This is a genomic window from Mycobacteroides salmoniphilum, from assembly GCF_004924335.1.
Taxonomy (GTDB): Bacteria; Actinomycetota; Actinomycetes; order Mycobacteriales; family Mycobacteriaceae; genus Mycobacterium; species Mycobacterium salmoniphilum.
On sequence record NZ_CP024633.1, the window covers coordinates 114,235 to 226,789 of the forward strand.

Annotated in this window: 111 protein-coding genes, 4 tRNA genes and 1 pseudogene (2 of these 116 running past the window's edge); 63 read left to right on the top strand and 53 right to left on the bottom strand. The window is 64.9% G+C overall.

The features are described 5' to 3' along the window. A protein-coding gene (locus tag DSM43276_RS00560; RefSeq protein ID WP_078330257.1) for a histidine phosphatase family protein crosses the window boundary here: on the top strand, positions 1-71 show its 3' end. Its footprint begins 616 nt before the window's first position; 71 of the gene's 687 nt are visible here — the last part of the coding sequence; its start codon lies off the left edge, out of view; its stop codon occupies positions 69-71. Here DSM43276_RS00560 and DSM43276_RS00565 read toward each other — a convergent pair. Beyond that, positions 68-295, bottom strand: a complete 228-nt coding sequence (locus DSM43276_RS00565; RefSeq protein WP_078330258.1) for a hypothetical protein — start codon at positions 293-295, stop codon at positions 68-70. The two genes, DSM43276_RS00560 and DSM43276_RS00565, sit on opposite strands and share 4 nt — an antisense overlap. Positions 296-419: 124 nt before the next feature. After that, positions 420-548 (bottom strand): aromatic-ring hydroxylase C-terminal domain-containing protein, encoded by a 129-nt coding sequence (locus DSM43276_RS24045; RefSeq protein ID WP_412458680.1) that lies wholly within the window; start codon positions 546-548, stop codon positions 420-422. Here DSM43276_RS24045 and DSM43276_RS00570 point away from each other — a divergent pair. Then, a pseudogene (locus DSM43276_RS00570) lies at positions 505-747 on the top strand (TetR/AcrR family transcriptional regulator C-terminal domain-containing protein); the annotation flags it as partial. The gene DSM43276_RS24045 and the pseudogene DSM43276_RS00570 sit on opposite strands and share 44 nt — an antisense overlap. Positions 748-890: 143 nt before the next feature. Next, entirely contained in the window at positions 891-1,163 is a 273-nt protein-coding gene (locus tag DSM43276_RS00575) for a hypothetical protein (RefSeq protein ID WP_234803062.1), read from the top strand. Positions 1,164-1,282: 119 nt separating this feature from the next. Here the strand turns inward: DSM43276_RS00575 and DSM43276_RS00580 are convergent, their stop codons facing one another. After that, on the bottom strand, positions 1,283-1,714 hold the full coding sequence (locus tag DSM43276_RS00580) for an ester cyclase (RefSeq protein ID WP_078330260.1): 432 nt from the start codon (positions 1,712-1,714) through the stop codon (positions 1,283-1,285). Between the two features lie 260 nt (positions 1,715-1,974). On the opposite strand from DSM43276_RS00580, the gene DSM43276_RS00585 reads away from it, so the two are divergent. Together DSM43276_RS00585 and DSM43276_RS00590 are read left to right on the top strand one after the other, a co-directional pair. Next, positions 1,975-2,655: an MspA family porin gene (locus DSM43276_RS00585; RefSeq protein WP_078330261.1), complete on the top strand. Its 681-nt coding sequence runs from the start codon at positions 1,975-1,977 to the stop codon at positions 2,653-2,655. Between the two features lie 62 nt (positions 2,656-2,717). After that, positions 2,718-3,416 (top strand): MspA family porin, encoded by a 699-nt coding sequence (locus DSM43276_RS00590; RefSeq protein WP_078330262.1) that lies wholly within the window; start codon positions 2,718-2,720, stop codon positions 3,414-3,416. A gap of 13 nt (positions 3,417-3,429) precedes the next feature. Here DSM43276_RS00590 and DSM43276_RS00595 read toward each other — a convergent pair whose 3' ends face one another. From DSM43276_RS00595 to DSM43276_RS00615, 5 genes are all read right to left on the bottom strand, one after another. Then, positions 3,430-4,173, bottom strand: a complete 744-nt coding sequence (locus tag DSM43276_RS00595; RefSeq protein ID WP_078330263.1) for an ESX secretion-associated protein EspG — start codon at positions 4,171-4,173, stop codon at positions 3,430-3,432. Then, positions 4,170-5,210: a PPE domain-containing protein gene (locus tag DSM43276_RS00600; RefSeq protein WP_078330264.1), complete on the bottom strand. Its 1,041-nt coding sequence runs from the start codon at positions 5,208-5,210 to the stop codon at positions 4,170-4,172. Before DSM43276_RS00600 ends, DSM43276_RS00595 begins: the two co-directional genes overlap by 4 nt. Positions 5,211-5,213: 3 nt before the next feature. Continuing rightward, positions 5,214-5,585: a PE family protein gene (locus DSM43276_RS00605; protein ID WP_078330265.1), complete on the bottom strand. Its 372-nt coding sequence runs from the start codon at positions 5,583-5,585 to the stop codon at positions 5,214-5,216. A 145-nt stretch (positions 5,586-5,730) separates the two neighbouring features. Beyond that, on the bottom strand, positions 5,731-6,081 hold the full coding sequence (locus DSM43276_RS00610; RefSeq protein ID WP_078330266.1) for a metallopeptidase family protein: 351 nt from the start codon (positions 6,079-6,081) through the stop codon (positions 5,731-5,733). 28 nt (positions 6,082-6,109) lie between these two features. Then, positions 6,110-7,789: a septum formation family protein gene (locus DSM43276_RS00615; RefSeq protein WP_078330267.1), complete on the bottom strand. Its 1,680-nt coding sequence runs from the start codon at positions 7,787-7,789 to the stop codon at positions 6,110-6,112. An 85-nt stretch (positions 7,790-7,874) separates the two neighbouring features. On the opposite strand from DSM43276_RS00615, the gene DSM43276_RS00620 reads away from it, so the two are divergent. From DSM43276_RS00620 to DSM43276_RS00640, 5 genes are all read left to right on the top strand, one after another. Next, a complete protein-coding gene (locus tag DSM43276_RS00620) occupies positions 7,875-8,324 on the top strand; it encodes an ankyrin repeat domain-containing protein (RefSeq protein ID WP_078330268.1) in 450 nt (149 codons plus the stop codon). 66 nt (positions 8,325-8,390) lie between these two features. Beyond that, positions 8,391-8,873 carry a GAF domain-containing protein gene (locus DSM43276_RS00625; protein WP_078330269.1) on the top strand — a complete coding sequence of 161 codons (483 nt, stop codon included), beginning with the start codon at positions 8,391-8,393 and terminating at the stop codon, positions 8,871-8,873. Positions 8,874-8,912: 39 nt separating this feature from the next. Further along, entirely contained in the window at positions 8,913-10,169 is a 1,257-nt protein-coding gene (serS, locus tag DSM43276_RS00630) for a serine--tRNA ligase (protein WP_078330270.1), read from the top strand. Between the two features lie 5 nt (positions 10,170-10,174). After that, a complete protein-coding gene (locus DSM43276_RS00635; protein ID WP_078330316.1) occupies positions 10,175-10,984 on the top strand; it encodes a DUF5718 family protein in 810 nt (269 codons plus the stop codon). A 47-nt stretch (positions 10,985-11,031) separates the two neighbouring features. After that, positions 11,032-11,490: a nitroreductase family deazaflavin-dependent oxidoreductase gene (locus DSM43276_RS00640; RefSeq protein ID WP_078330271.1), complete on the top strand. Its 459-nt coding sequence runs from the start codon at positions 11,032-11,034 to the stop codon at positions 11,488-11,490. Here DSM43276_RS00640 and DSM43276_RS00645 read toward each other — a convergent pair. Then, positions 11,487-13,040: an MBL fold metallo-hydrolase gene (locus DSM43276_RS00645; protein WP_078330272.1), complete on the bottom strand. Its 1,554-nt coding sequence runs from the start codon at positions 13,038-13,040 to the stop codon at positions 11,487-11,489. The two genes, DSM43276_RS00640 and DSM43276_RS00645, sit on opposite strands and share 4 nt — an antisense overlap. 104 nt (positions 13,041-13,144) lie before the next feature. Between DSM43276_RS00645 and DSM43276_RS00650 the strand changes: the two genes are divergently transcribed. Beyond that, positions 13,145-13,624, top strand: a complete 480-nt coding sequence (locus tag DSM43276_RS00650; protein WP_078330273.1) for a MarR family winged helix-turn-helix transcriptional regulator — start codon at positions 13,145-13,147, stop codon at positions 13,622-13,624. Here DSM43276_RS00650 and DSM43276_RS00655 read toward each other — a convergent pair. Both DSM43276_RS00655 and DSM43276_RS00660 read right to left on the bottom strand, forming a co-directional pair. Then, complete coding sequence (locus DSM43276_RS00655) at positions 13,583-13,927, bottom strand: hypothetical protein (RefSeq protein ID WP_136628964.1); 345 nt, start codon at positions 13,925-13,927, stop codon at positions 13,583-13,585. The two genes, DSM43276_RS00650 and DSM43276_RS00655, sit on opposite strands and share 42 nt — an antisense overlap. Further along, positions 13,924-14,661, bottom strand: a complete 738-nt coding sequence (locus DSM43276_RS00660; RefSeq protein WP_078330275.1) for an AAA family ATPase — start codon at positions 14,659-14,661, stop codon at positions 13,924-13,926. Before DSM43276_RS00660 ends, DSM43276_RS00655 begins: the two co-directional genes overlap by 4 nt. A gap of 130 nt (positions 14,662-14,791) precedes the next feature. On the opposite strand from DSM43276_RS00660, the gene DSM43276_RS00665 reads away from it, so the two are divergent. The 3 genes from DSM43276_RS00665 to DSM43276_RS00675 are packed head-to-tail and all read left to right on the top strand — an operon-like array spanning position 14,792 to position 17,082. Then, positions 14,792-15,772: an NAD(P)H-dependent flavin oxidoreductase gene (locus tag DSM43276_RS00665; RefSeq protein WP_078330276.1), complete on the top strand. Its 981-nt coding sequence runs from the start codon at positions 14,792-14,794 to the stop codon at positions 15,770-15,772. Next, positions 15,763-16,176 carry a tautomerase family protein gene (locus tag DSM43276_RS00670; RefSeq protein WP_078330277.1) on the top strand — a complete coding sequence of 138 codons (414 nt, stop codon included), beginning with the start codon at positions 15,763-15,765 and terminating at the stop codon, positions 16,174-16,176. The genes DSM43276_RS00665 and DSM43276_RS00670 overlap by 10 nt, the downstream gene beginning before the upstream one ends. 12 nt (positions 16,177-16,188) lie before the next feature. Then, positions 16,189-17,082 carry a LysR substrate-binding domain-containing protein gene (locus DSM43276_RS00675; protein ID WP_078330278.1) on the top strand — a complete coding sequence of 298 codons (894 nt, stop codon included), beginning with the start codon at positions 16,189-16,191 and terminating at the stop codon, positions 17,080-17,082. On the opposite strand, the gene DSM43276_RS00680 is transcribed toward DSM43276_RS00675, so the two are convergent. Together DSM43276_RS00680 and DSM43276_RS00685 are read right to left on the bottom strand one after the other, a co-directional pair. Next, positions 17,083-17,646: a CHAP domain-containing protein gene (locus DSM43276_RS00680; protein WP_078330279.1), complete on the bottom strand. Its 564-nt coding sequence runs from the start codon at positions 17,644-17,646 to the stop codon at positions 17,083-17,085. It abuts the gene before it with no gap. A gap of 47 nt (positions 17,647-17,693) precedes the next feature. Then, entirely contained in the window at positions 17,694-18,416 is a 723-nt protein-coding gene (locus DSM43276_RS00685) for an aminoglycoside 3'-phosphotransferase (protein WP_078330280.1), read from the bottom strand. A 44-nt stretch (positions 18,417-18,460) separates the two neighbouring features. Between DSM43276_RS00685 and DSM43276_RS00690 the strand changes: the two genes are divergently transcribed. From DSM43276_RS00690 to DSM43276_RS00705, 4 genes are read left to right on the top strand one after another with little or no spacing between them, the layout of a single operon-like run. Continuing rightward, positions 18,461-19,234 carry an SDR family NAD(P)-dependent oxidoreductase gene (locus DSM43276_RS00690; RefSeq protein ID WP_078330317.1) on the top strand — a complete coding sequence of 258 codons (774 nt, stop codon included), beginning with the start codon at positions 18,461-18,463 and terminating at the stop codon, positions 19,232-19,234. A gap of 47 nt (positions 19,235-19,281) precedes the next feature. Further along, positions 19,282-20,064, top strand: coding sequence for a lysophospholipid acyltransferase family protein (locus tag DSM43276_RS00695; RefSeq protein ID WP_078330281.1), 783 nt, complete (start codon positions 19,282-19,284; stop codon positions 20,062-20,064). Next, the gene (locus tag DSM43276_RS00700; RefSeq protein ID WP_078330282.1) at positions 20,065-20,829 is read left to right on the top strand and encodes a lysophospholipid acyltransferase family protein; all 765 of its coding nucleotides are present in this window, start codon (positions 20,065-20,067) and stop codon (positions 20,827-20,829) included. Continuing rightward, the gene (locus tag DSM43276_RS00705; protein ID WP_078330283.1) at positions 20,826-21,644 is read left to right on the top strand and encodes an HAD family hydrolase; all 819 of its coding nucleotides are present in this window, start codon (positions 20,826-20,828) and stop codon (positions 21,642-21,644) included. The genes DSM43276_RS00700 and DSM43276_RS00705 overlap by 4 nt, the downstream gene beginning before the upstream one ends. 31 nt (positions 21,645-21,675) lie before the next feature. Here the strand turns inward: DSM43276_RS00705 and DSM43276_RS00710 are convergent, their stop codons facing one another. Then, entirely contained in the window at positions 21,676-23,427 is a 1,752-nt protein-coding gene (locus DSM43276_RS00710; RefSeq protein WP_078330284.1) for an N-acetylmuramoyl-L-alanine amidase, read from the bottom strand. 201 nt (positions 23,428-23,628) lie between these two features. Continuing rightward, positions 23,629-24,435, bottom strand: coding sequence for a hypothetical protein (locus DSM43276_RS00715; RefSeq protein ID WP_078311346.1), 807 nt, complete (start codon positions 24,433-24,435; stop codon positions 23,629-23,631). A 274-nt stretch (positions 24,436-24,709) separates the two neighbouring features. On the opposite strand from DSM43276_RS00715, the gene glf reads away from it, so the two are divergent. From glf to DSM43276_RS00775, 12 genes are all read left to right on the top strand, one after another. Beyond that, positions 24,710-25,915: a UDP-galactopyranose mutase gene (gene glf, locus DSM43276_RS00720; RefSeq protein WP_078330285.1), complete on the top strand. Its 1,206-nt coding sequence runs from the start codon at positions 24,710-24,712 to the stop codon at positions 25,913-25,915. Continuing rightward, entirely contained in the window at positions 25,908-27,845 is a 1,938-nt protein-coding gene (locus DSM43276_RS00725) for a glycosyltransferase (RefSeq protein ID WP_078330286.1), read from the top strand. Before glf ends, DSM43276_RS00725 begins: the two co-directional genes overlap by 8 nt. After that, the gene (locus tag DSM43276_RS00730; protein ID WP_078330287.1) at positions 27,842-28,405 is read left to right on the top strand and encodes a phosphatase PAP2 family protein; all 564 of its coding nucleotides are present in this window, start codon (positions 27,842-27,844) and stop codon (positions 28,403-28,405) included. The genes DSM43276_RS00725 and DSM43276_RS00730 overlap by 4 nt, the downstream gene beginning before the upstream one ends. Next, positions 28,402-29,316 (top strand): decaprenyl-phosphate phosphoribosyltransferase, encoded by a 915-nt coding sequence (locus tag DSM43276_RS00735; protein WP_078330288.1) that lies wholly within the window; start codon positions 28,402-28,404, stop codon positions 29,314-29,316. The genes DSM43276_RS00730 and DSM43276_RS00735 overlap by 4 nt, the downstream gene beginning before the upstream one ends. A gap of 13 nt (positions 29,317-29,329) precedes the next feature. Next, complete coding sequence (gene aftB, locus DSM43276_RS00740) at positions 29,330-31,318, top strand: terminal beta-(1->2)-arabinofuranosyltransferase (RefSeq protein ID WP_078330318.1); 1,989 nt, start codon at positions 29,330-29,332, stop codon at positions 31,316-31,318. A 188-nt stretch (positions 31,319-31,506) separates the two neighbouring features. Continuing rightward, positions 31,507-32,481 carry an alpha/beta hydrolase gene (locus DSM43276_RS00745; protein WP_078330289.1) on the top strand — a complete coding sequence of 325 codons (975 nt, stop codon included), beginning with the start codon at positions 31,507-31,509 and terminating at the stop codon, positions 32,479-32,481. Positions 32,482-32,641: 160 nt separating this feature from the next. Beyond that, entirely contained in the window at positions 32,642-33,622 is a 981-nt protein-coding gene (locus DSM43276_RS00750) for an esterase family protein (RefSeq protein ID WP_078324237.1), read from the top strand. Between the two features lie 223 nt (positions 33,623-33,845). Beyond that, on the top strand, positions 33,846-34,826 hold the full coding sequence (locus tag DSM43276_RS00755; RefSeq protein ID WP_078324238.1) for an alpha/beta hydrolase: 981 nt from the start codon (positions 33,846-33,848) through the stop codon (positions 34,824-34,826). A gap of 215 nt (positions 34,827-35,041) precedes the next feature. Beyond that, on the top strand, positions 35,042-36,052 hold the full coding sequence (gene culp6 / locus DSM43276_RS00760; RefSeq protein ID WP_078330290.1) for a carboxylesterase Culp6: 1,011 nt from the start codon (positions 35,042-35,044) through the stop codon (positions 36,050-36,052). 319 nt (positions 36,053-36,371) lie between these two features. Beyond that, on the top strand, positions 36,372-38,285 hold the full coding sequence (gene fadD32, locus DSM43276_RS00765; protein ID WP_078330291.1) for a long-chain-fatty-acid--AMP ligase FadD32: 1,914 nt from the start codon (positions 36,372-36,374) through the stop codon (positions 38,283-38,285). Positions 38,286-38,333: 48 nt separating this feature from the next. Then, entirely contained in the window at positions 38,334-43,667 is a 5,334-nt protein-coding gene (pks13, locus tag DSM43276_RS00770; RefSeq protein WP_078330292.1) for a polyketide synthase Pks13, read from the top strand. A gap of 4 nt (positions 43,668-43,671) precedes the next feature. Continuing rightward, positions 43,672-45,222: an acyl-CoA carboxylase subunit beta gene (locus tag DSM43276_RS00775; RefSeq protein WP_109556169.1), complete on the top strand. Its 1,551-nt coding sequence runs from the start codon at positions 43,672-43,674 to the stop codon at positions 45,220-45,222. 60 nt (positions 45,223-45,282) lie between these two features. Here DSM43276_RS00775 and DSM43276_RS00780 read toward each other — a convergent pair whose 3' ends face one another. Both DSM43276_RS00780 and DSM43276_RS00785 read right to left on the bottom strand, forming a co-directional pair. Beyond that, the gene (locus DSM43276_RS00780) at positions 45,283-45,696 is read right to left on the bottom strand and encodes a hypothetical protein (RefSeq protein WP_078330294.1); all 414 of its coding nucleotides are present in this window, start codon (positions 45,694-45,696) and stop codon (positions 45,283-45,285) included. Positions 45,697-45,735: 39 nt separating this feature from the next. Then, positions 45,736-46,710 (bottom strand): cation diffusion facilitator family transporter, encoded by a 975-nt coding sequence (locus DSM43276_RS00785; RefSeq protein WP_078330295.1) that lies wholly within the window; start codon positions 46,708-46,710, stop codon positions 45,736-45,738. Between the two features lie 97 nt (positions 46,711-46,807). On the opposite strand from DSM43276_RS00785, the gene DSM43276_RS00790 reads away from it, so the two are divergent. Continuing rightward, positions 46,808-47,059: a hypothetical protein gene (locus DSM43276_RS00790; protein ID WP_078330296.1), complete on the top strand. Its 252-nt coding sequence runs from the start codon at positions 46,808-46,810 to the stop codon at positions 47,057-47,059. 9 nt (positions 47,060-47,068) lie between these two features. Here DSM43276_RS00790 and DSM43276_RS00795 read toward each other — a convergent pair whose 3' ends face one another. Both DSM43276_RS00795 and DSM43276_RS00800 read right to left on the bottom strand, forming a co-directional pair. Beyond that, entirely contained in the window at positions 47,069-50,293 is a 3,225-nt protein-coding gene (locus DSM43276_RS00795) for an arabinosyltransferase domain-containing protein (RefSeq protein WP_078330297.1), read from the bottom strand. Next, entirely contained in the window at positions 50,290-53,574 is a 3,285-nt protein-coding gene (locus tag DSM43276_RS00800) for an arabinosyltransferase domain-containing protein (RefSeq protein WP_078330319.1), read from the bottom strand. Before DSM43276_RS00800 ends, DSM43276_RS00795 begins: the two co-directional genes overlap by 4 nt. 191 nt (positions 53,575-53,765) lie before the next feature. Between DSM43276_RS00800 and DSM43276_RS00805 the strand changes: the two genes are divergently transcribed. Continuing rightward, a complete protein-coding gene (locus DSM43276_RS00805) occupies positions 53,766-54,932 on the top strand; it encodes an ATP-binding protein (protein ID WP_078330298.1) in 1,167 nt (388 codons plus the stop codon). Positions 54,933-54,944: 12 nt separating this feature from the next. Here DSM43276_RS00805 and DSM43276_RS23485 read toward each other — a convergent pair whose 3' ends face one another. From DSM43276_RS23485 to pdxR, 8 genes are all read right to left on the bottom strand, one after another. Next, a complete protein-coding gene (locus DSM43276_RS23485) occupies positions 54,945-55,112 on the bottom strand; it encodes a hypothetical protein (protein ID WP_099051453.1) in 168 nt (55 codons plus the stop codon). Positions 55,113-55,286: 174 nt separating this feature from the next. Then, positions 55,287-58,514, bottom strand: coding sequence for an arabinosyltransferase domain-containing protein (locus tag DSM43276_RS00810; RefSeq protein ID WP_078330299.1), 3,228 nt, complete (start codon positions 58,512-58,514; stop codon positions 55,287-55,289). A gap of 48 nt (positions 58,515-58,562) precedes the next feature. Beyond that, positions 58,563-60,452, bottom strand: coding sequence for a galactan 5-O-arabinofuranosyltransferase (locus tag DSM43276_RS00815; protein ID WP_078330300.1), 1,890 nt, complete (start codon positions 60,450-60,452; stop codon positions 58,563-58,565). Positions 60,453-60,462: 10 nt separating this feature from the next. Next, positions 60,463-61,242 carry a decaprenylphospho-beta-D-erythro-pentofuranosid-2-ulose 2-reductase gene (locus DSM43276_RS00820; protein ID WP_078330301.1) on the bottom strand — a complete coding sequence of 260 codons (780 nt, stop codon included), beginning with the start codon at positions 61,240-61,242 and terminating at the stop codon, positions 60,463-60,465. A gap of 18 nt (positions 61,243-61,260) precedes the next feature. After that, positions 61,261-62,661 (bottom strand): decaprenylphosphoryl-beta-D-ribose oxidase, encoded by a 1,401-nt coding sequence (locus DSM43276_RS00825; protein ID WP_136628965.1) that lies wholly within the window; start codon positions 62,659-62,661, stop codon positions 61,261-61,263. Between the two features lie 61 nt (positions 62,662-62,722). Continuing rightward, on the bottom strand, positions 62,723-63,136 hold the full coding sequence (locus DSM43276_RS00830; RefSeq protein ID WP_078330320.1) for a GtrA family protein: 414 nt from the start codon (positions 63,134-63,136) through the stop codon (positions 62,723-62,725). Between the two features lie 257 nt (positions 63,137-63,393). Beyond that, positions 63,394-64,218, bottom strand: coding sequence for an alpha/beta fold hydrolase (locus DSM43276_RS00835; RefSeq protein WP_109556175.1), 825 nt, complete (start codon positions 64,216-64,218; stop codon positions 63,394-63,396). 75 nt (positions 64,219-64,293) lie between these two features. After that, positions 64,294-65,727: a MocR-like pyridoxine biosynthesis transcription factor PdxR gene (gene pdxR / locus DSM43276_RS00840; protein ID WP_078330322.1), complete on the bottom strand. Its 1,434-nt coding sequence runs from the start codon at positions 65,725-65,727 to the stop codon at positions 64,294-64,296. Positions 65,728-65,776: 49 nt separating this feature from the next. On the opposite strand from pdxR, the gene DSM43276_RS00845 reads away from it, so the two are divergent. The 3 genes from DSM43276_RS00845 to DSM43276_RS00855 all read left to right on the top strand — a co-directional run bounded on the left by DSM43276_RS00845 (position 65,777) and on the right by DSM43276_RS00855 (position 68,482). Next, the gene (locus DSM43276_RS00845; protein WP_078330323.1) at positions 65,777-66,241 is read left to right on the top strand and encodes a carboxymuconolactone decarboxylase family protein; all 465 of its coding nucleotides are present in this window, start codon (positions 65,777-65,779) and stop codon (positions 66,239-66,241) included. 108 nt (positions 66,242-66,349) lie between these two features. Further along, the gene (locus DSM43276_RS00850) at positions 66,350-66,931 is read left to right on the top strand and encodes a VldE C-terminal domain-containing protein (RefSeq protein WP_078330383.1); all 582 of its coding nucleotides are present in this window, start codon (positions 66,350-66,352) and stop codon (positions 66,929-66,931) included. 57 nt (positions 66,932-66,988) lie between these two features. Beyond that, complete coding sequence (locus DSM43276_RS00855; RefSeq protein ID WP_078330384.1) at positions 66,989-68,482, top strand: bifunctional phosphatase PAP2/diacylglycerol kinase family protein; 1,494 nt, start codon at positions 66,989-66,991, stop codon at positions 68,480-68,482. On the opposite strand, the gene DSM43276_RS00860 is transcribed toward DSM43276_RS00855, so the two are convergent. Genes DSM43276_RS00860 through DSM43276_RS00885 form a run of 6 tightly spaced genes read right to left on the bottom strand, consistent with a single transcriptional unit; the run spans position 68,436 to position 74,174 of the window. Continuing rightward, a complete protein-coding gene (locus tag DSM43276_RS00860) occupies positions 68,436-69,116 on the bottom strand; it encodes a phosphatase PAP2 family protein (protein ID WP_078330324.1) in 681 nt (226 codons plus the stop codon). The two genes, DSM43276_RS00855 and DSM43276_RS00860, sit on opposite strands and share 47 nt — an antisense overlap. A gap of 2 nt (positions 69,117-69,118) precedes the next feature. Further along, positions 69,119-69,952: a galactan export ABC transporter permease subunit Wzm/RfbD gene (wzm, locus tag DSM43276_RS00865; protein ID WP_078330325.1), complete on the bottom strand. Its 834-nt coding sequence runs from the start codon at positions 69,950-69,952 to the stop codon at positions 69,119-69,121. Then, positions 69,949-70,890, bottom strand: coding sequence for a galactofuranosyltransferase GlfT1 (gene glfT1, locus DSM43276_RS00870; protein WP_078330326.1), 942 nt, complete (start codon positions 70,888-70,890; stop codon positions 69,949-69,951). Before glfT1 ends, wzm begins: the two co-directional genes overlap by 4 nt. After that, a complete protein-coding gene (gene wzt, locus DSM43276_RS00875; RefSeq protein ID WP_109556177.1) occupies positions 70,883-71,671 on the bottom strand; it encodes a galactan export ABC transporter ATP-binding subunit Wzt/RfbE in 789 nt (262 codons plus the stop codon). The genes glfT1 and wzt overlap by 8 nt, the downstream gene beginning before the upstream one ends. 2 nt (positions 71,672-71,673) lie before the next feature. Further along, positions 71,674-72,201 carry a bacterial proteasome activator family protein gene (locus DSM43276_RS00880; protein ID WP_078330327.1) on the bottom strand — a complete coding sequence of 176 codons (528 nt, stop codon included), beginning with the start codon at positions 72,199-72,201 and terminating at the stop codon, positions 71,674-71,676. Beyond that, positions 72,198-74,174, bottom strand: coding sequence for a DUF6541 family protein (locus DSM43276_RS00885; protein WP_078330328.1), 1,977 nt, complete (start codon positions 74,172-74,174; stop codon positions 72,198-72,200). The genes DSM43276_RS00880 and DSM43276_RS00885 overlap by 4 nt, the downstream gene beginning before the upstream one ends. Positions 74,175-74,283: 109 nt before the next feature. Here DSM43276_RS00885 and DSM43276_RS00890 point away from each other — a divergent pair, with 109 nt between their 5' ends. Then, a complete protein-coding gene (locus DSM43276_RS00890; RefSeq protein WP_078330329.1) occupies positions 74,284-75,480 on the top strand; it encodes a cysteine desulfurase-like protein in 1,197 nt (398 codons plus the stop codon). A 23-nt stretch (positions 75,481-75,503) separates the two neighbouring features. Here DSM43276_RS00890 and DSM43276_RS00895 read toward each other — a convergent pair whose 3' ends face one another. Continuing rightward, the gene (locus tag DSM43276_RS00895; RefSeq protein WP_078330330.1) at positions 75,504-76,490 is read right to left on the bottom strand and encodes an NAD(P)H-quinone oxidoreductase; all 987 of its coding nucleotides are present in this window, start codon (positions 76,488-76,490) and stop codon (positions 75,504-75,506) included. A gap of 102 nt (positions 76,491-76,592) precedes the next feature. Here DSM43276_RS00895 and DSM43276_RS00900 point away from each other — a divergent pair, with 102 nt between their 5' ends. Further along, on the top strand, positions 76,593-77,096 hold the full coding sequence (locus tag DSM43276_RS00900) for a MarR family winged helix-turn-helix transcriptional regulator (RefSeq protein WP_109556178.1): 504 nt from the start codon (positions 76,593-76,595) through the stop codon (positions 77,094-77,096). Positions 77,097-77,127: 31 nt separating this feature from the next. Further along, positions 77,128-77,214, top strand: a tRNA-Ser gene (locus tag DSM43276_RS00905). 197 nt (positions 77,215-77,411) lie between these two features. Here the strand turns inward: DSM43276_RS00905 and DSM43276_RS00910 are convergent. After that, positions 77,412-77,933, bottom strand: coding sequence for an OsmC family protein (locus tag DSM43276_RS00910; protein WP_078330386.1), 522 nt, complete (start codon positions 77,931-77,933; stop codon positions 77,412-77,414). 115 nt (positions 77,934-78,048) lie between these two features. Between DSM43276_RS00910 and DSM43276_RS00915 the strand changes: the two genes are divergently transcribed. From DSM43276_RS00915 to DSM43276_RS00925, 3 genes are read left to right on the top strand one after another with little or no spacing between them, the layout of a single operon-like run. Further along, positions 78,049-78,849, top strand: a complete 801-nt coding sequence (locus tag DSM43276_RS00915) for a class I SAM-dependent methyltransferase (RefSeq protein ID WP_078330332.1) — start codon at positions 78,049-78,051, stop codon at positions 78,847-78,849. Continuing rightward, positions 78,846-79,511, top strand: coding sequence for a helix-turn-helix transcriptional regulator (locus tag DSM43276_RS00920; protein WP_078330333.1), 666 nt, complete (start codon positions 78,846-78,848; stop codon positions 79,509-79,511). Before DSM43276_RS00915 ends, DSM43276_RS00920 begins: the two co-directional genes overlap by 4 nt. A gap of 12 nt (positions 79,512-79,523) precedes the next feature. Continuing rightward, positions 79,524-79,859, top strand: coding sequence for a cupin domain-containing protein (locus tag DSM43276_RS00925; protein ID WP_078330334.1), 336 nt, complete (start codon positions 79,524-79,526; stop codon positions 79,857-79,859). Between the two features lie 16 nt (positions 79,860-79,875). Here the strand turns inward: DSM43276_RS00925 and DSM43276_RS00930 are convergent, their stop codons facing one another. Genes DSM43276_RS00930 through DSM43276_RS00940 form a run of 3 tightly spaced genes read right to left on the bottom strand, consistent with a single transcriptional unit; the run spans position 79,876 to position 83,187 of the window. Then, a complete protein-coding gene (locus DSM43276_RS00930; protein WP_078330335.1) occupies positions 79,876-80,349 on the bottom strand; it encodes a hypothetical protein in 474 nt (157 codons plus the stop codon). Positions 80,350-80,405: 56 nt separating this feature from the next. After that, positions 80,406-82,277, bottom strand: coding sequence for a family 2A encapsulin nanocompartment cargo protein cysteine desulfurase (locus tag DSM43276_RS00935; protein WP_078330336.1), 1,872 nt, complete (start codon positions 82,275-82,277; stop codon positions 80,406-80,408). Next, the gene (locus DSM43276_RS00940; RefSeq protein ID WP_078330337.1) at positions 82,264-83,187 is read right to left on the bottom strand and encodes a family 2A encapsulin nanocompartment shell protein; all 924 of its coding nucleotides are present in this window, start codon (positions 83,185-83,187) and stop codon (positions 82,264-82,266) included. Before DSM43276_RS00940 ends, DSM43276_RS00935 begins: the two co-directional genes overlap by 14 nt. 417 nt (positions 83,188-83,604) lie before the next feature. Here DSM43276_RS00940 and DSM43276_RS00945 point away from each other — a divergent pair, with 417 nt between their 5' ends. After that, on the top strand, positions 83,605-84,876 hold the full coding sequence (locus DSM43276_RS00945) for a thioester domain-containing protein (RefSeq protein WP_078330338.1): 1,272 nt from the start codon (positions 83,605-83,607) through the stop codon (positions 84,874-84,876). Here the strand turns inward: DSM43276_RS00945 and hisC are convergent. After that, positions 84,873-85,949 carry a histidinol-phosphate transaminase gene (hisC, locus tag DSM43276_RS00950; RefSeq protein ID WP_078330387.1) on the bottom strand — a complete coding sequence of 359 codons (1,077 nt, stop codon included), beginning with the start codon at positions 85,947-85,949 and terminating at the stop codon, positions 84,873-84,875. The two genes, DSM43276_RS00945 and hisC, sit on opposite strands and share 4 nt — an antisense overlap. Positions 85,950-86,084: 135 nt before the next feature. On the opposite strand from hisC, the gene DSM43276_RS00955 reads away from it, so the two are divergent. The 3 genes from DSM43276_RS00955 (at position 86,085) to DSM43276_RS00965 (ending at position 86,757) form a co-directional block, all read left to right on the top strand. Further along, positions 86,085-86,173 (top strand) — tRNA-Ser (locus tag DSM43276_RS00955). A 48-nt stretch (positions 86,174-86,221) separates the two neighbouring features. Further along, positions 86,222-86,297: transfer RNA gene (locus DSM43276_RS00960), tRNA-Arg, on the top strand. A gap of 28 nt (positions 86,298-86,325) precedes the next feature. Beyond that, on the top strand, positions 86,326-86,757 hold the full coding sequence (locus tag DSM43276_RS00965) for an SRPBCC family protein (protein WP_078330339.1): 432 nt from the start codon (positions 86,326-86,328) through the stop codon (positions 86,755-86,757). Here DSM43276_RS00965 and DSM43276_RS00970 read toward each other — a convergent pair. After that, complete coding sequence (locus DSM43276_RS00970) at positions 86,742-87,350, bottom strand: TetR/AcrR family transcriptional regulator (protein ID WP_078330340.1); 609 nt, start codon at positions 87,348-87,350, stop codon at positions 86,742-86,744. The genes DSM43276_RS00965 and DSM43276_RS00970 overlap by 16 nt on opposite strands. Before the next feature lie 113 nt (positions 87,351-87,463). Here DSM43276_RS00970 and DSM43276_RS00975 point away from each other — a divergent pair, with 113 nt between their 5' ends. From DSM43276_RS00975 to DSM43276_RS00995, 5 genes are all read left to right on the top strand, one after another. Further along, a complete protein-coding gene (locus tag DSM43276_RS00975) occupies positions 87,464-87,688 on the top strand; it encodes a hypothetical protein (protein WP_078299038.1) in 225 nt (74 codons plus the stop codon). Between the two features lie 89 nt (positions 87,689-87,777). After that, positions 87,778-89,367, top strand: coding sequence for a GMC family oxidoreductase (locus tag DSM43276_RS00980; RefSeq protein ID WP_078330341.1), 1,590 nt, complete (start codon positions 87,778-87,780; stop codon positions 89,365-89,367). 67 nt (positions 89,368-89,434) lie between these two features. Then, the gene (locus tag DSM43276_RS00985) at positions 89,435-89,728 is read left to right on the top strand and encodes a hypothetical protein (protein WP_078330342.1); all 294 of its coding nucleotides are present in this window, start codon (positions 89,435-89,437) and stop codon (positions 89,726-89,728) included. Further along, positions 89,728-91,626, top strand: a complete 1,899-nt coding sequence (locus DSM43276_RS00990; protein WP_078330343.1) for an alpha/beta hydrolase — start codon at positions 89,728-89,730, stop codon at positions 91,624-91,626. The genes DSM43276_RS00985 and DSM43276_RS00990 overlap by 1 nt, the downstream gene beginning before the upstream one ends. Continuing rightward, positions 91,623-92,132: a hypothetical protein gene (locus DSM43276_RS00995; protein ID WP_134085971.1), complete on the top strand. Its 510-nt coding sequence runs from the start codon at positions 91,623-91,625 to the stop codon at positions 92,130-92,132. Before DSM43276_RS00990 ends, DSM43276_RS00995 begins: the two co-directional genes overlap by 4 nt. Here DSM43276_RS00995 and DSM43276_RS01000 read toward each other — a convergent pair. After that, on the bottom strand, positions 92,129-92,812 hold the full coding sequence (locus tag DSM43276_RS01000; RefSeq protein ID WP_078330345.1) for a histidine phosphatase family protein: 684 nt from the start codon (positions 92,810-92,812) through the stop codon (positions 92,129-92,131). The genes DSM43276_RS00995 and DSM43276_RS01000 overlap by 4 nt on opposite strands. Positions 92,813-92,829: 17 nt before the next feature. Next, positions 92,830-93,513, bottom strand: coding sequence for an SHOCT domain-containing protein (locus DSM43276_RS01005; protein ID WP_078330346.1), 684 nt, complete (start codon positions 93,511-93,513; stop codon positions 92,830-92,832). A gap of 48 nt (positions 93,514-93,561) precedes the next feature. Here DSM43276_RS01005 and DSM43276_RS01010 point away from each other — a divergent pair, with 48 nt between their 5' ends. Next, entirely contained in the window at positions 93,562-94,797 is a 1,236-nt protein-coding gene (locus DSM43276_RS01010) for an acyl-CoA dehydrogenase family protein (RefSeq protein WP_078330347.1), read from the top strand. Here the strand turns inward: DSM43276_RS01010 and DSM43276_RS01015 are convergent. From DSM43276_RS01015 to DSM43276_RS01035, 5 genes are all read right to left on the bottom strand, one after another. Continuing rightward, positions 94,787-96,070: a threonine/serine exporter family protein gene (locus tag DSM43276_RS01015; protein ID WP_078330348.1), complete on the bottom strand. Its 1,284-nt coding sequence runs from the start codon at positions 96,068-96,070 to the stop codon at positions 94,787-94,789. The genes DSM43276_RS01010 and DSM43276_RS01015 overlap by 11 nt on opposite strands. 47 nt (positions 96,071-96,117) lie before the next feature. Further along, a complete protein-coding gene (locus DSM43276_RS01020; RefSeq protein WP_078330349.1) occupies positions 96,118-96,897 on the bottom strand; it encodes a hypothetical protein in 780 nt (259 codons plus the stop codon). Between the two features lie 7 nt (positions 96,898-96,904). Beyond that, positions 96,905-97,273 (bottom strand): LapA family protein, encoded by a 369-nt coding sequence (locus DSM43276_RS01025; protein ID WP_078330350.1) that lies wholly within the window; start codon positions 97,271-97,273, stop codon positions 96,905-96,907. Between the two features lie 103 nt (positions 97,274-97,376). Continuing rightward, complete coding sequence (locus DSM43276_RS01030; RefSeq protein WP_078330351.1) at positions 97,377-98,459, bottom strand: NAD(P)H-dependent amine dehydrogenase family protein; 1,083 nt, start codon at positions 98,457-98,459, stop codon at positions 97,377-97,379. Further along, the gene (locus tag DSM43276_RS01035; protein ID WP_078330352.1) at positions 98,456-99,238 is read right to left on the bottom strand and encodes an SDR family oxidoreductase; all 783 of its coding nucleotides are present in this window, start codon (positions 99,236-99,238) and stop codon (positions 98,456-98,458) included. Before DSM43276_RS01035 ends, DSM43276_RS01030 begins: the two co-directional genes overlap by 4 nt. A gap of 71 nt (positions 99,239-99,309) precedes the next feature. On the opposite strand from DSM43276_RS01035, the gene DSM43276_RS01040 reads away from it, so the two are divergent. From DSM43276_RS01040 to DSM43276_RS01070, 7 genes are all read left to right on the top strand, one after another. Continuing rightward, positions 99,310-99,930, top strand: a complete 621-nt coding sequence (locus tag DSM43276_RS01040; protein ID WP_078330353.1) for a TetR/AcrR family transcriptional regulator — start codon at positions 99,310-99,312, stop codon at positions 99,928-99,930. Positions 99,931-99,993: 63 nt separating this feature from the next. After that, positions 99,994-100,926 carry an ABC transporter substrate-binding protein gene (locus DSM43276_RS01045; protein ID WP_078330354.1) on the top strand — a complete coding sequence of 311 codons (933 nt, stop codon included), beginning with the start codon at positions 99,994-99,996 and terminating at the stop codon, positions 100,924-100,926. Positions 100,927-100,930: 4 nt separating this feature from the next. Further along, a complete protein-coding gene (locus DSM43276_RS01050) occupies positions 100,931-102,037 on the top strand; it encodes an ABC transporter ATP-binding protein (protein WP_078330355.1) in 1,107 nt (368 codons plus the stop codon). 1 nt (position 102,038) lies between these two features. Then, the gene (locus tag DSM43276_RS01055) at positions 102,039-102,692 is read left to right on the top strand and encodes an ABC transporter permease (protein ID WP_078330388.1); all 654 of its coding nucleotides are present in this window, start codon (positions 102,039-102,041) and stop codon (positions 102,690-102,692) included. Further along, positions 102,689-103,447 (top strand): ABC transporter permease, encoded by a 759-nt coding sequence (locus DSM43276_RS01060; protein WP_078330356.1) that lies wholly within the window; start codon positions 102,689-102,691, stop codon positions 103,445-103,447. The genes DSM43276_RS01055 and DSM43276_RS01060 overlap by 4 nt, the downstream gene beginning before the upstream one ends. Before the next feature lie 44 nt (positions 103,448-103,491). Then, on the top strand, positions 103,492-103,740 hold the full coding sequence (locus DSM43276_RS01065) for a hypothetical protein (protein WP_078330357.1): 249 nt from the start codon (positions 103,492-103,494) through the stop codon (positions 103,738-103,740). A gap of 99 nt (positions 103,741-103,839) precedes the next feature. Further along, positions 103,840-104,388 carry a putative glycolipid-binding domain-containing protein gene (locus DSM43276_RS01070; RefSeq protein WP_078330389.1) on the top strand — a complete coding sequence of 183 codons (549 nt, stop codon included), beginning with the start codon at positions 103,840-103,842 and terminating at the stop codon, positions 104,386-104,388. On the opposite strand, the gene DSM43276_RS01075 is transcribed toward DSM43276_RS01070, so the two are convergent. Continuing rightward, the gene (locus DSM43276_RS01075; protein ID WP_078330358.1) at positions 104,385-105,344 is read right to left on the bottom strand and encodes a prephenate dehydrogenase; all 960 of its coding nucleotides are present in this window, start codon (positions 105,342-105,344) and stop codon (positions 104,385-104,387) included. The two genes, DSM43276_RS01070 and DSM43276_RS01075, sit on opposite strands and share 4 nt — an antisense overlap. A 71-nt stretch (positions 105,345-105,415) precedes the next feature. Between DSM43276_RS01075 and DSM43276_RS01080 the strand changes: the two genes are divergently transcribed. Beyond that, a complete protein-coding gene (locus tag DSM43276_RS01080) occupies positions 105,416-105,946 on the top strand; it encodes a tRNA adenosine deaminase-associated protein (RefSeq protein ID WP_078330359.1) in 531 nt (176 codons plus the stop codon). Then, complete coding sequence (locus DSM43276_RS01085; RefSeq protein ID WP_078330360.1) at positions 105,943-106,401, top strand: nucleoside deaminase; 459 nt, start codon at positions 105,943-105,945, stop codon at positions 106,399-106,401. The genes DSM43276_RS01080 and DSM43276_RS01085 overlap by 4 nt, the downstream gene beginning before the upstream one ends. Positions 106,402-106,460: 59 nt before the next feature. Here the strand turns inward: DSM43276_RS01085 and DSM43276_RS01090 are convergent, their stop codons facing one another. Both DSM43276_RS01090 and DSM43276_RS01095 read right to left on the bottom strand, forming a co-directional pair. Beyond that, positions 106,461-106,793, bottom strand: coding sequence for an Mtp family mycobacterial-type pilin (locus DSM43276_RS01090; protein ID WP_078330361.1), 333 nt, complete (start codon positions 106,791-106,793; stop codon positions 106,461-106,463). Between the two features lie 190 nt (positions 106,794-106,983). Further along, positions 106,984-107,292 (bottom strand): Mtp family mycobacterial-type pilin, encoded by a 309-nt coding sequence (locus tag DSM43276_RS01095; protein ID WP_078330362.1) that lies wholly within the window; start codon positions 107,290-107,292, stop codon positions 106,984-106,986. Positions 107,293-107,638: 346 nt separating this feature from the next. On the opposite strand from DSM43276_RS01095, the gene DSM43276_RS01100 reads away from it, so the two are divergent. Further along, positions 107,639-107,729, top strand: a tRNA-Ser gene (locus DSM43276_RS01100). Positions 107,730-107,743: 14 nt separating this feature from the next. Here the strand turns inward: DSM43276_RS01100 and DSM43276_RS23725 are convergent. Both DSM43276_RS23725 and DSM43276_RS01110 read right to left on the bottom strand, forming a co-directional pair. Continuing rightward, positions 107,744-108,238 carry an SRPBCC family protein gene (locus DSM43276_RS23725; protein WP_234803064.1) on the bottom strand — a complete coding sequence of 165 codons (495 nt, stop codon included), beginning with the start codon at positions 108,236-108,238 and terminating at the stop codon, positions 107,744-107,746. Between the two features lie 50 nt (positions 108,239-108,288). Continuing rightward, complete coding sequence (locus DSM43276_RS01110) at positions 108,289-108,840, bottom strand: DUF4334 domain-containing protein (RefSeq protein WP_078330363.1); 552 nt, start codon at positions 108,838-108,840, stop codon at positions 108,289-108,291. 54 nt (positions 108,841-108,894) lie between these two features. Here DSM43276_RS01110 and tgt point away from each other — a divergent pair, with 54 nt between their 5' ends. Then, entirely contained in the window at positions 108,895-110,130 is a 1,236-nt protein-coding gene (tgt, locus tag DSM43276_RS01115; RefSeq protein WP_078330364.1) for a tRNA guanosine(34) transglycosylase Tgt, read from the top strand. Positions 110,131-110,175: 45 nt separating this feature from the next. Then, the gene (locus tag DSM43276_RS01120; RefSeq protein WP_078330365.1) at positions 110,176-111,405 is read left to right on the top strand and encodes a cytochrome P450; all 1,230 of its coding nucleotides are present in this window, start codon (positions 110,176-110,178) and stop codon (positions 111,403-111,405) included. Here the strand turns inward: DSM43276_RS01120 and DSM43276_RS01125 are convergent. Next, positions 111,402-112,555 carry the 3' portion of an ABC transporter permease subunit gene (locus DSM43276_RS01125; protein ID WP_078330366.1) on the bottom strand. The gene runs 292 nt beyond the window's last position, so 1,154 of the gene's 1,446 nt are visible here — the last part of the coding sequence; the start codon falls outside the window, past its right edge; it ends in the stop codon at positions 111,402-111,404. The two genes, DSM43276_RS01120 and DSM43276_RS01125, sit on opposite strands and share 4 nt — an antisense overlap.

Sequence of the window (112,555 nt, forward strand, 5' to 3'; positions counted from 1 at the left end):
CCGCGCCCTTCCCGCATCAGGAGGCCGCCAGCGCCGAGGAACTGGCGCAGTCGGCCGACCCGATGGGCTAGACCGCCAGCTGGCTCTCGCCCTCGCAATCGCATTGTGCGGCAGTGCAATCAATGATGAGGCTGTGTCGTAGTAGGTACTGACCGTCGCAGTCACGGTCTGTGCACTCGGCATGTCGAGACGAATGCACGATCAATGTGCCGTGGCAGTGGTCGATATCTCGGATGCAATCACGGCAGGCCACACCGCAGCTGATGGCGTGCCGCCACTCCGGTGATTTCTTCATACCCGTGTTCTAGCACCGAACACCGACAAGTCCTCGTCACCGCGCGGGCTCAGTCAGTGAGTTTCCGGGCCGCACCACATTTGTCAGGCTGTCGCGCAATCTGGACAGGCCCGAGTCGCCGTCTTTAGTCCCAGGCCACGTACCCGTCTGGACGGATCAGGAGTGCGGTCGGTGCATCCGCCGCCGCTGTGGATCCCGATACGCCGTGGCGAGACCGTGTGACGAGCTGGGTGTACGCGCTGCGACGAAGCATCGTCGATCACCGCGACGGCGGACGAGTCCTTGCCGAAACATTCGCTGCGGATGTAGCGACCTTCGCCGTCACCGAGTCGGCATTGTTGGCATGGCGGGAAGCGGGCCTCTCGATTGAGAAAGCGGCACAGCGCATGATTCTGGTGCGCCACTTTATTGTTGGCTTCTGCATCGAGGAACAGGCGCTGAAGACCGTTTGAACTTGGGCTACAGCTCATACTCGGGCAGGCCGCGCCACACGGAACCGTGTAGTGCGGCGGCCGGGCGGGTTCTCGCAGGTATTCGTGCCACGCGGGGAGCGGATTCCTATCGGTATGGAATCGCCGGATGCGAGTATGGGCTCATGGCTGACGACGCTTCCTTGGCGCAGGCTCGGTTGCTGCTGGTTTCGTTGTACGAGCACATCAACGAGGTGTCACAGGCAATGGCCAAAACCGAAGACTGGATGCGGCTTCCCACGCGTCATCCCGTGGCTCTGCGACGTCGGCAACAGCGTGTAGATGATCTGCGTAAGGAACTTTACGAGGCGCATCACCTGGTTACTGGCCTGCACCGTCGATTTCCGGCGACGCGCGACACCGTGTGGCCGACCGCCTCGCTTACCGAGAGGCCGTGACCACCCCCTATTCAAATAACTGTCACGAAGATGAGTTCCACTGCCTCATAGCCGGATTCATCAGTTGACTCTGCTCTCTCGGATGCTAGTAAGTTGAATGTCGCGATGCGCCCGTGTGTTTACGATTGGATGCGGCCGCCGAGTTGGTGTACCACCGAGTAAAGGTTGGCTACGCCCCAGTGTTCGGCAATCTGTCCGTCCCGCACGCGCATCGCATCGACGGTCTCGAATTTGATGACGCGACCGGTCGGCTCGATGCCGAGGAACGCGCCCCGGTGAGTTCCGTGGTATGTCTTGAAAGTAGTTACTACATCACCATCAACTGTCTGCCAATGGATCTCGGGGCGGAAGTCGGGAAATGCGTCGCGTAACCGGCGGTAGAGCACGCGCACGCCGTCCTTGTCAGGCGTTGTTCCCGGTTGCGGGGTGTGGTCCACGAAATCGTCCGCGAAGAGCGTCTCCAGTAGGTCGAAATCACCCCGTCCTTGTACCTGTTCGGTGTTGAGCCGCACGATCTCCTTAGCCTCCGCACCCACAACGTTGTCGCTCATGAACCCGCTCCCGTCCCGTAGGGCCGATCCCCGGCCACCTAGATGATTACAACCGGACTGCGGTCCGGATATTCCGATAGGTGCCCCGCCGCGCGCGCATGGAACGGATGCTCAACAGACAAACCCCGTTCCCGATCCGTTCACGTGCCGTAAATGTGGTCATCTTAAAAATCATCCATACCCCAAAGGGGTACCAGGTATCACCTCCGGGCTTCCCGGGGATGGACCGTGTTGGACAACTGAGAGGCACCGCCGCCACCATGCTGAAAAGTCTTGCCGTCCTGACCACCGCATGTGCGCTCGGTGCGGTCGCGCCTGTGGCCCTGGCGGATCCGCCGGGCGGCGAGCCACTTCCGGACGCTGCGGCCGCCGATTCGGTACCGGTCCCGCCTGCGGTAGACGGTGCCGTCGCGTCCGCGGAGCCGGGCACCCTACGGACGCGAGAGGGCTGGATGCTGGCTGTCGCGGCCAAGGACGAGGTGCAGTTGCCTGTCGCGCCGTTGACCACGGCCCTGTCCTCGCGCGAATATCTGGTCGGTGGCACCTTCCTCGGAGCCATCAAGGGGGCCGGTACCACCAAACTGACCGACGGTACCCTGGAGGCTGGATACCAAATCGGTTGTGGGATAAGCGCTGCCGAGGTCGACCTGAGATTTGGTGGCGGCATCACGCCACAGATCAGCCCAGCAGGCGTGCCCAGCGTCGGCGGCAACGTCTTTGCACAGGTCCGCCCGACCCTCAAGCCGGGGACCGCGACCATCATCCCGGTCACCAAGATGGCATTCGAGGGGGACACCGCCCGCGTCACCATTACCGCGTTCCGTATCAAGATCGACAGCTGCGTGGGTCAGTCCTTCATCCGCTCCTATGCGATCTTGACCAGTTCCACCGAGGACACGCAGGACGTGATCACCTACATGGGTGTCACCAAGGCTGTCTGACCGCCAAGCACCCAAATCTCAACTCGCTCTGCCGTATCCAGCTTTGAGAGGCGTCGATGACCATGTATAGAGCTCTTGCCACGGTGACTGCCGCGTGCGTACTCACGGGAGCGGCCCCGCTGGCATCGGCCGAACCCATTCCTTCTCCACGTCCCTTGCCCGCCGCAGCCGAGAACCCGCCGCCCCCGGTGGAGGGCGAACCCGGCCCAGCGCTGGACACCGGCGTCGTCGCCTCCGAACCGCCGGCGACCGTCACCACACCGGACGGCTGGGTGTTGACGCTTGCGGCAGAGGAAGAGACCCAGTTGCCGATCCCGCCACTCACCACGGCGACCTCCTCCCGCGAGTATCTGGCCGGAGGCACGTTCATCGCCACCGTGAAGGGCGGTGGCAGCACCAAATTGAAAGGTGGCACGGTCGAGGCGGGTTACCAGATTGGCTGTGGCATCGCCTTGAGTGGTGTTCGTCTGACCGGAAGCGTCGGCCTCTCCTCGTCGATTGGCCAGTCCGGACTCGGCAACATCAGCATGCCCCTGGTGGGAAACATTGAGGTGAGGCCAAAGCCCGGTGAGGTCATCAACGTCTCTGTCACCAAGAAGAAGTTCAAGGGCACGCAGTCGCGCATCACGCTCAAGGACGTCCACATCAAGATCGATGGGTGCATAGGGCAGTCGTTCCTGCGATCCTATGCGGTGCTTACCAGCACGACCTCAGGAACTGAAGACATCATCGGCTACTACGGCGTCACCAAGACGGTGTGAACAGGGCCGGGCCCTACTCCAGGCCAAGGCTCTTGAGCGCGTGCGTCATCCGCTGCGGTGTCGCTGGAGTGAGCGTGGCCCACAGGGCACCGTCGGCAGATGTACTGGGGGTGGCCATGATTCGGCCAAACGCGGTGTCGTACACCGCAACTCCGCCGGGTGCACGGTCGGTGATGCCGTCGACGCGTCGAATCGCGGTGATCTCGGTCATCGCGCCGCGGCGAGCCATCGCCTTCGCGACGGTTACGGCGTCGGCCTTGGTGGCACCGAGAGCCATGAGGTGCCGGGCCATGTCGGCGGGCTCGGCGTTGAGTGCCAGGGCCAGCTGCTCGGCGGGCGCATTGATCGACCCGAACTTCAGTGGGGTGGCATCGCCCAGGTAGCGCCACAGTTCGGCGCCGAGTGAACCGGACACCGATCGCATGGCCACACCCTCGCCATCGTTGACCAGCAGCACATACGCCTCGCCGTGCTCGACCAGGCACAGCCGCAGCATCTGCGATCCCGCCCAACGGCGCACCGCGACCTGACCGGTGGCCTTGCTGGCCGAGGTCAGCATGTCGCGCAGTGTCGGATGAAGGTCTTCGCCCTTCAGCAGGTTGCGCTCCTTGAGCCTGGTGCGGGCGTTTTCCAGGGCGTTTCGATGCTCGACTTCGTCTTCGTGGCGCGGACCTGCGGCCAACACAACCGGCAAAAGGTCATTGCCGGTGATCTCGCGGGTCAGCTCCAGTTCGTCGAAGTCCAGGCGGACGGTCACAGCTCCGCGCTCGCACCGAGGACCGGCGGCGCCACTGCTCCCTTGGAGCCGCCGCGCTCGAACAGCGTTGAGGCATCTACATTTTCGAAGTCGGCGACCTTGTCGGTACCCGACTTGGTGGTCAGAATGTCCGGCAGTTCGACGGGCTTGCTCTCGTCGCCCATGAAGACGCCGGTGGCGCCGATGGCGGTGAGCTTCTCCTCGTCTTCGTCCTCATCCTTCTTGCCGTTGACGTTTCCGACCTTGATGCCCTTGCCTGCGCTCGCGGCCAGCGCGCCGCCAGCCATCATGCCGGCCATCGGCGCACCCATTCCGCCCATGCCCATACCGGAGCCGCCGACGGAGGCCGCATTCGCAGTCATCGAGATTGCCGCCGCGCGGGCGCTCTGCACGCCGGGCACCGAGTCGGGGCTCAGGGGGCTCGGGCCCATCTCGGACAGGCCGACGCCCGCAGCGCTGACACCGGTGTTGCCGCTGTTGGCTTCCGACTTCTCTTCGGGGTACTTGATGATCTCCGGAGCCGCCGGGAACTCCACGACCTTCGCCGCGGGCTCGCTGGCCGACTCGTAGGTCTCCATGGCCTTGGCGGCCTGTAGGTCGAGACCCTGCTCCATGCCCTCGGTGGTGGCGTGGAGTCCGAAGAGCGCTCCGCCGGCCGACAAAGCTTCGGCCTTGGCCTTTTCCAGCTGGGCCAGGTCGTTGATGTGGGGCATGTCGAGAACCGCGGTGCCATAGGACTCGGCGTAGGTATTGGCGGTGTCGCTGACTTCCTGAGTCAGTCCGGCCATCTTGTCCAGCCACTCGGTGAAGGGGGTCAGCTTGGACAGCGCCTCTTCGGCACGAGGTCCGCGGTACCCCTCCACGAGCTTCTCGCTGACGCCCAGGCTGTTCTCGTGCACCTCGGCGAACGCGGCGCTGATCTCTTGCCAGGCCAGTGCGCTGTCGACGACATGCGTCGGGCCCGCACCGGTGGTCAGGTCCAGGGCCAGCTTCTTCGCCTTGCGGGCCACCCAGTTGACGCCAGTGAATCCGGTCATGATCTATTCCCCCACACCATTGATACGGGCGGCGTTGTGCCGTTCGAGATCCACGAACGCCTGAGAGTTGCGTCGGAACGCCTCGGCAATGCGCTTGAGCTGCTCGATACCGTCCCTGGCGACCTTCTCGAAGTTCTCGTTGGTCTTCGCGGAGGCGTGGGCTACCGCAGTGGACACCTCGTCGCGGCCCGCCGAGCCGAACTTCGTGGCCTCAAGCTGCTTGTCGAGAGCTTCCTGCAGTCGCTGCGCCATCGCGTCGTACTCGACAGCGGCATCCTTCATCACATCCGGATCGACCTGCAGAACAGTTCCCGGCTGGTTAGCCAGGTCCCAACGGATCTCCTCACGCTGGGCGGGCGCCGGTACGTCAGCCATCTTCTGTCCCCTTTCCCCCACTTGTCTCGCGTCGTCCTAAGAGCAGATTTGCCCTTTCACTAGAGATGGACGGCGGATCCCTCTGTTCGGTTCCATAATTCTCCAAGATTTTTGGGTTTTTTTCTAGCAAACCTCAGCCGCCTCTTTAGTCCCAGCCCAGCTGGTGTAAGCGTTCGTCGTCGATACCAAAATGGTGAGCGATCTCGTGGATCACCGTGATCGTCACCTCATCGACCACCTCGTATTCGCTGGAACACATCTCGAGCAGCGGCTCGCGATAAATCGTGATGGTGTCCGGAAGCGCGCCCGCATAGAAGCTGTCGCGCTCGGTCAGCGCTATCCCCTCATACAGCCCGAGTAGCTCGGGATCCTCCGGATGTCGGTCCTGGACCAGCACCACCACGTTGTCGATGGCGGCGGCGAGCTTCGGCGGCACGGCGTCGAGGGCGTCGGATACGAGTTCTTCGAACCGTTGCTCGCTCATCTGGACCGCCATCAGGGGCCGGAGTTGGGGGCTGACACAGCTAGGCCGGTCCGGGCGGCGGGGCTCCCGCGGGTGCCTGTCCTGGCACCTGTCCCTCCATCGGCGGTCCCTCCATGGGAGGGCCATCCATCGGCGGGCCCGCAGGCGGCGGTGGTGGACCCGCGCCGGGGGGCAGCGTTGTCACGATCGTGTTGCCAGGCGGATTGCTGGGGTTGGGCGCGGCCGAGGACGTTGGCGGCGCAGACGTCCGCGTCGGCTGCTGGGTTGGTTGCTGGGTTGGCTGTTGGGTGCGGGTCGGCTGCTGCGTGTATGTCGGCTGCTGTGTGTAGCTGGGTTGCTGAGTTGGCTGCTGGGTGGGCGCCGGAGTGGTGGACAACGGGATCGGCGGCATGTTCAGCCGGTCCGCGGGAATGTCCGGCGGTGGTACCGGCGGCTGCCCATTGATCAGTAGTTGCCCGCTCTTGGCGCTGTTGACCAAGGTCGACCATGCGCCGTTACCGAGGGTGGAACCGATGTTGCAGCTGACCTGACGGCTACCCGCGGTCCAACTCGGCAGGGTGATCGTGTTGTACGACAGCGTCAGCGTGGTGGCGCGGAACCCATCGGGATTCCCCATGTATTCGTTCGTCAGGCGGTTGCAGTTGTCCTTGATGAACGCATCCTGATCGGGTTCGGGTGGTACCGAACCCGGGAACTGCTCCGCCAGGCTCACGGTTCCGGTGATCTCCATGGCATGAGCCCTGTCGCAGTCAACCGGGAGCTCGGTGGGCAGGTTCGTCGTCGAGTCGATACCGACACACGTGCCTACCGGCCAGACCTTGGACTGGTCCTGCTCGGCTACCTTGCCGCGGAAGAGCTGCTGCTGGTTGTCGGAGCCGGGGAGCTGTAGCCCACACAGCACACGCCGCTCACCCGCCTCGGACCAGCCCTTCTTATCGGGGTACAACATGCCCATGGTGAATCGGCTGTTCGGGTCGTAGCGATCGCCCAGGTAGCGGTTGATGGCGACCTGGCACTGCTCCTGGCTGATTTCCTGGATGCGCACCATGCTGGGTGGCTGCGAATCCGGCCCGTACTCCGCGCCGGGGAAGGTCCGCAGGTCGATGGACTCTGCGACCTCGAAACGATGATCGCTCGCACAGTCGACGGTGCGGACATCGGCCATGGACGTGGGCGCAGACCAACTGAGGCAGTCGCCACCCTTCGCCGAGTTGAAGGTGCTGTTGCCCGGGGCACCGGTGCTCGGCACCGGGTTCGAGTCGATCCTGTTGACCAGACGGTCCGCCGAGGTCCAGCCGTCCGGCAGCGCCTGGGTGAGACCCGCGATGAACAGGCCACCGAAGGTGACGAGCAGCAGCGCGCGGTGGGTGGAACGCTCCTTGAGACCCTCTTTCAGGCTCTCCCACCAGTGGTTCTTCTCTGACAGAGGGGCCGCGGCGGCGCCATCTGCGGGTGCGTCGGCCTCGCCGCTATCGGGGTAGTCCAGGACTTCCGTCTGCGGAGATTCGGTGGCGTCGGCGGATTCGGCATCAGAGTCCGAGGTGACGGGGGACTCCGGGGCTTCCTGGGCCTCCTGGGCCTCCGCGGGTGGCACGGCAGTATCCACGGACTCGGCGGCGGAGTTCGCGGAGGTATCGGTGCCCACCTCGTCGTTGGTGGATTCGTCCGGGGAGGACTCGTCCCGCTCGACCTTCGGCGTGGGTTCGGCTTCGTCACTCATACTGCAGTCATTGTTACAGGTGGCGGTGTGGGTTAGCCCAGTGATGCTGTCCGCACGCGCAGCTAGATTGAACTCTGTGACAACGATGGAACCTGACCGTGATGACGGCGACGACATCGGCGACTCTTCAGCGGGGGAAGCCGAGCATCAGGCCCGCGTTGCCGAGCAGGTCGCCGCGCTCGCCCACGAGCTATTCGATATGGCCAGGGAAGGCAACGCGTCCACCCTGGCCGCATACCTGGACTCCGGTGCACCGGTGGATCTGACCAATGCGGCAGGCGACACCCTCGTCATGTTGGCCGCCTACCACGGGAACGCCTCGACGGTGCGGTCGCTGATAGCGCGCGGCGCCGACGTCAACCGCGCCAACGACAAGGGGCAGACCCCGTTGGCCGGCGCAGTGTTCAAGGGCTCCGACGACATTGTCGAGATCCTGGTCAAGGCGGGCGCCGATCCCACCGCCGGAACCCCGTCCGCGCTCGACGCGGCACGGATGTTCGGCAAGGACGAGTATCTGAGCCTGTTCGGCCTGTAGGCCGCACGGGGATTCATGGTGAGTGCAACTCTCGCTGCTGTCGCCGCGGTAGGCGAGCGTTGCTGCGTGGCATCTGCCGAGACCAATCCGCACCTCGCTGCCCTGGCACCGCGGCTCGATGAGATCGCGCGCCTCCTCGGTGTCCGATCGGTACTGATCATGCGTTCGGAACCCGGTGCGATGGCTGTCGCTGCCACGGCCGGAGAGGCGGCCGAGCACTACGCCGTCGGGGCCGTCGGTAAGAAAGCGGGAGATGACCCGGGCAAGGTCCCTCTGTACTGCGAGCACGTGGTGGACACCGGTGACGAGGTCTTCGTGCGGGATTCGCGGGTCGACAAGCGTTTCGCGGGCAACGAGGACGAAATCGAGTTCGGCCTCACCAACTACCTAGGGCTTCCCGTTCACGACTCGGCCGGTGAGGTCGTCGGGACCGTTTGTGTGCTTGACGAGGTAGCGCGCGAGTACACGTCGGCAGAGCGCGACGAGCTGGTGGGTTTGCGTGTCCACGTTGAGTCGATTATCCGAGCCGATCGGTCAGCACTGGGCTGAATCGCAGGTGCGGAAACCAGTCACAGTAGTGTTCAGCGGGTGATCGACCTCAAATTCCTGCGTGAAAACCCCGACGTGGTGCGTGCCTCGCAGCGTCTGCGGGGCGAGGACCCGGCACTCGTGGATGTGCTCCTCGACGCCGATACGGCACGGCGGGCGGCGGTGTCGACCGGCGATACATTGCGCGCAGAGCAAAAGACGGCAAGTAAGAAGGTGGGCCAGGCGACGCCCGAGGAGCGCCCCGCGCTGTTGGCTGCCGCCTCTGAACTCGCGACGAAAGTCAAGGCCGCCGAAGCCGAGCAGGTGGTCGCAGAGGCCGCATTCACCGAGGCACACAAGGCGATCAGCAATGTGGTCATCGACGGGGTTCCGGCCGGTGGCGAGCAGGATTTTGTGGTACGCGAGCTGGTGGGCGAGCCGACTGTCATCGAAAACCCCAGGGATCATGTGGAATTGGGTGAGTCGCTGCGCCTGTTCGACATGGAGCGCGGTGCGAAGGTCTCCGGTGCCCGGTTCTACTTCCTCACCGGATATGGAGCGCTGCTGCAACTTGGTCTGCTGCAGTTGGCCGTGCAGACCGCGGTGGCCAACGGCTTCACCCTGCTGATTCCCCCCGTGCTGGTCAAGCCCGAAATCATGGGAGGCACAGGGTTTTTGGGCGCCCACGCCGATGAGGTGTACCACCTCGAGGAGGACGACCTATATCTGGTGGGCACCTCGGAGGTGCCGATCGCCGGGTACCACTTAGGGGAGATCCTCGACCTGAATGATGGACCGCTGCGGTACGCCGGATGGTCCAGCTGTTTCCGCCGCGAGGCCGGGAGCTATGGCAAGGACACCCGCGGCATCATCCGGGTACACCAGTTCGACAAGGTGGAGGCCTTCGTCTACTGCAAGCCCGAGGACGCCGAGGCCGAACACACCAAGATCCTGGGCTGGGAGCGTCAGATGCTGGCCCACATTGATGTGCCGTACCGCGTGATCGATGTTGCGGCAGGCGATTTGGGATCATCGGCGGCACGCAAGTTTGACTGTGAGGCGTGGGTGCCGACACAGCAGGCCTACCGCGAACTGACCTCCACCTCCAACTGCACCACCTTCCAGGCGAGGCGGCTGGCCGTGCGATACCGCGACGAGAACGGTAAGCCGCAAACGGCCGCGACACTCAACGGCACACTGGCGACCACGCGGTGGCTGGTGGCGATCCTGGAGAACCACCAGCTACCCGACGGCAGTGTTCGGGTACCCGCGGCCCTGGTTCCCTTCGTGGGAACCGAAGTGTTGGAACCCACATGAGCAAGATGCTCGACGTCGAGCTGGACGAATTGCGTAGCTGGTTCGGCTTCGGGGTGGCCGGGAACTTCGCCGGGCATCTCGAACAGGCCGGGGAGTCAGCGGATTTCGTGAATGTGGCGTCAAACGGTGTCGCGCCGAAGGGAATCTTCCCCTGGTACGTGCCCGGTGATGGTGGGTTCCTGGGGCAGTTCCCGCTCTCGCACGATGAGACGGTGCTGCCCGAGAGCGACACTCCGCTGAACCTGCAGATCGAACCCGAGGTGGGGCTGGCATGCCGGGTGCATTGGCGCGGTGACGTCGTCGCCTCACTGGAGCCGTTCGCGCTGGGGGCTTTCAACGACTGCTCGATCCGCCGGCCCAACGCTCCCAAGATCAGTGACAAGAAGAACTGGGGAGCGGCATCCAAAGGCGTTGCGCGACAGTTCTTTGAGGTCAGCGATCTCACTCCCGACGGACCCACCGCCACCCTGCGGCTGAACTGTCACCTGCACACCGCGGACGGACAACAGCACGAGTACGGCGTGGACAGCCCACTGCTTGGATACTCCTACTACGGCGAGGTGCTCCTGGACTGGATCACCGAGCGGCTGGACAACCAAAAGGGTTCGCCGGACACGCCGCTGGAGGATGTGGGCGCACTCATGGTGGCCGCCGGGCACCCCGCGCATGTGCTGATCGGTATCGGGGCCACCAAGTACACGAAACTGGGCGAGTCCACGTATCTACAAGCAGGCGACGAGGCGGTGGTGCGCGTCTACAGCACCGGATCCGCTGAGGCATCCGAGCTGCGGCAGCGGGTACGCAACGTCCGCTAGGTGGGACGGCCGGGTCCGGACTGCTGAGTTCGCGCTAGCGTCGGAATATGACCGAAGGCGTGACATCGGATTCGTACCGGGAACTTTCTGAAAGCGGTGTGCAGAAACACAATAGCCGGATGATCAGGCTGCTCCGCCAGAACAATGGCAAGCTCCCCGGAGTATCCGATGACGAGATGCCGGTGCTCATCCTGTCGATCACCGGCGCAAAATCGGGAATCGAACGGCTGACACCACTGGGGTACTTTGAGCACGACGGGCGCAGGTTCATTGTGGGGTCCAACGGCGGACAGCAGGAACCCCCATCGTGGATCTTCAATGTGCGCACCCATCCCGCGGTGACCGTCGAGATCGTTCCGGACGTCTACAATGCCGTTGTCCGCGAGTTGGATTCGAGTGAGCGCGACGAGATGTTCCCGGCGCTGGTGGCCAGGTACGCGTTCTTCGGCGACTACCAGTCGCGGATTGACCGGGTGATTCCGATGTTCGAGTTGGTACCGGCTTAGCCGAGCTTCTTGGACCGCAGCTCGTGGCCCTTGGAGGTCAGGCAGCGGCCGGTCTCCAGGTTCCAGTCCCATCCGTGCAGATTGCAGGTGAGCGTCTTTCCCTCCACCACACCAAATTTCGATAGGTCGGCCTTCAGGTGTGGGCAGCGGCGCTGTATCTCCCAGCCATCCAGGGTGATCGAGGCACTGTCGTCATGGGCCTCGGCGAACCAACCGTCGGCGTAGGCGATGCGCTCGTTGGTGAGGCATTTGAAGAAGGTGTACAGATACTCGTTGTAGCCGCCCACCCGCCAGGCCTTGAATCGGGTGGACAAGAAGATGGTGTTCACCCAGTCCGGTTCGGCATCGCGCAGCACCGTGCGTACCAGCTCAGGCGCGATCTCGAAGCCATAGCGGTACTTCTCGTTAGGAATCGGTTCGCGGACAATGCGTTTAGGAAAATCGAGCACCACGGTCTCGGCGCCGAGGCGCAGTTCCACGGGATAGCCGATGCCGTCGCAGATCTGGTCGGTCTGCGCCATGATCGGCTCGAACGTGGCGCGCAGCGGCTCCAGCAGTCGTTCGCCCGTAGCGGGCGCCCAGGAGGCTTTCTCGGCGGCTAGCACGGGAGCCATCCGTTGGGCGTATTCCTCGATGTATGCGGCCTTCCCGGCGCCGAAGATGTGCTCGGCCTCTTCGTCCGATACCGGGTGTACCAGCGAATTCAATTCGGAGGCAGTGAAATCGGCGATCGTACCGGGAATCATCAGCAGACCCCTGTCGTGGCCGTGCTGTCGCATCTGGTCCAGGAACACCAGCTGGTCCGGGAAGATGTTCGCCGGATCACCGCGGTCGTCGTTGAGGTCACGCAGCTCTGCATCCAGAAAACACGGCGGTCCGGCAGACGGGATCACCCAGGTGGCGCCGACCTGTGCGATGTACTGGCGGCACCGGTCCATCTGCCGTTGCCGCTTCTGGGTGCCAAAGGCCTCCTTGGCGCGGACGGGCATGTCGTAGACCATCGGGTACCAGATGGCCCCCGAGTACTGCAGCATGTGCACGTCGATATGACCGAACTCTTCGGCCAGCACATCGAGGTCGACGGGGCGGGCGTCGTTCATGTTAAAAGCCGTAGTGGTGCCGTCAGACACCACGAGCCCGGAGTCGCCGATGGGCCCGTCGGCGGGTGCTCTCAGCGCGATGATCATGATGTCCAGATCGCCCTTGGGGCCGCTCACACGGTGCTTCACTGAGGTCTCGGTCTCCACGAATGTGTGGAAACCCAGCCCTTCGAGCTCGCGCTTCAGGTCCGGTACCGGATAGTCGGGCAGCAGCACCACCGCGTCCTTGTTGACGTGGTCGGTCAGATTCTTCGGGTCGTAGTGGTCCTTGTGCAGATGCGAGACGTAGAGGTAGTCGCAGTTCCCGAGTCGGTCCCAGTCCAGGGTGCTGTTATCGGGGAACGGGAACCAGGAAGCGAAGTACGCGGGGTTGACCCAGGGGTCGCAGAGGATGCTGCCCGCAGCCGTCTCGATGAAGAATCCGGCGTGGCCGACACTGGTGACTCGCATGACCCCCAGCCTATCGAGCTGCGATTACGGTGCAAAAAGGTGCGTAAGACGCCGGAAAATGCATCAAAATCCCCTTGTATAGAGACGCTACGTAAAATCGGCCTGTGTCCACTGCCGATGGCCTCACTGCCGACGTACTGACCGTGATCGCGCGGCTTAACCGCTGGGTATCCAGCCAGGCCGAGCTGCCTGTACCCACCGCGCAGGCGCGGCTGCTGGCACTCGTGGGTGAGATGGAGGACGCGCGGATCTCGGACCTGGCTCAGGCCGACCACTGCAGCCAGCCCACCATGACCGTGCAGTTGAAGCGGCTCCAGGATGTCGGGTACGTCGAGCGACGGGTGGATTCCGCCGACAAGCGGGCGCAGCGCATCAAGCTGACCGCACGGGGACGCGAGGCTCTTGTTGCCATGCGCGCGCAGCGGCAGCGCGTTCTGGATCCGTGGCTGAGCACGCTGCCGTCCGATGAGCAGCGCACGCTTGCCGAGGCCGCCAGGATCCTCGGAGGCCTCACCCGCCGGATGGCTGCGCAGGTCGATCGGTCACCAGACCCCGACGACGTATTCCCACAGGGCAAGGGATAGCGCGCCCAATAGCGCGACGACGAACGAGGCACCGACCGTGTAGGGCACCGCATGGTGTGGTCGGAGCCGTTGCGCCGTCAGACCGGCTCCGGCCCCGAAGCCGCCGATGACGGCGAAACCGCCCAGCACCAAGTAGAAAACGGCGCCAAACATCGCTGCCCAGATATTGGCTGGACCGCTGACGTAACCCGCCATCGGCACCGGAAACCGGTATGCGACCGCAGTCAGCGCCGCCGCGATAGGACCGAATCCGATCGCGCAGGCCGCGCCCAGTACCGCACAGCGCATGTCCCGTTGCATCATTCGGCCTCGAACAAGTGCCGCAGATAGACGCGCGGATCGGAAAGAAAACGCTGCCAGTGCCCCACCATCTCCAGATCGTTCCAATCGCATTGCTGCACACCATCTTCCCCGAACTCCAGGATGGTGGCGCCAGGAAATGCCGCGAGCACGGGGGAGTGGGTGGCCATGATGACCTGAGATCCCGCGGCGACCACGGCGTCGAGCATCGCCATCAATTGCAGGGACGAGGTGAAGGACAGTGCCGCCTCGGGTTCGTCGAGGATGAACAGCCCGCGCTCCATGTCGCGTTCGGCAAGGAACGCCAGAAACGACTCGCCATGCGAGCGCTCATTGAGCCTGCCGTCGAAGATCTGTTCCGGGGTGCGTTGGTCGACCGTCGTGAACAGCTGGTGCATCGCCTCGGCGCGTAAGAAACAGCCCCCGCCGGGACGCGGGTGCTCGGCATCGAAGGTGACGGCCCACGAGAGATCGGTGTCTTCACGGCCGGGTGGTGGCGCCCAGTATTTGACCGCACCCGGAAGCCGCACCGGGTTGCCTAGGGGGTCGATACCTCCCCATGACGTGGCCACCGACTCCAGGAACGTGGACTTGCCCGAGCCGTTCTCCCCGACGATCACGGTGACGCCGGTGGTCAACCGAAGAGGCTCTCTCGCGATCTGTGCTATCGCAGGAATTTCCAAATACCAAGCATCGGGCTGCTTTTCACGATTGATCGCGATCTGGCGCAGGATCACTCGTCGATGGTATCGGGACTCGTCCTTCTCAGGGAGAGGGATGTACTCTGGAGAACATTCTGAAAAACAGAATGCTCCTATCGCTAGAAACCGTTGGACCTGGGGTTTCTCGCGCACCTACGGTTGAGACATGACCTTGAAAACTCGGTTGACCCACCATTTAGGCATCGAGCATCCGGTGGTCCTGGCGCCGATGGATGATGTTGCCGATGCGCGCCTTGCTAGCGCCGTCGGCGCGGCAGGTGGGCTGGGCCTACTCGGTGGCGGCTACACGAACGAGGCGTGGGTTCGCCAACAGTTTGAGCGGGCGCGGGGCGCCGTGGGATGCGGGTTCATCACCTGGACCCTGAACGGCAACGAGGATGTCCTTGATTTCGTGTTGGAACAGAGTCCCGCAGCGATTTTCCTGTCATTCGGAGACCCCGCGCCCTATGCGCCGCGGATCCGCGCCGCCGGGGTGCCACTGATCTGCCAGGTCCACAACATCGAGCAGGCGTTCCGGGCCGTCGAGGTGGGTGCCGACGTCATCGCCGCCCAGGGGGGAGAAGCGGGCGGACACGGGGCAGGACAACGATCGACGTTCACCCTGGTGCCCGAGATCGTGGACGTCGTCGCGAAGAATGCGCCTCAGGTCCTGGTGTTGGCGGCCGGCGGAGTGGCCGATGGCCGCGGTCTGGCGGCAGCGCTGGCTCTGGGCGCCGACGGGGCCTTGGTAGGGACGCGCTTTCTGGCCGCGCAGGAAGCGGCAATCTCTCGAGCCGCCCAGCAGTCTGCCCTTCAGGCCGGCGGCGACGACACCATCCGCCAACACGTCTATGACATTGTGCGCGGCAAGAGTTGGCCGTCCGCGTACAGCGGCAGGGTATTGCGCAACGACTTCGTCAACAGGTGGCACGGCCACGAAGCCGAGCTCGTCCGGCATCTCGACCGGGCCCGTGCCGATTACCAGACAGGTTTGGCCGGTGCGGATTACACCGTCGCGAATCTGATCGTCGGCGAGGGCATTGGGCAGATACGGAGTATCGAGAGTGCCGCCGACATCATCCATTCCATGGTGGCCCAGGCCGCCGCTATCAACCCGACACACCAAGGAGTCAGCCCATGCCGCTAGTGCGTATCGACGTCACCTCGGATCGGACGCGCGAACAGCAGCGCGCCATCGCCGACGCGGTGCACGAGGCCCTGGTCGAAGTCTTGAAAATCCCTGTGCGCGACCGATTCCAGATCATTACGGGGCATGACTCGGCGGATATCATCGCCGAAGATGCGGGACTGGGATTCCACCGATCGGCGCAGGTGGTGATCGTGCACATCTTCACCCAAGCCGGCCGGACGACGGAGACCAAACAGAAGGTCTTCTCGGCGCTGGCCGTGAAGCTGGCCGCCGTTGGCGTGGCGGGCGCGGATCTGTTCGTGGCGATCAGCGAAAACGGGTCGCAGGATTGGTCTTTCGGCTTCGGGCAGGCGCAATACGTCACCGGCGAGCTGGCCGTTCCGGCCGCCGCGAGTGCGTGATCGACTCCGGTCATGGAGCTCAGTGACATCACGCATTTCCTCGCGGTTGCCGGGGCCGGCGGTATCTCTCATGCGGCGAAGCGGCTCCACACCGTGCAGTCGAATGTCAGCACCCACATCAAGGCGCTGGAAGACGAACTCGGCGTCGAGCTGTTTCGTCGGCACGCGCGGGGAGTGACCCTGACCAACGCGGGGGAAGCCTTTCTCCCGTATGCCGAGCGCATCACGGCACTGCTGAGAGAAGCCGCTCAAGTGGTCGGCGATGAGGCCGAACCCACCGGGACGCTGGCGATCGGCGCCATGGAAACCACGGCAGGCCTGCGCCTGCCCGGCATTCTGGCCGCGTATGCGGCGCACTGCCCGCGAGTCGATTTCACACTCACCACGGGTACCACGGCCGAGCTGACCGATATGGTGAACGATCATCGGCTCGATGGCGGGTTTATCTGTGGCCCCGTCGAGCATGATTCCCTGACAACGGATTTGGCTTTCGTGGAAGAGCTGGTACTGGTCACCGCCCAGCACCGCGCCGATATCCGGGAAGTCTTGGATAGGTCGGCGCGGATGCTCGTCTTCCGCAACGGCTGCGCCTATCGCGACAGGCTGCACGAGGTCTTTGTCGACCATGGCATCGCAGCCCCTCAGGTCCTTGAATTCGGGAGTCTGGAAGGAATTCTCGGATGTGTCGCGGCGGATATGGGTGCGACGCTACTTCCGGTCGCGGTCGTCACGGCATCGCAGCGTGCCTCCGCACTGCGTGTGCACCAGCTGCCGCCCGTCCAGGCCCGAGTCGAAACGCTGTTTGTCCGTCGTGCGGACTCGGCCGTCTCACCGGCGATGTCGCAGTTCCTGCGTCACCTGCAGCGCGCCGATACACCGGTGATGCTGCGATCGGTCGCGCGGTGATCACTCGTAGCGCCCGTATCCGGTGATACCCGAATCATCGGCGGCCACATAGGTCGACAACCCGACTCCCCTGCCCTCGCCGCCGCCGACCGTGGTCAGGGTGCCGTTGTCGTTGATCAGGACGATGTTGACATGCTGGCCCTTCGGGCTCGGCTCGTCGTACAGCACCATGTCGCCCGGCTTCGGTGCGTACTCGGGGGTCTCGTAGCGCCCTTGATCCTTGAGATACGCGGTGAGCGTCAACACCCCCGGAATGCGCCAGTTCCCGGAGTTCGGGTTGGCGAACGGGCGGCCGGACTCACGCATCACCCAACTGGTGAAGTCGGCGCACCACGGCTCGTCATTGCCCTCCGAGTACTTCACCATCCCGGCCTGCTCGGCGTATTCCTGCCCGAGGATCCGCACCACTGCCGCCCGTCCGGGGGTCAGCGCGGTGGTATCGACGGTGGGAAATGCCGGGCTCGCGGTGCGGGAACGGTAGAAACCGATGGCGCCGCCCGCCGCCACCACCAGGGTTGCGACGAGTGCAACCAGTAACAGGGCCCGGCGGGTCGACAGACGCATGCGATCCAGATTACGGAAATTTGCCGCGGGGCCGCTTCTAGGCAGGGTTAGTCTTCGGCGTCCCACAGTCGCCGGTAGTAGGCCATGCGTTCAGGGTCCGCCGCCACGCCGTATCCCTCGAAGAAGGCGGTGTCCCAGCCTTCGCCGTAGTTCCACGCCAATGACCAGCTGGCAACCGCGAGGTCGGCCCAGCGATCGGCAACCCCTACATCGCCGAAATCCACATGTCCGCACCAGTTCCCGGCGTCATCCACGAGAGTGTTGGGCGCGCACGCGTCGCCGTGACACACCACCAGGCGATCGATCGGTGGATGCTGCGTCAGCGCCTCCGGATGGGCGATGCGGGCCACGCGGTCGGCCACCGCCCAGCTGTACGGACAGTCGTCGGCGGGCAGTCGGTCATGCAGCGCGCGCAGTCCGGAACCGATGGCGCGCACTGCGGGCTCGGGGTTGGCTATCCAGCGGGGCGCGACCGCGCTGTGGCCGGGCACACCGGCGGTGTGTAGCCAATGCAGCGGGCCGTCGGTGTCGACGCCCAGGACCCGGGGAACCGTCGTGTAGTGGCCCGCCCAGGCGAGCTTCTCGGCCTCGACACGCAGGTCAATGGCCGGATGAGGCGCCGATACCTTCACGAATTCACGGCCCGGCCCGTCGCCGATCTGAAACGTGTGACCGCCAATTTCGTTGTGCCACACCGGGAGTATCGGTCGTCCTGCCGCGATATGGGACAGGATCTCGGGAATGGCCACCGGCTCGATCGGAATCGTCACCGTTCCAGTCTGCCCGTCATCGGGCGGCGGGTAGCGTGCCGGACGTGAACCTCAACGACTTCCAGGCGCTCTACGACTTGTCGGGACGTACCGCGATTGTCACCGGCGGGACCCGCGGAATCGGATACGCCATCGCCGAGGCCCTCGGTGCCTGCGGGGCATCGGTGGTGGTGTCCAGCCGCAAGGCCGAGGCCTGTACCTCCGCGGCGAAGGAGCTACAGGACAAGGGGTATCGGGCGCTTGGCGTGCCCGCCCATATGGGCGACCTGAGTGATATCGACGGGCTGGTCGCGAGCGCGGTCGACGAGTACGGCGGCGTCGACATCGTGGTCAACGCGGCGGCCAACCCGGTCGCGCAGCCCATGGGCAGCTACACGCCGGAGGCGCTGGGTAAGTCGTTCGACGTCAACGTGCGTGGTCCGGTGTTTCTGGTGCAGGCGGCGCTGCCGCACTTGACCGCCAGTGAGCATGCCTCGGTGCTCAATGTGGTGTCGGTGGCCGCTTTTCAGTATGTGCCGATGTTGTCGATGTACGCGGCCATGAAGGCCACGCTCATGTCCTTCACCCGGTCGATGGCCGCCGAGTACACCGGTCGCGGCATCCGGGTAAACGCGCTGGCCCCCGGCACCGTCGATACCTACATGCTGCAACAGAACCCGCAGGAGATCATCGACGCCATGGCGGCGCAGTCCTTCATGGGGCGCCTGGCGTCCACCGACGAGATGATCGGCCCGGCGCTACTGCTGTTGTCGGACGCGGGCTCGTTCATCACGGGTCAGGTGATCGTGGCCGACGGCGGCGGTCTTGTGCAGCGTTAGACGGGTATCGAGTGCACCGGGTGGACCGGCAGCGCTAGGCTCGTCACGTGGAGCCTGTTTATGGAACGGTGATCGGGCTTGCCCGTACCGTCTGGGCCGTTCAAGGCCTGAAATTCACCGTTACGGGTGTTGAGAACCTGCCGACCGAAGGCGGGGCGGTCGTGGCGATCAACCACACCGGGTACATGGATTTCACCTTCGCCGGGCTGCCGGCGTTCCTTCAGAAAAAGGGACGCAAGGTGCGGTTCATGGCCAAGAAGGAAACCTTCGACAACAAGATCACCGGCCCCATCATGCGGGGCTGTCGGCACATCTCGGTCGACCGCGTCGATGGGGCCGCGTCCTACGCCGAGGCCGTCGACAAGCTCAAGGCGGGTGAACTGGTGGGCGTGTACCCGGAGGCGACCATCAGCCGCAGCTTTGAGATCAAGGAATTCAAATCAGGGGCCGCACGCATGGCCATCGAGGCCGGCGTGCCGATCGTCCCGCATGTCGTCTGGGGCGCGCAGCGCATCTGGACCAAGGGGCATCCCAAGAATCTCGGTCGCACCAATACGCCGATCTCCATTGCGGTGGGCGCCCCTATCGAGCCGACGCTGCCGGTTTCGGAGCTCACCGCGCTGCTCCATGCACGCATGCAACACCTGTTGCTGGAGGTGCAGGACGACTACGGCCAGCATCCGGCCGGAGAGTACTGGGTGCCGCATCGGCTGGGTGGGTCCGCGCCGACCTTGGCCGAGGCCGCACAGTGGGATGCGCAGGACGCTGCCGAGCGCAAGGCACAACGCGCCGCTCGCGAGGCAGAAAAGCAGGCCCAGAAAGACAGCTAGATGGAACCGGTTTACCGACTCCTCGAAATCACGGCCAACGCGGCGGTCTTCCTCACCGGGACGACAATCAGATATCGAGGTCTGGGGCAGGTCCCGTCCGGCGGCGGTGCGGTGATCGCGATCAACCACACCAGTTACGTCGACTTTCTTCCGGCGGGTTTGGCGACGGTCCGCGCCGGTCGGCGGCTGCGGTTCATGCTTAAGGCAGAAATGCAGGAGGTGCCTATCATGAACTTCCTGATCAAACACGCCAAGGCGATTCCCGTCGACCGCAGCGCGGGTCACGGCGCCTACGAGGCGGCGGTCGATAGCCTGCGTCGCGGCGAGATCGTCGGGGTGTACCCGGAGGCCACTATCAGCCGTAGCTTCGAGCTCAAGGAATTCAAGAGCGGCGCCGCCCGGATGGCTCATGAGGCCGGCGTACCGATCGTTCCGCTCATCGTCTGGGGGGCTCAGCGCATCTGGACCAAGGACCATCCAAAAAACCTGGGACACAGCAAAATCCCCGTCAATGTCGCTGTCGGACCGCCGCTGGCGCCGTCCTCGGATTTCGATCGCACGACGGCCGAGTTGCACGACGCGATGGAGCAGCTGTTGACCCAGGCGCAGCAGGACTATCCGGAAGAACCCGGCGCGTACTGGCTGCCCAGGCGTCTGGGCGGTAGTGCCCCCACCCCGGAGGAAGCCACCGCGCTCGAGGAGTCGGAATGGGCAGAACGCGCCCGCAAGAGGGCCCAGAAGAAGACGGGACCGGACCGCCCGTGAATCCTCCCGCCCTCATCGCGTCCGACGTGGACGGGACGCTGATCGATTCCGACGAGCTGCTGTCGCCGCGCACCCGTGCGGTCATCGCCGCTGCGGTCGAATCGGGTACTACGTTCATCCTTGCCACCGGACGTCCGCCCCGTTGGATCACCCCGATCGTCGAGGCTCTCGGTTTCGCGCCGATCTCGGTGTGCGCCAATGGATCCGTTCTGTACGACGCGGACAGCGACCGGATCATCTCGGCGGCCACACTCGGCCCGGCGGAGCTCGCCGTGCTGGCCGAGGTTGCGCAAGCCGCCATCCCCGGGGTGGGTCTGGCGGTGGAGCGGGTCGGCCGCAGCGCACATGACGCCGCGACACCGCAATTCGTCAGCTCGCCCGGATACGAGCATGCCTGGCTGAATCCCGATAACACCGAGGTGTCGCTAGACGACCTGCTGAGCTTTCCGGCGGTGAAGCTGTTGGTGCGCAAGGCCGGAGCCCGTAGCGCAGACATGGCCGAGATCCTCGCGCCGCTGGTGACCGAGGCGGGTGCGGCCATCACCTATTCCACCGACAACGGGCTCATCGAGGTGATGCCCACCGGGATCAGCAAGGCCAGCGGAATCGCCGTGGTGGCGGATCAGGTTGGGGTGCAGCCGGAATCGGTCATCGCCTTTGGCGATATGCCCAATGACGTGGCGATGCTGCGCTGGGCTGGACACGGGGTGGCCATGGGCAACGCGCACCCGGATGCGCGCGCCGCCGCCGACGAGATCACTGCCACCAACGACGATGACGGGGTGGCCAAGGTTCTCGAACGCTGGTGGGGCTGAGACATTTAACGTCTGAGCTTCCGGCGGTGCGTTAGGCGGCGGGTGCGAACTGCTCGACCGGGGGCGCCGGGGGAGGCGGAGCCGGTGCGGGCGGTGGCGGCGCGGCCGGCGGCGCGGGGGCCGAGAACTGTTCGGGTAAGGCGTTCTGTGCCACCGGTGCCACCCCGAGTATCTCGCGGGTTTCGCCGTTGATCACACTCGACACCCGGCCGCTGGCCCGGTCGTAGATCAGGGAGCCGTTCTGGAAGTTCTGCACGATGATGTTCGGCTCACCCAGCTCGTCGCCAACGGGGAGCCCCAGCGAGCCACGCTCGAAATCTGTTTCGGCCCAGGCGTGGTAGATCGCCCCGACGACGGGGTGGGTGCCGGTGCCGGGCGAGAAGTACATTGCTCCGTTGCGGAAGGTGGCGAAGCGGGCGTCACCGACAGCCTGTTGTTCAGTGGACGTGGGTGCGCCCAGCGCGCTGTCGGTACTGCCGAGCCTCATCCAGGTGTCGTAGATGGCGCCGCCGCGCATCGCGTCGACGAGATCAGGCGGGTCGCCGTTCGCGGCACCCGCGGCGATGTCACGCAGCCGGGGTATCAAGCGGTAGGCGGCTTCACCCGGGCATTCGGTGTTTCCGACGTCACGGTGCGTGAAAATGGTAGGCAGCGTCACGACTTTTCCTCCGGGCACGGTGGTGAAGGGTCCGCCCTCCGACGCCAGGTCCACTTGTCCACGCGGATCCACCCCGGCGAGCCGAAGACGCCAGCCCAGCATGCGGCCCGCGGATTGCAGCATTGCGGGGGAGGGCTCGTCACGGGTGAAGTCACCGATCAGTGCGAGGCCCCAGCTGTGCTCGTTGAATCCGCCGGTGTGAGCGCCCTGCACGTTGTTGGTGATACCGCCGAAGCGGCCCTCGAAGATCTGTCCGTACTTATCCACCAGCACGTTGTAGGCGATGTCGCACCACTTGAGAGTTTTGGTGTGATACGCGTAGATCGCCCGGATGATGGCGGCGGAATCGTAGGGCGAATAGTTATTGCTTCCGGCGGTGTGGTGAACCACTCCCGCGCGTACGTCTCTGTTGTAAACCGGTGGGCACCGGTCTGATTCGTTGGCGCCCCATTGGGCGCGGGTGATGATCCGTGGGCCGGCCTGGGGCAGCGCTATCGGCGCCGACCAGCGCTCTTCCAACCGTGCCCCATCGGGGGGCGCCAGCTTGGGGCTGATCAGGATGGCATCGAGTCCGGTGGTCAATGGCTGTTCGATGCTCGCGGGCCGATAACCCAAACCAGGGTCGGCCGAGGTCCGGCCACCGTCGGCTCTCGGTGGCTTCACGTTCGCGCCGTACCTGGGTTGCACCGCGATCTGGGCGGAGTGAGTGGTGCCGACAAATACCGGTTCGGTCGCCGCGGGGATGCCCTTGTCTGGGGCCACCGGATCGCCCGACTCAACGGGGTGGAGTTCGTACCACTGCCCCCAGCCGCCGTCGGCTTGTTGTGCCCGCACAGAAACGTTCACGGAGGCCAGGTCCTCACCACGGACGGCGATAAGGCTGAAGGAGTCGGCCTGCTGGATGTCGTGCACGGTGGCCGGTGTGTTCTGGCCGGGTAGTCCGACCTCGGCGGTCAGCACGTCGTGCGTCGCGGCATTCTGCAAGGACTGCGTGGTGATGGCGGTCTCTTCGGCCTGCTCGGGCTTGAGGTGATCGACCACGCTGACGGTCATCACCGTCGCGGTCGCGGCAAGAGCCAGCGCAAGCTGCCGTCTCATGGGCATCTTGCTGACTCGTACTGGCACGTCGTCTCTCCTGGATCACACCGGACGCGCCGCAAGGAGCGACGCGACCACCAGGGATGTTACGTATGGGACAAATGTGACTAGTGATTCGACACGCGTCAAATGTCGATCTTGATATTTGGCGGGTTGGTCACACGCAACGACACCGCAGAGCCTCTATGCCCTGCGGTGCCGTTTCGCTATCTAGCTTGTGTGTCGGGCCTAGCCGGCCGGCGCCGGAGCCGCCGCGGAGGCGGCCGCCGGGATGGCGCCCTTGATGAGGTCAACCGCCTGGGTGATGCCCAGCTGGTTGACGGCCCCCATCGCGTCGCTGATCAGGCTGCTGCCGCCGCCCAATCCGCTGCCGCCGCCGAGTCCGCTGGGCGTACCGAGGCCCGCCAGCGAGGGGTCGGCAAGTGCCGGGTTGGTCAGGCCGGTGCCCAGTGCCGGGTTTGGCGTGATTGGGACTTCGCCAGCGGGGGAGGTCAGACCCGCGGTGCCTGCGGCCGGATCGGTGAGCGCCGGGTTCACGCCCGTCGCGGGAGTGAGTCCCGCGGTGCTCGCCGGGGCGGCCGGGTTGGTCAGGCCGGGGTTGGTCAGCGCCGGATCGGTCAGGCTCGGGGTGGTGGCTCCACCCGGGCTGGTGAGGCCGGGGTTGGTCAGAGCGGGGTTCGTCAGCGACGTGGACGGGCTGGTCAGACCGCCTGGCGTGGTGAGACCGCCGGGGGCGAGCGCCGGGTTGGCGCCACCGAGGCTACCGAGCCCTCCACCACCCAGGCCGGGGATGTTGAGACCGGAAAGCCCGGGGATCTGCACGCCGAACTGTGACGTCATCTGTTGAACGGCGCCCATGAGCTCGCCGGGGAGGTCTGACACGATCGCGGCCTGCACGAATTCCTGCTGTGAAGGCGCGGGCGCGGCGGCCTGCGTCATGTTGGTCGCGAGGGCGATGGCAAACGGACTTGCAACGGCCAGCGCGGCGACCGAGCTCAAGGCTGTCGAAAGCCGGCGGCGGCGACGATTAGGCACGGAAGTCTCCTCAATATCGGGTCGATCACTTATGGTGTACTGCGGTTTTGCGTTTTCTGTGACGGGATTTCCCGTAGGTGTCGGATCGGCGGATCGGCACCGGAACCGACGCTTTCGATGGTAACCAGAGTTACTGGTGTGACTAGAGGGACGAAACCAAATCGTGAGCCAATCGCGACCGGATCCGTACCTGCGAACCCTTGTGGGCTTGTTCTGCGCGGGGCGGATGTCGCTGTCCGGGGCTCGTGGTGCCGGTCCAGTACCCTGACTGCACGTGACCGGAGAAAACCAACAGTTCGACCTGATCGTCGTCGGATCCGGGTTTTTCGGCCTCACCATCGCCGAGCGTGCGGCCACGCAACTGAACAAGCGGGTGCTCGTCGTCGAGAGGCGTCACCACATTGGGGGTAATGCCTACTCCGAGCCCGAGCCGCAGACCGGTATTGAGGTGCACAAGTACGGCGCCCACCTGTTCCATACCTCTAATAAGAGAGTCTGGGACTACGTGCGGCAGTTCACCGAGTTCACCGGGTACCAGCACCGCGTTTTCGCCATGCACAACGGGCAGTCCTATCAGTTCCCGTTGGGGTTGGGGCTGGTGTCGCAGTTCTTCGGCCGCTATTTCACCCCGGACGAGGCCCGCGCGCTCATCGCCGAGCAGGCCGCCGAGATCACCACCGAGGACGCCACCAACCTTGAGGAAAAGGCGATATCGCTGATCGGGCGCCCGCTGTACGAGGCGTTCGTCAAGGCGTACACCGCCAAACAGTGGCAGACCGACCCCAAGCTGCTGCCCGCCGGGAACATCACCCGACTGCCGGTGCGCTACACCTTCGACAACCGGTACTTCAACGACACGTACGAAGGCTTGCCGGTCGACGGATACACCGCGTGGCTGCAGAACATGGCCGCCGACGACCGGATCGAGGTGCGCCTGGATACCGACTGGTTCGCAGTCCAGGAAGACCTGCGCACGCAGTCGCCCAATGCGCCGGTTGTGTACACCGGGCCGTTGGATCGTTACTTCGACTACGCGGAGGGCCAGTTGGGTTGGCGCACTCTGGACTTCGAGGTCGAGGTGCTCGATACCGGTGATTTCCAGGGCACCCCGGTGATGAACTACAACGATGCCGACGTGCCCTACACCCGGATCCACGAGTTCCGTCACTTCCATCCGGAACGGGCCTACCCGACGGATAAGACCGTGATCATGCGGGAATTCTCGCGGTTCGCCGAGGGGAATGACGAGCCGTACTACCCGATCAATACCGAATCCGATCGGGCCATCCTGGCTGCCTACCGTGCCCGCGCGAAGCAGGAAACAGCTTCGGCCAAGGTGCTGTTCGGCGGCCGGCTGGGCACCTATCAGTATCTCGATATGCACATGGCGATTGCCAGTGCGCTGAGCATGTACGACAACGTGCTCGCGCCGCACCTGGCCGACGGTGCACCCCTGTCCGGAGGTGACGACAATGAGTGATATCCCATTCGGCCCCATCGATTCGGCTGAATCGCATGCGGTGAGCCTGCTGTCCCGGGTGATCCTGCCCCGGCCGGGTGAACCACTCGACGTGCGCAAGCTCTACATCGTCGAGTCCGACACCAATGCCAAGCGTGCACACGCGCCCACCCGCACCACGCTGGAGATCGGCGCGGAGTCCGAGGTGTCGTTCGCGACGTACTTCAACGCCTTCCCGGCGAGCTACTGGCGCCGCTGGTCGACGCTGGAAAACGTGGTGCTGCACATTGAGCTGAGTGGCGCCGGGCGCATCGACGTGTACCGGACCAAGGCCACTGGAGCGCGAATCACGGTGGGCGGCACCCAGTTCAGTGGCCAGAATGCCGTGATCGAGTTCGAAATCGGTCTGGACGCATTCGAGGATGGCGGCTGGATCTGGTTCGACATCACCTCCGATACCGAGGTCGCGCTGCACAACGCGGGCTGGTACGCGCCGAGTGCTGCGCCCGGCCGGGCCAGCATCACCGTGGGCATCCCCACCTTCAACCGTCCCGGAGACTGCGTGAACGCCCTCAAGGCGCTCACCTCGGACCCGCAGGTGGACAAGGTGATTACCGCCGTCATCGTCCCGGACCAGGGCACCAAGAAGGCCAAGGATCATCCCGAGTGGGCGGCTGCCGCGGGTCCGCTGGGGGACCGGCTCCGGGTGTTCGATCAGCCGAACCTGGGCGGTTCGGGTGGCTACAGCCGCGTCATGTACGAGGCGCTCGAGAACACCGACTGCGAGCACATTCTCTACATGGACGACGATATCCGGATCGAGCCGGATTCGATCCTGCGCGCCCTGGCGCTGAGCCGGTTTGCCAAGGCTCCCATGCTCGTCGGTGGCCAGATGCTCAACTTGCAGGAGCCCTCGCACCTGCATGTGATGGGCGAGATGGTCAACCGTGACAACTTCATGTGGACCAGTGCTCCGTTCGCCGAGTACGACCACGATTTCGCCGAGGAGCCGTTGTCGGAATCTCCGGACCTGCACCGGCGGATCGATGTTGACTACAACGGCTGGTGGATGTGCATGATCCCCCGCGTGGTCGCCGAGGAGTTGGGGCAGCCGCTGCCGCTGTTCATCAAATGGGATGACGCCGAGTATGGGATCCGCGCCAACGAACATGGTTACGGCACCGCGTCCATGCCGGGTACCGCGATCTGGCACATGGCGTGGAGCGACAAGGACGACGCCATCGACTGGCAGGCCTACTTCCACCTGCGTAACCGGCTGGTGGTCGCGGCTCTGCACTGGGACAACCCGATCCGCGGTCTGCTTGCCAGCTCGGTGAAGGCCACCCTCAAGCACCTGCTGTGCCTTGAGTACTCGACCGTGGCCATCCAGAACCGGGCCATCGACGACTTCCTGGCCGGCCCCGAGCACATCGCGTCGATCCTGGAGTCGGCGCTGCCCGATGTGCGCAAGATGCGCCAGGAGTTCCCGGACGCCGTGGTGCTCCCGACGGCCACCTCGCTGCCATCCCCGTCTGGACGCCGCAAGGTACACAAGCCGCCGGTCTCCTTGCCCGCCATCGGTTTCCGGCTCTCTCGCGGTGTGATGCACCAGCTGAAGAAGGAAGACCCCGCGCACCACGTGCGCCCGGAGCTGAATGTGGCAACCCAGGATGCTCGCTGGTTCCTGCTGTGCGGTGTCGATGGTGTCACCGTGACCACCGCCGACGGGCGGGGCGTGGTGTACCGCCAGCGTGACCGCGCCAAGATGTTCGGGCTGCTGCGCGCGTCGGCGCGCCGCCACCTGCAGCTGATGCGTAATTTCAACAAGATGCGCAAGACCTACCGCAACGCGCTGCCGACGTTGACCAGTAAAGAGCAGTGGGAGAGCATCCTTGGCATCGAGAAGGACAACACGGCACCTCAGTCGGTGAATCCCGGGGTGAGTGCATGACCGGTCTGCTGCCGGGCGAGGTGACCGCGCCCCAGGGTGAGACCGCGGTTCTGGTCGCCGTGCAGTCGGCTCTCGCCGGTCGGCCCGGGGTGCTCAGCACTGCGCGCGGGCTGTCCCATTTCGGTGAGCACAGCATCGGATGGGTGGCTGCGGCGCTGGTCGGCGCGGCCATCAACAAGAGCGACAAGCTCCGTCGGCGCAGCTGGTTGGCAGCGGGCGCCGGCGCCTTTGGCGCTCATGCCGCCTCGGTGATCATCAAACGTGTGGTGCGTCGCCGTCGCCCCAGCCATGAGGCGGTGCGGGTAAACGTCAGCACCCCGAGCCGGTTGAGCTTCCCCTCCTCGCATGCCACCTCCACCGCGGCGGCGGCGGTGCTGCTCGCGCCGCTGACGGGATGGCCCCTGCCCGCGCTGCTGATTCCGCCGATGGCATTGTCGCGGTTGGTTCTTGGCGTGCATTACCCCACAGATGTGGCCGCGGGCGCCGCGCTTGGCGCACTGATCGGCGCGGCCGTTCGTCGGGCGGACGCTCGCCTGGCGCTCAAGGAGGAACAGCGATGAGTGAGGCACCGACTCCTACGGCGGGCCTGCCCAAGAATCTCGTTTCGGGGATCGTCAAGGCGTTGCGCCCGCGCCAGTGGGTGAAGAACGTCCTGGTCTTCGCGGCGCCGTTGGCGGCGCTCGGCGATATTTCACCGCACGACTACCGGGGCATTTTCATCCGGGTCGCGATTGCCTTTGTTGCGTTCAGCATGGCGGCCTCGTCCATCTATCTGATCAACGACGCGCGCGATGTGGAGGCCGATCGGCAGCACCCCACCAAGCGATTCCGGCCGATCGCCGCGGGCGTGCTGCCGATACCCGCGGCGTATGGGCTTGCGGTCGTGCTGACTGCCGGGTCGTTGGGTATCGCATCGCGGGTCAGTATCAACCTGGTCATCGTGATAGCGATCTACATCGCCATCCAGCTGGCCTACTGTTTCGGTCTGAAGCACCAGCCGGTCATCGATATCTGCATCGTCTCGTCGGCGTATCTCATTCGGGCGATAGCCGGTGGTGTGGCCGCCGGGGTGTATCTGTCGCAGTGGTTCCTGCTGATCATGGCCTTCGGGTCGCTCATGATGACCGCCGGTAAGCGCTATGCCGAATTGCAGATCGTCGAGAAGACCGGTGCCAAGATCCGTAAGTCGCTCGAGGGATACACCTCGAGCTACCTGCGGTTCGTGTGGACGCTATCGGCTACCGCCATCGTGGTCTGCTACGGGCTGTGGGCCTTCGAACGTGACCACCGCGCCGGATCCTGGTTTGTGGCATCGATGATTCCGTTCACCGTCGCCATCCTGCGCTACGCGGTTGATGTCGACGGGGGCGAAGCAGGCGAGCCCGAGGAGATCGCTCTGGGGGACAGGGTGCTGCAGTTCCTGTTCGTCGCATGGATCGGATCACTCGGTGCGGCCTTCTACTTCTCCTGAACGGACCCGGGCGCTGGGCCCTAGCAATGGACTGACCCGCTTTACCGTGTGGGTCAGCGTCCTCACCGTGACCGTGCTGTTCGGTTGGGGTGCCTGGCAGCGGCGCTGGATAGCGGATGACGGCCTTATCGTGCTGCGTACCGTGCGAAATCTGCTGGCGGGCAACGGTCCTGTTTTCAATAAGGGAGAACGGGTGGAGGCCAACACCTCCACGGTGTGGACCTATCTGACGTATCTGGGCGGGTGGGCCGGCGGAGGCATACGCCTGGAATACGTGGCGTTGACCCTGTCGCTGGTGCTGAGCCTGGTCGGGGTCGCGCTCGCAATCTTCGGCACCGCCCGGCTGTACGCGCCGCTGCTTGCCGGGCGTGCCGCCGTCATGGTGCCTGCCGGAATGTTGGTGTATATCGCCATCCCTCCGGCCCGCGACTTCGCCACCTCTGGCCTTGAAAACGGTTTGGTGCTGGCGTATTTGGGCGGACTATGGCTCATGATGGTGATCTGGGCGCAGGCCGTGCGCATGCCGGTGACCCTCGATCGGCGCGGCGGCCCGCATCAGCCGGTGGACCCGCGGATCGTGCATGCCGCCCGCAAAGACCAGAAAGATGTTCTGAGCAAGCGGTTCACGCTAGGTCTGGCCTTTTTGGCCGGGTTGAGTGTGCTGATCCGCCCGGAGCTCGCGCTGATCGGCGGCGGCTTCCTGGTGATGATGCTGATCGCCGCGCGCGGATTCACCATCCGGGTGTACATCCTCGCGGCCGGTGGAGCGCTGCCGGTGCTGTACCAGATCTTCCGGATGGGCTATTACGGCCTGCTGGTGCCGAGTACGGCGATCGCCAAAGATGCGTCGGGCTCCAAATGGGGACAGGGCTTCGTCTACCTGCAGAACATGAACTCGCCGTATCTCATCTGGGTTCCGGCGGTGCTGCTCATCGCGCTCGGCGTGGCCGCCTTCCAGGCTCGCCGCGGTCAATGGTGGGTGCGTCAGGTGGCCGCCCCCGGGTACGGCTGGTTGGCACGCCTTGTCCAAAATCCCACCGCCGTAGTTGTTTTCATGCTCGCTAGCGGATTCTTCCAGGGGGTGTACTGGATCCGTCAGGGCGGGGACTTCATGCACGCGCGCGTGCTGTTGACCCCGGTGTTCTGCCTGCTGCTCCCGATCTCGGTGGTTCCGCTGGCGGCTCCGGACGGTGCGTCCTTCACGCCGCGGCGGGCCCGCCTGCTCACGGCGGCCACCATCGGCCTGTTCGCCGGTGTCGCCGGCTGGTCCGTGTGGGTGGCCAACTCCCCGGGAATGGGCGGGGACGGCACGAAGGTCGGCTATAGCGGCATCGTCGATGAGCGGCGCTTCTACGCGCAGGCGACCGGCGTCGCCCATCCATTGACCGCCGCGGACTATCTGAACTACCCGCGCATGCGTGCGGTGCTGGTGGCGATCGACAACACTCCGGATGGCGCGCTGCTGCTCCCCTCGGGGAACTACGACCAGTGGGATGTAGTGCCGGCCATTCCGCCACCACCTCCGATTCCGCACGGTTACCGCGGGCCGCATGCGGTGCTGTTCACCAACCTGGGCATGCTCGGTATGAACCTGGGCCTGGATGTGCGGATCGTGGACCAAATCGGCCTGGCCAATCCGTTGGCCGCGCACACCGCGCGCATCACCGACGGGCGCATCGGCCACGACAAGAACCTCTTCCCGGACTGGATGATCGCCGACGGCCCATGGCTCAAGCGCTACCCGTACATCCCCCGATACGTGGACCAGGACTGGGTGGCGGAGGCCGTGGAGGCGCTCAAATGCCCCCAGACAGATGCGATGTTGGGCTCGATACGTCGGCCGCTCTCACCTCGGCTTTTCGTGTCCAATCTGCTGCATTCCGCCGATTTCACCACCTACCGTATCGACCGTGTTCCGCGCTTTGAACTGGCCCGATGCGGTCTGCCGATGCCAAAGCTGGATACCCCCCAGTACACTGGGCTTCCGGCAACCGGTCCCTAGAGCGTTCCCGTCAGGGCTCTCCGAGCGACCATGCCCGCGGGTTTCCGTGTCCGAATCGAGATCCCAATTAGGTAACGCCGCGGCCCCGTCATGGCGATACGAAGACGACCGTGTCAGACACTTCAGGCGCAATGTTGCGTGACAGAAGTGACAGTTGTGACTCCCCCAATGAAACGGATGGACCCCAGATGAGCGTGCGCGTGAGAGCCCGCCGCGTGCTGACGGCCCTGTTAACGGCGGTTGTGATGCCCGCGGCGATGGCTGCCGGTGTAGCGATCAGTCCGGCCACCGCGCATGCCTTTTCGCGTGAGGGACTTCCGGTCGAGTACCTGGACGTCTACTCCAATTCGATGGGCCGCAATATCCGTGTCGAGTTCATGGGTGGGGGACCCAAGGCGGTCTACTTGCTTGACGGGCTTCGCGCTCAGGACGACTTCAACGGTTGGGATATCAACACCGCGGCATTCGAGTGGTTCTATCAGTCGGGAATTTCGGTGGTCATGCCCGTGGGCGGCCAGTCGAGTTTCTACAGCGACTGGTATTCGCCGTCTGCGCTCAACAAGCAGCCGTACACATACAAGTGGGAGACATTCCTCACGCAAGAGCTGCCCGTGTACCTCGCCACCAACAAGCAGATATCGGCCACGGGTAATGGTGTCGTGGGACTGTCCATGAGTGGCGGTGCGGCGCTGATCTTGGCCGCTTATCACCCCGCGCAGTTCAGATTCGCGGGCTCGCTCTCGGGATTCCTCAATCCCTCGACCATCTTTATGACCAATGCGATCCGGGTCGCGATGCTCGATGCCGGCAGCTACAGCGTCGACAACATGTGGGGTCCGCCGTGGGATCCGGCGTGGCGGCGCAATGACCCCACTGTGCAGGTCCAGGGGCTGGTTGCGGCCGGGACCCGCCTCTACATCTATTGCGCTCCTGGTGGCTCGACACCTATCGACGAAAACGGCGACGCGGGTGTCGCCCTGAGCGCGAGCAGCCTGGAATCGCTGGCTGTCAGCGGCAACAAGCGATTCCAGCAGGCGTATGCCGCCGCCGGCGGCAGCAACGCCACATTTGTCTTCCCCTCGTCCGGGAATCACTCCTGGCCGTATTGGGGACAGCAACTGCAGGCCCTCAAGGGTGATCTGATTGCCACGCTCAATGGCTAGGGTCTCGGGGCACCTTGAGAAGGTCTGCAGGCGCACATAGTGATGATGCTGACAGGTCCAGAGATGTGGTTGACTACCGCGCGAGCGTGCGCCGGGCGTCCATCAAATCCGTTGGCCTGCGCGTGGGAAATCGATTGATACAGATGGGAAAACGAAGTAAATGAAGCTCTTTTCGAAGATGCGTGGTGTTACCGCGCGTCGACTGGCTGTAGTGGCAACGGCCGCAGCCGTGCTGCCGGGTCTTGTCGGCGTTACCGGTGGCTCGGCGATTGCGGGCGCGTTCTCGCGTCCCGGGCTTCCGGTCGAGTACCTGCAGGTGCCGTCGGCGTCGATGGGCCGCGAAATCAAGGTTCAGTTCCAGCCCGGCGGTACCAAGGCCGTCTACCTGCTTGATGGTCTGCGCGCACGCGATGACTTCAGCGGCTGGGACATCGAGACCACCGCGTTCGAGGACTACTACCAGTCCGGTATCTCCATGGTCATGCCCGTCGGCGGTCAGTCCAGCTTCTACACGGACTGGTACAACCCGGCCAAGGGCAAGGACGGCGTGTGGACCTACAAGTGGGAAACCTTTACCACTCAGGAACTCCCGGCGTACCTGGCTGCCAATAAGGGCGTCTCGCAGACGGGTAACGCTGTCGTTGGTCTCTCGATGGGTGCCTCGGCTGCGCTGACGCTGTCGATCTACCACCCGCAGCTGTTCGTCTACGCGGGTGCGCTCTCGGGCTTCCTGAACCCGTCGGACATGAAGTTCCAGATCGGTATGGCCATGGGCGATGCCGGCGGCTTCAGCGCCTCCGACATGTGGGGCCCGGACAGCGATCCGGCCTGGCAGCGCAATGACCCGTTCTTGAACATCCAGAAGATCATCGACAACGGCACTCGCCTGTGGCTCTACTGCGGCACCGGCGACTCCACTGACCTGGACGCCAGCCGGAACGGCTTCGAGAACTTCACCGGTGGATTCCTGGAAGGTATGGCCATCGGTTCGAACAAGAAGTTCGTCGAGGCCTACACCGCAGCCGGTGGCAAGAATGCTCACGTCGAGTTTCCTCCGGGCGGTATCCACAACTGGACCTACTGGGGTCAGCAGTTGCGGGCCATGAAGTCTGACATGGTCGCCTACCTGCAGAGCCACTAGGTATTAGCAGTCAAAAGAGCGGTGGCCACCACGGTGGCCACCGCTCTTTTCATCTTTCGCCGGATTGTGTCTCAAGATCACATCAGTCCGGTTGCGGAGGGCCAACATCCGTGACGGGATGTGTTGACAGCCGTCCTGATGTGGTTGACTACCTCGGGGACCCCACAGGATGTCTGTCGGCCTGACATGTAACGCCGACTGAAGCAGACGGGATACTGAGGTAATGAAGCTCTTTACAAATATGCGTGGCGCAACTGTGCGTCGACTTGCGGCTGTGGCCGCTGCTACGGCCGTTCTACCAGGACTTATCGGCGTTGCCGGTGGTTCGGCGGTAGCGAATGCCTTCTCGCGTCCGGGTCTCCCGGTCGTGGACCTGCAGGTGCCGTCGGCCTCGATGGGTCACGACATCAAGATCCAGTTCCAGGGAGGCGGCTCCAAGGCCCTCTACCTGCTGGACGGTCTGCGTGCGCGCGATGACTTCAATGGCTGGGACATCGAGACCACGGCGTTCGAGGACTACTACCAGTCCGGCATCTCGGTCGTCATGCCGGTCGGCGGCCAGTCCAGCTGGTACACCGACTGGTACTCCCCCGCCAAGGGCAAGGATGGCGTCTTCACCTACAAGTGGGAGACCTTCCTGACCCAGGAGCTGCCCGCGTACCTGGCAGCCAACAACGGTGTGTCCCGGACCGGTAACGCGGTCGTTGGTCTGTCCATGGGTGGCGCGTCTGCCATCACGCTGGCCAACTACCACCCGCAGCAGTTCGTCTACGCCGGTGCGCTGTCCGGCTTCCTGCACCCCGCAGACATGAAGGGGCAGGTCGGTATGGCCATGGGCGACGCCGGTGGCTTCAGTGCACAGGACATGTGGGGCCCGGATAGCGACCCGGCCTGGGTTCGCAACGACCCGTTCCTGAACATCGACAAGACGGTGGCCAACGGCACCCGCTTGTGGATCTACTGCGGTAGCGGCGACGCCACCGACCTCGACGCCACGCGCAACGGCTTCGAGAACTTCACCGGTGGATTCCTGGAGGGCATGGCGATCGGCATCAACAAGCAGTACGTCGATGCCTACACCGCCGCCGGTGGCAAGAACGCCCACGTGGAGTTCCCCCCGGGTGGTCTGCACAACTGGACCTACTGGGGCAACCAGCTCAAGGCCATGAAGTCTGACATGGTCGCCTACCTGGGCAGCCACTGAGCATCACTGACAATCGCGAAAGCGGCGGCCACTTCGGTGGTCGCCGCTTTCGTCGTTTTCAGGTGATGACCGACGGCCACAATCACGTAACGAATTCTGTGCTGTGACGATCATTTGCGCAGGTGCAGGTGGCATCGGTTCGGTAGCCTCGCCCGGGGCTCCCGGTACCGTGGAGCAAGCTGCGAGACCGCACGTCACGAACGGCCAGGAGACATATGCCCAAGACCTCGAGTAGTAAACGACACCGGATTCTCGGTTTGGCCGCGGCGCTCGCCGTGGCTGTCGTCGTCATCCTGGTGATCGCGATCGTCGTGGTCATCGTGCGCAGGCCTGACGACGTCACGCCCCCCGCGGGTCAGGTGACGACGACGACACCGCCGCTGACACGCCCTGGCCAGAAGCCCCGGCCGGCTTTCCAGAGCGCCGACTGCCCCGATGTGCAGGCGCTCGTGATCCCGGGTACATGGGAGTCGTCGGTCACCGAGGATCCGCTCAACCCCGCGCAGTTCCCGCGCTCGCTGCTGTTGAACGTCTCGCGGCCGATCACCGAGAAGTTCGACAAGGCCCGGTTGGAGACGTGGACGGTGCCCTATACCGCCCAGTTCCACAACCCGTTTGCCAATGACAATCAGATGTCCTACAACGACAGCCGCAAGGAAGGCACCGACCGCGCGGTCAAGCAGCTCACCGAGATGTACGACCGGTGCCCGCTCACTAGCTACGTTCTCATTGGTTTCTCGCAAGGTGCGGTGATCGCCGGTGACCTCGCTAACCAGATCGGAAACGGCGAGGGACCTGTCGACCAGGACCTGGTACTCGGCGTGACATTGATCGCAGACGGCCGCCGCCAGGACGGGATTGGGCTGTCGCCCGGACCCAACCCGCCCGGCCAGGGCGCCGAGGTCACTCTGGGCGATCTGGGGGTGCTGGATTCGTTCGGACTGAAGATGTCGGGTCCACGTCCCGGCGGATTCGGCGAGCTCAGCGATCGCACCAACCAGATCTGTGGAACCGGGGATCTGATCTGCGCGGCGCCGCCGGACGCCTTCAACATCTCCAATCTGGGTAAGACGCTGGACATCCTGTCCGGCGGCGCGGGTGCGCCCGTGCACGCGCTGTACGCCACGCCGGAGTTCTGGCAGATCGATGGTCAGCCGGCAACGGTGTGGACCACCAACTGGGCCGAGGGGCTCATCGAGAAGGCGCCTCATCCGAAGCACGGATGAGAATGACCAGCTGTTCGGATGAGCGTCTGACAGGCCTCGATGTCATCTTGGCAACAGGGCGTCGAGATATTTGGCGGGCACGGTACGCTCGCCTAAGATTAAGAGAAAAATAAGACTGTAAGCCGTTCGCGGGGTCGCGGGATTTTGGCTGGCCGACGCCGACCGATAATCTCGTCGCGAATGGCCGCCTGAGCTGCCGTAGTACGCGATCGCCTCTCGGTACCATCATCGAGGATTTGACGTTCGCGATGACGCGTGCTCGCGAATGCCTCAGGCCCGCGAAACGCGCACCATGCGCCGTCAGAGGAGATAAGCACACATGGCGTTCGACAACCCGTTCCTCGACTCGGCGGGCCACATCAAGTTCCCAGAAGACGGGAGCATCGTTGGTCACGTCGAAGGTTGGGCGGAGTCGCAGGGCGACAGCCTGGCGTACCGGTTCCTCGACTTCTCCAAAGAGCGCGATGGCGCCTATATCGACATCACCTGGTCGGAGTTTGGCGCACGCAACCGCGCCGTCGCGGCCCGCCTGCAGCAGGTGACCAAGCCGGGCGACCGCGTCGCCATCCTGGCGCCGCAGAGCCTCGACTACCTGGTCGCGCACTTCGGTGCCCTTTATGCCGGCGCGATTTCGGTGCCGTTGTTCGATCCCAGCGAGGCCGGCCATGCGGGCCGCCTGCATGCGGTGCTCGACGACTGCCAGCCGTCCGCGGTGCTCACTACGACCGAATGCGCCGAGGGGGTGCGGAAGTTCTTCCGGAACCGTCCCCCCAAGGAGCGCCCCCGTGTGATCGCCGTCGATGCGATCCCTGCGGACGTCGGGCAGACCTGGGTCGAGCCGGTGGCCACCAAGGACACCATCGCCTACCTGCAGTACACCTCCGGTTCGACCCGTGCTCCGGCCGGCGTGCAGATCACCCACCTGTCGCTCGCCACCAACCTGCTACAGCTGGTTGACGCGTTGTCGCAGCAGGAAGGCAAGGACGGTCAGCCCGGTCACCGGGGGACCACCTGGCTGCCGTTCTTCCACGACATGGGCCTGATCACGGTGATGGTGCCGTCCATGATCGGTGAGCACATGACGGTGATGAGTCCGGCGGCGTTCATTCGCCGCCCGCTGCGCTGGCTGCGGGAAATGGCGGTCAAGGGTGACGACCGCTCGGGAACCTTCTCGGCGCTGCCCAACTTCGCCTTCGAGCATTGCGCGCTGCGCGGTCTGCCCAAGGAGGGCGAGCCGCCGCTGGACCTGTCGAACGTGTACTCGATCATCAACGGTTCCGAGCCGGTGTCGACGGCCTCGATCAAGAAGTTCTGCGACGCCTTCGAGCCCTATGGCTTTGACCCCCGGGCCATTCACCCGTCCTACGGCATGGCCGAGGCCACCCTGTTTGTCACCTCGACCATCTGGAATACGGATAGGGCGCGCGTGCTGCACGTAGATCGCACCGAGCTGAACGCCGGGCGCATCGTGGAGGTGGAGGCGGGCGCTGAAAACTCGCTGACCCAGGTGTCCAGCGGACGGATGGCCCGTGACGAGTGGGGCGTCATTGTGGACGGTGAGACCGCCTCCGAACTGCCCGACGGTCAGATCGGCGAGATCTGGTTACACGGCAACAACATTGGTTCCGGCTACTGGGGCCGCCCGGAGGAGACCCGCGAGGCCTTCCAGAACACCCTCAAGTCGCGAATCGCCGAATCACATGCCGAGGGTGTGGCAGACGACGCCATCTGGCTCAACACCGGTGACCTCGGAGTGTGGGTGGACGGCGAGCTGTACATCACCGGCCGCGTCAAGGACCTCATCATCGTGGACGGGCGTAACCACTACCCGCAGGATGTGGAGTACACCGCGCAGGAGGCCAACAAGGCGCTGCGTCCGGGATACGTCGCCGCGTTCTCGGTGCCGGCCAACCAGCTGCCGCAGGTAGTCTTCGACAACCCGCACGCCGGCTTGAAGTACGACCCGGAGGATTCCTCCGAGCAGTTGGTCGTCATCGGCGAGCGCAGCGTGGGCGCCCATAAGTCGGATAACCAGGCGGTGGGCGACGATGTGCGCGCCGCGGTCGCGGTGCGTCACGGTGTGACGGTGCGCGATGTGCTGCTGGTTCCGGCCGGCTCGATCGCGCGGACCTCCAGCGGCAAGATCGCTCGCCGGGCCGCACGGACCAGCTACCTGGATGGCAGCCTGCGCGGCGGCTACCAGCAGACCGCATTCCCCGACGACCGGCAGTAACCGTTACATACGGTCGTCCGTACGCGATACCCCGGAGAGGGCTCGAACATGACTGATACGCAACAGGATTCGACACCAGAGATCGAGACCGAGCCCGAGGCTCCAGAAGCATCGGTACCCACGAGCGGCGCCGAGCTGACCGTCACCGAGATGCGCGAGTGGCTGCGCAACTGGATTGCCCAGGCCACCGGGGTGAGCCCAGATCGCATCGACGAGTCGGCACCCATGGTTGAGATGGGTCTGTCCTCGCGTGACGCGGTGGCGATGGCGGCCGATATCGAAGACCTCACCGGGGTCACGCTGACGGCCACCGTGGCCTTCCAGCACCCCACCATCGAGTCACTGGCCACCCGCATCGTCGAGGGCGAGCCGGAGCTGCCGGACGCCGGGGACGAGGACTGGTCACGCGATCCCAAGGCCGCCACAGGCGAATTCGATATTGCGGTGATCGGCCTTGCCACCCGTCTGCCCGGTGATGTCAACACCCCGGCACAGCTGTGGGAGGCGCTGTTGGAGGGCCGCGACGCCATCACCGACCTGCCCGAGGGGCGCTGGGAAGAATTCACCAGTGAACCGCGAATCGCCGAGCGCGTCGCGCAGGCCGCCACCCGTGGCGGGTACCTCAAGGACATCAAGGGATTCGACGCCGAGTTCTTCACGCTCTCCAAGATGGAGGCCGACAATATCGATCCGCAGCAGCGGATGGCCCTCGAACTCACCTGGGAGGCGCTGGAGAACGCGCGCATCCCGGCATCGAGCCTCAAGGGAGACAGCGTCGGTGTCTACATCGGGAGCTCCAACAACGACTACGGCTACCTGTCGGTCGCCGACCCCACCGTCATGCACCCGTACGCCATCACCGGCAACGCGAGTTCCATTATCGCCAACCGCGTTTCGTACTTCTTTGACTTCCGCGGCCCCAGTGTCGCCGTCGATACCGCGTGTTCTTCCTCGCTGGTCGCGGTGCATCAGGGTGTGAAGGCACTACGTTCCGGCGAGGCCGATGTGGTGTTGGCGGGTGGCGTGAACGCGCTCATCACACCGCTCGTGACGGTCGGCTTCGACGAGGTCGGCGGTGTGCTGGCACCGGACGGCCGCATCAAGTCCTTCTCGCAGGATGCCAACGGTTACAGCCGTTCCGAGGGCGGCGGCATGTTGGTACTCAAGCGCCTCTCCGATGCGCGACGTGACGGTGACCCGATCATGGCGATCATCGCCGGGTCCGCGGTCAATCACGATGGCCGGTCCAATGGTCTGCTGGCGCCCAACCCCGACGCCCAGGCCGAGGTGCTGCGCAAGGCCTACAAGGACGCCGGTATCGATCCGCGCAGCGTCGATGTCATCGAGGCGCACGGCACCGGCACCATTCTCGGCGATCCGATTGAGGCCGATGGCCTGGGCCGGGTAGTGGGCCGCGGCCGTGACGCCGATAAGCCGGCACTGCTGGGCTCTGCCAAGTCGAACTTCGGGCACCTGGAGTCCGCGGCCGGCGCCGCGAGCCTGTCGAAGATCGTGCTGGCCTTGCAGAACAACAAGGTTCCGCCGTCGATCAACTACACCGGCCCCAACCCGTACATCGACTTCGACGCGATTCACCTGAAGGTCGTCGATCAGGTCTCCGATTGGCCGCGCTACAGCGGGCACGCCATCGCCGGTGTCTCCGGCTTCGGTTTCGGTGGCGCCAACGCCCACATCGTGGTGCGCGAGGTGCTGCCGATCGACCTCGTGGAACCCAGCGAGCCGTCCGACTCCGACGTGGACGACGCTTCCGATGCCGACGGCAAACACGCTGTGGCAGAGGCGGATACCGAAGTAGGAAATGTCGAATTCGTTGAGTCTCGGTTTGATGAGTACGGCGAGTTCATGGGCGGCTACACCGATGGGCCGCAGGAGCTGCCCGGACTGACCGACGAGGCAATACGTCTCAAGGAGGAGGCGCTGGCAGCGCTTTCCGCCGAAGAGCCGGTGACCCCCGTTGTCCCGCTCTTCATCTCGGGCTTCCTGTCCTCCCGTAAGAAGGCCGCCGCGGCCGCGCTGGCGGACTGGATGGAATCCGAAGAGGGACAGTCGTACTCGCTGGAGTCCATCGGGCGATCGCTGTCTCGGCGCAATCATGGGCGCTCGCGCGCCGTGGTGTTGGCCCACGATTTCGATGAGGCCATCAAGGGCCTGCGTGCCGTCGCCGAAGGCAAGCAGAAGCCGTACGTCTACTCCGTGGATGGTCCTGTCACCAGCGGTCCGGTGTGGGTGATGGCCGGTTTCGGTGCGCAGCATCGCAAGATGGGTAAGAGCCTGTACCTGCGCGATCCGATCTTCGCGGAGTGGATCGACAAGGTCGACGCGTACGTGCAGGACGAACGGGGTTACTCCGTTGTCGAGCTGATCCTCGACGATTCGCACGAGTACGGCATCGAAACCAGCAACATCGCCATCTTTGCGATCCAAATCGGTCTGGGCGAGGTGCTCAAGGCCCATGGCGCCAAACCCACCGCGGTGATCGGGCAGTCGCTGGGAGAGCCCGCGTCTGCCTATTTCGCCGGGGGGTTGTCGCTGGGTGATGCCACCCGCGTCATCTGCTCGCGCGCCCACCTGATGGGTGAGGGCGAGGCGATGCTGTTCGGTGATTACATCCGGCTGATGGCGTTGGTTGAGTACTCGGCGGACGAGCTCAGGACGGTGTTCGCCGATTTCCCCGACCTCGAGGTGTGCGTGTACGCCGCACCGTCACAGACCGTCATCGGCGGTCCGCCGGCGCAGGTCGACGCGATCGTCGCGCGCTGCGAGGCCGAGGGCAAGTTCGCCCGCAAGCTCCAGACCAAGGGCGCCGGCCATACCTCGCAGATGGATCCGCTGCTCGGCGAGTTCGCCGCCGAACTGCAGGGGATCGAGCCGATGACCCCCAAGATCGGGATCTTCTCGACGGTGAACGAGGGCACGTTCATCCGCCCAGGCGGTGAGCCGGTGCACGATGTCGACTATTGGAAGAAGGGGATGCGGCATTCGGTCTACTTCACCCATGGCACCCGTAACGCCGTGGATGCCGGATACACCACCTTCCTGGAGCTGGCACCGAATCCAGTGGCGCTCATGCAGGTTGGGCTCACCACCATGTCTTCGGGACTGCCTGACGCGCAGCTGATCGCGACTCTCGCCCGTAAAGAGGACGAGGTCGAGTCCATGGTCAAGACCATGGCGCAGCTTTATGTGTACGGCCATAGCCTGGATCCGCGGACGCTGTTCGGCGCGGCAACCAGGTCGGCGGATTACGCGCCGATTCCTCCGACAGAGTTCAAGCGCAAGGAACATTGGCTCCCCGCGCATTTCAGTGTTGATGGTGCGACCCGGATCCCCGGTACGCACGTATCGCTGCCCGATGGCAAGCATGTCTGGGAATGGAGCCTGGGCGACATCGCCACGGTCAATTTCCCCGAGTTAGTGAAAGCCGCTGCGGTAACGGTGCTTCCGGATGCTCAGCTCACCGCATCCGAGCAACGGGCGATCCCGGGCGAGGGTTCCACGCTGGTGACCACGCTGTCTCGGCACCCGGGTGGGGCCACCGTGCAGGTGCACGCGCGCATCGGCGAATCGTTCACTCTCGTCTACGACGCGGTGGTATCGCGTGCGGGTCAGGGCGGCGCACTGCCGTTCGCCACTGCCGCGGGTGTCGCCACCAACGGTTTGGCGACGGTGACGGCGGCCCCGGCGCAGGCGGTCGCGGCCGCGGAAGACGAGGTGCCCGACGAGATTCACGACAACCTGCTCTCCGGGGCGGGTGCGGGCGCGGACTTCAAGAAGTGGAGCAAGGAGTCCGGGGAACCGATCATCGAGCGGCTGGCCGCGATCGTGTCGTTGGCCATGGGCTACGAGCCCGAGGACGTGCCGCGCGAGGTGCCGTTGATCGAGCTGGGTCTGGATTCGTTGATGGCCGTGCGCATCAAGAACCGTGTCGAGTTCGACTTCGACCTGCCGCCCATTCAGCTGCAGGCCGTGCGCGATGCCAACCTGCTGGATGTTGAGCGGCTGGTTGTCTACGCGCTGGAGAACCCCGACGCCGTGCACGAGCTGCACGACTACCAACAGACCGATGAATTCAAGGAGGCCGGGCCGACCGGCGGAATGCTGTCCAAGGCCGATCTCGAGAAGGCACTGGAAGCCGTTCCGCAGGCCGCGGAGCCGGAACCCGTCGCCGCGAGTGCTCCCGCCGCGGAGCCAGCCGTCTCTGCGGAGACCTCTGAACTGGCCAAGGCTGCCGCCGTGATGAACCAGGAGGCCATCGCCGAGGCGCTGAATGCCGATGTGCCCCCGCGTGATGCGGCCGAACGCGTCGCCTTCGCGACGTGGGCCATTGTGACCGGTGAGTCGCCGGGCAGCATCTTCAACGCGCTGCCCAAGATCGACGACGCGACGGCCGAGAAACTCGCGGAGCGCCTTTCGCAGCGTGCCGACGGTGAGATCGGCGCCGAGGAGGTCAAGCTCGCGCCGACCATCGAGGCACTCGGTGAGGTTGTCCGCAGCCGATTGGAGGCCGGCAAGATCGACGGCTTCGTGCGGACCTTGCAGCCGAGGCGGGAGGGTTCGACCACGGTCCCTGTCTTCGTGTTCCATCCGGCGGGCGGGTCGACGGTTGTCTACGAGCCGCTGCTGAAGCGTCTGCCCGAGGACACGCCGATGTTCGGTTTCGAGCGGGTCGAGGGCACCATTGAGGAGCGGGCCGCCCAGTATGTGCCGAAGCTCCTGGAACTGAACGGTGGTGCACCCTTTATTTTGGCCGGGTGGTCACTCGGTGCGGTGCTGGCGTATGCGTGCGCGGTGGGCCTCAAGGAGGCCGGTGCCGAGGTCGCGTGGGTCGGCAATATCGATGGGGTACGCCCCGGAACGCCGATCCTGCAGACCACCGAAGAGAACCGCAAGCGCTGGGACCGGTACGCCAAGTTCGCGGAGAAGACGTTCAACGTGCAGATCCCGGCCATCCCGTACGAGCAGCTGGAGGAGCTCGACGACGAGGGCCAGGTGAGGTTCGTGCTGGAGGCGGTCAAGGCCAGCGGCGTACAGATTCCTGGTGGAATCATCGAGCACCAGCGCACGTCCTACCTCGATCAGCGGGCCATCGACACTTCAAACCCGGTGCCGTTCGACGGCCATATGACGCTGTACATGGCGGACCGCTACCACGACGACGCCATCACCTTCGAGCCCGCGTACGCGACTCGCCAGCCCGACGGTGGCTGGAGCGAGTTCGTCTCCGATCTCGAGGTGGTTCCGGTCGGTGGGGAGCACATCCAGATCATCGACGAACCGTTCATCGCTAAGGTCGGTGCTCATATGAGTCAGGCATTACGCGCCATCAACGCCAATGCGGGCCAGCAGGCTGAGAAAGGTTAGAACTGTGCCACCACACACAACCGCCGAGAAGGTCGCCGACCTGCGCGAGCGGATTGCCCGCACGCAGGAGCCGGGCGACCCCAAGGCCATCGCTAAGCGCGACGCCAAGGGCGTCCCGAGCGCGCGCGCCCGCATTCACGCGCTGCTCGACAAGGGCAGCTTCCTGGAGCTCGGCGCATTCGGGCGTACCCCGGGTGATCCGAATGCGCCGTACACCGACGGTGTGGTGACCGGACTGGGCCGCATCGACGATCGTCCCGTGGCGGTGTTCTCCCACGATCAGACGGTGTACCAGGGGAGCGTCGGCGAGATGTTCGGCCGCAAGGTCGCCAAGCTGATGGAATGGGCGGCCACCAACGGCTGCCCGGTGATCGGCATCAACGACTCGGCGGGGGCGCGCATTCAGGACACCGCCACGTCGCTGGCCTGGTACGCCGAGCTGGGCCGTCGTCACGAGATGCTGCGCGGCATGGTCCCGGAGATCTCGCTGATCTTCGGGAAGTGTGCCGGCGGTGCGGTGTACTCGCCGATCCAGACCGACCTCGTGGTCGCGGTGCGCGATCAGGGCTACATGTTCATCACCGGCCCCGACGTCATCAAGGACGTCACCGGCGAGGATGTCACGTTCGACGAACTTGGCGGCGCGGACGTACAGGCTCAGCGTGGCAACATCCACAAGGTGGTCGAGGACGAGGCGGCCGCGTACCAGTACGTGCGCGACTACCTGAGTTTCTTGCCTTCCAACACGTTTGACTATCCGCCCATCGTTAATCCGGGTCTGGAGCCCGAGATCACCGAGGACGATCTGTACCTCGACACGATCATCCCGGATGCCGATAACCAGGGCTACGACATGCACGAGGTCCTGCTGCGGATTTTCGACGACGGTGACGTCTTTGAAATCGCCGACCAGCGCAGCCCGTCCATGATCACCGCGTTCGCCCGTGTCGACGGTCGCCCGGTCGGCGTCATCGCCAACCAGCCGATGCACATGTCTGGCGCGGTGGGCAACGAGGCCTCGGACAAGGCGGCAGGCTTCATCCGGTTCTGTGACTCGTTCAATCTTCCCTTGGTATTCGTCGTCGACACCCCGGGCGCCATGCCGGGTGTGGAGGAGGAGACGAACGGCGTCATCAAGCGCGGCGGCAGGTTCTTCAATGCCGTGGTGGAGGCCGATGTGCCCAAGGTGACGATCATTACCCGCAAGGCCTACGGCGGCGGGTATGCGGTCATGGGCTCCAAGCAGCTCTCGGCCGACCTGAACTTCGCCTGGCCGACCGCACGTATCGCGGTGATCGGTGCCGAGGGTGCGGCGCAGCTGCTGGTCAAGCGATTCCCCGATCCGACCGCGCCAGAGGTGCAGAAGATTCGCGCCGACTTCATCGAGGGCTACAACGCCAACTTGGCCACCCCGTGGATCGCCGCCGAACGCGGCTACATCGATGGCGTGATCGAGCCGCATCAGACCCGGCTGCTATTGCGCCAGTCGCTGAAGCTGTTGCAGGACAAGCAGATCAGCCGAGTCCAGCGTAAGCACGGCCTCACCCCGATCTAACGATTCAGCACACGAAGGCCCCGGCACGCGTCGCGCGTCGGGGCCTTCGTGCGGAAAGAGTCAGTCGCGCAGAACGAGGGCGCGGCTGCCCGCGTGCGCCCACACCATGGCGGCAGCGATCGAGATCAGCACCGTGACCCAGGAGAACCAGGTGACATCGATGCGTGGGCCGGAGATGAAGCTGTCCTGTACCGCCGGCCAGTACGTCGGCATGAGGTGCACGTATCCGAGCCCCAAAACGCTGGCGGTGCCGACGATCACGGTGGCTTCCGGCGCATGCTTACGGTGGCGCAGGATCATCGTCACCGCAATCGCGATGAGAATGGCGTGGGTGGCGGAGAGGTAGGTCAGAGTCAGCGGCGCTGCGGCGACGCCGCGCCGCAGGTGATCGATGACGTCCAGCGCCCAACCCGCGATGAAGGCGATGGTGGCTGCCCGCAGGAACCTGTCGGCGCGAGTGGTGAGTTCTGTCATCGCGACCTCCGTCGGTCTACTACAACCGATAGTAGATACCTAACCCTTGCCCGGCAAGGTGCTTTCCTCCGCGCGGTACGACTCTCCATGAGGGTCGAGGCAATGAGTAGACGCTTCGCTGTCCTCGTGATCGACCTGCAATGTCGTGTGGTCGATGTCGTACTGCGTATGGAGCAACCCCTCGATCTCGCGCCGTATTCCGTGACAGTCCGCATCCGGGGCCACCAAAATGTGCGCCGACAGCGCGGGCTGACCGGAGGTGATCTGCCAGATGTGGAGGTCGTGCACCTCGGCGACAGAGGGCATGGCCGCGAGCTGGGCCCCGATGGCATTGGGATCCAGATTGGCCGGCGCCGCTTCCAGGAAGATGCGACCCGATTCGCGCACCAGGCCCCAGCCGGCCTTGAGCATCAACGCGGCGACGACGAGCGCGGCGATGGCGTCGGCTCGGGTGAAGCCGGTCAGCCAGACGACGGCACCGGCGACAGCGGTGGCGATGAAGGCGTACAGGTCGTTGAGGATGTGTTGGAAGGCCCCCTCGACATTCAGGCTGGATCGGTTGGCCTTGCTGATGCACCAGGTGGCCGCCACGTTGACGGCGATTCCCGCGAGCGCGGTGACAAACACGAGGAGCCCCGACACCTCGGGGGGAGTGATCAGGCGTCGAATGCCCTCGTAAATGAAGAAGGCGGCGAGTAAGAACAGAGTGACACCATTGGCCTGTGCCGACAGAATCTCGGCACGCTTGAGCCCGTACGTGTAGCTGCCGCGGGCGGGGCGGGAGGCGAGCCGAATCGCGATGAGCGCCAGTACGATCGAGGCCGCGTCGGTCAGCATGTGCCCGGCATCGGAGATCAGCGCCAGGGATTGGGCGATGAAACCGATGACCACCTCGATGGCCATGAACCCGCCGATGAGGACCAGCGCGATGGTCAGCCATTTGCGATCGGCGTCGGCGCTTACGCCGTGGCTGTGCGTGTGTCCGGATCCGTGCTCGTGTGCGTCCGTAGCCATGCCCACTCCTTCTCGTATAACTCATGCAAACATATGCATGCTAGCATTTGTCATGACAAACGTTCAGCCCTTGACGTGTCCCCAGTGTGAGTCGCAGATGCTGTCGACGAAATGGTTTGGAGTGCGCACGTTCCAATGCACGGGATGTGCGGCCGTGCTGGTGGAGCAGGACAGCCTGCAGCAGTTCGTGGACGGCGCCGCCCGCTTTGGCCCGTCGGCGCATATCGACCAGGCGCCCGCATCGCAGCCCTATCCGCCTGCGCCGCCACCGCAGGATTACCGCGGCATCATGGGCGGCCTGTTCGGCGGCGGTGGTGGCCACGGCAATCGCCGCCGCGGCCACCATTGATACGTCGCGCTACGGCTTGATCCGGATCTTGTTCGGCTTCCACAGTCCGCTGTGCACCGCGGAGCCGTACTCGATCTGTGCCGGCTGGGCGTCGACGATGGTGTCGAACTTGCGCAGCGAACCCCAGTCCCTACCCCAGTCCTTCGAGAGGTAGGTCGGCATCACGTGTGCCCGCAGGAGCAGATCGGTGATCCCCAGTAGGCCGCCGTTCTCCCCGTCCTGCCAGGTGTCGGTGTCCTTGCGTTTCTGGTCGTAGTCCGGAGTGATGCGGAACTCGGGAACCTCGGTGATCCCGTACTGGTGCAGCATCGGCTGTTGGCAGGGGAAGACCAGGCCGACGGTCCAGTCCAGGAGTACCGGTCTCGTGCTACCCACATACTCCTGCAACGACTTCAGCTCCGGCACCCGCGGTGGGGCGAAGGCCAGCCAATCGCCTGGAGTCAGCGAGCCGTCAACCGCCACGATGCGTACGGCGGTTGCGGTGTCGGGGATATCCGAACGGGCGAAGCGCAGGTTACGCCACGAGGGTGCGGGGCCCAGATCGTAGGGTGTCAGGCGTCCGGCTGGTGTGAATGAGCCGTCCGGGGCGGCCGTACCGTACTCCAATTGCAGTGTCTGCCCGGACATTTCGCCCTTGACGTTCGTGGCTGCGATCGTTCCGGCGGCGGTGACCACGACCAGAGGATGGGCAGTGTCGCGGGCCGGCAGCTGATACCAGTCGGACGTCACCTTCGCCTGCTGTTGCGGGCCAACTCGGTAGGAGCCGACGATCGGCACCCGTACCGGATCCAACCCGTAGGGCAGGCGTACCGAGGAGCCATTGGTGCCCGGAGTCGTGGTGCGGTCCTTGGAGTCCCAGTCGTAGTCGGTTCCCGGCCGCGAGTCGCTCATCCGGATGGATTCGGCGACGATCTTGTCCGGCACCCCATCGGCGCTGAAGCCGGAGGGATCGGCGCCACCGAGCGGACCCAGCGGGCCAGCGGGTGTACCCGGCCTTTCCACGGCAGATAGGAACCCGGCATTCGCGTCGGACTCTACGAGGACGTCATCAGCCAGCCCGCAGCCGCCCGCGAGTTCACGGATGTTGGCCCAGCCGTTGGAATACGACGGATACTGCCGAACGACACCGATCGCCAACTGACAGATGGAGGTCAACACCATGAACCCGGCGGCCCAGGCCACCGGGGCGGAGGTGATGGACCTGGTGATGCGGTTATCTTCATGTCTTGGCGAGAAGTGCAACCATGCCGCATAGGCCACGGCAACTGCGAACAGCGCGAAAAATATTGTGCTGACGCTGATTCCGGCGATCTTGGGCATGCTGCTGTTGAACGGAACGCCGAAACTCGAGACGTACCACCATCCGGCGGCACTGGCCCAGCTCAGGGCCAGCACGAAGAGCACCGTCGCCACGACGGCCATCCGGTTACGGCTCCAGCGCAGCACCTGCGGCGATACCAGCACCGTGGCCAGCGCGGCCACGGCAGCGCCCAGGGCGGCGAAGAGTCCGAAGTGGTGCACCCACTTCGTCGGCGCGAACATCAGGAAGAAGATGGTGCCGAAGACGACACCCAGCACGCGCCAGGCCGGTCCGCGCGCCACGCCGGGAACCCGTTTGCGGCGCAACAGGATAAACATCGCGATGAACAGGCACGCGGCGATCAGCAGGAATCCGAAACGCCGCGATACCGAGCCATCGACCGTCGGCAGGAACATGTAGTAGTAGCGCAGGTTGTCGGTGTACCACGCCTGTGACGGACCGATCGCCGTGCGAATTCGGGTGGCCTCGATGACCGTTGCCAGGGTTTGGTCCGAGAACACCACGGGCAGGATGACGGTTCCGGCTGCCAGCATGGGCGCCACCAACGGCCAGGTGCCCACCTGACGATGCTTTGTCACGATGATCCGCAGAATCGGCCGACCGCCGGCCAGTAGCGCGGCGACGGCGATCAGTCCCGTCGGCTGGATTCCGAGGGTGAAAGCGGCGGTGATGATCGCCAGCGCGGCCGGGGTCAGCCGCCGGGAGGTGATGGCGCGCTCGATGAGCACCCAGGTGATCAGCGATCCGACGGCGATCTGTCCCTCGGGGCGCAGGCCGTTGTTGAACGGGAACCACGATGCCAGCAGTACGAAGCCGGCCGCCCAGGCGGCAGGCTTGCTGCGGGCAACGGCGGGCCCCAAGCGGGGCAGCACTTCCCGGCTGATCAGCAGCCAGCAGACCAGTGAGGCGACCAGGTCGGGTAGCCGGATCCACAGGCTGATATCGCTGACCTTGGTCATGATGGCCAGCAGGTTGTAGTACCAGCCAAAGGGGTCCTCGGGGCTGCCGAACCAGCGGAAGTAGTTGGCCATGTACCCGGCGTGCTCGGCGGTACGCGCCATGCCCATCTGATAGCCGTCGTCCGAGGATCCCGCACCGATCACGTACCAGAGCACCAGGCTGCTCATGATGACGGTGTCGGTGAAATCGAAACGGCGCCAACGGGTGGGGATGACCCGTTGCATGCGATGGCCGTCGGTCTGGTCGATCCGCCACAGTGCCAACAGCGCGATGATGGTGGAGATCACCGCGCCCACCATCGCGGCGAGTTTGAGAAGTGTCGGGCTGGAGGAGAACCGGGTATCAATATGGGCGGTCAGGCTCAGTCCTGCCGGTGCCGGACCGCTGAGCTGGGTGAAGACCCCGACGATCTGGGGCCGCAGGTTGGGATCGGGGAAGCCGCTGGTGAGGTCTTTGCCGGATTTCTCGGCCCCATCACCGCGAAGACCTTCGAACGTCGCGAAGGTGCCCTTGTCCGACGAGGTGATGACGATCTGTCGGCAGTCGGGAGAGGCCATCTTGGCGCGCGGAACGCTGGCGATGACCACATTCCGGTCGGTGATGTCGACGCGTTCCTTGGTGGCCCTGACGAACAGGCCCTGGAGCGCCGCCTCTTTGCCCTCGGGCGGTGCGGTGCCCAGGATCACCGCACCCGCTGCGGGTACCGAGTTGATCACCGTGCACGGCACCATCACCGTCATGTCCATGGGTGTCTGGGTGATCAGTGGCGCGGTGACGTTGGTGAGTTGACCCTGCTGCGGCCAGTCGAGGGTCGCGGTGGATACCTTGACCGGCAATAAGGGGATAGAGACGCTCAACACGAACCCGAGTAGACCGAAAACGGTTGCCGTCCATCGTGCGATGTTCAGCTTGCGGGCCTCAGGGGACGTGTCTGTCACGGAATTCTGTGTCATGGCAGGGCTCGAATCGGTCCTTTACGGGTCCAGCCGTTCACCACGACGGTGCCCTCGGTGAGTTGTGCGTTGGGTGCCAGATTCGGAGCGATGACGGGCTCGTACTTCTCGATGGAGCCCCAGTCGCGGAACCAGTCGTTACGCAGATAGGTGGGAACCGAGGAGGTCCGCAGCAGGGCGGTGGTGAACATGAAGGGGCCGCCGTCCTCGGCAGACATCCACATGTTCGACGAGGTGGCGACCTGCTTATGCTCGGGCATGACTCGGAACTTGGGCAGCTCGGCCACTCCTAGGTGTTCACTGAACGGCCGCTGGCACGGGAAGTTTTGCGCCACAGCCATGTCCAGCAGCACCGGGGTATCGGAGCCCAACAGATCCTGTGCGGTCTTGAGTGTGGGCACCCGGGGTGGGGTGAACGCCAGCCACTGGTCACTGGACAGATTCGGGTCATCGGCGACGATCCGCACCACGTTGGCTCCCGGCGGAGCGGTCTTTGTGGGGAACCTCAGGTTGCGCCAGACTCTTTGTGGCCCAATGTCAATCGGCTCGTCTTGGCGAAGTGCCTTCACGGCGCCGTCGCTGCCACGAGTGCCCCATTCCAACTTCAGCTGTTGGCCATAGTTGATCTCGGGATTGAAGGTGCCGTCCTGCTGGTGCGACCAGATTGCTCCTGCTGCCGACATCACGACCAGTGGTCGATCCGGGCTGGGCGGGGGAAGCTCGTACCACGACGACTTGAGATGTGCCGCAATCGAATTCTCTCCGTAGCTACCCATCACCGGAGTGCGGGCGGGGTCCAGTCCGAAGGGCAGCAGCGCGCTGGAGCCATTGATTCCGGTGGGGCCGACACCACCGGTGGTCCCGGCCGCGTCGCTGACCTCCATGATCGGTGCGTTGGGTGAGGCATCTGAGTTGACCAGGCCTGGCTTGCCGATGACGGGCAATGAGGTCATGCCGGTCTCCACGCCATCGGGGATGAAGCCGACGGGATCGGTGCCGCCGAGCGGCCCGTACTTGCCAGCCTGTTGCCCCGGGGCAGGTTGCAGCAGGCCGTCATTGGCGTCGGGCTCAACAAGGATATCGTTGGCCATCGCGCAAGGGTTGCCGCTCAGGGTCAACAGATTGGCCTTACCGGTGGTGTAGGTATCGCTACGCGCGTAGACCCCCTTGGCCATCGAGGAGACCTCGAGAATCACCATGATGGCCGCCACGATCAGCAGCGGGGTGGAGGCGAGGAGCCGGTTACGGCGGGTGTTCTCGACCTCGGTGTGCCCGGCGTAGTCCAGACGGAAGTGCAGCCAACCGGCCAGCAGCGCGGTGATGATCGAGAGCGCCAGGAACATGGTGGTGACCGGTTGTCCCGCGATGACCGGTTGCTTGTCGAACCACGGCACGCCGTAATTGCCCACGTAGAACCAGCCGTTGATGCCCGAGGTCGCCCACGCCAAGATGAACAGCAGCGCGGTCACGTACAGCGCCAGGTTGCGTCGCGAATGCAGCCCAACGCGTGCGAATGTGAAGGCGGCGACCGCACCGAGTGCACCGGCAAGTCCGGCGAAGACGCCGAACTGGATGGCCCACTTGGTGGGGGTGAAGGTGAGTAGCAGCAGTCCGATCGCGGTGCTGCCGAGGAGCCGCCACACCGGTCCGCTGGCCAGGCCCGGAAGAACTCCGCGGCGCAGCAGCACCGCGAGTGTGCCGAAGAGACAGAGCAGCAGGATGAACACCGCGATGCGGCGCGTCAACGAGCCGTCGACATTGGATTCGACCGTCAGGAAGTAGTAGCGCAGAAACTCCTGATACCAGGCGATCGTCGGGCCCACCACGTACTTGATGCGGGCGGATTCGGCGACGGTGGACAGGGTCTGGTCCCGGAAGGTGAAAGCGAACACTCCGGCGACTGAGGCCGCTAAGACCGCGACAGGGGTGAACCGCCCGTACCGCAGACGCCGCACGGAGACGACGCGGGCGATCGCGCGCCCACCGGCGAGTAGTGGTCCCAGCGCGATCAGCCCTTGGGGGGCGACGGTGGCGGTGAGCAGCGCGGCGACGATCGCCAGTGCGGCGGGGGACAGGCGCCGGGTTGCGATGGAGCGCTCCACCAGGATCCAGGTGGCCACGGTGCCGAACACGATGATCGGCTCGGGTCGCAGGCCGTTGTTGAAGGGCAGCCAGGCGGCCAGAAAGACGAGTGCGGCCGTCCACACCGCGGTGCGGCTCGCGGCGAGCTGCTCACCGAGCCGCGGCAGCATCTTCTTACGCAGGATGTACCAGGTGCCGATGCCCGCCAGGGTGGCCGGCACCCGCATCCAGACGCCGACCGTACTTACCTGTGTGATCCAGCTCAAAAGGGTTGCGTACCAATCAAATGGCGAGGCGGTGGCGCCGAAGTAGCGGTAGTACTCGGTGACGTATCCGGCCTGATGGGCTACCCGCGCCTCGACCAGGACATTGCCGTCATCGGAGGTGATGGCGCCGATGACGTGCCAAAGGAGAAGTGTGCCAACGACTCCGATGTCGGCGACACCATTGGTCAGCAGGGCCGCGCGAGCCGGTAGGCGGAAGCGGGGCCGGGCGCGCTTATGTCCGCCGCGGTCCAGGACTGCCAGTGCGCCGATGGCGATCGCCACCGCGACCAGGCCGAGCACCATTGCCGCCAGCTTCAATGTGGTTGGGCTGGTGATGAACCGGGTATCGACCACTACGTGGGCCGTCGGGCCGCCGGCCGCGGGCACCTTGAGGTCCGTGAACAGGCCGGTCACCTGGGGCTTGTTCTCGATGGCCAGGGTCCCGTTGGCGTTGGGGAGCCCGGCGAAGTTGGCGCCGACGCCGCCGGCGTTGGCCCAGATGTCCAATGAGGTGCAGCCGCCGGATTCCACCGCCTTGCGCGGGGCGACCGTCGCGACGTTATCGCGGAAGGCGACCACCACCAGATCGGAGGTGGCGCGGACGAACAACGCGTGCCGGCTGGCCTCGAATCCGCCGTCGGGGCTGGTGGACAACACCACGCCGCCGCTGGCGGGCAGGCTCGCGATGGCAGTGCACGGAATGTGTGCGTCGAAGGACAGTGGTGCGCCCGAGACCAACGGCGCCGTGATGCTGGTGATGTTCCCGTCGGCCGTGGCTCCCTGGGGCCAGCTGATGTCGACGGTGGACTGGCGGACCGGCAGCAGGGGAACAAGCACGCACAACAGCACACCGATGGTGGCCGCAGCCAGTGAAATCAGACGTGCCCGCTGGGCTGTACCTGCTGTCGCGGACTGTGGAAGCGGCGAAGGCACGAGGGCGATGGTATGTGACGAAGCTTCGGGCACCTCCATGCAGCGCGCTCGGGTGGCCGGATTGAGACCTCTTTTCCGGATACCAGTAGATACCTAGATTGAAGTATCAAAAAGTATCCGCGATGTCGGTCCTACCTGATACTTATTGATACAACTCCACTCAGTATCAACGAGTATCAGGTAGGACATCGATGCAGCCGAGCCCGTACACACCAGGCCAGGTGGCGCGCGAGGTGGTCGGCCGCGCAGAACAGCTTGCCGAGATCGGCGAGAGGCTGATGTACATGGCCGAGCTCGGCCGGCTGATCGGGCGCATCCGTGTCGACACCGGCCCGCGTGGAGTCGGAAAGACCTCACTATTGCGTGAGGTGCAGCGCGAGGCGGAGGCCCGTGGCGTGGTGACGGTGTGGGTCACCGCGGGAGGAGACGAGCCGCTCGCGGCGGCGATCGCGACCGCTATCCGCGCCCGTGTCACGGCGTGGAAGAAGAAGTCACGCGGTCGCCTGCTGCGCGCCGTCGATCAGGTGAGTATCACCGCGGGGGTGCCGGGCGTGGCTCAAGTGGGCGCGACCGTCAAACCGTCGCAGGGCACCCAAGCCGCTCTGTCAGAGTCATCGTTCAAGGAACTGATCATCGAGACCGCCACGGCGGCGCGTGACGAGGGACACCGCGGCCTGGTGCTGCTGATCGACGAGGTGCAGGACGCCGACCGGGCGGGGCTGCGTACCTTGGCGGTGACGTGGCAGGACCTACAGGCCGAGGCCGACACCCTGCCCGCCGGAGTGTTCGCGGCAGGCCTGCCGCAAACGCCGGAGATTATCAGTGCCGCAGCCACATTCAGTGAGCGATTCGCCTATCGCACGCTGCATCGGCTCGGTCCCGACGCGTCCCGAGTGGCACTCGTCAAGCCTGCCGGCGCGGTCGGGGTCGAGTGGGCGCAGGACGCCCTTGACGCCGTGATCGCACAGACCAGCGGGTATCCGCACACCCTGCAGCTATACGCCGATGCCGCCTGGGCGCGAGCCGGCTATCCAGATCCCGGGGGCCGGATCAGGATGTCCGATGTCGAGCACGCCGCCCGTCAGGTCGCCGAGGACATGGACTCGCTCTTTCGCGCGCGCTGGAACAACGCCACCCCGGTGCAACGGCAATTCATGTCAGCGATGGCGCAGTCGCTGACCGATGATCGGTGGGCGAGCCGGTCCGATATCGCAGCCGTGATGGGCCGGGATTCGCGAGCGATCAGCGCCGCCCGTGCCGGCCTCATCGACAAGGGCCTTATCGGCGTCGCGGGCCACGGGCTCCTGGAGTTCACTATTCCCGGATTTGCGGAATTTGTTCGCGCACAGGAGGACTGAATTCTCGGTGAGCTAGTCGTTGTGCGGGGACTTCTCCCGGACCACTCCGGAGCGCTCGCACTTGGGATCGATCTTGACCGGGTGATAGGGGCAGGGCTCGTTATCGGGTGTGGCCGCGGCCGGAATGGCCGTGACCAGGGACGCCGTCAAACATGCGGCCATGACGAACTGCCGTAACATCGCAGGGACCTTCCTCTGGGTTGGTAGTCCAGAGGGGCGGGCCAGGGTCCAATCTGCTTCCGCCCCTCTGGGATCTCTGTGGAGACAACCCCATTGAAGTCGGCGGACCTGCTACTGGCTTCCGATAAGTTGCCAGTTTCTATCGAAAATCGGCCAAGTGCCGGATGTTGGGTTCTACCGGCTCTTACGCAGCGGTCCGGGCGTCCAGAATCCGCTGTGCACAGCGGTCCCGAGCTGCAGCTGTGCCACGGTGGCGTTCTTGTAGTACGGCGTAAACCGTTGCAACGCACCCCAGTCGCGGAACCAGTCGTTCTGCAGATACGTCGGAACCGGGGTGGCCTTCGACAGCAGTTCGGTGATGCCCAGCGGGCCGCCACCGAGGTAGTCCATCACCGGCGAGTTCGCTTCCGCGCCAAAGCGGTCGGGAAGAATGCGCCACTTCGGGATCTCGATGACCCCGTTCTTGTGGTCGAATGGCCGCTGGCAGGGGAAGGCAAGCCCCACCAGCCAATCCAGGAACACCGGATCGGAGCCCACCACGTCCTGCAGTGTGCGCAGCGATGGAACCCGGGGCGGCGTCACCGCTATCCAGTGCTGCGGCGCCAGATCGTCATCGATGGCAAGGAGCCGGATACGGGTGGCCTCCGTCGGGATGGCATCGCGGGACATCCGCAGGTTCCGCCATGCCGGAGCCGGGCCGAGGTCAGCAAACGAGATGGCGCCCATGACCTTTCCGTCTTCCCGGGCGAACTGCACCTGCAGTTCGACCGGGTCGAAGCGGCCCGCCGCCGCGAGCACGATCAGCGGCTTGGTGGCGTCCTTGGGTGGCAGGCGGTACCACGCCGACTGCAGCCGGGCGGCACGTTGGCTGCCGATCTGATAGCTGCCCATGACGGGCGTGGTCTCGGGCCTGAGGTCGAAGGGCAGCCGAGCCAGCGATCCGTTGACGCCGGGGGCCACCGTGGTGCCCCCCTCGGTGCCTTCCTGACTACCGGCCGCGTTGCCGCTCTTATCGCGCTCCACAAAGCTGTCGGAGCTCTGCGGGTTGTTCTCCTCATCGGCGGACACATCCGAGGGAATCCCATTGGGACCGAACAAGATGTCGGTATCGGCCGCCAGCGCCTGCCCGACGGGGGCGTCGATGGGCTGCAGCATCCCGGTATTCGGGCTTTCCTCGACCAGGACGTCGTTGGCGAGCCCGCAGCCGTGTCCGCGCAGCGCGTCGAGATTGGAACGTCCGACCGACCACGCGGGGTACTGATTGACCATGCCGGCGGTCAGCGAGAACACCGACCAGATCACGACAATCCAGGTGCCGACTGCCAGCGGAGATTCGGCCACGCGAGCCAGCACCGGATGCACCGGGGTGCGGCCGGGGTGGTCGCGGCCCGTGAAGTGCATCCACGCCGCCGTCAAGATGGCGAGCACACACAGTCCGAAGAAGACGGTGCTGATGCCGAAATGCCACTGGGGGAAAGAATTTGACCACGGCACGCCAAAGTTGGAGACGTACCACCAGCCGTTCACGCTGGAGAACGAGAGCGAGAGGACGAACAGCACGATGGCGGCATACAGCGTGCGGTTACGCGGGGAGCGCATCGCCGCCGCGGTCACCGCCACGGCGGCCAGCGCGCCCAGTGATCCAGCCAGGCCGGCGAACACCCCGAAGTGGTGGGTCCACTTGGTGGGGGTGAACATGATCGCGACGAACGAGATCAGGGTGATGCCGATGATCCGACGGCTCGGGCCGCTCGCGGTGCCGGGAATCTTGTTCTTGCGCAAGGTCATTGCCACGGCCACGCCGAGCGCGGTGACCAGGGCCAGCACCGGGAAACGGCGGGAGATGGCGCCGTCGGTGGTGGGCAGGAACAACCGTTCGTACCGGACATGCTCGTCGAACCAGTTCAGCGACGGTCCGACGGCCGACTTGAGTGCGTTGGCCTGGATCTCCCCGATGAGGGTTTGATCTCGGAAGATGACGATCAGCGTGACCAGCCCGGCCGCCAGAATCGGCGCGAGGAGCGCGGCGTAGCCGAATCGTTTGGCACGCTTGCTCACGATGGTGCGCAGTGGCCCGATCGCGACCAACAGCGCACCGACGGAGGCGATACCCGTCGGTCCGGAGAACAAGGTCAGCGCGCCGATGATGCACGCGGCCGCCGCCGGAAGCAGCCTGTTGGTGGCGATGGATCGCTCGACCGAGCACCACGTCAACAGGATGCCCACGGCGATGATCGGCTCGGGACGCAAGCCGTTGTTGAACGGTAACCAGAACGCCAGGAACATCGCGGCCGCCGTCCACGGCACCACCGGATTGGTGCGCGCGGCATGGCCCAGCCGCGGGATCACCTCGCGGCTGATGACCGCCCAACACAGCACACCCATGACCAGCGTGGGCAGTCGCATCCAGACGCTGGCGGTGCTGACATGCGCCCAGATGGTCAGCAGGTCGTAGTACCAGCCGAATGGCGATTCGGGTGTGCCGAACCAGCGGTAGTAGTTGGCCATGTAGCCCGAGCGCTCCGCGACGCGGGCCATGGTGAGGATGTAGCCGTCATCAGAGGTGTTGGCGCCGACGAAATGCCACCACACCAACACCGCGCCGACCAGCGCGTCGAGCGGTCGTGGCTTCCACCAGCCCGCGGGCATGAAGCGCTTGTGTCTGCGCCCGTCGGCGGCGTCGAGAGTATGGAGGGCGATCAGCGAGACGCCGGTCAGGAGGACACCCAGGATCATCGCGATGAACTTGATGACGGTGGGGGAGCTGCTGTAGCGGGTGTCGATGGTGGCCGAGAGATTCAGACCCTCGGGGGCGGGCCCGGACAGGTCGGTGAACACGCCGACGATCTGCGGCCGGAAGTCGTAACCGCCGCGTTCCCCGGCGCGCGGTTGTCCTGGCTTGGCATCCTTGGGCCCTTGGGTGAGGCCGACGAACTTCCCGGTCACCTTGTCCGCATGCCCGATGACTTCGAGTCGCTGACAGTCGGGGCCGATGACCTCGGAGATGGGAGCGGAGACCACCGGTACATTGCGCACGATCACCACGAGGTCGCCGCCGATGCGCTGGATCAGCATGCCGCGGTCCACCGCGTTGGGCGCCTGCTTGGGCACGGTGGACAGCAGCACGCTGTTGTGGCCGTCGAGGCCCCTGGCTGCCGCACAGGGCACCGTGATGGTGAGGTCGGTGGGCACGTATCCGATGAGGGGCGCATCGACGCTCGCGAGGGTGCCGTTCTGGGGCCAGTTCAGCGTCGCGGTGTCCTGGCGCACGGGCAGCAGCGGAGTGGCGATGGCCAGCAGCGCCCCCAGGAAACCGGTGACGATCGCGATCAGCCGGGCCCTGCGGTAGTCGCCGTCACCGTTGCCGGCGACCTTCTCCGTCGCGTTGCCCTGAACCGTCACGGAGGAAGATGTTAGTTGGCGTGCGATGAGCGGCTTGCGCGAAGAGCGCTAAGTGCGCGGGGGGACCCGCACAACCAGGACGAAGGGCCCAATGGTTCGTACGGTGAACCGCGGATCAGCGAACAGCTGCTTGTTCAGCGTGACGGTGTACCGCTTCACATTCGGCTGGTTGGGGTAGACATCCTTGGCGAGCCGCAGGGAGTAGTTGTCACCGGACTGACGCATGAGAAGCACGGTGGGGGCCCGCCAGGGGAGTGCGTCGAGCGCACGGATCATTTCGTCGGCGGTGTGCAGGTCTTCCCAGCTCTTGATCGCGGCCGCACGCTTGTCGAACTGCGCCAGGGGGTTCGCGTAGTGCGGGGTGAGTCCCTGGAAGCCGTAGTAGGGGTAGAACGCCAGGAAGCTGTAGTCGGCGGTGAGCACCACGGTCTCATCACGCGGCTTACCGGTGATCTCGGTGATGGCCTTGTCGATGGCACCGTAGTGACTCTCCGGGCCGGGTGGCCGGCGGTCGGCGCGCTGGCCGGTGCCGTCGGTATCGGCGTATGCGATGACGATGTCGTTGCGGAGCACGTTGGGGATGTCCTGGCTGAATGCCAGTGCGCCGGCCAGGCCGATCACGGTGGCCACGATCGTCGCGGCCTTGCTGCGCTGCGCTGCCCAGGCGGCCACCTCGAGGAAGGCGAAGACACCCGCGGCGACGAGCAACACGGTGAGGGTGGGTACGAGCCGGAACGAGAGCAGGGTGGTCTTGGCGAGCGTGGCGAGCATGGACAGCAGCGACCAGAGATAGACGGAGACCACGCCGATCGCCAGCGCGCCGGCGCGCGCCGAGCTCTGGGCCCGCACCACAAGCCAGATCGTTCCGAGCAGGCACAGCCCGCCGAGCATGGTGGGCTGCAGCATCGGGAAGGACAGTTGGGCACCGTCGTTGGGCAGGTAGTGCTGCGCCGATGCCGCCTTCTCCAGTGAACGGCTCAGTGTGGCAACCAAGTACGGTCCCCAGAAGACGAGCGCGATGGCGATGGCGATGGCGATGATGGTCAGCCAACGCAGCGTCGGCTCCCACATCGACCGCCAGCCGTGCAGTTGCCATCGGCCGATGGCCACTACCGCGGCCGCGACGGTGATGGTCAGTGCCGCAAAGCCAAAGAGCAGTGTGTAGAAGAGCGCGGCGAAACCCAGAAAGACGCCAAAGCCCACCACTGCGGCCCAGCCGGTGCGGCCAGTGGCCCGTAATCCGCTGTAGCCGAGCACCAGTGCCGGAGCCAGCAGCACCGTGATGATGGCGCCGTACGGCTCGGCGGACGTGTACGCGAGTGTCGTCGCAGTAGTGGCCGCACTCACCACGAGCGCGTACTCGAAGCGGATCATCTTGTTCCACAAGACAAATGCCGCGCATACCGCGATGGCCAGGGAGGTAATGGCCCACGGCTTGTACATTTCCCAGCCGGCGGTTCCGGTGAGTGCAGCGAGGCGCCCGCCGATCCAGAACCAGCCGGCCGGATAGAACGGCGGCATGTCCGGATAGGTCATATCGTGCAGCGCGGGCGAGTCGGTGAACCGCGTGACGTACTCGGTGCGGAACTGCTGATCCACCGAGACCCCGAACAGGTACAGCTTGGTGGCGCCCAGGGGCATCCCCAGGGTCACCACGGTGAACGTCGACAAGAACAGCAGTGAAAGCACGTTCGCGACGGCCCGGCGTCCCCTGCGCCAGAGAACCCCGGCCAGTACCAACCCGGCGATGGCGCCGAACTGTCCGACTGTGGTCAGGGCGTGCAGCTGGTTGGACGATCCGAAGGCAGGCCACTGGACCCGTGCGATCGCGACGAGCGCGACGGCACTGACCGCGGCGGCCGTGACCACTGCGAGCGTCAGGTCTTTGGCGGTGTCCAGCACATGCTGGCGTGCCGTCACGGTCATCGGGGCTGTCATCTCGACGTGATTACACGGGCAACTTGCGGAAAATGGGGCGCGGCACGTGGCGCAGCACCGACATCACAAAGCGCCATTGGCCGGGCGCCCAGATCAGCTCCTTGCCCGCGGCGGCTGACGTCACCACCTGCTCGGCGATCTCCTCTTTGTCGACCGTGAACGGAGCCTCCTTGGCGCCGGTGGCCTTCCAGTGTTCGATCGTCGTGGTGGTGCGTACTTGGCCCGGGCGTACCACCAGTACGTGGACGCCGAACTCGCGCAGCGCTTCTCCAAGACCGAGGTAGAACCCGTCGAGGCCGGCCTTCGTCGAGCCGTAGACAAAATTCGAGCGGCGGACTCGCTCACCGGCAACCGAGGACATCGCGATGACCTGACCGAAACCCTGTGCCTTCATCTTCTGGCCGATCAGTACGCCGACGGAGACAGCGGCGGTGTAGTTGACCTGTGCGCTCAGCACCGCCTTGGCCTGGTTCTGCCAGAGCTCTTCGGCGTCGCCGAGGACGCCGAAGGCGACAATGGCGACATCCACATCGCTCTGTGCCCAAGCGGATTCGATGAGGGCAGGGTGGCTCGTGGTGTCGATGGCATCGAAGTCCAGGTACTCGACGGACTTGGCTCCGGCGGCCTCGATCTGCGCGATGGCCGCCTCGCGTTTGGGTGCGTTGGGCAGGTCGGCCAGGATGACGCGCGCCTTGGCATTCTTCAGGTAGCGCTCGACGATGGCCAGGCCGATCTCCGAGGTACCGCCGAGCAGCAGGATGGTCTGGGGGTTACCCGTTGCGTCAATCATTGTGTGGCTGAAGCCTTTCTAGAGCAGCTCGAGGCGGCGGGCCATGTCGGAGGCGAACACGCCGTGGGGGTCGGCCTTGCGTCGGGTGGCGATCCACTCGTCGACGCGCGGGTACATCTTGTGGAATTTCTCCGCGTTTACCCGTGAATCCTTGGCGGTGTAGACCCGGCCGCCGAACTCCATGGCGCGGGTGTCGAGCTCATTGAGGAACTCGTTGACACCGGGCTTGTTGGGGAAGTCCATGGCGACGTTCCAGCCCTTCATCGGAAAGCTCAGCGGCGCTTTGTTGCCCGGTCCGAAGAGCTTGAACACGTTGAGCGCCGAGTACTGGCCCCGAGTCTGGATCCACCGGATGATGCCCTTGAACTCCTCGAGCGCATCGGGCGGTACGAGGAACTGATGCTGCGCGAAACCTGCTGGGCCATAGGCATATTGCCATCCGGTCGTGATGTCGAGCATGTGATAGAACTGCGTCAGATTGACGATCTTGCCCTGGTAGTTACCGCTCATCCGGTAGAACCCCTCGCCGATCGCCATGAGCGACGGCTTGATCATGAAGTTGACCGGGAAGAGGTCGGGAAAGCCGGGTAGTTGCGGCGCCGTGAATTTGAGCGGGTCCTTGGCCAGCTTCGCGGGCAACTGATCCAGTCTCGCAAGGCTTCCGCGGCTGACGGCCGCGCGGCCGAGCTTGGGTGGCAGGTTGATCAGGTCGAACCAGGCACTCGAGTAGGTGTACTTGTCCTCGCTGCCGTCCTGGTGCACCGCGATGGTCTCGTCCAGGTCCCGGGTGGCGACACCGTCGGCGATGAAGTACGCCGTTTCGGTGCGCGTCATGGCGATGCGGGCGCGTACGACGATGCCCGTCAACCCGTTGCCGCCGACGGTGGCCCAGAACAGCGCGCTGTCCGGTCCGTCGGGGGCGATCGTGTGCACCTGGCCATCAGCCATCAGCAGGTCCAGGGATAGCACGTGGTTTCCGAAGCTGCCGGCGCTGTGATGGTTCTTGCCGTGGATATCCGAGCCAATGGCACCGCCCACGGTGACCTGGCGAGTGCCGGGCAGCACCGGCACCCACAGGCCGAAGGGGAGTGCGGCCTTCATCAGCTGATCCAGGCTCACACCGGCGTCGACGTCGGCGACGGCGGTCTCGGCACTGATCGAGTGCACCTTGTTGAGCGGAGTCATGTCGACGACGATCCCGCCGCCGTTGCACGCGTGATCGCCGTAGGAGCGGCCCAGGCCGCGGGCGACGATGCCGCGGCGTAAATGCGAGGGGCTGGTCGCGCTCGCGTCGGCGACCCGGCGCACGGCCTCGGCGATCAGATCGACATCGGGTGTGGAGAGCACGTGAGCCACGGTGGGTGCGGTGCGACCGAACCCGGTCAGTGCGCGCGGGGTCAGGGGAAGGTCTGTAGACATATCAGTGAAAAAGCGTACTTGAGCCGATCGGAGGGTAGGAGCGAAGCGACCGGGGGACGGCTTAGCGCAGCCGGAAAATCACGGCGCGCTGCACGATGAAGTTGATGACAGTCGCGGTGCCCTGAGCGATGACAAAGGCCACCGGAACACGCCAGGTCTTGTCCTCGAGCTGCATGTAGAACAGGTAGTTGATGCCGACCTGGACGGCGTAGGTCAGGCCATAGAGCGCCATCACCGCGATGAACCGGGCCCGGCTGGGCTCGGCTTGGAAGGTCCAGCGCCGGTTGATCAGGTAGGCGGTGGTGGTTCCCGCGACAAAGCTGATGGACTTGGCGACATTGACCTGGAGGCCGAAGTGCAGCAGCAGCACATACAGCCCGAAGTCGACGATCGCCGAGAGCCCGCCGGTGAGGACGAAACGGGTCGCTTGAGTGGTCAGCGACAGCGGCGCCTGCTCTGCTGGGGCATCTGACACGGGCCAGAGCCTATGTCAGGTGTCGTCCCATGGTGCCAATCACCGGACCCTGCGCGCGACTTTCCGCGCGCAGGTAGGGTCGCGGCAGACTCGGCAACTGGATTGCTGGAACATCGACGCGTGAGGGGCAACCATGACGACTCCAGAGCACGGAAGGCACGAACGGGCCGAGGGCGAGGGCATTGATCCGCTGATCGACCTGTCGCGCGATCCCAACCCTGGAGTCGCCGACCACGCCAAAGAGGACGAGTAACCGCTCAGACTCGTTGCGGGACGAACGCCTCGATCTCTTTCACCATGAGCTCGGGCTGATCCTCGCTGACAAAGGTGTAGCTGTCGGGGACCTCCACAAGCCTGGCGTTAGGCAGTAGCTGCACCCACCGTTGCGCATGCGCGAACGGGAAGAATGGCAGCTTGCGCGGCCAGAGCAGCAGCACCGGTTTGTCGAAGGTGCGCAGTGTCTCGGCGGCGGCCAGCGTGTCGCGGTGGTCGATCCGGCTGAGGAAGGCGCGTACATCGCGACGCACGCCCTTCTGCTGTAGCAAGGGACGGACCCACTCGGCGAGTATGTCCTCGGGGATGGAGTGCTTGGCAAGGGTGTTCCCGAGCGCGCGTTGTGCGATCTTCAGTTTGAACGGACGCAGGATGAAATCGGTGCCGGGGATGCGCGCCCAATACTGGAAGACGCGAATCGACTTCGGCAGGAAGTTGTCGAACGAGTCGCAGGGCGTCAACACCACACGGCCGATCCGCTCGCTGCCGCCAACGAGCAGCAGTTGGGTGATGGCCCCGCCGGTGTCGGTCGCGACCACGGTGACGTCCGTGAGGTCCAGGCTCTCGATGAGTTCGCGAATCAACCCGGCCACACCACGCGGGCTGTTGTCGGCGCTCGAATTCATCGGCGTCTGGTGCGCGCCGAGGGGCAGGTCCGGGGCGATGCATCGGAACCGTTGACTCAGCGGTTCGATGACCTTGCGCCACATGGTGCCGGTGACGAACAGCCCGTGCACGAAGACGAGGGGAGGGCCGTCCCCGTTATCGCGGTAGTGGATGGGGCCGGCGGAAGACTCGAAAGTAGGCATGCTTTGACCATTGCGCTGACCTGCTGCCATGACGAGACACGGCACTGCCAGACGGTGCCACCCGGGGAAGCTGCTCTAGAGGCCGGCGGATGCCAGCACACCGCACAGTGCGTCGACGGCCGGCGCGAAACCGTGATCGGCTGGGGTGCCGAAGCTGACCACGACTCCGTCCGGATCGGGGATGTGCGGACCGGCCTGGGGATGTCGCAGCCGCGATAGCCCGGCCAGGGCCACGCCCGCCTCACCGGCTCGATACAGCACGTCCGGTTCCGCGCCGTCGGGCAGCGTCAGCAGCAGGTGCAGTCCGGCGGACAGCCCCCGGACTCCGACGTTGTAGTCGGAGAGTCGCTCGACGAGGAGGTCGCGCCGGCGCCGGTACCGACCGCGCATCCGCCGGATATGCCGGTCGTAGTGGCCATTGGCGATGAAGTCCGCCATGGTCAGCTGCGAGATCGCGTCGACGTACCACTGCCCGCCGCCGGCAGCCGCCACGACGGCATCCACCAGGTCCGGCGGCAGCACCATCCATCCCAGGCGTAGTACGGGGGCCAGGCTCTTACTCGCCGAACCGAGATATACGACGTGATCGGGGTCGAGGCTTTGTAACGCGCCGACGGGCTGACGGTCGTACCGGAACTCCCCGTCGTAATCGTCTTCCAGGACGTAGGAGTCGGTGCGGCGTGCCCAATCCACCACCGCGGTGCGCCGTGCCGGGTGCAGCGGCAACCCGTGCGGGAAGTGGTGGGCGGGGGTGATCATGGCGGCGCGCACGTCGAGGGTGTCAAGGTCGCTGACCACGGCGCCCTCCTCGTCGAATCCGATCGGGGTGCTGGAGCCCCCTGTCGCTTCGATGCAGTCGCGAAAGATGAAGAGCCCATAAGCTTCCAGGGCGATCGGCCGGGCCAGCCCATACATGCGGGTGAGGATCTCCACGGCATGGCGGGTGCCCGCGCAGATGACGACCGAATCGGGTGAGGTTCGCACGCCCCGCACCCGGCCCACGTATTCGGCTACGGCAGAGCGTAATTCGGGACGGCCGCGCGGGTCCCCCGCACGCAGGGCCTCGTGCGGGGCGTTGCTCAGCGCCCGGCGGACGGAGGTGACCCAGTCTGTGCGCGGGAAGGCGGTGACGTCCCCGGAGCCGGGCATGAGGTTGTGCGGTGGTGGAGAGCCCGCTCCGCGTGATCGCGGCGGCAGCTGGTTCTGGCCACGATTGAGCACCCGGGTTCCCGAGCCCTGCCGCGATTCGAGCCATCCTTCGGCAACGAGCTCCGCGTAGGCCTCGGCGACGGTGTTCCGCGCCAGCCCGAGGTCGATGGCCAGGGTGCGCGAGGGCGGCAGCATTGCCCCCACCGTCAGCCGGCCGGATCGTACGGCCTCACGGAGCGCGGTGATCAATACATCCCGTACGCCGCGGGCACCGGGGGTGATGGCGTGACGCAAGTCGAGATGTAGATCATGGCTGAGAGGGCGGGGCTCCGATATTCCCGAATTGGCCCATGAACTCACGCCTGAATTGAACCATGAGAATGGGTCTTTCTGCTTCTACCGTTAAGGCATGACAAGCACCCTGAATGCCCCAAGAATCCGTATGGAGAAGGTCTCGCCCGAGGTTTACGAGGCCATGATGGCGCTGAGTATCGCCTCGGCCAAGGACGTCGAACCCGGCCTCGCCGAGCTGATCAAGATCCGCGCATCCCAGCTCAATCACTGTGCGTTCTGTCTCGATATGCACACCCATGATGCCCGCAAGCAGGGTGAGACCGAGCAGCGCATCTACCTGCTGAACGCCTGGGCCGAGGCCGGCGATATCTACACCGAACGCGAGAAGGCCGCGCTGGCGCTGACCGAGGAGGCGACCGTCCTTTCCGCTGGTGAGCACGTGTCTGATGCCACCTATGCGCGGGCGGCGGAGATCTTCACCGAACGCGAGCTCGGGCAGATCATCGGGATGATCCTGACGATCAACGCCTGGAATCGCATCGCTGTCACTACCCGCAACGCACCTCCGAAGCGCGGCTAGATTTGCCACATTCTTTGCCGTCGGCGTGACAGAAGCGTGATCGTTTCGTAATCTGACCGGGTGATCTCGGCGAGATGGCGTGCGAAAGACGGTGAGAAGAGGCCCGCGATGCCGCTCTCTCGCGTCGCGGGCCTCGCTCTCTCACTCGTTGCCGGTGCCGCCGTGATGGGGGTCGTGAGCGAAGTTCAGAGGCCGGATGTTCAGCTGTCGATCAAGCCCGAACAACGTGCGATCGTGCTCATCGCTGACCTGCCGCGTGCCCAGCGGGACCGGCGCTATGTCTCGGCGGAGGCGCTGGCCCTGGAGGCCAGAGCCAGAGCCATCAAGCCGTGTTCGACCGTGTTGGCGGGCGCACAGCCGGCGGTGGCGCAGGCGGGAAACTTCTTGAAGACGATGTTCGGTATCGGTGACATCGGCGGTGCCAGCGGGCGTGGCGGCGGCGGGGATCACGGTCGCGGTCTGGCGTTGGACTTCATGACGGGCTCCACCGCGACCGGCAGCGCGCTTGCGAGCTTTGTGCTCGCCAACCGTGAGCGGCTCGGTGTGACGTACGTGATCTGGCAGCAGCGGTACAACGACGGCAACGGCTGGTCCATGATGGAGAACCGCGGCAGCCCGACCGCCAATCACATGGACCACGTGCACGTGTCGTTCCGGGCCGGAGCCAAACCGCCCGCGATCAGCTGCTGATCTCGGTCGGCGGCGATCCGCAGCGCCCACGGTCCGGGCGCGGATATGTTGAGTTCCATGGGTTTCCTAGCGTCTCGACGTTCTCTGCGTGGTCTGCGACAGATTGGTGATGGTCTCGGCACGCTCGACCGAGAAGTATTCGAAGCGATCGCGGAGTCGCCGAGCCCGCTGCTGGACACCGTCATGCCGCGACTCACGCGCGCCGCGGACCATTCCAAGCTCTGGATCGGGATCGGCGCCGGGTTGGCGATGTTCGGCAAGCCGGCCGTGCAGCGCGGCGCCACGCGTGGCCTGCTGACACTGGCAGTGACGAGTGCGCTCACCAACCAAGTGGCCAAACGCGTGCGGCGGCGTGCGCGGCCGAACCACCTGTCGGTGCCGCTGGTGCGGCGCAGCAAGCGCCTGCCCACGTCGTCATCGCTGCCCTCGGGTCACTCGGCGAGCGCGGCGGCCTTCGCGGTGGGCGTCGGTCTCGAGAGCCCGCCGCTGGGCCTAGGGCTCTCGCTGCTGGCCGGTCTGGTCGGCCTGTCCCGGGTGGCCACCGGCGTCCATTATCCCGGCGATGTGTTCGCGGGGTTCGGGATTGGTGCCGGGATAGCGGTCTTGGGCGCCCGCGTGGTGCCGCCGATCACGCAGACGGCGTTGCCCGGGGCGGACCCGCTGCGGGTGGACACCGCCGCGCGCCCCGAGGGCGAGGGTGTGGTGTTGGTGGTCAACCCGGCCTCCGGTGACGGTACCGGTCAGCGGATTCTGGACCAGGTGCGCAAGGCCTTGCCCCGTACGGAGATCGTCGAACTGAATAAGGGCGATGATGTCATCGAGGTGATGCGCAGCGCGGCACGCCGGGCCGAGGTGCTTGCCGTGGGCGGTGGCGACGGCACGGTGGCGTGTGCCGCAGGCGTTGCGGCCGAGACCGATACGCCGCTCGCCGTTTTTCCCGGCGGCACCTTCAACCACTTCGCCAAGGACATCGGCTGCGAAAGCGTGGCCAAGACTGTCGATGCCATCCGCCGGGGCAGCGCCAGCCGTGTCGACCTGGTCTACCTGAACGAGAGCCAGGTGGTGATCAACACCGCGAGCATCGGCGCGTACCCGAAGTTCGTACAGATCCGCGAGAAGATCGAGCACCGGATCGGCAAGCCGCTGGCGAGTGTCTACGCGATGCTGCGCATGCTGCGCCGCGAGCACCCGGTGCGTATTCGGTTCGACAACAAGACCGTCCAGACATCGCTGTTCTTCCTGGGTAATTCTGCTTATCTGCCATCGGGTTTCGCCCCGTCGCTGCGACCCCGCCTGGATGATGGACTCATCGATGTGCGCATCTTGGAGACCGGCCGCAAGTTCAGCAGCCTACGGATTCTGACGGCGCTGGCGCTCGGGCGCCTTCAGCGCAGCCCGCTCTACCACGAGCTGCAGGTACCCGAGTTTTCCTTTACCGCAGTGGACGGCCCGACTGTGCTCGCACGCGACGGTGAGGCCGGCGACAAGCTCGCGGAGGCCCGCTTCACGGTTCGTTATCGGGCGCTGGCTGTGCTGCGTCCGCTGCCCTGAGGGGCCACGGCGGCAACACGAGCAGGCAGGCGACGAAGTACGCGTAGCCCAATGCCCACCCCGCCAGCACGTCCGAGGGGTTGTGGACGTTGAGCAGAACTCTGCTGACACCGATCGTCAGAATCAGCACACCGCCGAGCGTCGCGAGCCAGGGGCGCAGCGCGGCAATCGCTTTCGGTAGGAACACCGTGAGCAATGCCAGCGCACAGACCATGACGCCAAGCGCGTGCCCGGAGGGGAATGAGGATCCGTACGCGTCGACCAACTTGGTCGCCGGGCGCGGGCGGCCCGCCAACAGTTTGGCCAGCTCGGTCACCAGCGCGCTCAGCTCCACGGTGATCAGCAGGAACACCGCCGCATGCCGCTGGCGCCGCACCAACAGCACAACGATGACGACAGCCACTGCGATGCGGAATGCACCCGGGCCCACGACGGTGGCGAATACGTCCCAGGCGGTGACCCACCCAGGGTGCGCGATTCCGTAGTCATGCGCGGGGGCCAGCGCCGCGACGTCCAGCCGAGACAACCAATTCCACTGCTGGGCATAGCCCAGCCAGAGCAATGCGAACGCGATGAAGGCAGCGCCGGCGGACACCAGCAGCCATCGGCGCTCCGGGCCGCTTATCTGTGACATGACTACACCCAGTACGGCACGCGCGCGCGGTACTGGCGCATCACCAGGATTGCCACCGTCCAACCGACGACGGTGATGGCACCCGCGATGATCCAGTGGTGGACCTGCTGATCAAGCCCGAGCAGTGGATCGCGGATGATGGCCAGAAAATGCACGAACGGGTTGAGCTGCACCACCGTGGCCAGCTTGCCGACCTTCTCGGTCAGCATGTTCTCGTTCCAGATGATCGGCGTCATGAAGAACAGCAGCTGCACCAGGCTGCCCAGCAGCGGCGAGATATCCCGATAACGGGTGGCCAGCACGCCGAAAACCAGTGAGACCCAAACACAATTCAACGTGATCAACACCAGCGCGGGGATGAAACTCAGGTCGGTGATGTGCCAGTGCGGCGTATACACGGCGACGACCACCAGGAAGATGATGATGTTGTGCGCGAACAGCAATAGCTGCCGCCACACCAGCCGGTAGACGTGCACGCTCAGCGGTGTCGGCAACTGCTTGATCAGGCCCTCGTTCGCGACGAAGACGTCCGCGCCCTCCAGGATCGCGGCGTTGAACAGATTCCAGACGATCAAACCGATGGTCACATAAGGCAAATGTTCAGCCAAAGGGAGCTTGAACAGCTGCGCATACAAGATGCCCATCGCCAGGGCCGTCGATCCGGTGGCAATGGTGATCCAGAACGGGCCCAGCACCGATCGCCGGTAGCGCTGCTTGATGTCCTGCCAGCCCAGCTGTAGCCACAGCTGCCGATGCTCGAAGCCGTCGGACAGATCACGCCACGCGCGCTTGAAGGTCCGGGAGTCCGAAGATAATTCCAGCAGTTCGTTCGTCATTTCTCAGTCCCCTGTACCGAAGGAGTCGGATTGCCCGGTCTGCCGAACTGTTCGCGGCGACCCAAGCGCCGCAAGGCAATCCAATCACGTAGGCCGGCAGGGTCGCGTCGGGTGATCAGGAAGTACCAGCCGAAGCGCACCCATTCCTGAGGGAGCAGCTTGCGCATGCCCGGCTGGGACATCAGGTAGCCGCGGTTGCGGTAGGTGAAGTACCGCTTGGTGGCATCATCCGGGTACTGGGTGTGCATGCGCCCGCCCAGAATCGGTTTGAACTCGGCCGCACCGTTGGGGTGCAGATACGTGGCATCCAGGCAGGTCCCGAACGGCAGGCCCGACCGCACCAGGCGCCGGTGCACGTCCACCTCATCGCCGCGCACGAACAGCCGCAGGTCCGGAACGCCCACGGCCTCCAGGGTTTCGGCGCGAAAGAGTGCGCCGTTGAACAGCGAGGCGATGCCGGGCAACAGATCTTGGCCGGCATCGGTGCGCAGCTCCTCCACCCGTCGCCGCCACACCAGCCCGCGCCGCAGCGGAAACGCCAGCCGGCCGGGATCGTCGATATCGCACACCATCGGCGACACCTCGGCGAGGCGATGTTTACGGGCGCAGGCCAGTAGCGTCTGCAGCACATCGGTGCCACCGGGGCGACCGTCGTCGTCGGCAAGCCATACCCAGTCGGCGCCGAGGGTGAGGGCGTGCAGTATGCCTAGCGCGAATCCTCCTGCACCGCCAAGGTTTCGGCGTGAGCCCAGGTATGTGGTGGCGATGGGTTGACCGTCCACCAGGGCCTTGACGGCGGGGTCGTTGTCGTTGTCCACCACCACCACGTGCGCGGGTAACGCTGTTTGCGAGGTGACGATCTTCAGCGATTCGGCCAGCTCGACCGTGCGCCGGTAGGTGACGACGACGGCGACGACACTGCCGACCGTGTCATCCATGGCGGTCTTCGGAGAGGATCTGGGCCACGTGATCGCCCGCCTCATTGCCTTCGTAGGCGCGGACCACGTCCTCGATACCACCGCTCATCTTGATCGTGCCGTGGTCGATCCACATCGCCGTGTTGCACAGGCGGGCCAGGAACTCGTTGGAATGGCTAGCGAAGACGAGCATGCCGGAGCGTTCCACCAACTGCTGCAACCGAATTCGCGCCTTCTTCATGAACTCGGCATCGACCGCACCAATGCCCTCATCGAGCAGCAGAATCTCCGGGTCGATGCTGGTGACGACGCCCATGGCCAGGCGAACGCGCATGCCGGTGGAGTACGTGCGCAGCGGCATGGAGAGGTACTCGCCCAACTCGGTGAAGTCGGCTATCTCGTCGACCTTGGCCTGCATCTGCTTACGGGTCTGCCCCAGGAACATGCCGCGGATGATGATGTTCTCGTACCCGGAGATCTCCGGATCCATGCCCACACCCAGGTCGAACACGGGCGCGACCCTGCCCTGGATGTACGAGCTGCCCCGAGTGGGTTCGTAGATTCCCGAAAGGAGTCGCAGCAGAGTCGATTTGCCCGCACCGTTGTGGCCGACAAGCCCGATCCGGTCGCCCTCCTTGAGGGACAAGGTGATATCCCGCAGCGCCTCGATGACCACCACATTCGACTCGTTGCGGCCAATCGCGCCGCCCGCCTTGCCGAGGAAAGCCTTCTTCAGAGAGCGTGACTTGGCGTCGAAAATCGGGAACTCCACCCACGCTTCATGGGTCTGGATACTGACCACGGCTACAGATACTGACCGGTGCCGCTGCCGCCGCCGTGCGCGGGTGCTGAAAGACCGGGCGGCAGAACACCTTGACCACCTTGACGCATCTGCTGAAGCTGCGCGCGTGCCGCCATCTGCTGGGCGAAGAGCGCAGTCTGGATGCCGTGGAACAAGCCCTCCAGCCAGCCGACCAACTGTGCGTGCGCGATACGCAGCTCGGCATCGGACGGAACGGTGTCCTCGAGGAACGGCAGGGTTAGCCGCTCCAGCTCCTCGCGGAGCTCCGGTGCGAGCCCGTCTTCCAGCTCGCGGATGGAGGCGGCGTGGATCTCGCGCAGCCGGGATCGGCTGGGTTCGTCGAGGGGAGCCGCGCGCACCTCCTCGAGGAGCTGCTTGATCATCGTGCCGATGCGCATCACCTTGGCGGGCTGCTCGACGAGGTCGGTGATGGACGGGTCGTCGTCGGCGTCGTCGGCGCTCTTGTCGGAATCGTCGGCACCCAGAATGATCACCTGGTCGTCGTCATCGTCTTGACCGGGATGGGTCATCTGTCACCTTCCGCCTGTGATTTTTGGTCGCCTGCCCATTCGTAGATCTGAGCGGCGCCGCTGTCGTACAGCTTTCTCCATGATCGGGATCTGTCCAACGACCTTAGTCCGTCGGGAACCTTGAATCCCTGGACCACGGGAGTACTGGTCATGACATAGCGAATGTTCAGCGCGTGCACAGCTTCGGTCACACGCCGGTCGGTATCGGCATCGTCGGCGTAGGCCCAGAAGATGTACCGGTGATAACCCGGGCCCTGCTGCTGCGGGAAGTCGTAGTGCGTCCAGAGCGGGTGCAGCCCCGCCACCGCGTACATCCAGCCCGAACCGTCCACGTTTCCGTCGCCGATGGTGGTGTTCTCGGCGCCGGGCAGGGTCGCCAGGTAGGCGAAGGCGTCGAGCTTTGTGGGGCCCACCATCACCTGGTCGTATTTGGCGCCGACGAGGTACTTGTGCGGCAGGAAGTAATGCCGTGCGGCGAAGCTGCAGGTTCCGGCCAGCACGAGCGCCGTGACGACCAGCGCCCACTTCCGCGTGCGCTCCCCCCGCACCCTCGTCAGCACGGTGTAGGCCAGCGTGAACAGGCCGATCCCGGCGGCCGGGGCCAGTAGCAGGCACACGATGGCCGACAACCGGCGCGGGTCGCTGTAAAAGGCATCGGAGAACAGGGCCACCGCATGGCCGATGAAACCGCCAAAGGGTCTGGAGGAGTGGACAATCGCAACGATCAGTAGCAGCCAGACGGCGATCGGCCAGTACACCCGCTTCACGATCAGCACCACCGTGCCGAGCAGGGCAAGCCAGAGCAGCGCGGACTGCACGGGGTAGTCGGCCAGGTGGCGGGTGTGCTGTGTGAGGGCGTCCAGTAGCGCGCGCCTTTTGCCCCACGGTGTGGCGAACTGGTGTCCGGCGATGATCTCGGACAATTGCAGCAGGGTGCGCAGTTGCGGGTAGAGCAGCACCAGTGAGGCGACGCCGGCGATGGCCAACGGTACAAAGCCATTTCCCCAGCGGGGCTTTGCTTTTTGTTCCTTGCCCCGGTACCGGGATAGCGGTGCGAGGAGCCACCAGGCGCCCACGAAGACGACCGCCACAATGGCGCCCGAGGTGTGTACCGAGGCGATCCCCACGAATGCCAGGACGGCCACCGGTATGCGGCTACGGTCGGCGACCACGCTCGTGATGGCGATCACGGCGGGGCCCACGAGGGCGAAGGACACCAGGTTCGGGACGGCCGCGACGTAGAACTCCACATAGGGCAGTGCCGTGAACGACGCCGAGAGTGCGGCGGCGGTGGCTGCGGAACCGGCCTGGAAGGTGCGGCTGGTGCGACCGCGCAGCAGCTGCCAGGTAAGCGCCGCCGCACTCAGGGGAAAGAGCAGCGACCCGGCCACCGCGTACAGCGTGTAGCTGGTGGTGGGAGCCGCGCCGGTCAGTTGGCAGAGCACCGCGGCCAGCCCGTGGAAGGCCGACGGGTAGTAGAGCGTGGCATGCGTCTCGACGTTGCGGAGGTCACCCATCCGGGTCGACGATGCTTGCCCGGTGTCGAGGATGTAGCGGATGGTGTTTCCGTGCCACATCGAGTCCCAGGTGCTGGGGATCGATTGCCAGTTGGTCAGCCCACGCAGGAACGCGTAGAAGATCAGCGCGGTCCCGATCGCGATGCCGAACGCGACCGCGATGAGCGCCGCGCGATTTTGTGACGGGAATTGTTCGGCGTGCTCTTTCGGCCGCAGACGGCGCCAGATCAGCCGCGCGATGACGATCGCGCCGAGTAGCGCAAACCCGGCGGAAACTGAGTTCCACGGTATGCCGATTGAGCCGAAGGTGACGATGCACAGCCCAACTAGCCCATAGGTCAATGCAGGTGCGGTGACGGCGGCCGAATGCGTTGGTAGCCCGAAGGCTCGGCCAATCAGCCAGCCTGGGATGAACAGCAACAGCAGTGCCGTAGCCACCCCGAAAGCGAACGACATTGCTCTAGTATGACTACACGAGACGGCGCCGTGGACCGTCGTCCGTCGGGACGTGGTGCAACGACGGGTTCAGCGCCGTGACCTGTGGTGAGCATCTAAGGTGTCTGGCATGGCTTATGACGTCGCCCGGGTGCGTGGTTTGCACCCGTCCCTCGGCGACGGGTGGGTGCATTTCGACACCCAAGCCGGGATGCTGATCCCCGATGCGGTTGCTACGACTGTATCCACCGCGTTCCGCGGATCCTTTTCCGACACGCGGGGGCCTCACCCCAGCGCCCGGCGCAGTGCCGCCGTTCTCGAGGCCGCTCGACACGCTGCGGCAGATCTGGTGGGCGCCGACCCGCGCGGGGTGGTGCTGGGCAGTGACCGCGCGGTCCTGCTCAACTCGCTGGCCGAGGGGTCGTCGTCCAAGGCGGGGCTGGGCTACGAGTTGGTGGTGTCCCGGCTGGACGAAGAGGCCAATGTGCAGCCGTGGCTGCGTTCGGCCAACCGGTACGGAGCCAAGGTCAAATGGGCCGAGGTGGACATCGAGTCCGGTGATCTGCCGTCCTGGCAGTGGGAGTCGTTGATTACCAAGCCGACCCGGTTGGTGGCGGTGACGGCGGCTTCGTCGACCCTGGGCACGATGCCGGATCTGCAGCAGGCCACCAAGCTGGCGCACGCGGTCGGTGGCATCGTGGTGATGGACTGTTCGAGCCTGGTGCCCTACCGCGCCGTGGACATCGAATCTCTCGATGCCGATGTCGTTGCCTTCAATGCGACGGCCTGGGGTGGACCACCGGTGGGCGCGTTGGTGTTTCGCGACCCCGCCCTGCTGGATTCGATCAGTTCGATATCGCTCAATCCGTTGGCCAGTGGTCCGGCGCGGCTGGAGCTCGGCGGGCATCAGTTCGCGATGTTGGCCGGCCTGGTCGCCAGCGTGGAGTACCTGGCTGGTTTGGACGAGTCCGCCTCGGGTACCCGGCGTGAGCGACTGTTGACGTCGCTGAACTCGGCGGGTGCGTACCTGGACTGGTTGTTCAGGTATCTGGTGAGCGCGCTGCGCACGTTGCCGCGCGTCATGGTCATCGGTTCTCCCGAGGACCGGATCCCGGCGCTCAGCTTCACCGTGATCGGGATTCCCGCCGACCGCGTGGTGCAGCGCCTGGCTGACAACGGGGTGTGCGCGATCGCCAACACCAGTTCGCGGGTGCTCGACGCCATCGGTGTGAACGAGATCGGCGGTGCGATCACGGTTGGGTTGGGGCACTATTCGACGGCCGCCGAGGTTGACCAGCTGGTGCGTGCGGTCGCCTCGCTGGGCTGATCGCTTCGGCCTGCTGTGACGGCTCAGAGCGTGAGCAGTACCTTCCCCACGACCTCGCCGCGCTCCAGGAGGCGATGTGCCTCGGCGGCATGGCTTATCGGGATCTCGGCACCCACGATCGGCCGGACTTTGCCCGCCTCGACGAGCGGCCACAGGTTCTGCGTGACGGACTCGACGATTGTGGCCTTGCCGGACGGCCCGTCCAGCGGCCGCCCGCGCAGGGTGGTGGCGGTGACAGAGCCGCGCTTGATGATCAGCTTGCCGATGTTCAGCTCGGCTACTGCGCCGCCTTGCATACCGATGATGACGAGGTGCCCGTCGTTGCCGAGAGCATCGATGTTCCGGTCTAGGTATTTCGCTCCCATGATGTCGAGGATGAGGTCGACGCCGGCGCCCTCGGTGAAGTTGTGAACTGCCTGTACAAAATCGGTGTCCCGATAGTTGATTGTCAGGTCGGCGCCAAGATCACCACAGGCGTCGAGCTTGTCAGGTGTGCCGGCGGTCACGGCAACCCGCACACCGAGTGCCTTGGCGACTTGAATGGCGTGGGTACCGATACCGCTTGAGCCGCCATGTATCAGGATGGATTGTCCGGCAGTCATTCTCGCCGTCATTACCAGGTTCGACCACACGGTGCACGCGACTTCGGGTAGAGCGGCCGCGACGTCAAGGCTGACATGTGACGGAATCGGCAGCAACTGGCCGACGGGTACTACCACTTTCTCGGCGTAACCACCGCCGGACAGCAGCGCACAAACATGTTGCCCCACAGTCCATCCTGTGACATTCGCGCCAACCTGGCTAATGGTTCCGGAACATTCGAGGCCCAGTATGTGGCTCGCCCCGGGCGGCATGGGGTACAGACCTTGTCGCTGCAGCAGATCCGCACGGTTAACTGCGGCGGCGGTGACGTCGATCAGTATTTCGCCTGGTCCTGGGGTTGGGTCGGGAACTTCGGTCCAGCACAGCGCTTCTGGCCCGCCCGGCTGGTCAACGGTGATAGCGTGCATGACAACCAGACTATGCCGAGCTATTGGTGGTCGCCGGGTTATCACTGCGGATGGAGGCGCGGTCGGGGCCGTAGCTTGGTCGGCGGAAGGGGGGGATTGTGTATGAGTACGCGTTCGGAGAGTGAAGTCCCAGGACTTGACCTCGCCGAATTTCGTTCGTGGCAAAACTTTTGGGTGGCAACTAATCGGTTGTACTTCTTGTTGAACCGGAAAATGGTTGCATCGCATGGTATTTCGTTGACGGACTTCCAAGTTCTCCAACAGTTGTTGCGATCAGCTAACGGTAGCTGCCGGATGGGGGATATCGCTACCAGCCTGCTGGCCTCGCGCAGCCGGATCACGCACCAAGTGCGCCGTCTGGAGGATCAGGGCCTGGTGAAGCGTGGGTCGATGCCGCACGACCGCAGGGCGGTGCTGGCGGCGCTCACCGAGCAGGGTCGCGCCCTCGGCGAGGCGGCAATGTCCACCTACGCCGAATGCGTCCGCGAGCACTACCTGACCCGACTGAGCCGGGCGCAGCAGGCCGCCATCGCGGAGAGCTTCCGGCGCGTCGGTGAGGGCGCCGAGGACGCGCTCAGGGACGGGGAGGGCCGCGGCGGGGAGTAGGCCGCCTGGCGGAGCCGCTAGGCTTGCGCACGGTGGCGTGGCAGAGCGGCCTAATGCACTCGCCTTGAAAGCGAGAGACGGCTAACACCGTCCGGGGGTTCAAATCCCTCCGCCACCGCTCTTGACTCCTCAGCTAGGCGCGTGAGCGCGCACCTGACGGCTACCGCAACCGCGGATGTTTCGGTTCCCGGCCCGGCTCGAACGGGCTGTCTCCCTCGCCGGCTGCGTATGCAGCGGACCGCGCGTACCGGTTAGCGCGGTCTGGGGCGGGGCGTCGGTGATGCTGCGAGGGAGGCTCTGCACCCGGCAACGCATTTAGGACCGCGGCCGCGTGATCAGTTGTGTGTGTACGGGGGTGGAGCCGGTAGTCAGATCCAACACCGGGCAATGCGCGTCCACGGCTTCGTGAAGTTCGCGGTACCGCTCGTCGCTGTCCGGCCCGGAGACCGTCACCGTGACGCGGATCTGCTGGAAGCCGGGGCGGACGCTGTCGTCCAGGCCGAAGAAGCCGCGCACATCGAGGTCGCCCTCGGCGCTGGCGCTGAGTGAATCGACTTGAATCCCTAGTCTTTCCGCCCAGAACCGATAGGTCACCACCTGGCAGGACAGCAGCGATGCCAGGTAGTACTCGACGGGATTGGGTGCTGTGTTCTGCCCGCCGAGGCTTGGCGGCTCGTCGACGTGGACGCGGTACTTGCCCAGGGTGATCTCGCTACCGACCGTGCCCTCTGGTTGGGCGGACGCCTTGAACACCACCGTCGCGGCGCTTGGCTTGTCGGCGACCGCCTGTCGGGTCGCATCGGTGATCGCGTTGAGGGACGTTGTCGAGGCAGTCACGCGCGGTGACATTAGTCGGGTAACCGCCGCGCCGGGAGGGTTGCGTCCGTGGTGAATCCAACGCTGCGGAAACGTAGGAATGTTTAAAAGGATAGATATCCTCTAAATTGGAGTTGTGGCTGACAGAGAAACGCTTCCGCTGGCTGGGCGCCGGGATGAAGACCTTCCCGGCCACTGGCTGCTGGCACGGTTGGGTAAGCGCGTACTGCGCCCGGGCGGGCGTGAACTGACCACCCGGCTCTTGGCCGCCGGGAAGGTGACTGATGCCGATGTGGTCGAACTCGGGCCCGGGCTGGGCCGGACTGCGCGCGACATCGTGGCGCTGCACCCGCGGTCCTATATCGGTATCGATGACACCGCGGCGGCCACGGAATCGGTGCGCAATGTCGTCGCATCGTGTGGTGGGCGCGTGATTGTCGCGGACGCCGCCAGTACGGGTCTGCCCGACGCCAGCACCGACGTCGTCGTGGGCGAGGCGATGCTGACGATGCAGAGCGACAAGGCCAAGCGGGCCATTGTGGACGAGGCATACCGGGTGTTACGGCCGGGCGGGCGGTACGCGATTCACGAGCTCGGGCTGACACCGGACTCCGTGGACGCGGCCACTAAGGACGCGATTCGCGGGGCTCTGGCCCGCTCGATCAAAGTCAACGCACGGCCGCTCACCGTGGCCGAGTGGAGTGAGCTGCTCCGTGCCTCGGGATTCGAGGTGGTGAGCACCGACCGGGCGGCGATGGCGCTGCTGCGCCCGCGGCGCGTCATCGCCGACGAGGGCATTATCGGAGCCCTGCGGCTGGTGAAAAACGTTCTCCTGCATGGTGGCGCGCGCAAGCGAGTGCTTGCCATGCGCCGTACATTTCGTGAACACAGCGACGCGCTGACGGCGGTCGCGGTAGTCGGCGTCCGGCCCCAATGACCGGTAACCGCAAAGCGGGCCAACAGCGCGACCGGGTGCTCGGGCTGTTGCGGGAGGCGCCGCAGCCGGTCGGCGTACAGCACATTGCCGATAGTCTGCGGATCCACATCACCACGGTGCGCTTCCACCTCAAGACCCTGGAAGAGCAGGGGCAGATCGTCCGGCGCGGTGGCAGTGCCGGCCAGAAGGCAGGCAGGCCCAGCCTCGCTTACGCGATCGCCCCACGGCTCGACTACGCCGATGTCGTGTCGCTTTTCGCAGTCCATCTCGGTGGCACCCCCGCCGAGCGTGAATCACGGGCGGCGCTGGTGGGGGCCGATCTGGCACACCGGGTTAACGTGGCGCGCCACCGGGTAGCCATCCCCGCCGCCGATTTGGTCGCGGAAACCCTTGGCGAACTGGGGTTTACAGTGCACTCCACGCTGATGTCCTTTGGTCGAATCACCGTGCAGATTTGTTCCTGCCCGCTCGCCGAGATCGCCGCGGCTGCCCCGGAAGTGGTCCGCGGGATCCAACGGGGTCTCATCCAGGAAGTTCTCGATGTCAACGCCGACGCGGTCGGCGGGCAGTTTCAGGTGACGGTGTCACCCGACGCCGGGCATGGGGATTGCACGGTCATTCTGGCTCTGCACCCGTGTGACGCAGTGCCCCAACACCAGTAAGGAGACCAGGCCATGGACGTCATCTCGATGGCAGCCCTGGGCGATGAGCAGTTCGCAACAGCGAAGAATGCGCATAGCGGCCGGGCGGCGCACACCGTGCACGGCGGCAGCGGCCATGTGCTGAGGCAGGTGGTGCTGGCTCTCGCCGGTGGTCACCAGCTTGCCGAACATGAAAACCCTGGTGAAGCAACCCTATTGGTGCTCAGTGGACGGGTGGAACTCGCGACGGCAACGGAGAAGGCCGTCTTGACCGCCCGCGACTACGTGATCATTCCGCAGGAGCGCCACGACCTTACGGCGGTTGAAGACTCTGTGGTGCTGCTGACCGTGGTCGGCCGGGTGGGGTGAAGCAGTCGCGGCTACATCACATCCGGGGGATGTTCAGCGGCACGTTCCAGCCGGCCAGCTTGCAGTCGATTTGTTTGGGGGATTGGTACCCCTCAAGGTAGGTCGCCGCCGATCCACAGGCCAAGTACGTCCCCGGCTTGAGGGCCACTGGCTGGTCGTCGGGTGGGAAGACCACCGAAACTGAATCCCCATTGTGGATGTCTCGGACCGCCGTGTACTCCAACGGCACCGCATTCGCCGCACCCTCCGGAGTGCCGTCGTCGACGGTCAGGCGCAGCGTGAACTCCATCGGCACGCTGTCCAGATTGGTGTAGCAGCCACTGGCGTCGATCCGTGTCTGCACCATCTGCGCCCCACCCACCGTTGCGATGTACGGTCTGGCGATACTGAAGTTGCAGCCGACCTCGTTGACGTCAGCCTGTGCGGGGACTGCCATCCCGGTCGCCGCGAGTACCGCCGCCAGCACGCCACCCAGCCATTCTTTGACCATGATCGCACTATGGCACATCTTTGCTGACGGGGCTAAGAAACCGGCCGCCTACCCCACTACGCCTTGGGCCCACCGCTTTCCGCCAGCCGCCGCACCGCATCGATGAAGACGTCGATCTCGTCGAAGGTGTTGTAGAACGCGAACGACGGCCGCACCGTCTGCTCCAGCCCCAGCCGCCGCAGAATCGGCTGCGCGCAGTGGTGTCCGGCCCGCACCGCGATGCCGTCGGCGTTGAGTGCCTTGCCGACCTCCACCGGTTCGTGCCCGTCGAGCACGAACGACAGCACCGATGCCTTGTGATCGGCCGTCCCCACCAGTCTTACGCCAGGTATCGCGGCCAATTGCGGAGTGGCGTACTCCAGAAGCGCATGCTCGTATTCAGCGATGCGGTCGATGCCGATGCGCTCCACATACCGCAGCGCCTCACCCAGTCCGACGGCATCGGCGATGTTCCCGGTGCCCGCCTCGAACTTGTTGGGCGGACCCTGGAACACCGCGCGCTCCAGGGTGACATCGGCGATCATGTTGCCGCCGCCCTGCCACGGGGGTGTTTCCGCCAACGCGTCCTCGCTGCCGTACAGCACACCGATCCCGGTGGGGCCGTAGATCTTATGGCCCGAGAAGACGAAGAAATCGGCGCCGAGCTCCTGCAGATTCACCGTGAGGTGCGGTACCGACTGCGCGCCGTCGATGAGTACGCGAGCGCCGTAGCGGTGCGCGATCTCGACGATCTGCTTGGCGGGCGTCACCGTGCCCAATGCATTGGAAACCTGGGTGGCCGCCACCAGTTTGGTGCGCGGTCCGACCAGGTCTTCCAGCTCGGACAGCAGCAGGTTGCCGGAGTCATCCACCGGGGCCACCTTGATGACGGCGCCGGTCTTCTTCGCGATCTGCTGCCACGGAACGATATTGGCGTGGTGCTCCAGGTGGGTGATGACGATCTCATCCCCGTGCCCGAGGTTCTTGCCGCCCCAGGCGTGCGCCACCAGGTTGATGGCTTCGGTGGCCCCGCGGACAAAGATGATGTTCTCGTCCGCCTCGGCGCCGAGGAACTTGCGGACGGCGCCGCGTGCATCCTCGTACGCGTCGGTGGCCCGTGCCGCCAATTCGTGTGCGGCACGGTGGATATTGGAGTTCTCGTGCTGATAGAAGTGCACCAGCCGATCGATCACCGACTGCGGCTTCTGAGTGGTCGCGGCATTGTCGAACCAGATCAGCGGCTTACCGTTGACGGTCTCGGACAGGATCGGGAAATCCGCCCGAATCGAGGCGACATCGAAGGCGCGCGCGTCCTCGTGGATCGGTGCCGCAGCAGGCGCCCCGCCCAAGAAGTAGTAGTTCGCCTCATCGCCTCCGGCCGGCGCCACCGGGGTCGTCCACCCGAGGTCGGGTACCCCCGGTGCCTCCGAGTACGGAGCCACGCGAGGTGAGGCGGCCGCTGGTGCGATGACGGGGGTGGCGAGCACCCCGGGGATCGTCGGAACCAGCCCCGAGGGGACGGCGAAATCGGCGAGACCTGTTGTCGGATAACCCGTTGTGGCGGCGTGTGCGGCAGAGGTGCCCGATGTCAGGTCACCGCCGCCACCCCGCGGAGCCACCGGCACCGCTCCGGGAACACCGTCGGGGGTCGCCGAACCGAAGGCCGCGACAGGTGGAGCCACCGTTGCCGTCGATAAGGCGTCCGCCAGCGGTGCCGGTGCGTACGGACTGGCCAACGAGCCCGCCGTGGCTGCCGCGGACGACCCCGCGGTCGCGTCCGGGACGGTGCCCCGGGGCGCGACGGGTACCGCCGGTCCCGGGGTATCGATGCCCGGAGCTCCCGAAGGCGTTGCCTCCCAGAACAGCTGAGTGGCCAACGCCGACAGCTCCGCCGCAGACGGGAATCCAGGTGGGCTGTCGGTTACCGGGATCGCGTCACTTGTAGACATGGAACTTGTCCACCTGCACATCGTCGAGAACGGCCAGTGCGTCATCGGTCAGCACAGCCAGCGACGAATACAGGGTGACGAGGTACGAGGCGATGGCCGACCGGTTGATACCGGTGAACCGCACCGAGAGACCCGGCGCCTGCTCTCCGACCAGACCGGGCTGGAACAGGCCGACGACGCCCTGGCGCTCCTCGCCGGTGCGCACCAGCAGGATCTTGGTCTTGGCGTCCTTCACGGGAACCTTGTCCGACGGGATGATCGGGATACCACGCCAGGTGATGAACTGCGCACCGAACAGACTCACCACAACCGGCGGCACGCCGCGGCGGGTGGCCTCTCGGCCGAACGCCGCCACACCCAGCGGGTGGGTCAGGAAGAATCCGGGGGTCTTCCACACCTTGGTGATCAGGGCGTCCAGGTCATCCGGGGTGGGAGCGCCGCCGAGGGTCTTGATGGTCTGCTCGGGAGTGGCCTGGGCCAGCAGGCCGTATTCCGCGTTGTTGATGAGCTCACTTTCCTGACGTTCCTTGATGGACTCGATGGTCAGGCGTAGCTGCTGGGCGATCTGGTCGTGCGGGCTGGAGTACAGATCAGAGACCCGGGTGTTGATGTCGAGCAGCGTCGAGATGGTCCGCAGTGTGTACTCGCGCGGGTTGGTCTCGTAATCGACGTAGGTCTGCGGCAGCGGGGCCTCACTCTCGCCCTGCTCTTCGCTGTGGATCGCGACCTTGTCCGGGTTGATCACGCGGTTTACCCGGTAGATGCCGGCCTCGACGGGGACCCAGTTCAGCAGATGCAGCAGCCACCGCGGAGTGATCGTCGACAGCTGAGGGACGGTCTTGGTGGCATTGGCTAGCTGCCGTGCGGCGAGATCGCCGAGGGCCTGGGATTCGTTCTTGGCAGCGGGCACAGCGGTTTCCTCCTGGGCGAATGGGATCAAGACCTGATGGCTCAAATCCTAATCGCGATTGGGTCGGCGCATCAGGTAACTAACACCCGTGCGCCAAACTCCGCGGGGCAGGGTTTCGCTGCCTGGCGGCATCGCGGCGGATTTGTCGCGCACGTCTGGGCCGGGAGACGGCGAGCCCGCAAAAATCCGGGCGTGCGGCCGGGCGTCCGTAGACTGGATGCATGCAGCACGTCGCACCATCGCACCGACTTCGGGCGATCAGCGGGCTGCGCGCCGACACCCTCGGGGCGCGCAGCGCCGCCGTGTGTTGCTGTTGTTGTTGATTCCCTAACCCCGCCCCTGGCATCCCAGCTGACCGTCTTTCGACGTTATCGAGCTGCTGGGCTGCAATCCGCCGGCACAAGGATCAACCAACCCATGACCAATCATTCTTTGCTATCGCTCGTCCAATGGCCATCCGCCCGCATTACTGGTAGGCGCCACGGCCACAATGCCGAGGTACTCCCACAGCGCCTGACGAGGTATCGCGGGGGCACCTATTCGTCCACCGTGGACGAGGTTGTGTTCACTGACGGAACTTCTGCTCGCACAGATTTAATTCGCCTCAACCCCACCATCGCCGCGTACTCGCTCGATATCGCGGGAATCGCCCCCAACCTGCCCTCGGGGTACGCGGTGGCGGACTGGCTGTCGGTGGCGAACCTGCGGGCCCGTACCCGCGAATCGCAGGTCGCCTGGATCTTGGCCAACTCCTTCCCGGCGCTGTCGACCGCACAGCTGAGCCGTAGGTTGCGTGCCGCCGGATACCTGAGTGAGGCCAATATCAAGGACCACGAGGCCATCGCCGGAACCCAGGCGGCCATCTGGTTTCTCACCAACGGGGTGGAGCTGGACACTGCGGCGCGCAATGTGCCCGGGGCAACCCGTAAGTCGCCGTCCTTCATCGAGTTTGAATTCAAGGAACGCCCGCAGCTGGGCGGCCTTACGGTGCGTACCGGTGCGGGGCAGAAGCCAGCCAACGTTCGGCTGCACGCGTCTGTCAACGGCGCCGTGTGGCGTGAGGTGTCCTCCTCGGAGTTGAGCTTCGCCGACGGCGAGGCGCGGTACGTCAAGACATTGGGTGTGGGCGCGACGGTTGCCGAAACCCAGCATGGCGCGCCGGATCTCGGATATCGCTTCTATCGCCTGTATGTGCAGGGCGGCACCGATGACGTCGAGGGTGTCGAGTTCTGGCTGCATGATGCGCGCAACCACCGCAACGCCGACCGTGTCGTGCAGCTGTACCAGTACCTACTGGAACAGTCGCTGATCGCCGCCGGTCAGGTGGACCGTGCTCCCGTGATCGATGACTCGCAGGCCGTGATGGCCGCGGGCCTGATGGGTCCGTTCGTGGTGGATTCGCAACGTCCGGTTCTGCTTTCACTCTCCGAGGGCGCCAAGGCGATGGACATCTCCGGGGCCGAGCTCACGGGACTGGTGGATTCGGGTACACGCTTCTACGTGCGCCCCGCGGAGTGCGTTGCGACGGTGACGGTTTCGGTGGTTGACCCGGTAGCGACCGCCCGCGTACTCACCGGAGTGGCCGAGGGGCCTTTGACCCCACTGGCATTGGTGCTCCCGGGTGCGCGAGAAGTTATCGAACTCACCGTCGAATGGGCCGAAGCCACGCAGCTGTCACGGGTGAGCTAGCGCCAGGTACGCGCGAACTCAAGGAATGCGTCGTTCTCCTCGGGCGCTCCAACGGTGACCCGTACGCCATCGGTTCCGAAGGGGCGCACGATGATTCGAGCCTCCGCGGAGGCTTGTGCGAATTCCGTCGAGCGCTCGCCCAGCGGCAACCACACGAAGTTTGCCTGCGAGGGCGGCACGTCGTACCCCGCCTCCCGGAGTGCGCTGGTTACCCGGGTGCGCTCGGCGACAACATCATTGGTCCGGGCAAGGAGCTCTTCCGCAGCGCCGATGGAGGCCACCGCGGCCGCCTGGGCGAGGCTGGATGCGCTGAACGGCACGTACACCTTGCCCAGCGTGCTGATCACGTCAGGATCGCCGATCGCATAGCCCACGCGTAGGCCCGCCAGGCCATATGCCTTTGAGAAGGTCCGCAACACAACCACATTGGGGTGTTCGCGAACCAGCGCGATGCTATCGGCGAATCCCTCGCGCACGTACTCGATGTAGGCCTCGTCGATCGCGATGAGGATATGAGCCGGCACCGTCTCAACGAACCGTCGCAGATCGGCAGGCGGCACCACAGTGCCGGTCGGATTGTTCGGGTTGCAGACGAAGATCAGCCGAGTGGCGTCCGTCACCGCGGCGGCCATGCCATCAAGGTCGTAGGTGTAATCGGTCAGCGGCACCTGAACCGGGGTGGCGCCGGCGACACGCACCACCAGGGGGTACGTCTCGAAGGAGCGCCAGCCGAACAGCACCTCGTCGCCCACCGTCGCGGTGATTTGTACAAGCTGCTGGCACAGGCTCACAGATCCGCATCCCACCGCGATGTGCTCGGGCGGCATGTCCACGTGTTTGGCCAGGTGCGAGCGCAGCTCGGCGTACCCGTTGTCGGGGTACCGGTTGATCCGTGCGGTGGCCTCGACGATGGCCGTACGGACGCTGGGCAGGGGGCCGTGCACGGTCTCGTTGCTTGCGAGCTTGATGGCGCCGGGGACGGTGCGGCCCGGGGTGTACGCCGGCAGTTCGGTCAGCTCGGGGCGTAGTCGCGCGGGCGCCGATGAGCCGCGTGCGCGAAGAGGATCAGACACGGCCACCAGACTATCGGTGCATGTTGGGCCGGACGACGACCAACGGCTTTGCCTTCCGGCCGCGCGGGCCTGTACTCTGTGCCCTCGGCGGTTCCGAATCCATTTATGGGTTCGGAGTACCGCTCGGGAAGTTCAGGAGGCGTGCCAGAGCGGCCGAATGGGACTCACTGCTAATGAGTTGTCCCCTTTACGGGGGACCGGAGGTTCAAATCCTCTCGCCTCCGCGTCGGTCTGCAGGCCAAACCTGTTGACCTGCAACAATTGAATAGCACGCGCCCGTAGCTCAACGGATAGAGCATCTGACTACGGATCAGAAGGTTAGGGGTTCGAATCCCTTCGGGCGCACCAGGACTTCTTCTCGAGTGAGTGAGAAGCTATGACACAGGTTCAACGGTATTTCCCGCACCCTCCCCATGATGTGTGGTCGGCCCTGGTCGATCCGGCATCGTGGTGGGGCAAGCCTGACACCCCGCCGGTCGACGTCACCGTGGGGAGCGCGTTCACGATGACCACCGTGCCGGTGGTGGGAACGCGGTTCACCGGCGTCTTCGAGGTTGAGTTTCTCGATGCCGTGCCGTACGAGCATTTGACCCTGGGTCTTCACGCCCACGCCGGCACGGGGCCCTCGGCCCGGTGGACACGTCACGTGGCCTTTCGCGAGCACGAGGGCGGCACGCTGCTGACCGTGACGAACAGAGGTGTCAATCTCGACGACGTCGACGAACGGATTCTGCTGCGGGTCGTCAAAGAGATCCAGGCGACCGAGTTGTACGGCATTGCCACACTGCTGGATCAGCCGCGCGGCTGATCCGCCAGCCCGTCCCGCAGCCGTTGAAATCCCTGGGCGACAAGCTCTCCGGGGCCTCCCAGGAGGGTGGAATCGGAGACTGCCAGTTGGATGACCGTCCCGAGGACCGCGTAGGCGGCGTTGCAGACCAGTCGCGGATACAGGTCCACGTCAGGATCCAGTCCAGTGCGCCGACCGACTTCGGCGAGCACGACGGTTCCCACATCATCGGAGCGGGCCGCGTCATGCGCTGACAGGCCCGGGTTCTGCGCCGACAACCGAGTGACGGCGACGGCGGTACTGAAGGCCTCGGAGGTCGCCAGGTCCAGCATCACTGCTTCCAGGGAATCGAACACATGCTCATCGGTAGGGCGCTGACGCAGCAGTCCGACGGCGTTGTCCTCGATGCCGCGCAACGAAAACAAGACGGCGTCTTCCTTGCTGGTGAAGTAGTTGCGAAAGGTGCGCGACGAGACGCGCACCGCGTCCGCGATCTCGTCGACCGTGACCGCCGACAGGTCGCCCCGGTCCAGCGCCAGTTCCAGGGCGGCGCGGCTCAACGCCAGCTTGGTCTCGGACTTCTTCTGCTCGCGCAGGCCGCTGGGCGGTGGCATGTGGCCATAGTAACAAACCTTCCGTTTGGGGAAACTTTTCCAAAAACGGAAACGTTCTATGGGTATATCCGGCGTCAGGGTGAGGCCGGGAGCATGAAGAAGAGGCAACTGACATGCGCAAACTACTGGCCTCAGTGGGTATCGCCGCCGTGTTGGCGGCCGGGGGCGTCGCGCTGGCCGGTCCGGCCGCGGCGGCTCCGTGCGGAAACGTTGTGGTGTGGGGCAACGGCGGCGGCGTCTGTGAGTCGGACTTCGCGCCCGACGGCAGCTTCACGCGCTGCGACACCGTGTACGTGCTCGGCATCGGCGGGACGAATTGCTACCGGGTGTACCCCTGAGCGCTATCGGGTGACCATCGCGGGCACACCTGGGACGTCGTGTACCAGAAGCTTCCCGACGCGGTGTCCAGTCCGCTACCGTCCCCCACATGGTTGAGGACTTGGCAGCTGACTACGTCATCGTGGGCGCGGGATCGGCGGGGGCGCCGCTGGCCACCCGGCTCTCCGAGCGCACCAACGATCAGGTGCTGGTCCTGGAAGCGGGACCCAAGGACAAGGACATGGGAATCCACATCCCGGCCGCGTTTTCGAAGCTATTCCGCAGCGATGTCGACTGGGACTACCTCACCGAGCCGCAGCCCCAGCTGAACAACCGTCAGATTTATTGGCCGCGAGGGAAAACGCTGGGCGGCTCATCCTCCATGAACGCGATGATGTGGGTCCGTGGATTCGCGGCCGACTATGACGACTGGGCAGCGGTTGCCGGCGATCAATGGTCCTTCGCGAATATCGCGCCCTACTTCAAGCGCATCGAGACGGTGGAGGGTGCGACCGAGAGTGACGAGGGCACCGAGGGTGCGCTGAAGATCTCCAAACAGCGCAGCCCCCGGTCCAGCACCGCAGCGTGGCTGGAGGCCGTCAAAGAGGCCGGATTCGACGTCGAGCGGGCCAATACTCCTGAACCCAAGGGGTTCTCGGAGACCATGGTGTGTCAGAGCGGCGGCCGCCGGTGGAGTACCGCGGACGGTTACCTCAAGCCCGGCCTGCGGCGGCGAAACCTGAATGTGGTCACCGATGCCCAGGTGCGCCGGGTGCTGTTCGACGGCACCAGAGCCATCGGTGTCGAGTATGTGCGCGACGGCATCACGCATACCGTGCGGGCCCGACGCGAGGTGATTCTGAGTGGCGGTGCCATCAATTCCCCGCAGCTGCTGATGCTTTCGGGGATCGGTGATGCCCAGCGTCTTGCCGGGCTCGGCATCGACGTGGTTGTCGATGCGCCGCAGGTCGGCCAGAATCTGCTCGATCACCTGTGCTGCCCGGTGGGCTATGCGGTCGAGGCGGACTCGCTCTACGGTGCGGAAAAACCGCTGCAACTTGCCAACTACTTCCTGCGTCATCGCGGCATGCTCACCTCGAATGTCGGTGAAGCGTACGGATTCCTGCGCAGCCGGGCCGATCTCGCACTACCAGACCTGGAGCTGATCTTCGCGCCCGCGCCGTTCTTCGACGAGGGTCTGGGTGAGGCCACCGAGCACGCCATCGTGATGGGCCCGATCTTGCTCAAACCGGCGAGCAGCGGCGAGATCACCCTGACCTCACCGGACCCGTTGGCCAAGCCGCGCATCGATCCGCGCTACCTGAGCGATGCCGCCGGGCAGGACCGCGCCGCCATGATGGTCGGACTGCGGACCACCGCCCGCATTGCCGAGACGCCGTCGATGCGGGCGATACTCGGTGAGATTCTCCGACCGAGGAACCCCAGCGATGACCTGGAGGAGACACTCGTCGCCGCGCTGGAGAACAACTCACACACCCTGTATCACCCCGTCGCTACCTGCCGGATGGGCACAGACGAGGCCAGCGTGGTCGCTCCGGATCTCACCGTGCGCGGTGTCCAGGGACTGCGGGTGGTCGACGCGTCGGTGATACCGAGTCTGATCCGCGGGCACACGCATGCTCCGTCAGTGTTGCTCGGCGAGAAGGCCGCCGATTTAGTTCTTTCTGCACAGGCATGAAACCGATCCGCGTCTCCGAACGTCTGACTGGATAGAGTCACCGGTGAGGAGTTAGCGGAGGGGAATCATGAGCGACGAGTTGGGTGTCCGGACCGAGGAGCTCGCGGCCATATCCAAGACGTGGCTGAGCGAGACGCTGCACATCAACGACATGCCCTGGACCTCATTTCAGGATGCCTCGGGTTCCGGAAGCGAAGTACTGGCCGCCATCCGCGATACCGCGTCGCCCGGAATTAAGTCGATGTCCTCGATCGCCCGCCGATTCTCGGATATGGCCGGGCTCGTCGATACCTTCGCCACCAACGTGACGGGGCAGGACGAGAAGACCGCCACGTCGCTGGACGCGCTCCGGCCACGCTGATGCGCCCGACGATCAGTCAACTCAGGGGCTGGAACCTCGATGCGCTCAGCAAGGCCGCCGACATCGCGCGCGATAACGCCCGGACGCTGGATGCGTCATTGGACTCGTGTGACCGCGTCTTCAACGATGCCTCGGGCTGGTTTGGCAAGACGCACGATGCGGCGCGGGCCAAGGTCGACCAGGAGCTGGACCACGGTCGCGAGGTCCGCAATGTCCTGAACCGGTTATCCGATGACGCCGAGGATGCGGGGCGAACACTCAAGCACGCCAGGGAGTACACGCTCCAGGACGTGGACGCCGCTGTGTCCGAAGGATTCACGGTGACCGATACCGGAGAGGTCAGCCACCCGGACTCGCAGAAGGCACAGGCTGCCGCCGATCATCAGCGCAGGATTCAGTCGGGTCTGGACGAGGTGGCGCGGCTGGACGAGATGTACGGCAGGAAGCTGCGCGAGGCCGTCAACGACCTGGAGGCCATGCGCGACGGGCAGCAGGACGTCACGTTGCCGACGGGGGAGAAGATCGATCCGGACGCGCTCGTCGACCGGGTCCGGGGCATGTCCGCGGAGGAGCGCCGTGCGTTCCTGGAGGGGCTGCCCCCCGGGACGGTGCATCAGATGGTCATCGCCGACCCCGAATTCATGGGGAACACCAACGGGGTGCCCTTCGATGTTCGCGCGGACGCCAACGAGATCAACATCAGGAACGCGCTTACCGACGAGTTGCAGAACCCGTCACCCAATCAGGCGCGGGTCGATCAGCTCAGAGCGATGCTCGAACCCATGGATGACCCGTTCGCAACGGTTCCCGCCGGAGGTTCTCCCGCCGACTTCAAGATCGATCGTAAGTTCGTCATGTTCTCCACCGAGGGCAACGGCCGGATGATCGAACAGATCGGCGACCTCAAACCCGGGGCGCCGGGCGTCGGAGTCTATGTTCCGGGCACCAACACCAACCTCAACGGCAGCAGGAACAACCACGACTCGGCGGTCAACCTGGCCAAACAGAGCGGGTCGCCGGTCTTCCTCTATATGGAGAACGATTTTCCGCAGGGGCTGGACAAGGCAACCGACCCGTCCTACGGCTTGGCGATGGCACCACAGCTCGTCTCGTTCGGCAAGGAGCTCGACGCGGAGGTCGCCCGCCATGCGCCCGGTACGCCCACGACCTACATTGGGCACTCGTATGGCGGATCCATCGTCGGTACCGCCGAACAGATGGGACTACGCGCCGACCGTGTGCTGTACGCGTCTTCTGCCGGCACCGGCATCCTCAGCACCGAGTGGCACAACCCCAATCCGAATGTCCAGCGGTTCTCCATGACCGCTCCCGGCGACCTCATCGGTGCCGCGCAACTCGCCCCACGGGACAGCGACATCCCCGCGAGATTCTCCCCGTTCCCGGGATTCAATCTGGACCTTCCGCCAGTGATTCCGCGGGCTCCGGACGGCGATATCGGCAATCCGCATGCGGGTAATCCGCTTGGCGGAGACCCGGATTCGATTCCCGGGGTAACCCGTCTCGATACCGGCTACTACAGCGATGACAACAAGAATCATCCCGGTGAGGTGGTGTTCGGCCCGAACGGGCACGGCAGCTACTGGGACGATCCGAAGTCCGATGCGTTCCAGAACATGGCGAATGTGATCAAGGGCGGCGAGGTGACCACCTATGTCGAACGAGGCATCGAGTCGAACAATGTCGACATCAACCTCGGGGATGACAGCAGCTTGAACGAATCGGTGAAGGACATCGCCAAGGCGTACGGCGATCAGTGGTTGTCGGGGGCCAAGATCGGCCCGTTCACGCTGCCGGTCAATCCCACATGGGAAGACCCCTACGGCAATCCGCATGTCACAGACAACCCCGGTCTGGGCCGGAAGGCGCAGGTTCGATGAGGCGCGCATGGACGGCCGCGATGGCGGGATTGACGATGCTGGTTGCGGTTTCGTGCAATCCCGGGGCGGACAGCGAGCAAGGAGGCAGTAAGAGCATGGAACCTACGTCGGTAAAGATGTCCGATGCGCTGCGGGTCACGGTCGAGAATCTGGCGTTCGTCACGGCGGAGAAGGTGCAGCCGGGTGTCAACGACATCGAGCGGATGGGCTGCCGCACGAGCTACAACTCGGCCCTCCCGGAGGGCCCCCCGTGGTGGTTGCGTCTGCAGCGCGATTTCGCGGACCCGACTCCGGAACTGATTTCGGGGGTGCTGGATCGCCTGGAATCGTTGTCCAGTAAGGGGTTTCGCCGCCAAGAAAGCAAGCGTCCGGAACCCGAGCCGCAGAACAGCCGGACCTATCGCGATGACGCCGGCTACATCGTGAGCGCCCGCGAAGACTTGCGCGGCAACGGGGTCCACGTGTACGTGGTCACCGCGTCGTCCCCGTGTGCCAACGAGGACTAGCGGTAGGTCACCAGATCCCGGTTACCGCCATCGCCGATCAGATGGGTGTGGTCGTTGAAGGCGAGCAGACTCAGGCCGCGCTTGCCGTTGACCAGTGAGGTGATCGACGAGTTGATGACAACACGTTGTGCGGTAAGCCAATTCGATACGCGCCCGCCGCTATCTGTGGCCCAGAGGTCAGCGACGATCATCCCGATGACTCCGGCGGAGGTGGCTACCACGGTGTCACCATCGCGCTGGGCGGCAGCGGCCATGGCGGCCAGCACGCGCTGCTGAAAGCGGGTGTAGCTCTCTGCGTATCCACCGGACGAATCGGTGCTGGCCCACTTCGCCAGGCCGTCCTCCAGAACGGCCTGGGTGTCGCCTTTGGCCAGGCTCTTGACGGTGTTCACGGACGCCAGGCGGCGCATCCGCGAGTTGCCGACAATCTCCTTGTAGTCGTACTCGTCCCACCGGTCGTCCTGCTGCGGCTCGGATCCCAGTGCGACCGAGATGGCCTCGCCGGTCTGCCGTTGCCGCTTCATCCCGCCGTGCAGGAGCCGGGTGCCGCGCAGGCCGCGGCGGGCGAGCTCGGCCGCCACGGTGTCGGCCTGTCGCTGTCCGACGCTGGTCAGCGGGCTATCGGGGCTGCTGGAGTAGTTGGCAGCCTGACCATGCCGGACCAGGTAGATGACGCCCATACAAGGAATCGTATCGACTAGCCGCCGTCGAGGAGTCGCCGCTTCTCTGCCTTGAACTCCGCCTCGGTCAGCGCACCGGAATCACGCAGGGCAGCAAGAGATTTGAGTTGCTCAATGCGAATTCCGTCGCCAGTGGGTTCATAGGAGGTGACCGGTTGCGCGGTAACCGGGGGCGCTGGACGGACAGCCCGTGATCTCATCAGTAGATAGGCGATCCAGCCCAGCGCTGCCGCGCCGAGTAATCCGGCGAAGCCCCAGGTGAGAGGCCAGTACGGGCTGCTGTGTCCGAATGCGAGGCGTGGATTGACGAACCCGTTGACCTCGCCCTCGACCTGCACGTCGTACGTGCCGGCGGTGGGGATCTGTGCGACCCATACCCGACGGCGCGCGTCGCCGTTCACCGTTGTCGAGCTTCCGATGCTCTCGCGGACCTGGGGTTCTGCCACACCGTCCGGCGGAAAGATGGACATACCAAGCTGGGGGATGAGCAGCCCGTTGTCACCGGACACCCAGGAGTGGAAGCTGACGGTCACCTCGCCCGCCGGCAGTTCCAGTCGGGTGTTGCCCGGGATCTTCACCTCGCCGTAGGCGTCGTACTCATCGAATACGAAGACGTTGAGGATCAGGGACACGATGATGCCGATAACCCCGCCGACGGTCATCGTGATGAGAGTCAGTACCGAGACCCGCCGCCTGCTCATGTGCCGAAGTCTGTCACGTGCCGCGTCAACCGCCCTAGCATCGGACAGATGGACTTCGCCCCCTCTGCCCGCGCCGCTGAACTGACCGCCGCCGTCCGGGAGTTCATCGACGCGCAGATCATGCCGGTGGAACGCGCGGTGCTGGCCCATCACGACCAGCTACTGGGTGCGCGTGCCGGTACGACGGCCGACCTCTGGGCCGTCCCTCCGGAGTTGGATGCGTTGAAGGCGAAGGCACGCGCCGCGGGATTGTGGAACCTCTTCCTGCCCGATCCGGAGCTCGGTGGCGGGTTGTCCAACTCCGAATATGCGCCGCTGGCCGAGCAGATGGGCCGATCGCTCTTCGCGCCCACCGTGTTCAACTGCAACGCACCGGATTCCGGGAACATGGAGGTGCTGCATCGGTACGGCAGCCAGGAGCAGAAGGAGGTGTGGCTCGAACCGCTGCTGGAGGGCGATATCCGGTCTGCCTTCTGTATGACCGAGCCCGATGTCGCGTCCTCCGATGCCACGAACATGGCGGCCACCGCCATCGTCGACGGCGACGAGGTGGTGATCAATGGCCGTAAGTGGTGGAGCACCGGCGTCGGTCATCCCGATTGCAAGGTGATCATCTTCATGGGGCTGACCGACCCCGGCGCGCATCGGTACGCGCGCCACTCGATGGTGTTGGTCCCGATGGACACCCCGGGCGTCACGGTCGAACGGATGCTGCCGACGATGGGGTTCTACGACGAGCCGGGTGGCCACGGCGTGGTGGCCTTCGAGAATGTGCGCCTGCCGGCGGATGCCTTTATCGCGGGACCGGGCAAGGGATTTGAGATCGCCCAGGGACGACTGGGGCCGGGCCGCGTGCACCATGCCATGCGCCTGATTGGCCTGGCCGAGGTGGCGCTGGAGCACGCGTGCCGGCGTGGACTGGACCGCACCGCATTCGGAAAACCATTGGTGAATCTGGGCGGGAACCGCGAGCGCATCGCCGACGCCCGCATCGCGATCAACCAGACTCGCCTGCTGGTACTGCACGCCGCGTGGCTGCTGGACACCGTGGGCATCATGGGTGCGTTGTCGGCGGTGTCAGAGATCAAGGTGGCCGCACCAAATATGGCTCAACAGGTCATCGACATGGCGATCCAAATCCATGGCGGTGGTGGCCTTTCCCATGATTTCCCGTTGGCGGCGGCCTGGGTGAACGCCCGCGCGCTGCGGCTGGCCGACGGCCCCGATGAGGTGCATCGCGGTGTGGTGGCCCGGATCGAGCTGGCGAAGCACGCTACCGACTGATGGTGAGCGCGTAACGCATACCGCGGTGCAGGCTCGCCCCCACCAGAAGTCCCAGCGCGATCGAGAAGATCGCCATGCAGGTGTCGAGCAGCGCGGTGAGGTTGGCATGTCCGGTGGCGGCGACCTCGCTGACATTGACGAAGCTCAACGCACCTGGCACCAGACACCAGAAAGCGGCCAGTAGCAACACGATTGCCGAAGGCGCGCCCTTGAACCGCGCGGCGAACAGGGCAAAGGGAACGACGGCGACGGCCCCGATGAATCCCGTCATGGCCGGTGCCAGGAACAAGCCGCCGAGTCGCTGTCCCAGCATGGCGACGCCGATCGCCAGAATCAGCCAGATGAGCGATCCGCGTGGCGCGGACTTGTACAGGTAGAACCCCACCGCGATCACCGGCACCGCCAGCGCGATCGTCCAACTGCCCAGCGGCGGCCCCAGTGCAGAGGGCTCCGGTGGCCCAGCCACTTTCACACCGATCACTACTCCGAACGCCAACAGCATCAGCTGTGCGATGCCGTACACGATGCGGGTGGACCCGGCCATCAGCTGGGTGCTCGTCAGCTCCAATGCCCCGATGGTGAGGGTCACCCCGGGGAGTACGGCGATCAGGGCCGGTGCCACCACTCGGGCCAGACCCTCGCTGGGCACATTCGCGACGATGAACGTACTGATCACCGTCACCACGAAGGCGGCCACGGCGGGCATCGTGGCCGCCAGGGTGGGCATGGGATTGGTCGCCAACATCAGCACGCCCACGATCAGGCCCAACACCAGGTAGGCGGGCAGTGCCGAGGAGGTTGGCGCCAGCGCCAGACCGAAGCCGAGGGTCAAGATGGTGTGCCCGATGACGGTGAGGATCGTCCCGAAACGTGGTTTCAAGCAGCGGATCTCGTAGATTCTCGCGATGGCGTCGGCCGGTGCGATCGCCCCGGCGGCGGCCATGTCGGCGATGGTGTCGATATGGCCGGCCTGGTCCAACTGCGCTGTGCTGCGGGTGGATTCCTCCACCTCCAGCTGCCCGGTGACGCCGTCGATCTGGATGATCAGCACCGTGGGCAGGACGACGGCACGCAGCTCCTTGTCGGTGTATTGCGGTGCGATGTCATGCAATTTGGCCAACACCAGGTTTGTGGGCTGACCGACCTCAAGCATTGCGATGCCGAGCATCCGCAGCATCGTGACAACCTCGGCGTCGTCGAAATGCTTCGCGTCAGCCAGTGGTACGGGCTTGTCCTTGAGAGCCTTCCGGACAAGCGCGGAGAACGTAGCCATCGGACATATTGTCCCGGTATGCGGTGTTTGGTGTCGACCGAATCGGTCTATTCGTCCAACTCGCGGTTGCGATCCTCGAATACGGTCCCGCATTTTTCGATCGCCGCGAGCATCCAGGGAAGGCTGTGATAGTCCGCTCGGGCGCGGTTCAGCCGGTCGTGCACGTCCTCGTCCTCGTGGTCGTTATAGGTGCTGGGGTAGCGACAGGCCAGGGAGCCGGGCGGTGTCCACGTCATCCCATGCTCCTCGAGAAACGAGTCGACGCTGGCAAGTTCGTGTATCTCCGTGCTGAGCTCGGGAACATGGCCTGCATAAATCTGCCCGGCCGCAGGGTCGGTGAAGACGCTTGCGAATTGTGCTTCAGCGGATCGTTCTGATCCTGGGTGATGCGCTGAAATCGCATCCCACACGGGTTGGGCGATCAGTGCGTGCACGATGAAATCGCCGCCGAGCAAAGTGGAGGGTTTATGGCCGCCACCGTTAGGCCCAAAGGAGGTGTTCACTTCGGAACACGTTGTGGTGCGCTCGATGACGTCGATGACCGACTGAATGCTGTTTCGTGTCGGTGGCAGTCGGGACTCGGGACGTGTGGTGTCGTCCGCGGCGATGAAGGCCCCGTCGTCGTACCGGTCCATGAAGTAGTTGAGCACTAGCGCGCTATTGGCGTCCGGCTCTGCGCCGATTGCGCCCTGCATGTTGTAGTCGCCATGCAGGGCCAGTGTGATCGGCGTGAACGCCTCGCCTATTCGCCTCAGGATCACCAACGCGGCATCCTGATACAGCAGACTGACTCCGGAGACCTGACAGTTGCAGTCGTAGAGACCCAACCGGATCCTAGGCCTTCAAGTTCTTCTTCGCCGCGCGCCGCAGCTGCACGATTCGCACCCCACCGACCAGGGCGGTGAGCGCTGCACCGGTGATGGCCGCGAACAACACCGTGATGCCCAGAGGCATCTGGATCTCCCACGAGAGGAAGTGGGTGGTCGTGTCCGTCAGGTTCTGCAGAATGAACACCAGCAGCAGAATCAGGATCAACAGGCCAAGGATGACGCCGGTCCAGGTCGCCGCCGCGCGGGTCCGCTTGACCGCGTCTTCCTTTTTGGCGGGCTTCGTGGCGGGCAGCGGTGGCTGCTCCCCGACGGGGATGTCGATCGATGTGTCGGCAACCGGAGAGTCCGGAGTCGTACCGGGGTCACTGGTCATGAGTTCATCATTTGCTACATGAGCGCTGATTGCAAGCGCCCGGGCTCGGCTTTTCGCGGAAAGGGCCGCGTGGATACCGCGAAAAGCCGATGCTCGGCGCAGGTCAGGCGCGGATAGTGCCTTGGCCCGCGATCAGGGGCAGATCTAGTGGTGTCAGGAAGCCCGGTTTAGCGTCGATAACCGCTGGTATCGCGTTGATGGCGCGCATCCCGGTGGCAAGGCAGCCGCCGATCGCGCCGTCGCCGGTGCGTTCGTCACGGAATACGGTCTCCTGGGTGATGTTCGGACTGCCCTTGATCTCGATGCGGTAGGCGTCGTTGTCGACCGACTGCGCCCGCGGCCAATGCGGCGCGGTGGCGTTGGTGATCCGGTTGACGTGCTCAATGACGATTTTCGGCTTCCCGCCCACCCAGCCGCGGATCTCGAATCGCACCGCAGCGCAATGCCCCGCCTCGATGGTGCCGGTGTTGGGCTCGGCGCCGTAGGCGATCGCGGTTGGGGTGGCCCACTTTTCGTAGACGGTGTCAATCTTGTCAAGTTTCACCCCGACGGCGTCGGCGATCATCGGAATGGTGTGGCCCCAGGCCAGGATCAGCACCTCGGGAATCTCCAGCACGGCGGGTTGGTCCATGGGTGCGCCCAGTCCCATCGGCATGCTGAAATCACCGTTGTAGTACTGGTAGTCCAGAAGCTCTTGTACCAGTACCGAATCCACCCGTCCGCCCACGCCGAGCAGGGTCAGCGGGAACAGATCATTCGCGAAGCCGGGGTCGATGCCAGTGGTGAAACAGGAGGTCTGACCGTCCTCGCAGGCCTGCGTGATATCGGTCAGCATCTCGGGCGGGCACACCTGCGGGTACACCCACGGTGTCATCGCGGTGGAGACGATGTTGTGCCCACCGCGTAGCGCCCGGGACATGTTGTCGATGTTCTCCAGTGCGTACTGCGCCGTTGGCCCGAAGTATGCGACGGTGCCCTCGGTGCCCAATGCGGCGTCGATATCGGTGGTAGCCGCGAGTCCGATCGGGTGACTGCCGACCAGGGTCCCCACGTCCACGCCGTCCTTGGCGGGATCGTGTACCAGGACGGCGGCCAGCTCGAATACCGGATGGTCCAACAGCTCGCGGATCACCAGCTTGCCGACAACCCCTGTGCCCCAAACGATGACGGGATACTTATCACTCATGCGAAGAACTCTCCTGCGTTGACGAATAGGGTCTGCCCGGTCACCATGCGTGCCCGATCAGATGCGAAGAACACCACCGCGTCCGCGACGTCTTCATCGGCGGGCATCTCGCCCAGGGGGAATTTGGCCGTCAGTTCCGCCAGCACCTCCGCTTCGGTGATGCCGCGCTGCTGGGCGACCAGACCGATGTACAGCTGGATGGGTGGCCCGTACATCCATGTCGGCACCACCATGTTGAGCCGGATCTTGTGCGGCCCCAGCTCCTTCGCCAGCTGATACATGGCGTTCTGCAGGGCTCCCTTGGACGTCGCATATGCGGCCTGGGGCAGCTGTGGATGGAACGCCGATTGTGAACCGATGAAGACCACCGACCCGCCGTTCTTCTTCAGTTCCGGTACGGCCACCTGAACGAGTTGGAGCGTGCCGACGACGTTCGTGCTGAGCATCGCTTGCCACTGCGCCAGATCCGCGCCCTCGATACCGCCGAACACGTCCTCCTTGGCCGCAACGTTCACCAGTGCGTCCACCGCGCTGAACCTCTCGACGGCGGTGTCGATGAGGCCCTGGCACGCTTGTGCGTCGTTGATGTCGGTGACCGCCCAGGCGGCGGTGCCTCCGGTGTCGTCGAGTTCGGCCGCGAGGCTCGTAAGGTTTTCCCGGGTCCGCGCGCCGAGCACCACATTCGCGCCGTCCTGGTGCGCCTTGAGCGCGACCTCCCGGCCCAACCCGGTGCCCACGCCGGATATCACCACCGTTTTTCCGGAAAGAAGTCCTGTCATCGGCTGCCCTTCTGTCTGTGACCCACGCCACCAACCTTCTTAATACGTAACATGGTGTACCGTTATTTGCAATGACTACTGACGAGTTACCCGTGGGCAGGGGTCGCCGCCGCAGTTCCGATATCGACACCAAGGCGCTTGCTGCCGCGCGTGAGCTCCTGGTGGAGCAGGGGTGGGACGCCACCACCATGGTTGCGATCGCCGAGCGGGCCGGTGTAGGCAAGCCCGCGCTGTACCGCCGCTGGCCCTCGCGCGCGCACCTGGTGTTCGAGGCGGTTTTCGGTTGGACCGCGCCGACCCGGGAGATGAGTGCCGCCGCGGGAGTTGGCGACTGGGTCCGGGAATCCTGCTCGTACACAGCCGAACTCTTCGAACGGCCGGATGTCATCGCGGCCGCCCCCGCCCTTCTCGGCCAGATGCGGACCGATCCCGAATTGGGGCAGGCTCTGTGGGCGAGCTTCGGTGAGACGGGTGCCGAACTCCTGTCGCAGGTGATGCGCGCTCAGCGCCCGGAGATCGGGCAGCACGAGGCGCGCGACCGGGCCAACGCCACCATGTTGATGATCATCGGAGCGAATGTCCTCGCTCGTCAGTTGCTTCCCGATGAGCAGGCGGAGGCGGTTATCAAATATTTGCCAGAGCTTCTGGCAGGGCCGGGTGGAAGTCCCGAAACCGCGGACCCTACTGGTTAGCCACCGGAATCTTCCTGACGGTAAAGCCGGGCGAGGTGACGGTTGCCCGGTTACTGTCGGAGGATGCGCAGGGCCGCACGACTCCTCGCCGCCGTCATCGCCGCGGTTGTCTTCAGTGGTTGCGGCAGCGCCAATCCCCTGGGCGGAGGACCGCTTTCGGGCGATCTCAATACGCTGATCGTCGGCTCGGCCGACTTCCCCGAATCGAAGATCGTGGCCGAGCTGTATGCACAGATATTGCAGACCAACGGCTTTCACATCACCAAACAGCTGGGCATCGGTAGCCGCGAGACATACATCCCGGCGGTCAAGGACCATTCGATCGACCTCATCGCCGATTACACCGGAAATCTGCTGCGCTACTTCGATCCGGATGCCACCGCCACCAAGCCCGACGACGTCGAGCTGGCGTTGCTGCGCACGCTCGACGGCGATCTGGACATGCTGTCTCCCTCGCCGGCCTCGGACGCGGACACACTGTGTGTCACTCGGGCCACCGCCGACGCCTGGAATCTGCACTCCATCGCCGATCTTGCGGCGCACTCAGAGGAGGTAAAGGTCGGTGCGCCCTCGGAGTTCCTGCACCGCAGTGTCGGCCTGGCCGGACTCAAGGCGAACTACGGCCTGGACATCCCGGAGTCGCGCTTCGTGGCCATCAGCGATGGTGGAGGACCGGCGACGGTCAGGGCGCTAGTGGACGGAACGATCACCGCGGCCAACATATTCAGCACCTCGCCGGCCATCGCCGAGCATGATCTGGTGGTGTTGGACGATCCGAAATTCACGTTTCCGGCCGGCAATCTGGTGCCGTTGGTCAACGCGCAGAAGAAATCTGAGAAGTTGAAGAAGGTGCTCGACGCACTCTCCGCACGGTTGACCACCGGGGATCTCATCGCGCTCAACGCCGCGGTGTCCGGCAACAGCGGTGTCGACCCCAAGGAGGCTGCGCAGAAGTGGTTGACGGACAAGGGTTTCGACAAACCGATGGGGAACTGATCGCGTGATCACCTTCGAAAATGTCACCAAGAAGTACCCCGACGGGACGACCGCGGTCGACGATCTCACCATGCACGTCGACAAGGGTTCATTCACGGTGTTCGTGGGGCCATCCGGATGCGGCAAGACCACCTCGATGCGGATGATCAACAGGATGACCGACCTCACTTCGGGTGTTCTCATCGTCGACGGAGCCGACGTCAGGACGGTGGATCCGGTCAAACTGCGGCTGGGTATCGGGTACGTCATCCAGAACGCGGGCTTGATGCCGCATCAGCGTGTGGTCGACAACGTGGCGACAGTGCCGGTGTTGCGCGGTGAATCCCGGCGTGCCGCACGCAAGGCCGCGCTCGACGTTTTGGAACGGGTGGGGCTCGATCCAAAACTGGCCAGCCGGTACCCGGCGCAGCTCTCGGGAGGCCAGCAACAACGTGTCGGAGTGGCGCGTGCACTTGCTGCCGACCCGCCGATCCTGCTGATGGACGAACCCTTCAGTGCCGTCGACCCGAATGTGCGTGATGACCTGCAGGCCGAGATGCAGCGCCTCCAGGCCGAGCTCAATAAGACCATCGTCTTTGTCACACACGATATCGACGAGGCCGTCAAGCTTGGAGACAAGGTGGCAGTCTTCGGCCCCGGCGGGGTACTGCAGCAGTATGACGAGCCTGAGCGGGTGTTATCCAACCCGGCAAGCGATTTCGTTGCCGGGTTCATCGGCCGTGATCGGGGCTATCGGAGCCTGCAGTTCCGTGAGGCGGGGGAGCTGCCGCTGTACGAGATCAGGCAGATCTTTGAAACAGAGGTCCGTGACCTCATCATCGCCCCGCGTAGCTGGGTGCTGGTCTGCAATCCCGATGGCACGCCATTCGGCTGGATGGACGATGCCGGGGCGGAGGTCTACCGGTCGGGAAAATCTTTATACGACAGTGTGATAGCGGGAGGATCATTGTTCGGTCCGGACGGGACACTGCGGCAGGCCCTCGATGCCGCGCTGTCCTCACCGTCGGGACTGGGCGTGGCCACCGACGAGGACGGCCGCGTACGCGGCGGTGTTCGTGGGGACGATGTTCTCATCGCGCTGGATCGGCAACGCCGTACCGGGCAGCGGTGAGATGCGGTATCTCTTCACCCATCTCGGCGACGCCTGGCAGCTCTCGCTGATCCACATGCGGCTGTCGCTGGTGCCCATCCTCATCGGGTTGGCCATCGCGATTCCTTGTGGCGCACTGATTCACCGGCACCGGACCATGCGGCGGGTCACCACGGTGATCGCCAGCATCGTGTTCACCATCCCGTCGCTGGCGTTGTTCGTGGCATTACCCCTCATCATTCCCACCCGGATACTTGACGAGGCGAATGTGATGGTGGCGCTGACGCTGTATACCACCGCGCTGCTGATCCGTGCCGTACCCGAGGCGCTCGACGCCATTGCCCCGCAGGTGCGTGACGCGGCCACCGCGGTGGGGTATCGCCCATTGGCCCGCCTGGTCAGGGTCGAGCTGCCACTGTCCATACCGGTGCTGGTGGCAGGTTTGAGAGTCGTTGCCGTCACCAATATTTCGATGGTTTCGGTGGGCTCGGTGATCGGTATCGGCGGCCTGGGCACCTGGTTCACCGAGGGCTACCAGGCGAACAAGAGCAGTCAGATCGTCGCCGGGATCATCGCGATCTTTCTGCTGGCCGTCGTCGTGGATTCACTCCTGGTGGTTCTCGGTCGTGCTGCGACGCCGTGGACGAGAGCGACGAAAGCTGTTGGTGCAGTGTGAATTTTCTCTCCGATGCGCTCGGCTACATATTCACCGCGTCCCATTGGACGGGCAACAGCGGGCTGGGCATGCGGATTGGTGAGCACCTGCAGTACACCGCGATCGCCCTGCTGGCCGCGGTCGTCATCGCGGTGCCGATAGGTCTGATCATCGGGCACACCGGTCGCGGTACGTTTCTGGTAGTCAGCGCGGTGAATGCGCTGCGTGCGCTGCCGACACTGGGTGTGCTGCTGTTGGGTGTGCTGCTGTGGGGCCTGGGTCTGGTTCCGCCGACCGTCGCGTTGCTGCTGCTGGGGGTGCCTCCCCTGCTGGCGGGAACCTACTCCGGGATCGCGAATGTGGACCGCACGGTGGTGGAGGCGGCACGGGCCATGGGGATGACAGAGCGCCAGGTGCTGTTCGGTGTCGAGGTACCCAACGCATTACCGCTCATCCTGTCGGGCCTGCGGACCGCGACCCTGCAGATCGTCGCGACCGCGACCGTCGCCGCCTACGCCAGCCTCGGCGGACTCGGCCGATACCTCATCGACGGCATCAAGGTCCGGCAGTTCCACCTGGCGTTGGTCGGTGCCCTCTTGGTGACCGCGCTGGCCCTACTGCTGGATGCGGTCCTTGCCTTCGCGGTGTGGCTGTCGGCCCCGGGTACTGGACGGCTGCGGCCGGCTCCGCGTGAGCTCACCGACGGCTCAGGGGCGGGGGACACGGGCGTAGAGAGGCAGGTCGAATCACGTCGGCACACCGCGGCACAACCCTGATGGCCCGCTGAAGGCCACCTCGCCCGACCGCAACGCATCTGACCATGCGCGTCACCGTGCAGCGGCGGATGCTGACGATCGACAGGTTCGCCACCGCGCCGGAGTTCCACGACTTCTTCAAGGCCTGTTGCGGGCCGACGATCGCCGTCTACGCGGCAATCGCGGCTGACGCGGGCAAGACCGCCGCACTCGACGACGCGCTTGTCGAGCTGGCACGACGACACGATCGTGGCGACGGACGACTGGTGATGGACTGGGAGTGCCTGCTCTACGTCGCGCACAAGCGGGGGTGATCGGAGGCGGAAAGGGCTCACGAGGGCTCAATTTGCGCGGTCGCCTACGGTAGACGGGTGAGTAACCCCAGTCAGACCGACGCGGCGACCGGTCCTGCCGTGCTGACCTGGCGCGCCCATGACGCGTCGCGGATGGAATCCACCCGGGTCCAACTATCGGGCCGGCGTATCCGTGCGCATGGCCGTTTTGTGGCCGGCGCGTCCGACGCGCACCCCGCTTTCAGCGCCTCCTATGACTTGGTGACCGACGAGACGGGCTCCACGAATCGGTTGTCCCTGTCGACCACCGTTGCCGAAAGGGAACGACAGCTGTCGATCGCCCGGGACGAAGAGGGCATGTGGACCGTGCAGAACCACGAGGGCGCGACGCGCTCCGCGTTCGACGGGGCGCTGGACGTCGATGTGGTGTTCAGCCCCTTCTTCAACGCACTTCCGATCCGTCGGACCGGCCTCTACCAGCAGGAAGGCAGCGCGGTGCTGCCCGTTGTCTACGTGACCCTGCCGGATTTGGTCGTCAGCCCCGCCACCATTAGCTACCGCAACGACGGCAAGGGCATCAAGGTGGTCTCGCCGGTCGCCGACACCACCGTCACCGTCGATGACGAGGGATTCCTGCTGGAATACCCGGGTCTGGCTCTCCGGATCTAGGGCACGGTCCGCAGCACGCCGCCCTGCCGCCCTGCCTCGGCCAGCTGCTCGCGCCAGGCAGAGTCTTCCCGGCTGATACCGGTGATGTCGAACCGTTCGTGTGCCTCGTACCGCTGCCGCGCGGCGTGACCGGCCTCTACCAGCAGCTCTACCGAGCTCTCGGCGTTCAGGGTGTTCCACGTCGCCGCGAGCAGCGCCATGGCCTCTTCGAGGGCCGGCAGCACGCCATGCGGATTGGATTCGCACATGGCGCGCACCAGCGACGGATCGGTGGCGGCCACCCGGGTGCCGTCCCGGAACGATCCGGCGGCCAGGGAGTACGCCAGCGGGATCCCGTCGGCGGTGACGGCCAGGGCCTCGGCGAGCAGATGCGGCAGGTGCGAGATGGCGGCGGCGGCGGCGTCGTGCTCGTCCGAGCGTGCCGGGACCACGACGGATCCGCAGTCCAGCGCCAGCCGTGTTACCTGTGCGAACACCTGCGGATCAACGTCGTCGTCGACGCTGACCACCCAGGTCGCGTCGCGGAAAAGCTTGGCGTCCCCGGCGCTCCATCCCGATTCCGTTGTCCCTGCCATGGGATGGCCGCCGACAAATCGTTGCGCCAGTCCGTGCTCGAATACCTGTTGCAGGACAGCTGATTTCACGCTGGTTACGTCGGTAAGCGGGCATTCGGGGGCCAGCTCGGCGATGCGCGTGAGGAGTGCGGGTAAGGCTGGGACCGGTACCGCGAGCACGATGAGAGCCTGGGCGTTACGCGCCCGCCGCAATGCCAGATCCAGATCGGCGGTGGCATCGAAACCTGCCGCCCGTGCAGCGTCTGCGCCCTCCGTGGAACGGTTGTACCCCCAGACGTGCCGCCCTGCGGCGGTGGCCGCGCGGACCAGGGAGCCGCCGATGAGCCCGAGGCCAAGTACGCAGATCGGGGGGTGTTGGTGGTCGTGTTCGGCGGCGTTCATTCCATCAGGTTGGCATACGTGACCAACTTGTTTGTGGTCACAACACGGGGTGGGGCACTAGCGTATTGCCCATGGACGCACAACGTGCCAAGGCCGCAGGGCCCAGCGCCGAAAGCCTGGAGGGCTTCGGCGTGGCCGTCGTTCGTGAAGAGGGTCGCTGGCGGGTGACGTCGTTGAAGGCTGAAGCGCTCACCGATTTGGCGGCAGCCGAAACCGAGCTACGCGAATTGCGTAGCGCTGGTGCTGTGTTCGGCCTGCTGGATGTGGACGAGGAGTTCTTCATCATTATCCGCCCGGCGCCCTCGGGGACGCATCTGCTGCTTTCCGATGCCACGGCGGCCATCGACTATGACATCGCTGCCGAGGTGTTAGAGCGGCTGAATATTCCTGTCCCGGAGCTCGATTCCGATGAGCTTGACGAGGTCGATCCGTGGGAGGAAGGCGATCTGGGCCTGCTCTCCGATATCGGGCTGCCCGAGCCGGTGCTCAGTGTGATCCTCAGTGAGACTGATCTCTATCCCGATGAGCAACTCGGGATGATCGCGGCGCGCATGGGCTTCGCCGACGAGTTCGGTGCGGTGCTCGACAAGCTGGATCGGTGACGTTTCCGGACGATGAGGCGCTGATTCGCGCGGCGCTGGTGGCCGCCGGGGAGGCCGGTGCCGACGATGTGCCGATCGGTGCGGTGATCTACGCCGCAGACGGTACAGAGCTGGCCCGCGCCGCCAATGCTCGTGAACGCCTTGGTGATCCGACGGCGCATGCCGAGGTTCTCGTGTTGCGCGAGGCCGCCGCGAAGCATGGCGACGGCTGGCGGCTGGAGGGGGCGACGCTGGCGGTGACCGTCGAGCCGTGCACCATGTGCGCCGGTGCGTTGGTGCTTGCGCGGGTTAGCCGGGTGGTGTTCGGGGCCTGGGAGCCCAAGACCGGGGCCGTGGGATCGCTATGGGATGTGGTGCGGGACCGTCGGCAGGCTCACCGCCCGGAGGTGCGCGGCGGCGTGCTCGCCGACGAGTGCGCGGCCCTGCTTGAGAGCTTTTTCGCAGCGAAAAGGTAGGTGGCCCGCCCGGCGCTGATGAGTCGGGGTCGCACGCCGGACGGGCCGATTCGGGAGGTTTAGCGGTGCCAGTCGTTGCCGGGGCCACGGTCTGGGCCGCGGTCGGGTCCGCGATCGGGTCCGCGGTTGTCGCCCGGGCCCGGACCGTTGTCGCGCCAGCGACCGTCGTCACCGCGCCAGTCGCCGGGACGGTCACGGTCAAGAATGCCGTCGGCGTGGCATTCGCCCCAGTTCATGTTGAATCCCCAGATCGGGTTCCAGAACTCGCCGGGACACCAGTGATACGTGGGCGCCGGAAGCTCAGGGGCCGGGGCGGCATTGGCGGTGGCGGCGAGGCCGAGCCCGCCTGCGGCTATGGCTGCGGAAGCGGCAAGTCCAACGAGAATTTTCATAAAGTAAGCAAAGCATTCTTTGCTGGCAATCAACGTGCGCTATGCGTACAGTGAGCTGTAAATCTGCTGTCAGTCAATACATTTCGTATGAATCGGATTGTCCATTCATGGCGTTGTGGCGGCGCAAGGCAAACAACCCCACCCACTGGAGCGAGTCCGGCGGGCGGGGTTGCTTCTCGATGACGTTGGGCTATGGCCTCCAGTCGCGATCATGGCCGCGTCCCCAGTCGCCGCGGTCATGGTCATGGTCATGCCAGTCACCACGATCGCGATCGCCGTGCCAGTCGCGGTCGTGCCAGTCTCCGTCGCGGTCGCGATGCCAGTCGTCATGGCATTCGCCGAATTCCCAGTTGAATCCCCAGATGGGATTCCAGAACTCGCCCGGGCACCAGTGGTAGTTGGGGGCGGGGAGCGCCGGTGCCGCATCGGCCGTCGCCGCGAGGCCGAGCGTGCTCGCGGCGATGGCCGCGGATGCCGCGATTCCTACGAGAATTTTCATGTGTCAGGGCCTTCCAGTCGTGATGGTGTCGATCTCCTCGTGCCGGTCTCGCTGATGGCCAGACGGCGTCCGCCCGCCCCGAGAGACGGATGCCGCGATGCCAACGAGAACCTGCACAAGCAAGATGGAAGGCCACTTTCCTTGGAGCCACGCCGCTGATTTCGTACAGCACGCTGGGAGTTTCCTGCCAGCCATGCGACTTCACGCATATGGATGGCTCGTTGCTAACGCCGCCGGGCGATAACGCGATATAGCGCTTTCGCCTGGGGCGGCACGTGTGCCCGTCGCCGGGGGGCCGGGTCAACCGATTGGGGGATCGGGCCTGCCTGCCTGTAGTCTCTTCGGCGGTGGCGTGTCCGAGCGGCCTAAGGAGCACGCCTCGAAAGCGTGTGACGGGTAACCCCCGTCCGAGGGTTCAAATCCCTCCGCCACCGCCATTACCCTCTGACTGTTAGCGCAGTTTGGGGGTATTTTCTTGCTCGCTGCGCGGAGTCGTTCGGCCGACGGAGCCGGCGCCCGGTATCCGGTAGCGATCCGCCAGTCGCTCACCGAGCAGGTGTGCGGATCGTGCCGTGCTCTCGGTCACGATGCGCATCAGCACCTTCTCGGAGTGATCGTTGATATCGACCCCCTCGAGATACGTCGTGAGAGTGGTCGCTGCATTCTCGGCGGTGAGACGGTGGCTGATGGTCCAGCGGGCGGGATCGCCTTCCCGGACCGCACCCACGAACTTCACCGACAGCAGTTCGCCCGGATTCGCAGCGACGACCGTGCAGACGCCGGTGCCGACCAGCCGGGTGCCCAGGATGGCCGGGTGGGTGATGCGGTACTCGCAACCGATCTCGGGCCGGAACCCGGTGGTGTGTAGTGACCACAGATCGGGATCGACCATGACATCCCACACGTGCAGCGGTGTGTAGACGAAAGACCGCTCGAACAGGATCATTTCGGCGCCCTCACGGGGGCAGCTTAGACGGCGATGGTGAGGGACAGTCTTCAGTCTCGGCGCAACGTGAAGAAGTACGGCTGCTCCATGTCCCGCAGGTCCATGATGCCCAGCAGCGTGGCGTCGTCGACCTTGCGGAAGTGGTCGATGATCGCCTTGTGGTCGTAGACCATGGCCGCACTGACGGCGCCGCGGAACTCGATATTGCGCAGCCGGGCGCGGTGCTTGTTGGTCCTGATCAACGGTTTGAGGGCGGACAACGCGGTCGGAGACGTCCGCTTGACCATCGGGGACTCGGTCAGGCCGCTGATCCGGCCCGCGAGCCCCATCGGGGCCAGCATCGGATCGACCGCGAAGATATCGCCGCCACCATCGCTGAACAGCAGCGGATGCACGTGGTTCAGGTCGTCGAACTGCTTGCCGTACCAGCCCGACACCGTCAGGATGCCGTCCATCGAATGCCCGGTGGGCACCTCGCCGCCATGCCAGCGCTGGCCGATCAATTCCTCTGCTCGCACGGGCGCCAGATTGTCGAAGAAAGCCAGGGCTTCTGGGGTGGTGGTGCCATGCTCCAGCGCGAGAAGATCCGACGTCGTTGTCATGAGTGCCAGCCTACGACCCGGGGGTGCGACGCGCCCAGGGCAAAATAGCCTCCGATGACTGATCAGTACTTCTCTATTGACGCCACCCTGCCCGGAACCGCGGGCCGGGCCGGCGTGATCCACACTCCGCACGGTGACCTCCAGACCCCGGCCTTCATTGCGGTCGGAACCAAGGCCACCGTCAAGGCGGTTCTGCCGGAAACCATGGCCGCGCTCGGAGCTCAGGCCGTGCTGGCCAACGCCTACCACCTGTACCTGCAGCCAGGTCCCGACATTGTGGACGAGGCCGGGGGGCTTGGGGCGTTCATGAACTGGCCGGGCCCGACATTCACCGACAGCGGCGGGTTTCAGGTGCTCTCGCTCGGCTCGGGGGCACGCAAGGTCATGGCGATGGACGTCGACCGGGCCCGCTCCGACGACGTCCTGGGCGCCCTGGGGGCCGGCGCGAAGAAGGACAAGCTTGCGCACGTCGACGACGACGGTGTCACCTTTACCTCGCACCTGGACGGGTCCACGCACCGGTTCACCCCTGAGGTGTCCATGCGTATCCAGCATCAGTTGGGCGCCGACATCATCTTTGCCTTCGATGAGCTCACCACGTTGATCAATACCCGGGAGTATCAAGAGGATTCGGTACAGCGCACCCACGAGTGGGCGCAGCGGTGCCTGGACGAACACGAGAAGCTGACGCGTGAGCGCGCCGGCAAGCCCTACCAGGCGTTGTTCGGGGTGGTGCAGGGCGCGCAGTACGAGGATCTTCGTCGCCAGGCCGCGCGTGGCCTGGAATCCCTTGCCAGTGAAGAAGGTCGAGGCTTCGACGGTTACGGGATCGGTGGCGCGCTGGAGAAGCAGAATCTGGGCACTATCGTCGGCTGGGTGACATCCGAACTGCCCGAACACAAACCACGTCACCTACTGGGAATCAGCGAGCCCGACGATCTCTTCGCCGCGGTTGCCGCGGGGGCGGACACCTTCGACTGTGTGTCCCCGTCACGCGTCGCGCGCAACGCCGCCGTCTATACCCGCGACGGCCGGGTGAACATCACCGGGGCCAGGTACCGCCGGGACTTCACCCCGATCGACGCCGAATGCGACTGTTACACCTGTACGCACTACACGCGGGCCTATATGCACCATCTATTCAAGGCCAAGGAGATGCTGGGCTCCACCTTGGCCACCATCCACAACGAGCGATTCACCATCGGACTGGTAGACCGCATCCGCGCCAGCATCGTGGATGGCTGCTTCGACGAGCTGCGTGAAGACACCCTGGGCCGCTACTACCGCTGAGCACTAATTCAGACAGATCTCAGTATCCCGGCGCACACTGGACACATGCCTACTACGACCGACCCGGGCACGCTCTTGCTTCAGGTGCTCGACCCGGCCAATCGTGCCAACCCTTACCCGGTCTACAGCCAGCTGGTCGAGCAGACGCAGCCCGGTCCGGTCCACCCGCCGGGTATGGCGGTGAGCGTGCTGGCGACCTTCGCGGACTGCAACGCCGTGTTGCGCCACCCACAGGCGTCCTCGGATCGCCGCAAGTCGAAGATTGTCCAGCGACAGCTGGCGCAGAATCCCAACCTGATCGCCAGGCCCTCGTTCTTGGGGCTGGACGCCCCCGATCACACCCGGCTACGCAAGCTGGCGTCAAAGGCTTTCGCGCCCAAAGTGATCAATGCGATGGCCGAAGATATTCAGGACCTCGTGGACCGGCTTCTGGAAGACATCGCCCAGCGCGGCTCCTTCAACCTGGTCACGGATTTCGCTTATCCGCTGCCCGTCGCGGTGATCTGCCGAATGCTCGGGGTGCCGATCGAAGACGAGCCCGAATTCGGCAGAGCCTCCGCGCTGCTCGCCCAGGGGTTGGACCCGGTTTTCGCGTTGACCGGTCAGGCGCCCGCCAACATGGACGAACGATTCCAGGCCGCCCATTGGATGTGGGACTACTTCGCCGATCTCATCGCCGCCCGTCGGCGCAATCTTGGCGACGATCTGCTGTCGGCTCTGATCCAGGTGAAGGAGGCCGGCGATCAGCTCACCGAGGAAGAAATCATCTCCACGTGCACGCTGCTGCTCATTGCCGGACACGAGACCACCGTCAACCTGATCGCCAACGCGTCATTGGCCATGCTGCGCGATCCCAAGCAATGGAAAATGTTGGGGCAGAATGCTGAGCGTGCGCCACGGGTCATCGAGGAGACGCTGCGCTACGACCCGCCAGTGCACATGGTGGCGCGGGTCGCCGACGGCGACATGGATGTTCGAGGCTCTACGTTTCCCAGCGGGGAGTGGGTGCTGCTGATGATTGCTGCCGCGCAACGCGATCCGGAGATCGGCCCCGATCTGGACGTCTTCGATCCCGACCGAGGCGAGATCAAACACCTGGCCTTCGGGCACGGACCACACTTTTGTCTGGGTGCTCCGTTGGCCCGGTTGGAGGCCAAGCTGGCGTTGAGCTCGATCACGGCGCGGTTCCCTAACGCGCGGCTGGCCGGTGAGCCCAGCTACAAGCCCAATGTCACGCTGCGCGGGCTCGCCGATCTTCCGGTGAGTATCGCCTAGCGCGCAACAGACTTCGCCAAGCGTTCCTCCAGCCTGTCCTGCACCACCGACATCGCCATACAGACGATCCAGTAGTAGACCCCGGCGGTGACGTAGAGCGTGAAGAACTGAAATGTCGGCGCGGCGGCCACCTGCGCCGTGCGCATCACATCGGTCACCAGAATCGCCGACGCCAGTGAGGTGTCCTTCACCAGAGAGATCAACGTGTTGGACAACGGGGGTACCGCGACGCGGTTGGCTTGCGGAATAACGATGCGCCACAACGTGGTGCTGTAACTCATGCCCAGGCTTGAGGCGGCCTCCCACTGTCCTCGGGGGATGCTCAGGATCGACGACCGAATGATTTCGGCGGCATAGCCGCCGACGTTGAGGCTGAATGCGATGACCGCGGCGGGAAATGGACTGATCTTCAGTCCGAATTCGGGCAGCGCGAAGAAGATCAGAAACAGCTGAAGTAGCAGTGGTGTGCCGCGGACGATCGAGATGTAGATCCGGGCCAGGCCGGAGAGCACGCGACGATCGGACATGCGGGCCAGCGCCACCCCGAGGGCGATGACCAGCCCGATCGTGAAGCTGATGGCGGTCAGCGGAAGGGTGACCGTGAGCATGGCGCGCGCCATCGGCCAGAGGTTGTCCAGAACCAGCTGGGTATCGGACCTGCCCGGGCCGGAATTCCCCTGGCCCGGTTGTGGTTTCTGGGTGCCGCTGGCATCGGCCTTGAGGTACTTCTCGGAAATGCGGGTCAATGTTCCGTCGGCCGACAGCTGATCCAGCGCCTTGTCCAACTCGGGCAGCAGGCCGCTGTTCTTTCGTGCCGCGAACCCCTGCTCGCTGCGTTCACCGGTGGTCCCCGCGATTTTCACCGCGGGGTCTCCGGTGCTGGCCAAGTAGGCGTAGACGGCGATGCTGTCGTTGATGACGACATCGACCCGGCCCTGGCTCAACAGCGTGATCGATTGCGTGAAGCCCTCCACGGTCTCCACGCGGGCTCCGGCGTCGCGGGCGATCTGCGACCAGTTGCTTGTCGCATTCTCGGCAGCCACCTTGCCGCGGACATCCGCCAAGGTGTGAATGGTGTTGTCGTCGGCCCGGGTAACGATCACGCCCTCGCCCACCGCGTACGGCTCGGACAGGTCGTACTTGGTCTTAC

Excerpts from the sequence above, each read along its gene's own strand:
- DSM43276_RS00565 (WP_078330258.1), bottom strand. The coding sequence starts at position 295 with ATGAAGAAATCACCGGAGTGGCGGCACGCCATCAGCTGCGGTGTGGCC.
- DSM43276_RS24045 (WP_412458680.1), bottom strand. The coding sequence starts at position 548 with ATGCTTCGTCGCAGCGCGTACACCCAGCTCGTCACACGGTCTCGCCAC.
- DSM43276_RS00575 (WP_234803062.1), top strand. The coding sequence starts at position 891 with ATGGCTGACGACGCTTCCTTGGCGCAGGCTCGGTTGCTGCTGGTTTCG.
- DSM43276_RS00580 (WP_078330260.1), bottom strand. The coding sequence starts at position 1,714 with ATGAGCGACAACGTTGTGGGTGCGGAGGCTAAGGAGATCGTGCGGCTC.
- DSM43276_RS00585 (WP_078330261.1), top strand. The coding sequence starts at position 1,975 with ATGCTGAAAAGTCTTGCCGTCCTGACCACCGCATGTGCGCTCGGTGCG.
- DSM43276_RS00590 (WP_078330262.1), top strand. The coding sequence starts at position 2,718 with ATGTATAGAGCTCTTGCCACGGTGACTGCCGCGTGCGTACTCACGGGA.
- DSM43276_RS00600 (WP_078330264.1), bottom strand. The coding sequence starts at position 5,210 with ATGACCGGATTCACTGGCGTCAACTGGGTGGCCCGCAAGGCGAAGAAG.
- DSM43276_RS00605 (WP_078330265.1), bottom strand. The coding sequence starts at position 5,585 with ATGGCTGACGTACCGGCGCCCGCCCAGCGTGAGGAGATCCGTTGGGAC.
- DSM43276_RS00610 (WP_078330266.1), bottom strand. The coding sequence starts at position 6,081 with ATGGCGGTCCAGATGAGCGAGCAACGGTTCGAAGAACTCGTATCCGAC.
- DSM43276_RS00615 (WP_078330267.1), bottom strand. The coding sequence starts at position 7,789 with ATGAGTGACGAAGCCGAACCCACGCCGAAGGTCGAGCGGGACGAGTCC.
- DSM43276_RS00620 (WP_078330268.1), top strand. The coding sequence starts at position 7,875 with ATGGAACCTGACCGTGATGACGGCGACGACATCGGCGACTCTTCAGCG.
- DSM43276_RS00635 (WP_078330316.1), top strand. The coding sequence starts at position 10,175 with ATGCTCGACGTCGAGCTGGACGAATTGCGTAGCTGGTTCGGCTTCGGG.
- DSM43276_RS00640 (WP_078330271.1), top strand. The coding sequence starts at position 11,032 with ATGACCGAAGGCGTGACATCGGATTCGTACCGGGAACTTTCTGAAAGC.
- DSM43276_RS00645 (WP_078330272.1), bottom strand. The coding sequence starts at position 13,040 with ATGCGAGTCACCAGTGTCGGCCACGCCGGATTCTTCATCGAGACGGCT.
- DSM43276_RS00655 (WP_136628964.1), bottom strand. The coding sequence starts at position 13,927 with ATGATGCAACGGGACATGCGCTGTGCGGTACTGGGCGCGGCCTGCGCG.
- DSM43276_RS00665 (WP_078330276.1), top strand. The coding sequence starts at position 14,792 with ATGACCTTGAAAACTCGGTTGACCCACCATTTAGGCATCGAGCATCCG.
- DSM43276_RS00670 (WP_078330277.1), top strand. The coding sequence starts at position 15,763 with ATGCCGCTAGTGCGTATCGACGTCACCTCGGATCGGACGCGCGAACAG.
- DSM43276_RS00675 (WP_078330278.1), top strand. The coding sequence starts at position 16,189 with ATGGAGCTCAGTGACATCACGCATTTCCTCGCGGTTGCCGGGGCCGGC.
- DSM43276_RS00680 (WP_078330279.1), bottom strand. The coding sequence starts at position 17,646 with ATGCGTCTGTCGACCCGCCGGGCCCTGTTACTGGTTGCACTCGTCGCA.
- DSM43276_RS00700 (WP_078330282.1), top strand. The coding sequence starts at position 20,065 with ATGGAACCGGTTTACCGACTCCTCGAAATCACGGCCAACGCGGCGGTC.
- DSM43276_RS00725 (WP_078330286.1), top strand. The coding sequence starts at position 25,908 with ATGAGTGATATCCCATTCGGCCCCATCGATTCGGCTGAATCGCATGCG.
- DSM43276_RS00730 (WP_078330287.1), top strand. The coding sequence starts at position 27,842 with ATGACCGGTCTGCTGCCGGGCGAGGTGACCGCGCCCCAGGGTGAGACC.
- DSM43276_RS00735 (WP_078330288.1), top strand. The coding sequence starts at position 28,402 with ATGAGTGAGGCACCGACTCCTACGGCGGGCCTGCCCAAGAATCTCGTT.
- DSM43276_RS00745 (WP_078330289.1), top strand. The coding sequence starts at position 31,507 with ATGAGCGTGCGCGTGAGAGCCCGCCGCGTGCTGACGGCCCTGTTAACG.
- DSM43276_RS00750 (WP_078324237.1), top strand. The coding sequence starts at position 32,642 with ATGAAGCTCTTTTCGAAGATGCGTGGTGTTACCGCGCGTCGACTGGCT.
- DSM43276_RS00755 (WP_078324238.1), top strand. The coding sequence starts at position 33,846 with ATGAAGCTCTTTACAAATATGCGTGGCGCAACTGTGCGTCGACTTGCG.
- culp6 (WP_078330290.1), top strand. The coding sequence starts at position 35,042 with ATGCCCAAGACCTCGAGTAGTAAACGACACCGGATTCTCGGTTTGGCC.
- fadD32 (WP_078330291.1), top strand. The coding sequence starts at position 36,372 with ATGGCGTTCGACAACCCGTTCCTCGACTCGGCGGGCCACATCAAGTTC.
- pks13 (WP_078330292.1), top strand. The coding sequence starts at position 38,334 with ATGACTGATACGCAACAGGATTCGACACCAGAGATCGAGACCGAGCCC.
- DSM43276_RS00780 (WP_078330294.1), bottom strand. The coding sequence starts at position 45,696 with ATGACAGAACTCACCACTCGCGCCGACAGGTTCCTGCGGGCAGCCACC.
- DSM43276_RS00785 (WP_078330295.1), bottom strand. The coding sequence starts at position 46,710 with ATGGCTACGGACGCACACGAGCACGGATCCGGACACACGCACAGCCAC.
- DSM43276_RS00790 (WP_078330296.1), top strand. The coding sequence starts at position 46,808 with ATGCTGTCGACGAAATGGTTTGGAGTGCGCACGTTCCAATGCACGGGA.
- DSM43276_RS00795 (WP_078330297.1), bottom strand. The coding sequence starts at position 50,293 with ATGACACAGAATTCCGTGACAGACACGTCCCCTGAGGCCCGCAAGCTG.
- DSM43276_RS00805 (WP_078330298.1), top strand. The coding sequence starts at position 53,766 with ATGCAGCCGAGCCCGTACACACCAGGCCAGGTGGCGCGCGAGGTGGTC.
- DSM43276_RS23485 (WP_099051453.1), bottom strand. The coding sequence starts at position 55,112 with ATGTTACGGCAGTTCGTCATGGCCGCATGTTTGACGGCGTCCCTGGTC.
- DSM43276_RS00815 (WP_078330300.1), bottom strand. The coding sequence starts at position 60,452 with ATGACAGCCCCGATGACCGTGACGGCACGCCAGCATGTGCTGGACACC.
- DSM43276_RS00820 (WP_078330301.1), bottom strand. The coding sequence starts at position 61,242 with ATGATTGACGCAACGGGTAACCCCCAGACCATCCTGCTGCTCGGCGGT.
- DSM43276_RS00825 (WP_136628965.1), bottom strand. The coding sequence starts at position 62,661 with ATGTCTACAGACCTTCCCCTGACCCCGCGCGCACTGACCGGGTTCGGT.
- DSM43276_RS00835 (WP_109556175.1), bottom strand. The coding sequence starts at position 64,218 with ATGCCTACTTTCGAGTCTTCCGCCGGCCCCATCCACTACCGCGATAAC.
- DSM43276_RS00845 (WP_078330323.1), top strand. The coding sequence starts at position 65,777 with ATGACAAGCACCCTGAATGCCCCAAGAATCCGTATGGAGAAGGTCTCG.
- DSM43276_RS00850 (WP_078330383.1), top strand. The coding sequence starts at position 66,350 with ATGCCGCTCTCTCGCGTCGCGGGCCTCGCTCTCTCACTCGTTGCCGGT.
- DSM43276_RS00855 (WP_078330384.1), top strand. The coding sequence starts at position 66,989 with ATGGGTTTCCTAGCGTCTCGACGTTCTCTGCGTGGTCTGCGACAGATT.
- DSM43276_RS00860 (WP_078330324.1), bottom strand. The coding sequence starts at position 69,116 with ATGTCACAGATAAGCGGCCCGGAGCGCCGATGGCTGCTGGTGTCCGCC.
- wzm (WP_078330325.1), bottom strand. The coding sequence starts at position 69,952 with ATGACGAACGAACTGCTGGAATTATCTTCGGACTCCCGGACCTTCAAG.
- glfT1 (WP_078330326.1), bottom strand. The coding sequence starts at position 70,890 with ATGGATGACACGGTCGGCAGTGTCGTCGCCGTCGTCGTCACCTACCGG.
- DSM43276_RS00880 (WP_078330327.1), bottom strand. The coding sequence starts at position 72,201 with ATGACCCATCCCGGTCAAGACGATGACGACGACCAGGTGATCATTCTG.
- DSM43276_RS00885 (WP_078330328.1), bottom strand. The coding sequence starts at position 74,174 with ATGTCGTTCGCTTTCGGGGTGGCTACGGCACTGCTGTTGCTGTTCATC.
- DSM43276_RS00890 (WP_078330329.1), top strand. The coding sequence starts at position 74,284 with ATGGCTTATGACGTCGCCCGGGTGCGTGGTTTGCACCCGTCCCTCGGC.
- DSM43276_RS00895 (WP_078330330.1), bottom strand. The coding sequence starts at position 76,490 with ATGCACGCTATCACCGTTGACCAGCCGGGCGGGCCAGAAGCGCTGTGC.
- DSM43276_RS00900 (WP_109556178.1), top strand. The coding sequence starts at position 76,593 with ATGAGTACGCGTTCGGAGAGTGAAGTCCCAGGACTTGACCTCGCCGAA.
- DSM43276_RS00920 (WP_078330333.1), top strand. The coding sequence starts at position 78,846 with ATGACCGGTAACCGCAAAGCGGGCCAACAGCGCGACCGGGTGCTCGGG.
- DSM43276_RS00925 (WP_078330334.1), top strand. The coding sequence starts at position 79,524 with ATGGACGTCATCTCGATGGCAGCCCTGGGCGATGAGCAGTTCGCAACA.
- DSM43276_RS00930 (WP_078330335.1), bottom strand. The coding sequence starts at position 80,349 with ATGGTCAAAGAATGGCTGGGTGGCGTGCTGGCGGCGGTACTCGCGGCG.
- DSM43276_RS00935 (WP_078330336.1), bottom strand. The coding sequence starts at position 82,277 with ATGTCTACAAGTGACGCGATCCCGGTAACCGACAGCCCACCTGGATTC.
- DSM43276_RS00945 (WP_078330338.1), top strand. The coding sequence starts at position 83,605 with ATGACCAATCATTCTTTGCTATCGCTCGTCCAATGGCCATCCGCCCGC.
- DSM43276_RS00965 (WP_078330339.1), top strand. The coding sequence starts at position 86,326 with ATGACACAGGTTCAACGGTATTTCCCGCACCCTCCCCATGATGTGTGG.
- DSM43276_RS00970 (WP_078330340.1), bottom strand. The coding sequence starts at position 87,350 with ATGCCACCGCCCAGCGGCCTGCGCGAGCAGAAGAAGTCCGAGACCAAG.
- DSM43276_RS00975 (WP_078299038.1), top strand. The coding sequence starts at position 87,464 with ATGCGCAAACTACTGGCCTCAGTGGGTATCGCCGCCGTGTTGGCGGCC.
- DSM43276_RS00980 (WP_078330341.1), top strand. The coding sequence starts at position 87,778 with ATGGTTGAGGACTTGGCAGCTGACTACGTCATCGTGGGCGCGGGATCG.
- DSM43276_RS00985 (WP_078330342.1), top strand. The coding sequence starts at position 89,435 with ATGAGCGACGAGTTGGGTGTCCGGACCGAGGAGCTCGCGGCCATATCC.
- DSM43276_RS00990 (WP_078330343.1), top strand. The coding sequence starts at position 89,728 with ATGCGCCCGACGATCAGTCAACTCAGGGGCTGGAACCTCGATGCGCTC.
- DSM43276_RS00995 (WP_134085971.1), top strand. The coding sequence starts at position 91,623 with ATGAGGCGCGCATGGACGGCCGCGATGGCGGGATTGACGATGCTGGTT.
- DSM43276_RS01000 (WP_078330345.1), bottom strand. The coding sequence starts at position 92,812 with ATGGGCGTCATCTACCTGGTCCGGCATGGTCAGGCTGCCAACTACTCC.
- DSM43276_RS01005 (WP_078330346.1), bottom strand. The coding sequence starts at position 93,513 with ATGAGCAGGCGGCGGGTCTCGGTACTGACTCTCATCACGATGACCGTC.
- DSM43276_RS01010 (WP_078330347.1), top strand. The coding sequence starts at position 93,562 with ATGGACTTCGCCCCCTCTGCCCGCGCCGCTGAACTGACCGCCGCCGTC.
- DSM43276_RS01015 (WP_078330348.1), bottom strand. The coding sequence starts at position 96,070 with ATGGCTACGTTCTCCGCGCTTGTCCGGAAGGCTCTCAAGGACAAGCCC.
- DSM43276_RS01025 (WP_078330350.1), bottom strand. The coding sequence starts at position 97,273 with ATGACCAGTGACCCCGGTACGACTCCGGACTCTCCGGTTGCCGACACA.
- DSM43276_RS01030 (WP_078330351.1), bottom strand. The coding sequence starts at position 98,459 with ATGAGTGATAAGTATCCCGTCATCGTTTGGGGCACAGGGGTTGTCGGC.
- DSM43276_RS01035 (WP_078330352.1), bottom strand. The coding sequence starts at position 99,238 with ATGACAGGACTTCTTTCCGGAAAAACGGTGGTGATATCCGGCGTGGGC.
- DSM43276_RS01040 (WP_078330353.1), top strand. The coding sequence starts at position 99,310 with ATGACTACTGACGAGTTACCCGTGGGCAGGGGTCGCCGCCGCAGTTCC.
- DSM43276_RS01045 (WP_078330354.1), top strand. The coding sequence starts at position 99,994 with ATGCGCAGGGCCGCACGACTCCTCGCCGCCGTCATCGCCGCGGTTGTC.
- DSM43276_RS01055 (WP_078330388.1), top strand. The coding sequence starts at position 102,039 with ATGCGGTATCTCTTCACCCATCTCGGCGACGCCTGGCAGCTCTCGCTG.
- DSM43276_RS01065 (WP_078330357.1), top strand. The coding sequence starts at position 103,492 with ATGCGCGTCACCGTGCAGCGGCGGATGCTGACGATCGACAGGTTCGCC.
- DSM43276_RS01075 (WP_078330358.1), bottom strand. The coding sequence starts at position 105,344 with ATGAACGCCGCCGAACACGACCACCAACACCCCCCGATCTGCGTACTT.
- DSM43276_RS01080 (WP_078330359.1), top strand. The coding sequence starts at position 105,416 with ATGGACGCACAACGTGCCAAGGCCGCAGGGCCCAGCGCCGAAAGCCTG.
- DSM43276_RS01090 (WP_078330361.1), bottom strand. The coding sequence starts at position 106,793 with ATGAAAATTCTCGTTGGACTTGCCGCTTCCGCAGCCATAGCCGCAGGC.
- DSM43276_RS01095 (WP_078330362.1), bottom strand. The coding sequence starts at position 107,292 with ATGAAAATTCTCGTAGGAATCGCGGCATCCGCGGCCATCGCCGCGAGC.
- DSM43276_RS23725 (WP_234803064.1), bottom strand. The coding sequence starts at position 108,238 with ATGATCCTGTTCGAGCGGTCTTTCGTCTACACACCGCTGCACGTGTGG.
- DSM43276_RS01110 (WP_078330363.1), bottom strand. The coding sequence starts at position 108,840 with ATGACAACGACGTCGGATCTTCTCGCGCTGGAGCATGGCACCACCACC.
- tgt (WP_078330364.1), top strand. The coding sequence starts at position 108,895 with ATGACTGATCAGTACTTCTCTATTGACGCCACCCTGCCCGGAACCGCG.
- DSM43276_RS01120 (WP_078330365.1), top strand. The coding sequence starts at position 110,176 with ATGCCTACTACGACCGACCCGGGCACGCTCTTGCTTCAGGTGCTCGAC.